82 protein-coding genes (1 of these 82 only partly in view) are annotated in these 87,732 nt (G+C 60.2%); 35 read left to right on the top strand and 47 right to left on the bottom strand.

Annotation, left to right across the window (positions count from 1 at the left end; translation table 11 throughout):
- Positions 1 to 669, top strand: a 669-nt coding sequence (locus AC1DF8_RS13625) for a porin (RefSeq protein WP_478153901.1), incomplete at its 5' end; no start/stop codon positions are given.
- Positions 670 to 1,021: 352 nt separating this feature from the next.
- Here AC1DF8_RS13625 and AC1DF8_RS13620 read toward each other — a convergent pair.
- Both AC1DF8_RS13620 and AC1DF8_RS13615 read right to left on the bottom strand, forming a co-directional pair.
- Positions 1,022 to 1,396: a DoxX family protein gene (locus AC1DF8_RS13620; protein WP_478153900.1), complete on the bottom strand. Its 375-nt coding sequence runs from the start codon at positions 1,394 to 1,396 to the stop codon at positions 1,022 to 1,024.
- Between the two features lie 153 nt (positions 1,397 to 1,549).
- Positions 1,550 to 2,266, bottom strand: coding sequence for a GntR family transcriptional regulator (locus AC1DF8_RS13615; RefSeq protein WP_183880679.1), 717 nt, complete (start codon positions 2,264 to 2,266; stop codon positions 1,550 to 1,552).
- A gap of 294 nt (positions 2,267 to 2,560) precedes the next feature.
- Between AC1DF8_RS13615 and AC1DF8_RS13610 the strand changes: the two genes are divergently transcribed.
- Genes AC1DF8_RS13610 through AC1DF8_RS13575 form a run of 8 tightly spaced genes read left to right on the top strand, consistent with a single transcriptional unit; the run spans position 2,561 to position 10,074 of the window.
- On the top strand, positions 2,561 to 3,688 hold the full coding sequence (locus AC1DF8_RS13610) for a BMP family ABC transporter substrate-binding protein (RefSeq protein WP_478153899.1): 1,128 nt from the start codon (positions 2,561 to 2,563) through the stop codon (positions 3,686 to 3,688).
- A gap of 20 nt (positions 3,689 to 3,708) precedes the next feature.
- Entirely contained in the window at positions 3,709 to 4,839 is a 1,131-nt protein-coding gene (locus AC1DF8_RS13605; protein WP_478153898.1) for an ABC transporter permease, read from the top strand.
- Positions 4,839 to 5,765, top strand: coding sequence for an ABC transporter permease (locus AC1DF8_RS13600; RefSeq protein ID WP_478153897.1), 927 nt, complete (start codon positions 4,839 to 4,841; stop codon positions 5,763 to 5,765). The genes AC1DF8_RS13605 and AC1DF8_RS13600 overlap by 1 nt, the downstream gene beginning before the upstream one ends.
- An 18-nt stretch (positions 5,766 to 5,783) precedes the next feature.
- A complete protein-coding gene (locus AC1DF8_RS13595; protein WP_478153896.1) occupies positions 5,784 to 6,800 on the top strand; it encodes a formamidase in 1,017 nt (338 codons plus the stop codon).
- A gap of 11 nt (positions 6,801 to 6,811) precedes the next feature.
- Positions 6,812 to 7,513: a biuret amidohydrolase gene (gene biuH, locus AC1DF8_RS13590; RefSeq protein ID WP_478153895.1), complete on the top strand. Its 702-nt coding sequence runs from the start codon at positions 6,812 to 6,814 to the stop codon at positions 7,511 to 7,513.
- The gene (locus AC1DF8_RS13585) at positions 7,510 to 9,060 is read left to right on the top strand and encodes an ABC transporter ATP-binding protein (RefSeq protein WP_478153894.1); all 1,551 of its coding nucleotides are present in this window, start codon (positions 7,510 to 7,512) and stop codon (positions 9,058 to 9,060) included. The genes biuH and AC1DF8_RS13585 overlap by 4 nt, the downstream gene beginning before the upstream one ends.
- The gene (locus tag AC1DF8_RS13580; protein ID WP_478153893.1) at positions 9,060 to 9,728 is read left to right on the top strand and encodes a cysteine hydrolase family protein; all 669 of its coding nucleotides are present in this window, start codon (positions 9,060 to 9,062) and stop codon (positions 9,726 to 9,728) included. Before AC1DF8_RS13585 ends, AC1DF8_RS13580 begins: the two co-directional genes overlap by 1 nt.
- Positions 9,721 to 10,074 (top strand): cupin domain-containing protein, encoded by a 354-nt coding sequence (locus AC1DF8_RS13575; RefSeq protein WP_478153892.1) that lies wholly within the window; start codon positions 9,721 to 9,723, stop codon positions 10,072 to 10,074. Before AC1DF8_RS13580 ends, AC1DF8_RS13575 begins: the two co-directional genes overlap by 8 nt.
- A 77-nt stretch (positions 10,075 to 10,151) precedes the next feature.
- Here AC1DF8_RS13575 and dctP read toward each other — a convergent pair whose 3' ends face one another.
- The 3 genes from dctP to AC1DF8_RS13560 form a co-directional block, all read right to left on the bottom strand.
- Positions 10,152 to 11,150, bottom strand: a complete 999-nt coding sequence (dctP, locus tag AC1DF8_RS13570) for a TRAP transporter substrate-binding protein DctP (RefSeq protein ID WP_478153891.1) — start codon at positions 11,148 to 11,150, stop codon at positions 10,152 to 10,154.
- A gap of 17 nt (positions 11,151 to 11,167) precedes the next feature.
- Positions 11,168 to 12,997, bottom strand: a complete 1,830-nt coding sequence (locus AC1DF8_RS13565; protein ID WP_478153890.1) for a TRAP transporter large permease — start codon at positions 12,995 to 12,997, stop codon at positions 11,168 to 11,170.
- Positions 12,998 to 13,273: 276 nt separating this feature from the next.
- The gene (locus AC1DF8_RS13560; RefSeq protein WP_113212340.1) at positions 13,274 to 14,353 is read right to left on the bottom strand and encodes an ROK family protein; all 1,080 of its coding nucleotides are present in this window, start codon (positions 14,351 to 14,353) and stop codon (positions 13,274 to 13,276) included.
- A gap of 191 nt (positions 14,354 to 14,544) precedes the next feature.
- Between AC1DF8_RS13560 and AC1DF8_RS13555 the strand changes: the two genes are divergently transcribed.
- Complete coding sequence (locus AC1DF8_RS13555) at positions 14,545 to 15,156, top strand: hypothetical protein (RefSeq protein WP_478153889.1); 612 nt, start codon at positions 14,545 to 14,547, stop codon at positions 15,154 to 15,156.
- Positions 15,157 to 15,226: 70 nt separating this feature from the next.
- On the opposite strand, the gene AC1DF8_RS13550 is transcribed toward AC1DF8_RS13555, so the two are convergent.
- From AC1DF8_RS13550 to AC1DF8_RS13490, 13 genes are all read right to left on the bottom strand, one after another.
- On the bottom strand, positions 15,227 to 16,219 hold the full coding sequence (locus AC1DF8_RS13550) for a dihydroxyacetone kinase subunit DhaK (protein ID WP_112542430.1): 993 nt from the start codon (positions 16,217 to 16,219) through the stop codon (positions 15,227 to 15,229).
- A gap of 59 nt (positions 16,220 to 16,278) precedes the next feature.
- Positions 16,279 to 16,689 carry a hypothetical protein gene (locus AC1DF8_RS13545; RefSeq protein WP_112972335.1) on the bottom strand — a complete coding sequence of 137 codons (411 nt, stop codon included), beginning with the start codon at positions 16,687 to 16,689 and terminating at the stop codon, positions 16,279 to 16,281.
- 1 nt (position 16,690) lies between these two features.
- The gene (locus AC1DF8_RS13540) at positions 16,691 to 18,271 is read right to left on the bottom strand and encodes a putative PEP-binding protein (RefSeq protein WP_478153888.1); all 1,581 of its coding nucleotides are present in this window, start codon (positions 18,269 to 18,271) and stop codon (positions 16,691 to 16,693) included.
- Complete coding sequence (locus tag AC1DF8_RS13535) at positions 18,255 to 18,599, bottom strand: HPr family phosphocarrier protein (RefSeq protein WP_112542433.1); 345 nt, start codon at positions 18,597 to 18,599, stop codon at positions 18,255 to 18,257. The genes AC1DF8_RS13540 and AC1DF8_RS13535 overlap by 17 nt, the downstream gene beginning before the upstream one ends.
- On the bottom strand, positions 18,596 to 18,997 hold the full coding sequence (dhaM, locus tag AC1DF8_RS13530) for a dihydroxyacetone kinase phosphoryl donor subunit DhaM (RefSeq protein ID WP_478153887.1): 402 nt from the start codon (positions 18,995 to 18,997) through the stop codon (positions 18,596 to 18,598). The genes AC1DF8_RS13535 and dhaM overlap by 4 nt, the downstream gene beginning before the upstream one ends.
- Entirely contained in the window at positions 18,994 to 19,584 is a 591-nt protein-coding gene (gene dhaL, locus AC1DF8_RS13525; RefSeq protein WP_478153916.1) for a dihydroxyacetone kinase subunit DhaL, read from the bottom strand. The genes dhaM and dhaL overlap by 4 nt, the downstream gene beginning before the upstream one ends.
- 46 nt (positions 19,585 to 19,630) lie before the next feature.
- Positions 19,631 to 21,271 (bottom strand): dihydroxyacetone kinase subunit DhaK, encoded by a 1,641-nt coding sequence (locus AC1DF8_RS13520; RefSeq protein WP_478153886.1) that lies wholly within the window; start codon positions 21,269 to 21,271, stop codon positions 19,631 to 19,633.
- A 47-nt stretch (positions 21,272 to 21,318) separates the two neighbouring features.
- Complete coding sequence (locus AC1DF8_RS13515; protein WP_112542435.1) at positions 21,319 to 22,326, bottom strand: ABC transporter ATP-binding protein; 1,008 nt, start codon at positions 22,324 to 22,326, stop codon at positions 21,319 to 21,321.
- Entirely contained in the window at positions 22,319 to 23,416 is a 1,098-nt protein-coding gene (locus AC1DF8_RS13510; RefSeq protein WP_018114792.1) for an ABC transporter ATP-binding protein, read from the bottom strand. Before AC1DF8_RS13510 ends, AC1DF8_RS13515 begins: the two co-directional genes overlap by 8 nt.
- A gap of 3 nt (positions 23,417 to 23,419) precedes the next feature.
- Complete coding sequence (locus AC1DF8_RS13505) at positions 23,420 to 23,635, bottom strand: hypothetical protein (protein WP_029616411.1); 216 nt, start codon at positions 23,633 to 23,635, stop codon at positions 23,420 to 23,422.
- Positions 23,632 to 24,585 (bottom strand): carbohydrate ABC transporter permease, encoded by a 954-nt coding sequence (locus AC1DF8_RS13500; protein ID WP_112972340.1) that lies wholly within the window; start codon positions 24,583 to 24,585, stop codon positions 23,632 to 23,634. The genes AC1DF8_RS13505 and AC1DF8_RS13500 overlap by 4 nt, the downstream gene beginning before the upstream one ends.
- Positions 24,582 to 25,550, bottom strand: coding sequence for a carbohydrate ABC transporter permease (locus AC1DF8_RS13495; RefSeq protein WP_478153885.1), 969 nt, complete (start codon positions 25,548 to 25,550; stop codon positions 24,582 to 24,584). The genes AC1DF8_RS13500 and AC1DF8_RS13495 overlap by 4 nt, the downstream gene beginning before the upstream one ends.
- Before the next feature lie 101 nt (positions 25,551 to 25,651).
- Positions 25,652 to 26,977, bottom strand: coding sequence for an ABC transporter substrate-binding protein (locus AC1DF8_RS13490; RefSeq protein WP_478153884.1), 1,326 nt, complete (start codon positions 26,975 to 26,977; stop codon positions 25,652 to 25,654).
- A gap of 283 nt (positions 26,978 to 27,260) precedes the next feature.
- Here AC1DF8_RS13490 and mug point away from each other — a divergent pair, with 283 nt between their 5' ends.
- Positions 27,261 to 27,806 (top strand): G/U mismatch-specific DNA glycosylase, encoded by a 546-nt coding sequence (gene mug / locus AC1DF8_RS13485; RefSeq protein WP_478153915.1) that lies wholly within the window; start codon positions 27,261 to 27,263, stop codon positions 27,804 to 27,806.
- Between the two features lie 28 nt (positions 27,807 to 27,834).
- Here mug and AC1DF8_RS13480 read toward each other — a convergent pair whose 3' ends face one another.
- From AC1DF8_RS13480 to AC1DF8_RS13445, 8 genes are all read right to left on the bottom strand, one after another.
- A complete protein-coding gene (locus AC1DF8_RS13480) occupies positions 27,835 to 29,226 on the bottom strand; it encodes an aldehyde dehydrogenase family protein (RefSeq protein WP_478153883.1) in 1,392 nt (463 codons plus the stop codon).
- 1 nt (position 29,227) lies between these two features.
- A complete protein-coding gene (locus AC1DF8_RS13475; protein WP_478153882.1) occupies positions 29,228 to 30,874 on the bottom strand; it encodes an acetolactate synthase large subunit in 1,647 nt (548 codons plus the stop codon).
- Positions 30,875 to 31,245: 371 nt separating this feature from the next.
- Positions 31,246 to 31,677 (bottom strand): hypothetical protein, encoded by a 432-nt coding sequence (locus AC1DF8_RS13470; protein WP_018114800.1) that lies wholly within the window; start codon positions 31,675 to 31,677, stop codon positions 31,246 to 31,248.
- Positions 31,678 to 31,797: 120 nt separating this feature from the next.
- A complete protein-coding gene (locus AC1DF8_RS13465; protein WP_018114801.1) occupies positions 31,798 to 33,363 on the bottom strand; it encodes a SpoVR family protein in 1,566 nt (521 codons plus the stop codon).
- The gene (locus tag AC1DF8_RS13460; RefSeq protein WP_029616414.1) at positions 33,360 to 34,637 is read right to left on the bottom strand and encodes a YeaH/YhbH family protein; all 1,278 of its coding nucleotides are present in this window, start codon (positions 34,635 to 34,637) and stop codon (positions 33,360 to 33,362) included. The genes AC1DF8_RS13465 and AC1DF8_RS13460 overlap by 4 nt, the downstream gene beginning before the upstream one ends.
- Positions 34,638 to 34,674: 37 nt before the next feature.
- Positions 34,675 to 36,618, bottom strand: coding sequence for a PrkA family serine protein kinase (locus AC1DF8_RS13455; RefSeq protein WP_112542442.1), 1,944 nt, complete (start codon positions 36,616 to 36,618; stop codon positions 34,675 to 34,677).
- Positions 36,619 to 37,079: 461 nt separating this feature from the next.
- Positions 37,080 to 38,447 carry a sigma-54-dependent transcriptional regulator gene (locus tag AC1DF8_RS13450; protein WP_478153881.1) on the bottom strand — a complete coding sequence of 456 codons (1,368 nt, stop codon included), beginning with the start codon at positions 38,445 to 38,447 and terminating at the stop codon, positions 37,080 to 37,082.
- Positions 38,444 to 40,321: a sensor histidine kinase gene (locus tag AC1DF8_RS13445; RefSeq protein ID WP_478153880.1), complete on the bottom strand. Its 1,878-nt coding sequence runs from the start codon at positions 40,319 to 40,321 to the stop codon at positions 38,444 to 38,446. Before AC1DF8_RS13445 ends, AC1DF8_RS13450 begins: the two co-directional genes overlap by 4 nt.
- Before the next feature lie 207 nt (positions 40,322 to 40,528).
- On the opposite strand from AC1DF8_RS13445, the gene AC1DF8_RS13440 reads away from it, so the two are divergent.
- On the top strand, positions 40,529 to 41,863 hold the full coding sequence (locus AC1DF8_RS13440; RefSeq protein ID WP_018114806.1) for a dicarboxylate/amino acid:cation symporter: 1,335 nt from the start codon (positions 40,529 to 40,531) through the stop codon (positions 41,861 to 41,863).
- A 104-nt stretch (positions 41,864 to 41,967) separates the two neighbouring features.
- On the opposite strand, the gene AC1DF8_RS13435 is transcribed toward AC1DF8_RS13440, so the two are convergent.
- The 4 genes from AC1DF8_RS13435 to AC1DF8_RS13420 all read right to left on the bottom strand — a co-directional run bounded on the left by AC1DF8_RS13435 (position 41,968) and on the right by AC1DF8_RS13420 (position 46,231).
- Positions 41,968 to 43,041: an ABC transporter ATP-binding protein gene (locus tag AC1DF8_RS13435; RefSeq protein ID WP_478153879.1), complete on the bottom strand. Its 1,074-nt coding sequence runs from the start codon at positions 43,039 to 43,041 to the stop codon at positions 41,968 to 41,970.
- Between the two features lie 21 nt (positions 43,042 to 43,062).
- Positions 43,063 to 43,860 (bottom strand): carbohydrate ABC transporter permease, encoded by a 798-nt coding sequence (locus AC1DF8_RS13430; protein ID WP_112972453.1) that lies wholly within the window; start codon positions 43,858 to 43,860, stop codon positions 43,063 to 43,065.
- A gap of 79 nt (positions 43,861 to 43,939) precedes the next feature.
- A complete protein-coding gene (locus tag AC1DF8_RS13425; RefSeq protein WP_478153878.1) occupies positions 43,940 to 44,878 on the bottom strand; it encodes a carbohydrate ABC transporter permease in 939 nt (312 codons plus the stop codon).
- A gap of 84 nt (positions 44,879 to 44,962) precedes the next feature.
- Positions 44,963 to 46,231 (bottom strand): extracellular solute-binding protein, encoded by a 1,269-nt coding sequence (locus AC1DF8_RS13420; RefSeq protein WP_478153914.1) that lies wholly within the window; start codon positions 46,229 to 46,231, stop codon positions 44,963 to 44,965.
- 259 nt (positions 46,232 to 46,490) lie between these two features.
- On the opposite strand from AC1DF8_RS13420, the gene AC1DF8_RS13415 reads away from it, so the two are divergent.
- The 5 genes from AC1DF8_RS13415 (at position 46,491) to AC1DF8_RS13395 (ending at position 50,118) form a co-directional block, all read left to right on the top strand.
- The gene (locus AC1DF8_RS13415) at positions 46,491 to 47,690 is read left to right on the top strand and encodes an ROK family transcriptional regulator (protein ID WP_029616420.1); all 1,200 of its coding nucleotides are present in this window, start codon (positions 46,491 to 46,493) and stop codon (positions 47,688 to 47,690) included.
- Positions 47,691 to 47,721: 31 nt separating this feature from the next.
- On the top strand, positions 47,722 to 48,825 hold the full coding sequence (locus AC1DF8_RS13410) for a Gfo/Idh/MocA family protein (protein ID WP_112542720.1): 1,104 nt from the start codon (positions 47,722 to 47,724) through the stop codon (positions 48,823 to 48,825).
- A gap of 19 nt (positions 48,826 to 48,844) precedes the next feature.
- Positions 48,845 to 49,486 (top strand): ThuA domain-containing protein, encoded by a 642-nt coding sequence (locus AC1DF8_RS13405; RefSeq protein WP_018114813.1) that lies wholly within the window; start codon positions 48,845 to 48,847, stop codon positions 49,484 to 49,486.
- A 131-nt stretch (positions 49,487 to 49,617) separates the two neighbouring features.
- Positions 49,618 to 49,770 (top strand): hypothetical protein, encoded by a 153-nt coding sequence (locus AC1DF8_RS13400; protein ID WP_018114814.1) that lies wholly within the window; start codon positions 49,618 to 49,620, stop codon positions 49,768 to 49,770.
- A gap of 18 nt (positions 49,771 to 49,788) precedes the next feature.
- Positions 49,789 to 50,118 carry a DUF6665 family protein gene (locus tag AC1DF8_RS13395; protein ID WP_018114815.1) on the top strand — a complete coding sequence of 110 codons (330 nt, stop codon included), beginning with the start codon at positions 49,789 to 49,791 and terminating at the stop codon, positions 50,116 to 50,118.
- On the opposite strand, the gene AC1DF8_RS13390 is transcribed toward AC1DF8_RS13395, so the two are convergent.
- Positions 50,108 to 51,022: a LysR family transcriptional regulator gene (locus AC1DF8_RS13390; RefSeq protein WP_018114816.1), complete on the bottom strand. Its 915-nt coding sequence runs from the start codon at positions 51,020 to 51,022 to the stop codon at positions 50,108 to 50,110. The genes AC1DF8_RS13395 and AC1DF8_RS13390 overlap by 11 nt on opposite strands.
- Before the next feature lie 174 nt (positions 51,023 to 51,196).
- On the opposite strand from AC1DF8_RS13390, the gene AC1DF8_RS13385 reads away from it, so the two are divergent.
- Positions 51,197 to 51,973 carry a class I SAM-dependent methyltransferase gene (locus AC1DF8_RS13385; RefSeq protein WP_478153877.1) on the top strand — a complete coding sequence of 259 codons (777 nt, stop codon included), beginning with the start codon at positions 51,197 to 51,199 and terminating at the stop codon, positions 51,971 to 51,973.
- A gap of 5 nt (positions 51,974 to 51,978) precedes the next feature.
- Here the strand turns inward: AC1DF8_RS13385 and AC1DF8_RS13380 are convergent, their stop codons facing one another.
- Positions 51,979 to 53,307, bottom strand: a complete 1,329-nt coding sequence (locus tag AC1DF8_RS13380; RefSeq protein ID WP_478153876.1) for an LLM class flavin-dependent oxidoreductase — start codon at positions 53,305 to 53,307, stop codon at positions 51,979 to 51,981.
- 310 nt (positions 53,308 to 53,617) lie between these two features.
- Between AC1DF8_RS13380 and AC1DF8_RS13375 the strand changes: the two genes are divergently transcribed.
- The gene (locus AC1DF8_RS13375; protein ID WP_478153875.1) at positions 53,618 to 54,835 is read left to right on the top strand and encodes an SfnB family sulfur acquisition oxidoreductase; all 1,218 of its coding nucleotides are present in this window, start codon (positions 53,618 to 53,620) and stop codon (positions 54,833 to 54,835) included.
- Positions 54,836 to 54,905: 70 nt separating this feature from the next.
- Here the strand turns inward: AC1DF8_RS13375 and AC1DF8_RS13370 are convergent, their stop codons facing one another.
- Together AC1DF8_RS13370 and AC1DF8_RS13365 are read right to left on the bottom strand one after the other, a co-directional pair.
- Entirely contained in the window at positions 54,906 to 56,114 is a 1,209-nt protein-coding gene (locus tag AC1DF8_RS13370; RefSeq protein WP_478153874.1) for an acyl-CoA dehydrogenase family protein, read from the bottom strand.
- Positions 56,115 to 56,190: 76 nt separating this feature from the next.
- Complete coding sequence (locus tag AC1DF8_RS13365) at positions 56,191 to 57,237, bottom strand: substrate-binding domain-containing protein (protein WP_478153873.1); 1,047 nt, start codon at positions 57,235 to 57,237, stop codon at positions 56,191 to 56,193.
- 234 nt (positions 57,238 to 57,471) lie between these two features.
- On the opposite strand from AC1DF8_RS13365, the gene AC1DF8_RS13360 reads away from it, so the two are divergent.
- The 14 genes from AC1DF8_RS13360 (at position 57,472) to AC1DF8_RS13295 (ending at position 73,709) form a co-directional block, all read left to right on the top strand.
- Entirely contained in the window at positions 57,472 to 58,956 is a 1,485-nt protein-coding gene (locus tag AC1DF8_RS13360) for a sugar ABC transporter ATP-binding protein (RefSeq protein ID WP_478153872.1), read from the top strand.
- Positions 58,953 to 60,011 (top strand): ABC transporter permease, encoded by a 1,059-nt coding sequence (locus tag AC1DF8_RS13355; protein ID WP_478153871.1) that lies wholly within the window; start codon positions 58,953 to 58,955, stop codon positions 60,009 to 60,011. Before AC1DF8_RS13360 ends, AC1DF8_RS13355 begins: the two co-directional genes overlap by 4 nt.
- Before the next feature lie 114 nt (positions 60,012 to 60,125).
- Positions 60,126 to 61,136 carry a sugar ABC transporter substrate-binding protein gene (locus AC1DF8_RS13350; protein ID WP_478153870.1) on the top strand — a complete coding sequence of 337 codons (1,011 nt, stop codon included), beginning with the start codon at positions 60,126 to 60,128 and terminating at the stop codon, positions 61,134 to 61,136.
- Positions 61,137 to 61,196: 60 nt separating this feature from the next.
- Positions 61,197 to 62,747 (top strand): sugar ABC transporter ATP-binding protein, encoded by a 1,551-nt coding sequence (locus AC1DF8_RS13345; protein ID WP_478153869.1) that lies wholly within the window; start codon positions 61,197 to 61,199, stop codon positions 62,745 to 62,747.
- Positions 62,737 to 63,756, top strand: coding sequence for an ABC transporter permease (locus AC1DF8_RS13340; RefSeq protein WP_478153868.1), 1,020 nt, complete (start codon positions 62,737 to 62,739; stop codon positions 63,754 to 63,756). Before AC1DF8_RS13345 ends, AC1DF8_RS13340 begins: the two co-directional genes overlap by 11 nt.
- Position 63,757: 1 nt before the next feature.
- Positions 63,758 to 64,735 (top strand): ABC transporter permease, encoded by a 978-nt coding sequence (locus tag AC1DF8_RS13335; RefSeq protein WP_478153867.1) that lies wholly within the window; start codon positions 63,758 to 63,760, stop codon positions 64,733 to 64,735.
- Between the two features lie 33 nt (positions 64,736 to 64,768).
- On the top strand, positions 64,769 to 66,169 hold the full coding sequence (locus AC1DF8_RS13330) for an LLM class flavin-dependent oxidoreductase (protein ID WP_478153866.1): 1,401 nt from the start codon (positions 64,769 to 64,771) through the stop codon (positions 66,167 to 66,169).
- 123 nt (positions 66,170 to 66,292) lie between these two features.
- Positions 66,293 to 67,903 (top strand): ABC transporter substrate-binding protein, encoded by a 1,611-nt coding sequence (locus AC1DF8_RS13325; RefSeq protein WP_478153865.1) that lies wholly within the window; start codon positions 66,293 to 66,295, stop codon positions 67,901 to 67,903.
- A gap of 40 nt (positions 67,904 to 67,943) precedes the next feature.
- Positions 67,944 to 68,933, top strand: coding sequence for an ABC transporter permease (locus tag AC1DF8_RS13320; protein WP_112972364.1), 990 nt, complete (start codon positions 67,944 to 67,946; stop codon positions 68,931 to 68,933).
- Entirely contained in the window at positions 68,930 to 69,760 is an 831-nt protein-coding gene (locus AC1DF8_RS13315) for an ABC transporter permease (protein WP_478153864.1), read from the top strand. Before AC1DF8_RS13320 ends, AC1DF8_RS13315 begins: the two co-directional genes overlap by 4 nt.
- Positions 69,757 to 70,539, top strand: a complete 783-nt coding sequence (locus tag AC1DF8_RS13310; RefSeq protein ID WP_478153863.1) for an ABC transporter ATP-binding protein — start codon at positions 69,757 to 69,759, stop codon at positions 70,537 to 70,539. Before AC1DF8_RS13315 ends, AC1DF8_RS13310 begins: the two co-directional genes overlap by 4 nt.
- Positions 70,536 to 71,315 (top strand): ABC transporter ATP-binding protein, encoded by a 780-nt coding sequence (locus tag AC1DF8_RS13305; protein ID WP_478153862.1) that lies wholly within the window; start codon positions 70,536 to 70,538, stop codon positions 71,313 to 71,315. Before AC1DF8_RS13310 ends, AC1DF8_RS13305 begins: the two co-directional genes overlap by 4 nt.
- Positions 71,316 to 71,326: 11 nt before the next feature.
- Positions 71,327 to 72,421, top strand: a complete 1,095-nt coding sequence (locus tag AC1DF8_RS13300) for a pyridoxal-phosphate-dependent aminotransferase family protein (protein ID WP_478153861.1) — start codon at positions 71,327 to 71,329, stop codon at positions 72,419 to 72,421.
- Positions 72,422 to 72,854: 433 nt separating this feature from the next.
- Complete coding sequence (locus tag AC1DF8_RS13295) at positions 72,855 to 73,709, top strand: glycerophosphodiester phosphodiesterase (RefSeq protein ID WP_478153860.1); 855 nt, start codon at positions 72,855 to 72,857, stop codon at positions 73,707 to 73,709.
- Here AC1DF8_RS13295 and AC1DF8_RS13290 read toward each other — a convergent pair.
- From AC1DF8_RS13290 to AC1DF8_RS13260, 7 genes are all read right to left on the bottom strand, one after another.
- A complete protein-coding gene (locus tag AC1DF8_RS13290) occupies positions 73,706 to 74,521 on the bottom strand; it encodes an inositol monophosphatase family protein (protein ID WP_478153859.1) in 816 nt (271 codons plus the stop codon). The two genes, AC1DF8_RS13295 and AC1DF8_RS13290, sit on opposite strands and share 4 nt — an antisense overlap.
- A complete protein-coding gene (locus AC1DF8_RS13285) occupies positions 74,521 to 75,528 on the bottom strand; it encodes a LacI family DNA-binding transcriptional regulator (RefSeq protein WP_112542465.1) in 1,008 nt (335 codons plus the stop codon). Before AC1DF8_RS13285 ends, AC1DF8_RS13290 begins: the two co-directional genes overlap by 1 nt.
- Positions 75,512 to 76,285 (bottom strand): glycerophosphodiester phosphodiesterase, encoded by a 774-nt coding sequence (locus tag AC1DF8_RS13280; RefSeq protein ID WP_478153858.1) that lies wholly within the window; start codon positions 76,283 to 76,285, stop codon positions 75,512 to 75,514. Before AC1DF8_RS13280 ends, AC1DF8_RS13285 begins: the two co-directional genes overlap by 17 nt.
- Positions 76,286 to 76,288: 3 nt before the next feature.
- Positions 76,289 to 77,338 (bottom strand): ABC transporter ATP-binding protein, encoded by a 1,050-nt coding sequence (locus tag AC1DF8_RS13275; protein ID WP_478153857.1) that lies wholly within the window; start codon positions 77,336 to 77,338, stop codon positions 76,289 to 76,291.
- Positions 77,338 to 78,180: a carbohydrate ABC transporter permease gene (locus AC1DF8_RS13270; RefSeq protein ID WP_112542468.1), complete on the bottom strand. Its 843-nt coding sequence runs from the start codon at positions 78,178 to 78,180 to the stop codon at positions 77,338 to 77,340. Before AC1DF8_RS13270 ends, AC1DF8_RS13275 begins: the two co-directional genes overlap by 1 nt.
- A gap of 3 nt (positions 78,181 to 78,183) precedes the next feature.
- On the bottom strand, positions 78,184 to 79,485 hold the full coding sequence (locus AC1DF8_RS13265; RefSeq protein ID WP_478153856.1) for a carbohydrate ABC transporter permease: 1,302 nt from the start codon (positions 79,483 to 79,485) through the stop codon (positions 78,184 to 78,186).
- A 71-nt stretch (positions 79,486 to 79,556) separates the two neighbouring features.
- The gene (locus AC1DF8_RS13260; protein ID WP_478153855.1) at positions 79,557 to 80,903 is read right to left on the bottom strand and encodes an extracellular solute-binding protein; all 1,347 of its coding nucleotides are present in this window, start codon (positions 80,901 to 80,903) and stop codon (positions 79,557 to 79,559) included.
- Between the two features lie 517 nt (positions 80,904 to 81,420).
- Between AC1DF8_RS13260 and AC1DF8_RS13255 the strand changes: the two genes are divergently transcribed.
- Positions 81,421 to 81,645, top strand: a complete 225-nt coding sequence (locus tag AC1DF8_RS13255; RefSeq protein ID WP_478153854.1) for a hypothetical protein — start codon at positions 81,421 to 81,423, stop codon at positions 81,643 to 81,645.
- Between the two features lie 79 nt (positions 81,646 to 81,724).
- Here AC1DF8_RS13255 and AC1DF8_RS13250 read toward each other — a convergent pair whose 3' ends face one another.
- The 6 genes from AC1DF8_RS13250 to AC1DF8_RS13225 form a co-directional block, all read right to left on the bottom strand.
- On the bottom strand, positions 81,725 to 82,552 hold the full coding sequence (locus tag AC1DF8_RS13250; protein ID WP_478153913.1) for a sugar phosphate isomerase/epimerase family protein: 828 nt from the start codon (positions 82,550 to 82,552) through the stop codon (positions 81,725 to 81,727).
- Positions 82,552 to 83,757: an NAD(P)/FAD-dependent oxidoreductase gene (locus tag AC1DF8_RS13245; RefSeq protein WP_478153853.1), complete on the bottom strand. Its 1,206-nt coding sequence runs from the start codon at positions 83,755 to 83,757 to the stop codon at positions 82,552 to 82,554. Before AC1DF8_RS13245 ends, AC1DF8_RS13250 begins: the two co-directional genes overlap by 1 nt.
- A gap of 58 nt (positions 83,758 to 83,815) precedes the next feature.
- Positions 83,816 to 84,760: a substrate-binding domain-containing protein gene (locus tag AC1DF8_RS13240; RefSeq protein ID WP_478153852.1), complete on the bottom strand. Its 945-nt coding sequence runs from the start codon at positions 84,758 to 84,760 to the stop codon at positions 83,816 to 83,818.
- Positions 84,761 to 84,831: 71 nt separating this feature from the next.
- The gene (locus AC1DF8_RS13235; RefSeq protein WP_112542475.1) at positions 84,832 to 85,143 is read right to left on the bottom strand and encodes a MocE family 2Fe-2S type ferredoxin; all 312 of its coding nucleotides are present in this window, start codon (positions 85,141 to 85,143) and stop codon (positions 84,832 to 84,834) included.
- Positions 85,140 to 86,174 (bottom strand): sterol desaturase family protein, encoded by a 1,035-nt coding sequence (locus tag AC1DF8_RS13230; RefSeq protein WP_478153851.1) that lies wholly within the window; start codon positions 86,172 to 86,174, stop codon positions 85,140 to 85,142. The genes AC1DF8_RS13235 and AC1DF8_RS13230 overlap by 4 nt, the downstream gene beginning before the upstream one ends.
- A 168-nt stretch (positions 86,175 to 86,342) precedes the next feature.
- Entirely contained in the window at positions 86,343 to 87,344 is a 1,002-nt protein-coding gene (locus AC1DF8_RS13225; protein WP_112542477.1) for a LacI family DNA-binding transcriptional regulator, read from the bottom strand.
- Between the two features lie 222 nt (positions 87,345 to 87,566).
- Here AC1DF8_RS13225 and AC1DF8_RS13220 point away from each other — a divergent pair, with 222 nt between their 5' ends.
- Positions 87,567 to 87,732: the start of a YbaK/EbsC family protein gene (locus AC1DF8_RS13220; protein WP_113017036.1), read on the top strand. It continues 293 nt past the right edge of the window; the window shows 166 of its 459 coding nt (coding positions 1–166); its start codon is at positions 87,567 to 87,569; its stop codon lies beyond the right edge, outside the window.

Genomic DNA, 87,732 nt, shown 5'->3' with positions numbered 1-87,732 from the left:
GGTCTCTTCTACTCCTGGTGGGACGATGGTCTCTCCGGCGAAACGGACGATATCGGTTCTGTCGTAACGCTGCATAACTCCATCCGTTATCAGTACGAAACCGGTTCCTTCTACGCTGGCATCAGCGTCGACGAACTGGAAGACGGCGTGTATCAGGGTGACGTGGATCCGGTCACCGGCCTCCTCGTTCCGAACGATGGCCCGAACAATGTCGGCGTTGCCTTCGGCATCGGCGGCACGGCTGGCGCCTTCAGCTACCAGATCACCGGCGGCTGGGACTTCGACAACGAAGACGGCGCAATCCGCGCTATGGGTACGGCTGAACTCGGCCCGGGCACGCTCGGCCTCGCTGCTGTCTACTCCAGCGGCCCGAACTCCTACTACTCGACGGCTGAATGGGCAGTTGCTGCCGAATACGCCATCAAGGCAACGGACAAGCTGAAGATCACTCCTGGTGTTCAGTACTACGGCAACTACATCGGCGGTCACAGCGCGTTCGACACCGTTCCGGATGACTTCGACGGTACCGGCGACGCCTGGAAGGTCGGTCTGACGGTTGATTACCAGATCGTCGACAACTTCTACGCCAAGGCTTCCATCCAGTACCTGGATCCGGAAGATAGCGACGACTTCACGACGGGTTACTTCCGCCTGCAGCGTTCGTTCTAATCTGAACATTGAAGACCCCGGGATCGCATCCTGGGGTTTTTCATCACAGGCTTCTGCTTTGGTGACCTCCAATTCAGAAGAAGGAGGTCGGTTCGGTTCCCTGCCGGATCGGCCTCACCCATCGATACAGAATTCCACTCCTGTAGATGGTTCTCGCTCGCCCTCAGCCGAGGGCGAGCCTTTTCCTTGACGGGAACGTCCAACGGACGAGATCTTTGTCGGCGGCTGAAGACCTGAAGTCTCAGTCGCCGATTTCCTTTGAGAAAAAATTGCAGCCGGTAGGCGCAACAGTGTCTGGTCGCCGGTCAGAATCCCGGCCGCTTCCATACTCCGCGGCGAGAACGCTGCGCGCTCAGACTATATTCAGTGGTATCAACTGACGCAGTCTCGGATCCCGCAGATAGAGGCCGCCCCAGGTGGCAGCCCCGAGAAGCAAGCTTACGATCTGGGGTGGCGTAAAAAACTCGCCCAGACGGAAGTGCGTGCAAATGGCGCCGCCGAGAAAACCGGTCACCAGTATCGCACCAAGGAAAGCTGTTTTCGGAACAGCATAAAGGATCGCGCAGATCGCGATAATCATGCCGAGCACCGGGGCGAGATTGACGGGGAAACCGGTGGCTTCCATTTCCGTCCGTATGAAATCAGGTGCAAAAAGGTTGGTGGCCGCATCAGCAAGAAGCAGAATAACAACCAGTGCTGACAGAATTCGCCCGATCCAGATCGACATTGTCGCTCCCTCTTTAATTGCCGGTCGCAAGCTGGCTTATGGAGCGATCTGGATGTTGTCAATTCGTCGGCAATTTCGCAATCAGCAATTTTGCGTGTCCGCGTTTGGTCACGCCTGAACTCCAAACCTTGCGGCTTCCGACGGCTGCGCTAGCTATTTTTCTCTCGCCGAGGCGAAGACCACACTGGCATCGCTGACGATTTCAACATGCGAATAGGCAGCCTTTGCAGCGGCGGCACCATCTGCCCGCATGATCGCGGTGACGATGATGTCGTGCTCGTCATAAGACTTCGCGAGCCGACCCGGCAGGCGGAACTGCGCGCGCCGGAAGGGCGCGAGCCGGGCCCGGCTTTGGGTTACCAACTCATAGATATGCTCGTTGTGTGCGCCGCGATAGAGCCGGGTGTGGAATTCGGTATTGTGAACGGCATAGTCCTCTTCCGCACCCTGATGCACGAGCCGTGCGGAAGCACGATGTTCGATTTCCAGCATACGCCGCTCGTCAACCGTCATCCTCTCGGCGGCTAGACGTGCGCAAACGCCTTCGAGCTCGGCCATCGCCTCGAACATCGAATGCAGGTAGGTCTCGGTTACATTGGTGACGACAGCGCTGCGGTTCGGTTCGCGATCGACGAGCCCCATTGCTCCGAGTTCGCGAAGCGCCTCGCGCACAGGCGTCCGCGACACTTCAAAACGAGCCGCCAGTGAAATCTCGTCAAGCTTGTCGCCCGGCAGGATCTGCCCGGTCACGATCATATCAGCAATTGCCCGCACCATCTGCTCGACGGTCGTTCCTGTCCGGATGATCTCTCTGCGCCTGACCTGCTTCAAGGAATGATTCTGCCAATTGACCGATGCATACACATGCATTGCTAGCACAGCAAAGTCAAATACCACAGCAAGTTCTTGTTTAAAACAAGGAAATTCCCCTTTGCATGTCCCCTTCACTTTCATTCGGAAGCATCTGACGCCAAAATTAGCTGATTTTATAGACTCTGCATAGTTTTTGATCTTACGTGACTAAAAATTGCATACACTTTTCACAGCGCTTTGCAGGTGTTCGAATATATTCAATGAATTCAACAGAATGAAATCTGGCACGGTCATTGCATACACTTTTCCGTAACCAATGAACCGGCGAAACGCCGCAAGGGGAGCATTCTGATGACCAAACTCCTTTCCATGAACCGTCGCCATTTCCTTCAGGCTTCCGCTGCCACCGCCCTGGTCGGCGCCGCCCCCGGCATCCTCTCCTCGCGCGCCCTTGCGCAGACCGCGCTGACCGTCGGCTTCATCTATGTCGGCCCCAAGGATGACTATGGCTACAACCAGTCGCACGCCGAGGGCGCGGCTGCCGTCAAGGCGCTGCCCGGCATCACCGTCGTCGAAGAAGAGAACGTGCCCGAGACCGTCGACGTTCAGAAGACGATGGAATCGATGATCAATCTGGACGGTGCGACGCTCATCTTCCCGACTTCCTTCGGCTACTTCGATCCCCACATGCTGGCCATGGCCGCCAAATATCCCGATATCCAGTTCCGCCACTGCGGCGGCCTCTGGCAGGAAGGCAAGAACCCGGCCAATACCGGCTCCTATTTTGGCTATATCTTCCAGGGCCAGTATCTGAACGGCATCGCCGCCGGCCACGCGACGAAAAGCAAGAAGCTTGGCTTCGTCGCGGCAAAGCCGATCCCGCAGGTTCTGCAGAATATCAACGCCTTCCTGCTCGGCGCCCGCACGGTCGATCCTGCTATCACCTGCCAGGTGATCTTCACTGGCGAGTGGTCCCTCGCCGTCAAGGAAGCAGAAGCCACCAACGCGCTGGTCGATCAGGGTGCCGATGTCATCACCTGCCACGTCGACAGCCCGAAGGTCGTAGTCGAGACGGCCGCCGGTCGCGGAGCCTTCATCTGCGGCTACCACGCCAATCAGAGCCCGCTTGCTCCCGAGAAATATCTCACCGGTGCCGAATGGGCCTGGGGCAATGTCTACAGCGATTTCGTCAAGAAGGCGCAGGCCGGCGAAAAGCTCGGCAATTTCGTTCGCGGCGGCCTGAAGGACGGGTTTGTTAAGATGAGCGCGCTCGGCCCCGGCGTTTCCGAGGCAGGCCGCAAGGCCTTCGAAACAACCCATGCGGAAATGATGAAGGGCGGTTTCTCGGTCTTCAAGGGACCGCTGAAGGACAACAGGGGCAGTTCAGTTGTGACTGCCGACAAGAGCTACGCCGAAGACGCAATCGAGCTCGAGAGCATGAATTATCTGGTCGAGGGCGTCGTCGGATCGACGGTGTAGACCGCAGAGGGAGAAGCGCCATGACTGTCCAGGCCAATGATCCCGCAATCTCAGTCGTTTCCGGAAAGCCGGCATCGTTACGCCCCGTCCTCGAATGGATTGCGCGCCGTGCCGAACCAGTCGTCATCGGTCTTGCGGCCATCCTGATCGGTCTTGCGCTCTTCTCCCTGTTCATCCTGGCGATCGGAAAATCGCCGGCGATGCTTTTCCAGCTTATGTATACCGGCGGCTTCGGCAGCTGGTTTTCGGTGCAAAACAGCTTGAGCCGTGCCGCACCCCTTCTCCTGACGGCACTCTGCGTCGCCCTGCCCGCTCGCCTCGGCCTCGTCATCATCGGCGGGGAAGGAGCAGTCGTGCTGGGCGGCGTTGCTGCCGCGGCCATGGCCATGCCGCTTGCCGGTACTGCCCCTGTCTTCCTGACCCTTATTCTCATGGGCATTGCAGCCATGGTGATCGGCGGCATCTGGATCGGCCTTGCCGGTTTCCTCCGCCACTATCGCGGTGTCAATGAGACGATTTCATCGCTGCTGCTCTCGTACATTGCCATCGCCCTGATGAACCAGTTTGTCGAAGGGCCCCTGCGTGATCCCGCCAGTCTCAACAAGCCGTCCACCAAGCCGCTGCCGCCAGAATATATGCTCGGCAACATTCCCGGCATGGATGTGCATTGGGGCCTCGTCATCGGCATCGTCGCGTGCATTCTCTCCTGGATCCTGATCGAGGTAACGAGCTTCGGTTTTGCCGCCCGCATCGCCGGCGGCAATGTCCGCGCCGCCCAGATCCAGGGCCTTCCGGTTGGCAAGCTTATTGTCGGATTCACAGCGATCGCCGGCAGTTTCGCGGGTCTCGCCGGCATGATCGAGGTCGCCGCAGTTCAAGGCAGCGCCAATGCCTCGCTCGCCGCCGGCTACGGCTATACCGGCATCCTCGTCGCCTTCCTTGCGCGCCACAATCCGTTGGCGATTATTCCGGTCGCAATCCTGCTCGGCGGCATCGATGCCTCGGGCGGCCTCATCCAGCGCCGCATGGGCCTGCCGGATGCCACCGTTCTGGTGCTGCAGGGCACGCTCTTCATCGTCATCCTATTCTGCGAGACCTTTTACGGCCGCTTCAAGATCTTCAATCCCGACCTCTGGAAAAGGAGCCTCTGATGGAGGGTACAGGCATCGGCATATGGGGCGTGCCCCTGGCGATCCTCGCAGGCGCCATCCGCGTTTCCACGCCCTTCATCTTCGTCAGCCTCGGCGAGACGATCACCGAGCGCTCCGGCCGCATCAATCTCGGGCTTGAAGGCACGCTGGTCTTCGGTGCGATGACAGCTTATGCCGTCGCGGTCATGAGCAATTCACCGTGGCTCGGGGTACTCGCGGCAATGGCGACGGGCGCCGTCTTCGGTCTCGTCCATGGCTGGATCTGCAAATGGCCGAAGGTCAACGATATCGCCATCGGTATCGCCATGATGCAGTTCGGGCTCGGCCTCGCCTTCTTCCTCGGCAAGCCCTTCATCCAGCCGGCCGCGCCGCACCTGCCGGCAATACAGCTTGGTTTCTGGTCCAGCATGCCCCAGATCCAGGCCGCGCTGAACATCAACGTGCTCTTCCTGCTTGGCGCTGCTCTCGCCTTCATCCTCTGGTGGGCATTCAAGAATACCCGGATCGGCTTGATCCTGCGCGTCGTCGGCGACAGCACCGATGCCGCCCGCGCCATGGGCATTAATCCCGATCGCGTGCGACTGCTCGCCACCGCCGTCGGCGGTTCGCTGGCGGCCATCGGCGGCGCCTATCTGTCACTCTATTATCCCGGCTCCTGGAACGAGGGCATTTCGTCCGGCCAGGGCTTGATGGCCGTGGCGCTCGTCATCTTCGCCCGTTGGAATCCGATTGGCTGCTTCCTCGCCGCTCTTCTGTTCGGCGGTGCCGGCGCACTCGGCCCGGCACTGCAATCGGTCGGCGTCACGCAGGGCTACTACCTCTTCTATGCGGCTCCCTACGTGCTGACGCTGGTCATCATGATCGCGACCTCCTCACCCACACGTTCGCTCGCCGGCGCGCCCGGCGCGCTTTCCCTGACGAAATAGCATGAAAGGAGCCAAGCCATGAATGGCCTCGGCGGATTGAACAAGTCGGAACATGGCGTCGGAATCGGCCTCGTTCAGCTTCAGCTTCCTGTCACCGTGACACGGGAAGACCTTGCGCGCCAGACGCAGGTCATCGTCGATCTCGTCGGCAAGGCGCGACGCAATCAGCCGGGCATGGATCTGGTCGTCTTTCCGGAATATGCCCTGCATGGCCTGTCGATGGATATCAATCCCGAGATCATGTGCACGCTCGACGGGCCAGAGGTCGCAGCCTTCAAGAAGGCCTGCCGGGAGAATACGATCTGGGGCTGCTTCTCGATCATGGAGCTGAACCCTGAAGGCATGCCCTACAATTCCGGCATCATCATCGACGACAGGGGCGAGCTGAAGCTCTATTACCGCAAGATGCATCCCTGGGTGCCGGTCGAGCCGTGGGAGCCCGGCAATTTCGGCATCCCCGTCATCGACGGCCCCAAGGGCGCGAAGCTCGCGCTCATCATCTGCCACGACGGTATGTTTCCGGAAATGGCGCGTGAATGCGCCTATAAGGGTGCGGAAATCATGATCCGCACGGCCGGCTACACGGCGCCGATCCGCGACAGCTGGAAATTCACCAACCAGTCGAACGCCTTCTGCAATCTCATGGTCACTGCGAGCGTCTGCATGTGCGGCTCAGACGGCACGTTCGACAGCATGGGCGAAGGCATGATCTGCAATTTCGACGGCTCGATCATCGCTCACGGCACATCGGGCCGCGTCAACGAGATCATCACCGCCGAGGTGCGTCCTGATCTCGTGCGTGAAGCCCGCCTTGGCTGGGGCGTCGAAAACAACATCTACCAGTTCGGCCATCGTGGCTACGTCGCGGTTGCCGGCGGCGCCGGTGATGCGCCCTACACCTACATGCACGACCTCATCGCCGGCAAATACCGCCTCCCTTGGGAGGATCAGGTGAAGGTCACGGACGGTACGTCCTGCGGCTTCGACAAGCCGGCCCGTCGCTACGGCGAAACATTCAAACTCGCGGGTGAGTAGGAGAGAAGACGATGGACGCCTTAGTCGAGGCCAAAGGACATTATATCGACGCCGACCCCTATGCCTGGCCCTATAACGGCGACCTGCGGCCAGACAATACCGCCCTCATCATCATCGATATGCAGACGGATTTCTGTGGCAAGGGCGGCTATGTCGATCACATGGGTTACGACCTGTCGCTGGTGCAAGCCCCGATCGAGCCGATCAAGAAGGTCTTGGCCGCCATGCGGGCCAAGGGCTATCACATCATCCACACGCGCGAGGGCCACCGGCCCGACCTTGCCGACCTGCCAGCCAACAAGCGTTGGCGTTCGCAGCGCATCGGCGCTGGCATCGGCGATCCCGGGCCATGCGGGCGCATCCTCACACGTGGAGAGCCCGGCTGGGACATCATTCCCGAACTCTACCCGATCGAAGGCGAAACGATCATCGACAAGCCCGGCAAAGGTTCGTTCTGCGCTACCGATCTCGAACTGATCCTCAACCAGAAGCGTATTGAAAATATCATCCTGACCGGCATCACCACCGACGTCTGCGTTTCCACCACCATGCGCGAGGCGAACGACCGCGGCTATGAATGCCTGCTCTTGGAAGACTGCTGCGGCGCGACTGACTACGGCAACCACCTTGCCGCGATCAAGATGGTCAAGATGCAGGGCGGTGTCTTCGGCTCTGTCTCCAACTCTCAAACCCTTGCGAGCCAGCTGCCATGAGCACAGTCCGCGACACCCCTCTTCCGCAAGCCGGCAAGGCCGTTGGCATTGACACGATCGACATGACGATGCGCTTCGGCAGCTTCACCGCCCTCGATCACGTGTCGATCAAGATACCCGCCGGCAGCTTCCACGCGCTGCTCGGCGAAAACGGCGCCGGCAAATCGACGCTCGTCAAATGCATCATGGGCTTCTACCACGCGACATCGGGCGCGCTTTCCGTCGATGGTCGCGAAGTGGCAATCGCGTCACCGAAGGACGCCGCGACCTATGGGCTCGGCATGGTCTATCAACACTTCACGCTCGTTCCTTCGCTCACCGGCGCTGAAAACCTCGTCATCAGCCGCGCCGAAGTACCCGCCATCATCAATTGGGCGAAAGAACGCAAGGATCTCGCCGGATTCATGGAGCGCATGCCCTTCAAGATCCCGCTCGATCGTCCAGTGAGCGAACTTGCCGCAGGCGAGAAGCAGAAGCTTGAAATCGTCAAGCAACTCTATCTCGGCCGCTCCTTCCTGGTGCTTGATGAGCCGACCTCAGTGCTGACGCCTGCCGAAGCCGATGAAATGCTTGGTCTCGTGCGCGGCATGACACAGCGCGGCGAGCTGACCGTATTGATGATCTCCCACAAATTCCACGAGGTCACGAAATTCGCCGATGGCGTCTCCATCTTGCGGCGCGGCAAGCTCGTCGGTAGCGGCAAGGTGGGTGAGCTTTCCACGGCCGACATGGCGGCGATGATGATCGGCGACGTCAAGCTTGCCGAACTCGATACCCGCGTTCCGATTTCCGAAGGCGCCAAGCCGGTCCTCACAGTCGAGCAGGTCAAGGCACCGGATCGCTCCGGTCTCAAGACCATCGAGATCGACAATCTCACCGTCCGCTCGGGCGAGATCGTCGGCATCGCCGGCATATCGGGCAACGGCCAGAAGGAACTGACTGAGATCCTTGCCGGCCAACGGCCGACCGATACTGGCCGCGTCAGCGTCAAGGGCGAGATTTATGGCGCGACGCGTCCGGAAACCCGCAAGAATAATGTTCGCTTCATCCCGGAAGAGCCTCTGCAGAATGCCTGTGCGCCACGCATGACGGTCAGTGAAAACCTCGCCTTCCGCACCTTCGATCTGAAGGCAGACGGCAAGGATGCGATCTGGCTGAACAAGGGCAAGATGAAGAAGCGCGCAACCGACCTGATCTCCGATTTCAAGGTCAAGACGGCATCCTCTTCGTCCCCGATCGCAGCGCTTTCGGGCGGCAATGTGCAACGCGCCGTGCTCGCCCGCGAACTGACTGGCGAGGTGGACCTGCTGATCGTCTCGAACCCTTGTTTCGGTCTCGATTTCTCGGCCGTTGCGGAGATCCGCGCCCGCATCATGAAAGCGCGCAATTCCGGTACTGCCGTTTTGCTGCTTTCCGAAGACCTCGACGAGTTGCTCGAAATGTCCGACCGCATCATGGTGATCTCCGAAGGCAAGCTGGTCTACGAGACCCCGGCACGGTCCGCCGATATCGGCGTCATCGGCGCGCATATGGCGGGGCATCACTGATGGTGGAGATCAAGGCAGAGCCTTTCGCCTTTCCGGTGAAGCACGACCAGCTTGCCCTCGTCGTCATCGACATGCAGCGCGATTTCGCCGAACCGGGCGGTTTCGGCGCCAGCCTCGGCAACGATGTCAGCCGCATCACCAGGATCGTGCCAGATGTCAAACGTCTCATTCAGGGCTTCCGCAATGCCGGTCTGCCGGTCATCCATACGATGGAATGTCACAGGCCAGACCTCTCGGATCTGCCCCCGGCAAAAAGGGACCGTGGCAACCCGACACTCAGGATCGGCGATGAAGGCCCCATGGGCCGGATTCTGATTTCTGGCGAGCCCGGCACCGCAATCCTGCCGGAACTTGCGCCGCTGAAGGGCGAAGTGGTGATAGAAAAACCCGGCAAAGGCGCCTTTTATGCCACCGAACTTGGTGAAGTTCTGCAAGACAAGGGTATCAAGCAGCTCGTATTCGCTGGCGTGACGACAGAAGTCTGCGTCCAAACAACCATGCGCGAGGCGAACGACCGCGGTTACGAATGCCTGCTCGCCGAGGAGGCGACGGAAAGCTACTTCCCCGAATTCAAGGCGGCCGCCATCGCCATGATCCGCGCCCAGGGCGCGATCGTCGGCTGGACGGCCAGTGTCGACGATATCCTGGAGAGCATCGCCCATGCCTGAAACCACCCGCGAACTGCTCACCTCGGGCGGTTGGAAGGAGCTGAAATTCGGCCCCTTCCGCGATGAGGTGACCATCCACTGGATCAGGCCTTTCGAAGGCGATCAGCCGGGCGTGGCACTTCTGAAATACGAGGCAGGCGCCTCCGTTCCCCGCCATCGGCACGAAGGGCTTGAAACCATTCTCGTCCTCGATGGCGTGCAATCCGACGAGGCGGGCGACTACGGGCGCGGCAGTTACATCGTCAATGCACCTGGTACCGAACATTCGGTCTGGAGCGAGACCGGTTGTGTCGTGCTGATCCAGTGGGACCGGCCGGTGAAAATATTGGACGACGAAGCAGCGTGAATTCGCAGGCCCATACTTCATCGCCCCGAAAATTCGGCAAGACTGGCAGATAGACCAGCCCTGCGCTCAGGGGCTCCTCAGGCCGACTGGATAGCCTTGATGCGGTCGAGTCCGCCTACGATCGGGGCAAAATCGTCCCAGACGCCCTGCGCGCCCTTCTGCCATTCTTCCGGAGCTTCCGGCTTCAGCAGCTTGCCACTGTTCTTCAGCGAGATTTCCACCGAGGCCGCCTCGTCATCGACAATAAGTTGATTGAAGTAGGCGGCACCTTCTGTGGAGGCTTGCTGGAAGACAGTCCTCTGCTCGTCATTCAGGCCACCCCAGAAGGTCGAGGAATAATAAATGATTCCTGAAGCCCAAATATGGCCGGTCTCGGTCATGTAGGGCACGACCTCATAGAGCTTGAAGCCTGCATAAGCCGATTTCGTAAGGTCCATGGCATCTGCAACGCCTGTTGCCAGCGCATTATAGGTCTCGGTGATCGGAATCCCGATCGGCGTCGTGCCGAAAGCGCTCCAGAGCTTGGTATGCAACGGGCTCTGGATGACGCGGATGCGCTTGCCCTTAAGTTGTTCCGGATGCGTTACCGGCTCCTTGGTCAGGAGATGGCGGGCACCGTAATTGATGAAATCGCCGACGACGAAATTCTGTGCCTGCAACTTGCCCTTCAGATCGGCACCGACATTGCCACTGACGGTGCGGCGGACATGATCGGCATCGTGAAACAGAAAGGGAAGGTCGAGGATCTGAAGTTCCGGCGCCCAGCCGGAGAGCGAGGAAACCGTGGAAAGACTGGAGTGGATGGAACCGAGGCGGACGCCTTCGGCCACTTCCTTTTCACCACCGAGCGCACCGTTCTTGACGATGTTGAACTTGAACTGGCCGGGCAGCTTGGCCTCGACCAGCTCGTTGATCTTTATCCAGATCTTCGTCTCCGGCTTGTCGTCTCCAAGCAGGGAAGCGACGGTGATCGTCGTCGTGCGCGCGGCCGCGGTGCGAACGAAAGCCGGTGCGGCAAGAGCGGTACCGGCAATCGCCGTGGTCTTCAGAAAATTGCGGCGATTGAGACTGTCCATGAATGAAATCCTGTCCGTTAGAAGATGATCGCCCAGACGCAAAGGATTGCGAGCGAAACGAGAAGGGCAAGCAGATAGGGGACGACCGCCCTGAAAAGGGCGGATGCCGGAATGCGGGTCACCCCGCTGACGACGAAGATCAGCATGCCCAGCGGCGGTGTCAGCCCGTGTATCATCAGGTTCACCACGATGATGACGCCGAAATGGATGGGATCGATGCCGGCGGCGACAGCGACCGGCAGAAGGATCGGGCCGAAGAGCAGGATCGCAGCGCCGATATCGAGAACCAGTCCGACGACCAGCAGGATGATGTTCGACAGCATGATCACCGCAAGCGCACTGCCGCCGAGCGCCGTCGTCAGATGAGAGATCAGGCCCGAGACCTCGTCAACAGCCAGCAGGAAGGCAAAGGGACCGGCAGTGCCGATCAGCAGGCCAATGGCTGCCGCTTCGACAGCCGCCTGGCGAAAGGCGGCATAAAGAGAAAGCACACCAAGCCGAGCGCCGATGCCGAGCAGGAAGGTATAGAAGGCAGCAAGGGCTGCGGCTTCCGTCGTCGTGACGATGCCGATGCGGATGCCGACCACGACTATGACGCCAAGACCGAAGGCCGGGATGGCCTGGACGGCCGACTGCCAGCGTTGCGCCCCTGTGGCTCGCGGGATGGGCGCCTGATCGCGAACCGTCAGATGAATGGCAATGGCCAGACAGATGGCCATCAGCGCACCGGCAAAGAAGCCCCCAACCAGCAGCGAACCGACCGAAAGATTGGTGGCGGTTGCCAGGATCAGGAACGCGATCGATGGCGGGATGACATTGTCCAACACCGAAGTCGCCGCGATGATCGCCGCGGCTTTGGCCGGTGGATAGCCGTGACGGACGAGTTCCGGCTGGAAGGTCGATGCGCCAAAAGCGGCATTGGCAACGGATGAGCCGGAAGCACCCGAAAAGAGCACACTGGTCAGCAGCGTCGTCTGGGCAAGACCAGCGCGGCGATGGCCGACCATGGCGGCGGCGAAGCGTACGAGCTGGTTGGCAACGCCCGATGCCGTCAGCAGACCGCCGGCGAGCAGGAAGAAGGGGATGGCAAGCAGCAGGAATTTCGAAATGCCCGTGACGGTCGACGAGACGATCGCCGGCTCCGGCAGGCTGCTGCCGAAGGCGATAACCACATAGGCCGCGGCCAGGAAGGCATGTGGCAGGGGTGCCGCGAGTACCAGGCCGATGGCAGCGATCAGYCCGAGGAAGATGCTGGGCGGCCAATCGAGCTCGATGGAGACAAAAGGGATACCGGCATAGAGCGCCGCGCCGGCGGCAAAAGAGAGCATGACCGGCCACGCCTTTCCTTCGACGATACGCTGCAGCAGAAGCACGACGAGGATCAGCGCGCCGCCGGCGCCGAGGAAGCCGAAGCGAATCCATTCCGGCACGCCCAGTGTCGGGGAAATACCTCCGAGCATAGTCATGATCTCGGAGCCGCCGAAGCTCAGGATAAGGCCGGAGAGCACAGTGAAGACATCGGCGGCCACCTGCGTTGCCGGATGCAAACGCTTCGGCATCATCTTGGCGAAGACGTCGAGACGCATGGCAAGCGCGCTGTTGAGGCTTAGCGGCGCCCCGAGTGCAATCAGCAGCACATGCAGCCAGATGCCGAGATCCTCAGCGCCGATGAAACCGGCGGCAAAGAAATAGCGCATGCAGACCGTGACCAGCACCATGAAGAGCAACACGGCAAGCACCGACGCGGCGGCGACGCCAAGGACGGTTTCGATCGCCTTTAGAATGCGGCCGGCAAGCCCACCACCTGTCATCTCCCGTTCGGCTGGGTGAAATTCGCTTGCTGCCACAGAATTTGCTCTCTTGCCGAAGGATCAGGCACTCTTAACGGCAGAAGGTCGCAAATCAAAGAGCTTTGACCCGGCGCCGCCGCCGCAAGTGCGCGCCCTTCCGCCTAAGGCCCCCGGATCCCCGGACTTCGAGATAGCCGGCAAAAGTGACGGGTCGCCAGTCGGCTCGTGCCCTCCCTCAAGGCAAGTGCGCGACGCAAGACAGTGAAGGGGATTTCAACTACCCGAATGGCCGACACGACGAGTTTGAACGCGAGGCAGCATCCAGCGTTCACACTACTTCTTCTCACGCGTCCGATTCGTGAAATGGGCGTTTCCGAGGCCGGTGCCGATCGTGAGGACCGCCCAATTCGCAACGTCCTTCATCTGCGGCATCTGAGAAAGCCCCTGCACGACCGCGTCATTGTGCATCATGATGAACGTGTCATCGCCGCCGATCTGCGGAATAGCCTTTTTAAGTTCGAGCGGAAGATTGAAGTGATCGCTTTCCCAGTTTCCACCGGGCAGATTTTGCCCACCGCGCGTGATCGAACCATCGGCTTCAATCACTCCGGGACATCCTATACCGATCAGCGGGGCAAGCCTCAGCTGAGACGCTGTCGCCTCCCCTATGAGCTCCTCGATCATGGAGGCGAGCTTGGAAATGGTGGCGGTACGACTGGGCTCGTCATCGGCATGGCGCCAAAGGATCGATTTCCGCACATGGGTTTCATCAAGATCCCGGCTTTTCCCCTTGCCGAACTCGACGATACCGGCGCGCACGTTGGTGCCACCGATATCGACAGCCAGGATCGCTTCGTGGCCGTTCAGCATCCAGTCCGGCATAAGATAGACTGCACCGATCAGGCCGGCTTCGTCCGCGTGATGGACGATTGGGACAAGCTCGACGCCGAGACCAGACGCGTTGAGCAGGATCTGCGTCCTGGCGATCGCCAATTCGCCGACACGCCCCTGCCGGAATCCACCGCCGACAACGATCCGTTCGGTTTTCGACCAAGCGCTGTCTTTGAGAAATTTTTCGATCACAGCAGCAAAATCCTGCGCGAAGCCCTCGATTGCCGCCATGACGATGGCCACCGCCCCGACATCGTCACCGCACAGGAAAGCATCGATCTTCTTCTTTGAGAGCTCTTTCGTCGGTGTCCGCCCCAGCGGATCCTTCCCGTCCATGCGCATCAGTTTACGGAGCTCTTCGAGCTTCAACTGGAAGGTTTTCTTGTTGGCGTCGTCGCCCAGAAACCCATTTTTGCCGCGCAGTTTAGAGCTGTGGCCGTCGACGATGACCGACGACAGTTCGGCGGCGCCGTGAACCAGCGGCGCCGTCCGGGTCTGCTTTTCAGATTTTGCTTTTGGCATCGATGAACCTCGACGTCGGCAGAAACCGCAAAGGATGGGACAGTGTAACGCGGGGTCAATGAGAGAGGTTCCACGAACGTCCGAACCGCGGGGGATAATCGACCGCGATCGAACGAAACCGGCTCTATCCGGAACTCTATGGTCATCCAGGGATTTTGCATGATGCAGGTCAGGTCAAGGAGTGGAAAACGATGACGCAAAGCGAAGCCGACAAAAGCCCATACCGGTCCCTGACTTTGACATCGCTCTTTGATGATCGAGGCGGCGCCGCACAGGCAGTTGAGAGTCTGAGGGCGGCCGGTATTCCGGAGGCAAGCATCAGCCTGATCGCAGAGGCGGAAAATGCAACGGAAAACGCTGACGAGAAAAATGGCCCGTCACACAAGCTCGAAGATTTTCTGTTCCCAGAAGCCGACCAAGCGATCTACAGCGAGGGGATCCGACGAGGCGGCCATGTGCTGACCGTGCGCGGGCTGGCACCTGACCGGCACGAACTCGCGCTCGGCATTCTTGAGGACGCAGGCGCTGTCGATCTCGACGAGCGCATCGAGACGTGGCGATCTGAAGGCTGGAGCGACACACAAGCCTACCTTGACGAACTGCAGGAGCCGCCCACGGTGATCGATGGCGATGTCGCCGCCTCGCTTATAGGCAAAGGTCGGGGCAATGAGGTTGTACCTGTCATCACCGAGAAGCTCAAATTCGGGGAGGCCGGTGATAGGAGCCGCCCTCGGGTACGAATCTACACCGTTGAATATGCCTTGAAGAGCCCGGACGACAGGAAAGGGTCCAGTTCCCGATAAAACGCCACTCCGAATGAACTTTCTCGACCTGAGCAAGTGGGCGCCGCCTTCTCGGTTGCTCTCCAGATGCTTAGCACCTCCAGCGCAATGCAGCGGTGGCAACGGGCGAATCCCATAGAGAAAACTCCTCATCCGTGAGGAAGGCAAGCGTGATGGAAAGGCCCTGCATGTCGAGCGAGGTCGCATAGGTGCCAACAAGCGAGCGTTCGACCTGCAGACCGTACTCCGACATGGTGCGAAGCGCAGAATTATAGGCGAGATAGAGTTCGGCAGGCGGTGTGCCGCCAAGTCCATTCACGAGAAGCAATGCTTTGTTTGTGCTTCGGTTGATATCGCTGAGAATCGTCTCGCTCAGATACCTGACAATCGTGTCAGCGTTGGAGAACCGCTCCCTTGAATGGCCGGGCTCGCCATGAATGCCAACGCCCATTTCCACCTCGTTCGGCCCGAGCGCGAATGTTGTGCGCTGGGTGTCCGGCACCGCGACGCCGGTCAGGGCAACGCCCATCGACCGGATGCGTGAGGAGAGACTGTCGCCAAAGGCCTTCAGTTCCGAAAGGGACCGACCCTGCTCGGCGGCCGCTCCAAGCAGCCTTTCCGTGATAAGCGTACCGGCGACCCCGCGTCGCCCACGACCGTCGCCGCCCCTCGTCGTTTCGATGTCATCGCAGGCAAGGACCATTTCAATTTTATGCCGGTCTGACGCCATTTCTGACGCCATTTCGAAATTCATGACGTCGCCATCGTAGTTCTTGACGACGAGCAGGCAGCCAGCACCGGTGTCTGCTTCCTCTATCGCACTGACGATCTGGCTCGGTGTGGGCGATGTGAAAATATATCCGACACAGGCAGCATCGAGCATGCCGCGACCGATGAAGCCGATATGCATCGGCTCATGGCCCGCCCCGCCGCCAGAAATAATGGCGACCTTGCCAGGAACCAGCTCACGGCGGCGAATGCATTTGCGGCCGGCGCCGAACACAACGAACTCCTGATGGGCGCGCACGAAGCCTTCGATACTCTCGGCGACCATAGTCTCTGCTGTGTTCATGAATTTCTTCATCAAGCCCCTCCCAAGGCGATGATCATGCCAATCATTTTGCATGTGCCACAAGGGCTTGCTTAATCCGGCAGCCCAGAAATTGCTGCGATCTTCTGCACCAGATCCGCAATCGCCTCCTCAAGCAGCCGGTTGCGTCTCTCGTCGCCGAAATCGGGCACCATCAGCGAAAGGTGCCGCAGTTTTTCCGAGGCGCCAAGTTCCGGCAGCTTGCCCGGATGTGCCGCTTGATAGGCATCCAGAAAGCGCTCCTGTTCAGCGACACTGAAATGGCACACCCGGAAGATCGTGGCGAGGTGTCGGGCAGGAAGCGGCGTTGCATAGGTCGGGCTTGTTATCTGCGTTACGAAACTGCGATGCTTGCCGAGTTCCGTCGCAAGGCGCTGGCGTGTTCCGGAAGGCCTGTTGTCAATGATTTGCGCCAGAATGGACTTATAGGCGATAATGGCGTCTTCCGTGTCTTCGCGCGCCATCCTATTCTCCGGCTGCCTTTGTCCCATCTGCCCTCAGGCTGACGATTGCCGATCTTATCGCGGGAAGCTGAGCAGGCGCCACGGAAAAATGCCGTATGCCTGCGGCAAGCAGGTTCGCGGTGAGGGACGGATCCCCCGCCATGTCGCCGCAGATGCTGACCGGTTTGCTCCCGGCGAGTTTTATAGCCTGAGTCAGCAGACGCAGTACGGCCGGCACCGCCTTGACCTGATAACGCGCGAAGTCGGAGTCCTCGCGTGGCGATGCGACGAGATATTGTGCAAGGTCGTTCGTCCCGAACGAAAAGAAGTCAGCGCTTTCGAACTCATCCAGCATGAGCGCGGCCGCCGGGACCTCTACCATCATCCCGATCGGGGGTATGCGATGCGGGACGGCTCGCCGAGCAAGCTCGTCAGACTCTTCACGATAAATCTGCCTGATGTCGTCCACGTCGGATGGAAACATCACCATCGGCAGCATGATATGAAGATTGCCGAAAACTGCCGCGCGTAGCAGCGCGCGGGCTTGAACACGTGCGATCTCCGGCCGGGCGAGCAGAAGACGGATACCGCGCAGCGATGGTGCTTCGGCAAGTCCCGCGAGCGGTTTGTCGCCGCCTATATCCAGCATGCGAATTGTCGTTGACCGGCCGTCTGCCCAATCCAGTAGGCGGCGGTAGATCTCGAACTGTTTTTCTTCGTTTGCGGCGTCCCCAAGCGATGTTAGGGCAAATTCGGAGCGCATCAACCCGATGCCGGCGGTTGTCGCAGCATCGACCGCATCGATTTCGTTGGGCGCGTTGACGTTGATAGCCAACAGGACCGGAGAACCGTCGGCCGTGCACAAGGTGCCGTTGTCGGCTATCGATGCCATGCCCACCGAGCGTTGTTCGGGCGGGGTCAACTGCTCCCTCCGCTCGGTTATCTGAAGCGTGATGATACCTGAATCGCCATCAACCCCGATATGCTGTCCCTTGTCCGTCGCGAATTGACCGGCACCAATGACCATTGGCACCGAGCGAGACCTGGCAAGCAGGGCGACGTGGCCGACGGCACTGCCGGCATAAAGAGCGATACCCCCACCTGCCGACCAGTCATGTGCCAGGAACCGACTGGGCTCCATGTCCTTTCCAACATAGATGGAGCCTGCGGGAAAGTCGTCGATCGGCGCCCCGGCAAGGATCGAAAGGACGCGATTTTTGACGTCGAGAATGTCGACCGCACGCGCCTGCAAACGTTCTTCCTCCGCGCATTCCAGCTCGCGGATATAGTCATCGAGTGTCTCGACCCAGGCAAATTCCATATTTTCGCCGGCATCGATCAGGGCACCGACCATCTCCATCAACGTCGGGTCCTGCAGCACTTCGATCTGAAACTCGATGATCTCGCGACTTTCGGGATCTGTCCCGCCTGCAAGGTCGCGTAATTCGCGGACAGCCTTGTCGATGGCATCGCCTAGCGCTGCGTGGCCGGAAAGGCTTGATGCCGGCGACGCGACGGCGGGGATCGGCTGAGCGACATAGACGGGTCCGGCCGCAATGCCTGGCGACGCGCCTATCGCTTTCAATTTAGGCGGTGCGACCATGCTTCTTTTCCTCATCGAAATTACGCTCGACGAGACCCTTCAATGCGCGAACCGCCTCCTCGGCGAGGATCCCCTCTGCGCGAATCCTCAGCAACGATCCCTTGCGGATCCTGGCACCCATGATCTTGATGATGCTCTTTCCATTCAGCCAGACATCACTCCCGTTGATCGCGACTTCGATCGAGCAGGGAAACGATTTTGCAAGCCGGGTGAATGTGACCGAGGGCCGGGCATGCAACCCTACACCATGCTTGACCTCGACTTCCGTCTGGCAGCTGGCGTGCATCTGCTCACCCTCGCGGCTTTCTACGCGCAATCCACCGTTCATGAGGGTGATAGCTCCTCTGCCGTCGCAACGACCTTTGTCAACGATGCGCCGCCGGAAGCCTCGGCTGCTGCGATAACAGCCCCCTCCACGACGGGCGCATTGCAGATCGTTACCTGCTTCGACCGCGGCAAGCCAAGCATCTCAACCGCCATTTCACTGTTGGTCTCGGCTCCCCCAAGATCCACGAAGACGGCGACGCCCGCCTCAGACCAGGCCTCTTCGATGGCTGTGAGAATACCGCGGGCATCCGTTCCAAGCTCGCCGTGGCTGTTGCCGCCCGACCAGGCAAGCGGCACGCTGTCGCCCACCATCTGCTTCACCATATCGGCAGTACCACGCGCAACAAGCGGCGAGTGGGAAACAATCACAATCCCGACATTGGGGCCTTTCCCACTCATACCGGTCGGTACTCCTCGAGGTAGCGGCAGATCGCAGTTGTCAGCAGCGCACAACTTGAGGCGCCGGGATCGACATGGCCGATCGACCGGTCTCCGAGATAGGAGGCACGCCCGCGCGTGGCCCTCATCGCTGCGGTCAGCTCGGCTGAACGTTCGGCCTGGCGTGCAATGTCCGTCCAAGGCAATCGATGAGCGAGCGCGTCCTGGACGGGATAGAGAACATCAAGAAGCGTCTTGTCTCCGGGATGCGAGCGACCACGACGCGCGACAGCGTTGATCGCCTGTTTCAGTGCGGAAGAAAAGTCTTTCTCTTCCTCTGCGGCACGGAGCTCACGGCCCATTTCCATGAGCAGCGTTCCGTAAAGCGGGCCCGCCGCTCCGCCGATGCTCATCACGAGCGTAAGGCCAATTTTCTCGAGCGCATCAGGCAGGGGAAGGGTTGAAACCGAGGCGTCCTCGGCACTCACCGCTTCGCAGCCCCGCCGCATGTTCGTTCCGTGATCGCCATCACCAATGGCGCGGTCAAGAGCGCACAAGTGCTCGCTGTTTGCAGCGATCGTCGCACGGCAAGCTTCGATCAATCCCATGAGAAGAACCGGTTCTGCCAGCACCTAAGCCTCCCGCCTCCAGAACTCATACGAGCGTTGCGACGACCTCGAATACACCCGCCACGGCCACGGCACCCGGATCGGGGACGCCTTCGAGATCCCTTTCGCCAACGTAGGAGGCACGACCGGCCTTTGCCTGTCGCATCGCTTTTGTCGCCTCGGCACCTGCCGTTGCCGCCCTTGCCGCGGCTGCGACACCCTCTGAAGAAAGGGCCGCCAGCGCAGGAGAAAGTGCGTCGACCATCGTGCGGTCACCCACAGCAGCGCCTCCATAGAACGTCATCCGATCAAGTCCGGCAAGCAGGGCAGCGGCGATATCCGCCTTTTCGGCCATGGACTTCGATGCGGCCGTGAAGAAGATCGAGAGAAGGACGCCGCTGGAGCCGCCCATGCTCGTGCTCAGTATCTCACCGATGGAGGCCATCGTCGCGGCAGGATCTTTCAGCGGAAGCATGTCGATGCGGGTAAGGATGCTGCGGGCTCCGGTTGCGACAGTGGAACCGGTATCGCCATCACCAACCCGGCCATCCAGTTGGTTAAGCTGTTCCTCCAGCGAAATCAGATGCTCGCAAAGTGCGGTCAGCAGACGACGATTATCCCTATCATCGCTGGCGGGTACCGCTTCGCTTTGCGTCGACGCCCGTTGCGGCGCGGCAAGGATAGCGATCTCGTGTCGCTCCGTCGCGGGCGGCCAGGCATGGGGCTCGACGGCGGCCCTAAGAGCGGCTTCACGCTCGGCGTCCAGTCGAATGAGCGACAAGGAAAAGCCGTTCATATTGAGAGCGGTCATCATCGGCGCCGGTCCAACGATCAACCGAACACGGCTGGCGATCGGTGACGACAGCACAGAATTGGCGATGACACCCATTTCAAGCGGAGGCACGGCGCCAAGGTTGTTGATCAGCAGCGCATGACCGTCCGCAGCATCGAGCTTTGCCGCCAGTCGCTCCGTCATGGTCGCAACCAGATTGGCAATCGGCTGCAAGGAAATGCGCTCGACCCCCGGCTCGCCGTGGATACCGAGACCGAGTTCGCCTTCATTGGGACCCAGTCGATCCTCATGCGTTTGGCCCGGCACGTTACAGGTTGACAGCGACATGCCGAGCGAAACAATGCTGCCCGCTGCGGCGGTCGCAAGGCTCGCCACCGTCTTGAGATCGGCGCCTGCTTCGGCGTGATAGCCGGCGATCTTGTGCACGAACAGCGTACCGGCGACGCCGCGGGGCTGGATGATACCGGGGATCGCGATATCGTCGGCAACGATGACCATCTCGACATCGAAACCTTCGGCGCGCGCCTTTTCGGCAGCGAGACCAAAATTGAGGCGATCGCCCGTATAGTTCTTGACGACCAGCAGAACACCCTTGGGCCCGGTGACGGCGCGGATCGCCGTCAGCACCGCATCGACGCTCGGCGAGGCAAAGATCTCGCCAGATACTGCCGCAGTCAGCATGCCCTTGCCGACGAAGCCCGCATGCGAAGGCTCATGCCCTGCGCCCCCGCCGGAGATAATGGCGACCTTCGACTTGTCCCAGTCGGCACGCAGGATGACCTTGATCTCCGGGAACGCGTCGAGACGGGCAAGACGACCGGCGCCGCTTGTCTGGATCAGGCCATCCAGGGCTTCGGTGACGATGGTTTCCCGGCGATTGAAGAAATGTTTCATGGAGAGGACCCGTCTTTCATGCCAGTGAGTTCGTTTCTTTCAGTTGCTTATCCAAGGCGTTGGCCGCTGGCATCGAAATAGAGTGGATCGCGCAGCGTCAAGCTTATTCGATCACCCGGCCGGATCGCCAGATATGGATCGGCAAGCGTAACCAGCTTGTGATCTCGCACCTTTATATGAAGGTGGTTCTGATCCCCCAGATGTTCGATCCAATCGATCTTCGCTTCAGCATTCTGATCGACAAGGATGTCGAGATGCTCTGTTCGCGCGCCGATCGTCTTCGTTCCCGGCGGCGGATTGGCGCCCGGAAGAAGATCGGTCGGCAGAAGGTTGATGTGGGGCTGCCCCAGACGCGCGGCGACGTGAAGGCTGGCCGGATTGCCATAGATTTCACGGGGCGTTCCGATTTGCAGCAGCCTTCCCTCCGAGACAATGCCGATCCTGTCCGCCATCGTCATGGCTTCGACCTGGTCGTGGGTTACGTAGAGCAGTGTCGAGCCGAGTTCCTTCTGGATGCGTTTCAGTTCCAGACGCAGTTCCGCACGCAGCTTCGCATCAAGCGATGACAGCGGTTCGTCCATCAGGTAGATGGCGGGCCGGCGCACCAGCGCCCTGCCAATTGCAACGCGCTGCATTTCGCCTCCCGACAGACGCGTCGAACGGTTCTCGAGCTTGTGGTCGATCCTGACCATGCGCGCAATTTCGCGGACGCGACGGTCGATCTCTTCGTTTGTCAGCCTGCGCACCGGCGCCCGCAACGGAAACGCAAGGTTGTCGTAGACCGTCATGTGCGGATAGAGCGAATATTGCTGGAAGACGAAGGCAACATCCCTCTCGGCCGGTGCTTCGCTTGCGACGCTTCGACCGCCTATGTCAATGCGACCGCTGTCGGGGCGCTCCAGGCCGGCAATAAGGCGCAGCGTCGTCGTCTTGCCGGCGCCGGTCGGTCCAAGCAGAACGACGAACTCACCGTCGCGGATGGAAAGGTTGAAATCAGAAAGAGCCTGCGTGTCACCGAAGCGCTTGTTGAGGCCCTTGAGCGCGATGTCAGCCATGACGCTCCTCCGAATAGAGTGCCGAGGCGATGGCGCGGCCCGATTGGCAATCGAACAGTGCAAGCTTGGCCGGATTGAACTCAAGGCCAACTGTCTCTCCGATGCGGAAGTTGCGGTTCGCCGGAACGCGTGCCTTGATGACGCCGCTCGAGGTCTCGATCGCCACCACCTGATTGGTTCCGAGATATTCGCTGCCGTAGACGGCGCCGCGCAAGGGGGAAGTATCACTGAAGCGGATGTGTTCCGGCCTGACGCCAAGCGCCAATTCAGTCTCCGTCAGATCCTGGCGCACCTCGGGTATGCTGACATCGACGCCATGCAGCGAGACGGACTGGTCGCCGCTGCGGAGGCCTGAGGTGAAGCGCATGAAATTCATCGGCGGTGAGCCGATGAAATCGGCAACATACATGGTGGCCGGCTTGCTGTAGATTTCCTGCGGCGTCCCGAATTGCTCGATGACGCCGTGGTTCATCACGGCGATTTTGTCGGCCATGGCCATCGCCTCATGCTGATCATGCGTCACATAGACCGTCGTCGCGTGGATGCGGTTATGCAGTTCGCGCAGCTCATGGACCATAACCTCGCGGAATTCGGCGTCCAGCGTCCCAAGCGGTTCATCCATCAGGAAACACTTCGGGCGGCGTACGATCGCGCGGCCGAGGGCAACGCGCTGACGGTCGCCGCCCGCGAGTCCGGAGACGGATCGGTTCAGAATATGATCGATCTGCAGCAGCCGTGCGGTCTCTTCCACGCGTTGGCGGATCTCAGCCTTAGGCATGCCTTGCGACAGCAGCGGAAAGCCGATGTTCTTGCGCACGTTCATATGGGGATAGAGCGCAAAAAGCTGAAAGACGAAGGCAATATCGCGGGCGCTGGCGCGGTTGAAGGTGACGTCCTCCCCGTCGAGATAGATCTTGCCGCTGGTCGGCAATTCCAGGCCGGCGATCATACGCAATGTCGTCGTCTTGCCGCAGCCCGAGGGGCCGAGCAGAGCCAGGAACTCACCGTCATGGATGACGAAGCTCGAATCCTGCACAGCCACGAAGCTGCCGAACTGCTTGCGGAGATGTTCTATCCTGATGTCCGCCATGGCTCACTCCGGAAACTTCGAGACGATGATGAACATGGCAGTGCCTGCGAGCAGCGTTACCAGCGAATAGGTATAGAGCATGAGAAAAAACGGCTGGAAGAGCATGAGGAAACCAATGGCAATCAGGGCGGTTGCAATGTTCTCCATGGGCCCCCTGCGTAAAAAGAAGGGTCGTTTCGGGCGGGAGGATGGGCGCGGGGTCTCGATGAGATTGGTCATTTGCGAACCGCTCCGAAAGTGATGCCGCGCAGGAGCTGCTTGCGTAGCAGGATGGTAAAGACGAGGATCGGAATCAGGAATATCGTCGTTCCCGCAGCAACGGCCGGCCAATCCTGGCCGCCTTCGCCGATGATGGTCGGGATGAATGGCGGTGCCGTCTGGGCCTCACCCGAGGTCAGCAATGCGACAAAGGCATACTCGTTCCAGGCAAAGATCAGGCAGAAGATCGCAGTGGCGGCGATGCCTGTGGTTGCCTGCGGCAGGACGACCTTCCAGAACGCCTGCAGCCGGGTGTATCCGTCGATCATCGCAGCCTCTTCATATTCGCGCGGGATCTCGTCAATGAAGCCTTTCAGCAGCCAGACGGCGAGCGAGACATTGACCGCCGTGTAGAGCAGGATCATGCCCAGCGCCGTGTCGGAGAGGCCAAGCTCGCGGTACATCAGATAGATCGGTATGGCGACCGCGATTGGCGGCATCATGCGCGTCGACAGGATGAAGAACAAAAGGTCGTCGGCGAGCGGCACCTTGAAGCGCGAAAATCCATAGGCGGCAAGGGTTCCCAACGATACGGCCAGGAAGGTCGAGCCGAAAGCAATCACCAGAGAATTGACAAAGCGCGGCAGGAAATTCGAGGGTCCGGCAATGACCATGTTGCGCTTACGGGTCACCTCATCACAGGTGCCGGTCGGTGCAGGAAGGGAGGCAATATATTCGGGCGTCTGGCGCGTTCTCGTTGTCAGCAGATTGCAATAGCCTTCCAACGTTGGCTGGAAGATGATCTTCGGAGGGTAGCTGATGGAATCCGGCGGGGATTTGATGCTGGTCAAGAAGATCCAGACGAGCGGGATCATCGTGATCAGGGCGTAGAGGATCACGATAGCGCCTGCAATCCTCTTGCTGGTCGGGCTCGGCTCGACGACCGAATGGGCTGAGGTAACCGAGCTCATCGCTGCTTCACCTTGTTGAGTGCCTTGACATAGATGTTGGCGAGACCGAACACGGCAACGAAGAGGACGATGGCAAATGCCGACGCCCGCCCGGTTGCCCAGCTCTCGAAGGCGGCCCGCTTCAAGGTGATGGAGGCAACTTCGGTAGTCGAGCCCGGGCCACCACCTGTCAGCAGTGTCACCATGTCGAACATCTTGAAATTCTCGATACCGCGGAACAGCACCGCAAGCATGATGAACGGCAGTGCCATTGGCACGGTGATCGACCAGAATTGCCGCCAGGCGGAGGCGCGGTCCACTTCGGCTGCCTCGTAGATATAATCGGGGATGGAGCGCAGACCTGCCAGGCAGATCAGCATGACATACGGCGTCCACATCCAGGTATCGACGATGATGATCGCCCAAGGGGCCAGTGACACGCTGCCGAGCATCTGGATGTCGGCTGTGGGGATGCCGGTGACCAGGGAAACGGCATAGGCGAAAAGACCGATCTGTGGCTCGTAGAGGAAGCGCCAGAAATTGCCGACGACAGCTGGAGACAGCATCATCGGGATCAGGATCAGCGTCGTCCAGAAGGCGTGGCCGCGAAACTTGCGGTCGATCAGATAGGCGAGCGTAAAGCCGATGACGGTCTGCAGCAGGATCGTCCAGAAGACGAAATGCGCCGTCGTCTGCATCGCCTGCCAGATGTCGGGATCGGTCAGCACCCGCTCGTAATTGCCCAATCCAACGTTCTGGACCGGCGCATTCGGGCGGTTGGCGCGATAATTCGTGAACGACAGGTAGATCGCCCAGATTAGCGGAAAGATGTTGATGGCGAGAAGCAGGATGATGGTGGGCGCGATAAACACCCAGGCAATCGCTCGATCGGACAGTCCGCGGACGCGGCGGGCGACCGTTGTCGGTGTCGCCCTGGCAGTCGCATCTGCAGCTTTCTCGACCATGGAGGAAGAGGAAATGTTCAAGGTATCACCTGGTCCTTGCGTATGTGACACATGTGGCGGCCCGGCAGTCTTGGCGATCCGGGCCGCCATTCTGGCAAGAAATTTGCGCATCCAGCCGGACACTAGATCTTGCCGTCGTCCTTGAAGACTTCGGTCCAGTCCTTCACCAGGCCATCAAGCGCCTCTTGAGCGGTGCCGTTGCCGGCCACGACATAGTTATGAACGCGCTTCTGCATATCCTGAAGCAGGGTTGCGTAGCTCGGCTCGGCCCAGAAATCCTTCACGATCGCCATCGAGTCCAGGAATGCCTGGGCATAGGGCTGACTGGAAGCAAAGTCAGGAGCGTTCACCACCGATTTCAGGCAGGAATATCCGCCGAGCTGCCACCATTTCGCCTGCACCTCGGGCTGGGCGAACCATTTGATATATTGCAGGGCGGYGTCCTTCTTGTCGGAATAGGAAACGACCGAGATGCCCTGTCCGCCGAGCTGAGCGAAGTGCTTCTTTTCGGCCGGATTGGGGAAGAAACCGATCTTGTCGCCACCCACCTTCTCGTCCTTGTAGAGGCCAGGCCAGGTGAAGGCGAAATTCATCTGCATGGCGACCTGGCCGGATTTGAAAGCATCGGCAGATTCGACCATGTAGACATTGGAGCTGCCGGGCGGAGTGCAGCAATCATAGAGCGCCTTATAGAATTCCAGCCCCTTCACAGCATCGGGAGAATTGACGAAACCTTCCATCTCATATGGCTTGTCAGGGTTGTCGTACTGGAAACCCCAGTCATACAGCACGTTGGTCACGCCCATCGTGATGCCTTCGGAACCGCGCTCGGTATAGATCGAAGCACCGTACACGGTCTTCCCGTCGATTTCGCGCTTCTGGAAGAACTCGGCGATCTGTTTCAGTTCGTCGTAGGTCTTGGGCGCTGCGAGCTCCCGCCCGTATTTTTCCTTGAATTCCCTCTGCAATTCAGGCCGCTCGAACCAGTCCTTGCGATAGGTCCAGCCTACGACATCGCCCATGGCGGGCAGCGCCCAGTAGTTCGGCGTATTCTTCGGCCATTCCGAATAGCCAACCACCGTCGCCGGCACGAAGTCATCCATCTTGATGCCTTCCTTGTCGAAGAAGTCGTTAAGCTTGACGTAGTGGCCGTTTTCCGCCGAGCCGCCGATCCACTGGCTGTCGCCAATGATCAGGTCGCAGAGCTTTCCGTGAGAGTTCAGTTCGTTGAGAAAACGGTCGGCATAACTCGTCCACGGCACGAACTCGAACTTCATTTCGGTGCCAGTTTTGGCGGTGAAATCTTTCGAGAGCTCAACAAGCGCGTTGGCCGGGTCCCAAGCCGCCCAGCAAAGTGTCAGTTGATCGGCTTTTGCGAGATTGGGCAGCGCCGACGACATGACAAATGCCGAGGCCAGCCCGAGAAGGGCTTTCGATTTCTTTTGCATACGTTCCTCCCAGAACCAAGGCCGGCTCCCCGCCGACATGCAAGTCCACCAATTTCAGAGACTGCCTACATGAACTCCTCAACTCTCATGTTTAGCAATATGTTTAGTAATAGACAATTTTATAAACATTGCAAGCGACAATCTCCGCAGCCGATGATCCATCCCGTGACGATGCAGCCCGGCGGTGGCTTGATGACTTGAGGTCAGGACGAAGCTATGGGCAGGAGGAAACACGCCGGGTATGCTCAATCAATTGAAAGGAAATCGGCTGGTGTCTGCGCAGATGGATCACAGCGGGGATATGCAACAGGCGGCGCTCGGTCTTTCGGACGTACTCGGCCCTGGTCTGTCGGTTGTCTTTTGTGGCTTGAACCCCGCGCTCACAGCAGTCCGGGACGGCCACAATTTCTCCTCTCCCAGCAACCGCTTCTGGAGGGTGCTGCACCTTTCCGGCTTTACGTCGCGCCTCCTGCGCGCCGATGAAGAGCGAGAGTTGCTCGAGTATGGATGCGGCATCACTGCTGCCGTCTCGCGGGCCACGAAGAGCGCCAGCGAATTGAGGCTGGACGATTATAAAAGGGCAGCACCGCTGCTCGAAGCGAAGATAACCAAGTTCGCGCCGGCAAATCTGGCCTTTCTCGGCAAGGCTGCCTTTGCGGCGATCAGCGCGCGGGCGGACTGCGACTGGGGAAGACAGAGCGAGGTGTTCGCCGGCGCTAACACCTGGGTTCTACCGAACCCCAGCGGGCTCAACAGAGCTTTTGGTCTCGATCGGCTGACTGCCTATTACCGCGATCTGAAAGCCGAAATCCAGCCACGCATCGGTTGAGCTCCATCCGCGAGCGTGCCTACGCCTACTAGCTTACTCCATTGAATACGACCATCTTGTCATCCGCCATCTCCTGCATTGTCCAAGGGATACCGCCGATGCCGTAACCGGACTGACGGCGACCTGCAAACGGCATCCAGTCCGTCCTGAACGCAGTATGGTCGTTGACGAGAACGGCCGCGGCATCCAGACGTTTCGCCGCACGGAGCGCGACGGCGATATCGGAGGAAAATACGCTCGCCTGAAACGCATATGGCAGCGAATTGGCACTCTCAATCGCATTGTCGAGGTTCCGGTAACCGTAGACGCAGGTCAGCGGGCCGAAGACTTCGAGTTGCGAAACTTTTGCGTCCGCAGGCGGATTGAGCAGGACCGAGGGCAAAAGCGTCGTTTCCGACAGACGGCCGCCTCCGAGCTGTTTTGCTCCTGCATCGACGGCTTCCCGGATCCAGTTCGATACTCGCTCCGTTTCGCGGGGCAGGATCAGCGGCCCCATTTCGGTTTGCTTGAGTGTTGGATCGCCAACCCGAAGGGCTGCGACCGCGGCAGCAAGTTTCTCGGTGAACGGCTCCAGAATATCGTCGTGCACGAATATCCGCTGGACCGAGACACAGACCTGGCCAGCATGATAGTAGCCGCCTTTGACTATGGGATTGACGACTGCGCCCGCATCCGCACTTCGATCAACGATAACCGGTGCGGCACCGCCATGTTCAAGCGCGCATCGCGTGCCGGGCGGCAGCTTGCTCTTGAGATACCAGCCGACTTTCGCAGATCCGATGAAGCTTAAAAACGCGACGCGGGGATCGGTCGCGAAGGATTCAGCAAGCACATTGTCATCGGTGACGAAGCTCTGGCACCAGCGTTCGTCCAGACCGGCTTCCCAAAGCAGCTTCACTATTTCGATACACGAGATGGGTGTCGTTGCCGCAGGCTTTACGATGACCGGGCATCCGACGGCAATGGCCGGCGCAATTTGATGAACGATGAGATTGAGGGGATGATTGAACGCCGAGATCGCCGCGACAACACCGATAGGCTCTTTCGTCGTGAAGGCCAAACGGTTCAGGCTCGCTGCAGTCAACCCCATCGGGATTTCCTTGCCGCCGAAGTTGCGGATCTCATCGGCGGCATTGATCAGCCCGTCGATCGCTCGCGTGACTTCGATGATGGCGTCCGTCAGCGGCTTGCCCCCTTCCCGCGCAATCATCGTGGAGAAACGGTCCTTGTTGTCGCGCAGCAGTTCCGACGCCCTTCTCAGGACAGCCATGCGCTGATACGCAGGCATCCACCCGTCGCGATCGGCAAAGGCTTTCGCCGCAATATCCAGCTTGCGATCAAGTGCGGCGGCGTCATCGACCGGCACCTCGGCGATGATCGCTCGATCAAACGCCTGATAAACCTTCAGGGTAGCCGACATCTCATGCCTCCAGAATTGTCGGGAGCCGTTCGCGCAGCTCCTTCACCAGCACGCGTTCATTCTCCGAATAATCGACGGGGACATTGACCAGATGCACGCCCCCACCCCTAAACGCATCCTCGAGGACCTGTTTGAACTGACCGATATCGTCGACCCTAGACCCTTTGGCTCCATAGGATTCTGCATACTTGACGAAGTTGGGATTGCCAAACGTCATTCCGAAGTCCGGAAATTCGTCCACGGCCTGCTTCCAACGGATCATCCCGTAGGCATCGTCCTCGATGACGAGAACGACAAGGTTCAGTTTGAGCCGCACGGCAGTCTCCAGCTCTTGCGAATTCATCATGAAGCCGCCATCGCCGCAGATCGCCATGACCCGTCGTTCCGGGTAGAGCATCGAAGCGACCATTGCCGACGGAAGGCCAGCTCCCATCGTCGCGAGCGCGTTGTCGAGAAGCAGCGTGTTCGCCATCCTGGTGCGATAGTTGCGAGCGAACCATATCTTGTACATGCCATTGTCGAGAGCGAGAATGCCATCATGGGGCATGACCTCCCGGATGTCGTGGACAAGCCTCTGGGGTGTAAATCGTCCTTCGGTCGCCCGGTCTGCAATGCGGTCTAGAATTCGCTCCCTCAGGTGAAGAAGTGCCTGCGCGTTCGGCAGCTTGCCTTCCAGGCGATCGGCGAGCGCCTTCAGTGAAGGCCCCATGTCCCCGATGACCTCGGCTTGAGGAAAATAGACCTGCTCGACTGTCGCGGGCTGATATCCGACATGGACGACTTTCGGTCCGCCCTTACCCATGATGAACGGCGGTTTTTCGATCGTGTCATGACCGATTGTTACGATCAGGTCTGCCTGCTCGATGGCCTCGTGGACATAGTCGCGCTCCGAGAGGGCCGCTGTGCCCATATAGAGCTCGGTTCCGCCCGGAACCGTTCCCTTCCCCATCTGGGTCGTGAAATAGGGGATGCGCGTTCGAATAACGAACTGGGCAATGTCCGACGTGGAGCGAGGGCGCGAGGCTGCTGCTCCAAACATGAGCAATGGACGCTTGGCTGATGCAATCAGCTCAGCGGCGCGATCAAGCGCGGCATCGCTTGCGGTCGGCAGTTCAAGCTGATGCGGCGCCACAAGGGCGATGTCTTCACACTCCTCTGCAGCGATGTCTTCAGGCAGTTCGAGATGAACTGGACCAGGCCGTTCCTCCTGCGAGATCCTGAACGCCTCCCTCACCAGAGTCGGGATCATCTGCGGCGAGACGATCTGACGCGTGAGCTTGGTCAGCGGCTTCATTGATGCGATGACGTCGACGATCTGGAAGCGAGCCTGCCGCGATGAAAGAATACCCTTCTGGCCGGTGATCATCACCATCGGCATCGCGCCGAGAAGAGCATAGGCCGCTCCTGTCGACAGGTTCAGCGCTCCCGGACCAAGCGTCGTAAGGCATACGCCAGGCTTGCCCGTCAGCCGTCCGTACGTCGCTGCCATGAACGCAGCTGCCTGCTCGTGTCGAGTGAGCACGAGCTGGATTGAGGATTTGCGGATGGATTCGACGACGTCGAGGTTTTCCTCGCCGGGAATGCCGAAGATACGCTCCACGCCTTCATTCTCAAGAGCCGCAATAAGGAGATCCGAGCCTTTGGTCATGGAAGGTGCCCTGTGCTTTGACGCCGCGGTCAGCGACGCGATGAGAACTGAGGCACCGAACATAGGCCGATTTACCGTCCGAACCAACCGCACCCTCAATGCGGATTTTGCATGCGAGATATGCTCGCAAACCCTCCCTCGGATTTTGGAATTTCACTGCGTCAAGCCATTAACGGCGTATACATCGCGTGCGTGGCGCCTCGACGTCGTGCATTTTTATTCAGGCTGCCGGAAAGAGGTTTGGATTTGTCCACCCGGTGGTGCGTTCAGCTTGTAGCCCGCCCGCGATGAAGCGCGGCCCCCAGGTGCCGCACTCCATCCCCGGTCGGCTGCCGCCAGGTTTCTGATCGTTGGTTGCCGATAGGCAGTCCCTATCGCGTAAACATCAGCCGCATGCGCGCCAGAATGCCCTTCACGCCCGGTATGGAGGCGGCTCTGAGATGGCGGGCGACGATACCAGCGTCGACCCGTGCTCCAAAATGGCAGGAGCAGACGAGCCCATGCAATTGGCGATCGTTAAGATCAAAGAAGCTCTGAGCATCCCCATAGGTATCGCCCTCTAGACCGGCGGCACGCAGAACCGGATCGGCATAGGCTACGGATATGGGAGACCCGGTGATCCGCATCATTATCCGCTGGTCATGGGGGAGATATTCGGTTTCCCGAAGGGTAACGAGCGAACGCGCAGGATCGTCTTCCAGGAGCTCCGCCCACCGGCCCAACCGCTCTGCCCGAGACAATTGTGGCGTGGTACGGCTGACCCTGGCTATAGCCTTCAGCTGATCGACTGCGTATTGTTCCATGGCGGCCTCCTATTTGGAAAATAGACTGCACGCCCCCATTCAGAACGTTGATCCCAACTACGCTGCCTGTCCAATCACGTTTGAAGAATCCGATCTCTTGAGAAGTCTACCCCCACGCATTCACGCGAATTCGCTTTGTCTCGAAAAGGTCCGAGGATGGGCGATGTGCTTCCGGACGATACTCTCCTTGCTGTCGAGTTCTTCCAGCAGAACGTCATAGCTCCAGAGATCGGCAAGGTGCTGCAGGACGAGCTTCAGATCTTCCTCTTCCAGGAACTCGTCATTGGTTGCTCGGTGCTGCAACAGCAATCTGCGGTCGCCGGCAAGATCGACGTCGACGATCTCAATCGCCGGGTCGGTATGACCGATATCGTAGTCGCGGGAGAGTTGCCGGCGAATACGCCGATAACCGCGCTCATCATGGATCGCGGAAACCAGGATGCCTTCCTGAATCTCCGGATCGTCGTGGAGGTGGAACATGCGCCACCGCCGCATGAGGCTTGGGCTCAGGAACTGGCTGACGAAGCTCTCGTCGCGATAATTGGCCCAGATATCGCGCAGGACCGCCATCGGGTCGCCCCGCCCGGCAATATCCGGGAACCAGTCGCGGTCTTCGCCGGTCGGCTCCGTCACGATACGCTCGATATCCTGCATCATCGCAAAACCGAGCGCATAGGGATTGAAGCCCGAGAACCGCCGATCATCATACAGCGGCTGGAACACGACATTGGTGTGCGATTTCAGAAACTCGAAATAGTTGCCGTCGCTGATCTGACCGCGCTCGTGCAGGCGCTGCATGATATTGTAGTGGACGTAGGTGGCTGTACCCTCGTTCATCACCTTGGTCTGGCGCTGAGGGTGGAAATACTGGGCGACATGGCGAACGATGCGCAAAATCTCGCGCTGCCAGGAATGGAGCCGAGGCGCAGATTTTTCGAGGAAATAAAGGATATTGTCCTGCGGCAAGCCAAGCGCGGCACGCCGGCGCTCGAGATCGCGATCTGACTTGTTGCGTTTGTTACCGGTCGGCACGGTGCGCCAGAGATCGTTGAAGATCTTTTCCTCGTGAGCGCGGCGCTCCTGCAGCCGCTTTTCCTCCTGCCTGAGGTCCACCTGGGTCTTGCCGGCGTAGCGGTGCACCCCGTGCGACATCAGCGCATGTGCGGCATCGAGCGTGCGTTCGACGGCCGCTTCTCCGTATCGTTCTTCGCAACGGGAGATGTAGCTCTTGGCGAAATCGAGATAGTCGAGAATGCCCTCGGCATCGGTCCAGAGCTTGAACAGATAATTGTTCTTGAAGAAGTGGTTATGGCCGAAGGCAGCGTGCGCTATGACCAATGTCTGCATGGTCGCCGTATTCTCTTCCATGAGATAGGAGATGCAGGGCGAACTGTTGATAACGATTTCATAGGCGAGGTCGCGCATGCCGCGGCGGTAGAAGGCCTCGTGATGGGCAAAATGCTTGCCGAAGGACCAGTGGCGATAGAAGAGTGGCATGCCCGTCGAGGAATAGGCATCGAGCATCTGCTCGGATGTGATGACCTCGATCTGGTTCGGGTAGACATCGAGCCCCAGTTCCCCAAGCGCGATATCCTCACAGGCATCATGAATGCGCTGCAGAGTCGGAAAATCCCAGTCAGCGCCTTCGAAAAGGAGCTTTTCCTTGTGCCGCGTGCTGATTTTCATGGCGTAGCCCCTGCCGTGGCAGCCTTTTTTTGAAACAGGTCGTGGAAAACAGGGAATATCTCGTTCTTGCGGCAGACCTTGCGCATGGCAAGAGGCAGTGCAGCAGAGCGGATTTCCTGATAGAGCGCCCAGAGCGGTGACCTCGACGTCGAGGAATCTCCATCTTCCTCACCGACTTCGATATAGGCGAAGTACTGGCAGACCGGCAGGATTTCCTGCTGCAGCAGTTGGCCCGTCAGAGCACCGTCGGAATAAGAGTTGTCGCCATCGGAGGCCTGCGCCGCATAGATGTTCCACTCCGTCGGATCGAAGCGTGCGGCAACGATCGAGCGCATCACCGCCAGCGCACTGGAAACCAGCGTGCCGCCTGTCGCCGGGCTATAAAAGAAAGTCTCCTCATCGACTTCCTCTGCCTTTTCCGTATGACGGATGAAAACGATCTCCACCTTCTCGTAACGCTGCGACAGGAAGAGGTAGAGGAGCAGGTAAAAGCGCTTGGCGAGATCCTTCATATGCTCGCTCATGGAACCGGAAACGTCCATGAGGCAGAACATCACCGCTTTGACGACAGGCTTGGGCGTATTCTCAAAACGCCGGTAGCGGACGTCGAGCGGGTCGATATAGGGGATACGCTTGCTCTTGAGCGTCAAAGCCTTCAGCCTGTCTTCGAGTACGACGCGTTCTTCCGCATCATCGCATTCGTCGATCTGCTTCTGAAGTGCCTCTATTTCCTCCGCCTTCGGGCGATGAAGCGCCAGGCGACGCATCATGGCAAGACGTGTCGTACGCCCGACGGCAATGTTGGAGGGAGAGCCGGAAACAGAAAAACCAGCCCTTTGCGGTGTCACCTCCTCGGTTTCGCTCAGCCGGCGCTTGGCAAGGTCGGGCAGTTCCAGGTCTTCGAGGAAGATGTTGAGGAATTCCTCTCGGGTCAGTACGAAGCGGAAACCGTCTTCGCCGTCGCCCTCTCCCGCCTCGGACGAACGTCCGCCTCCCGATGCCGGTGGACGCTTTATGAAGTCGCCCTCGACGAATTTCTGATTGCCGGGAAGGATGCGATCCTGGACTCCCCCACCGCCCCGGTGAAGACCCGGTTCGGTCATGCCGCCGATTGGAAGAGTGACTTCACCGCCATCAAGCACATCGCGGATGGAGCGGTTTTGCAAAGACCGTTTAACCGCTTGCTCTACGGCGTCCTTGGCACGCCGTAGGAACCTTTGTCGATTTTCCAGACTTTTACCGCGCGGGTTAAGCCGCCGGTCTATGATGTGCATGTTTGCTCCTACCTGGGTACTCGCTCCGACGGCCTACCTAACTCGCCTGCTTGACGCGCATGTACCATTCCACCAGCCGGCGAACCTGCCGTTCCGTGTAGCCCCGCGCCACCATGCGCGAGACGAATTCGCTATGCTTCTTTTCGGTCTCACTATCCTTCTTCGATCCGAAGGAGATGACCGGCAGCAAATCCTCGACTTGCGAGAACATACGCTTCTCGATGACTTCCCGGATCTTCTCATAGCTCGTCCAGGAAGGGTTCTTGCCGCCATTAGCAGCCCGTGACCTCAAGGAGAACTTGACGATCTCGTTGCGGAAATCCTTGGGGTTGGCGATGCCCGCCGGTTTTTCGATCTTCGTCAGCTCCTGGTTCAGAAGTTCGCGATCGAGCAGCTGACCAGTATCCGGGTCCTTGAAATCGGTATCCTCGATCCAGGCGTCCGCGTAATCGACATAACGGTCGAACAGGTTCTGACCGTAATCGGAATAGGATTCCAGATAGGCCTTCTGGATCTCGTTGCCGATGAACTCCGCGTAACGCGGTGCCAATTCGGCCTTGATGAATTCCATGTAGCGCTTTTCCGTCTCCTCGCCATACTGCTCGCGGCGGATAGCCTGTTCCAAAACATACATCAGATGCACAGGGTCGGCACCGATATCCGTCGTGTCGTGGTTGAAGGTCGACGCAAGAACCTTGAACGCGAAACGTGTCGATATTCCGTCCATGCCCTCATCGACACCGGCAGCATCCCGATATTCCTGCACGCTTCTGGCACGCGGATCGGTTTCCTTGAGGCTTTCGCCGTCATAGGAGCGCATTTTCGAGAACAGATTGGAATTCTCATGCTTGCGAAGCCGTGACAGCACGGAGAAACGAGCCAGCATCTCCAATGTCGCCGGTGCACATGCCGCATCGGCTAGCTCCGATCCTTCGATCAGTTTTTCGTAGATCTTCTGTTCCTCAATCACCCTGAGGCAATACGGAACCTTGATGACGCAGATGCGGTCGATGAAGGCCTCGTTGTTCTTGTTGGCCTTGAAGGTTTGCCACTCCGCTTCGTTCGAATGGGCAAGGATGATGCCAGAGAAGGGAATCGCACCGATGTTTTCGGTGCCCATGTAGTTGCCTTCCTGCGTCGCCGTCAGCAGCGGATGCAGCATCTTGATCGGCGCCTTGAACATTTCCACGAATTCCAGCACGCCCTGATTGGCGCGGTTGAGACCGCCGGAATAGCTGTAGGCATCAGGATCGTTTTGCGAATAGTGCTCGAGCTTGCGAATATCGACCTTGCCGACCAGCGACGAGACATCCTGATTGTTTTCGTCACCCGGCTCGGTCTTTGCAATCGCGATCTGTCGAAGCCTTGAGGGCTGAATCCTGACGACCCGGAAGCGGGAGATATCACCATCGAATTCGTCGAGCCGCTTCAGGCACCACGGGCTCATCAAACCGCTGAGACGACGAGTCGGGATGCCGTATTCTTCGAGCAGCATCGGCCCCATGGCGAGGGGATCAAAAAGGTTGAGGGGGCTTTCAAAGACCGGGCTCAGTTCGTCACCGGCTTTGAGAACATAGATGGGGTTGACTTCCATCAGTTGCTTCAGACGCTCTGCAAGCGAAGACTTACCACCACCGACCGGGCCGAGCAGGTAAAGGATCTGCTTGCGCTCCTCCAGACCTTGGGCCGCGTGCCTGAAAAAGGAAACGATCCGCTCGATCGTCTCCTCCATGCCGAAAAACCCTTCGAAGGCGGGATAGGTTCGGATGGTCCTGTTCATGAAAACCCGGCCGAGCCGCGAATCCTTGGCGGTATCGATGATTTCGGGTTCGCCAATTGCCGAAAGCAGCCGCTCGGTCGCGTTGGCGTAGGCCATCGGATCTTTTTTACACAAGGCAAGATAGTCTGCTATAGACATATCCGTCTCTCGCCGAGACTCGTAGTTACGGGTGAACGCATCAAATAGGGAGTTGTTCAGCATAGGCCCTCCTATAAAGGTCTGCCTCAGCGATTTTCGCCTTCGCTAAGTAAGATGGTGCGCCAATGTTTCGAAAGATCAAGGTCCTCCTCGGCGGAAATAAGACATGGCCGACATTCCGGCATCGCTACACAAAAAAGTGCGCGTAACTTGCCAATTTGATCCTCGAAATCTGACAGCCTCTATAGCTTTGCGACCGTGCCGGGAGTATTATTCGCGCGCGGTTTAAAAGAGGACGCCGCGCACCTTCACGCCGATGACACGAATATGTGTCGGTGCCGCTCAAAAGGCCACCTGATTCGCTGGAGCGAGAATTTCTCGCCTTCCAAAAGAGACAGCTGTCTTCAAGAACTCCGCGAGAAAGCCAGCAGTGGTTGAGAATTGGCCTCAACCCAGTCTTTATGGTTGCGGCTCGTTGTTACATAGCAATCTGTGCAGCGACCTGTTCTGCGGTAACCGACGCGTCAGCTTTCGGGCTTTGACGAGCTGAACGCAGCCCGTTCGATGCCGTGCCGCTGCAGTTTGTCGTAAAAGGTCTTGCGTGGAATGCCGAGGGTTTCGATCGTCCGGCGTACGTCGCCATCGTTCCGGGTCAGCGTCTCGCGGATGATATCGGCCTCATAGCGGTCCATCCTCGCCGGCAGAGGCAAGGGGGCATCTTTGTTTTCAACCCCGTTTTGCCTCGGCTCTACCGGCGCCGCTTCAAGACCGAGGACGAAGCGTTCGGCGAAATGAGAGAGTTCGCGCACATTGCCCGGCCAGTCATGGCTCTTCAGGTGGCGGTGCAGTTCGGGCGAAGCGACGGGTACCGGACGCTTGAAGCGGGTGGCGGCCCGTTCGGTGAAGTGGGCGAAGAGGAGCGGGATGTCGTCGCGCCGGTCGCGCAGCGGCGGGATGCTGATCGTCACGACATTGAGCCGATAATAGAGATCCTCGCGGAAATCGCCGCGCTCGCGCGGATCGCCGAGATCAACCTTGGCCGCAGCCACGACACGCAGGTCGACCGGCCGCACCTCGTTGGTGCCGAGTGGCATGACTTCGCGCATTTCCAGGACGCGCAGCATCTGCACCTGGGCGGGGGCCGGCATGCTTTCGATTTCATCGAGAAACAACGTCCCACCGCTCGAATGTTCGATGCGGCCGATGCGTTTCTTCTGGGCACCCGTGAACGCCCCGGCTTCGTGACCGAAGAGTTCGCTCTCGATCACGGTTTCAGGCAGGGCGCCGCAATTCAGCGCGACGAAGTTTCCCTTCGAACGACGGCTCCAGCGATGCAGCAGGCTTGCCACCACTTCCTTGCCGCTGCCGGTTTCGCCAGTCACCAGGACGTCGACATCGGTGTCGGCGATCTGCCGGAGCGTTCGTCGCAGGCGCTCCATGGCGGGCGTCTGGCCAATCAGCGGCAGATCGCCCTGCGCCTGTTCAGCCGCGTCGCGCAGCGACCGGTTGTCGAGCACGAGCCGGCGTTTTTCGGCGGCGCGGTGCACGCTTTGCACCAGCCTGTCGGCTGCAAAAGGCTTGGTGATGAAGTCATAGGCCCCATCCTGGATTGCCTTAACGGCCATCGGGATATCGCCATGCCCTGTGATCAGGATCACGGGAAGGTCTTCATCGAGGCGACGGATTCGATCGAAGAGCTGCAATCCGTCGATATGCGGCATGCGGATGTCGGAAACGACGACACCCGAGAACTCCGCGCTCAGATCCTTCAGAGCTTCCGTGGCGGCGGAAAAGGTCGAAACCGAAAAGCCGGCAAGCTCCAGCGTCTGCTTCGTCGCCTTCAGGAGATCCTTGTCGTCATCGATAAGGAAGACCGGGATAGTTTCACTCATGCCTGTGCCTTCTGCAGATAGACGGTAAAGCGGGTGCCGCTCTCGTTGCTGTCGACCTCGATACGGCCGCCATAATCGGCAACGATATCCTTCGAGATGACGAGGCCAAGACCAAGGCCCTTTTCCTTGGAGGTATTGAAAGGCGAAAAGAGCGAGCCGAGGATGTCCGCAGATATGCCTGGGCCGTTATCGATGACGCTCACCGCTACCTGGTTGCCCATCTCCTCGCAATAGACCTCCACCTTTGCGCCCTCGCGGCCCTCCAGCGCCTCCAGCGCGTTCTGAAAGAGATTGATCAGCACCTGCTCCAACCGGATGCGATTGCCGTTTACTTTCAGATCGGCAGAGGGCAGCTTGATATCGAGCGCATCCAACCGGCCAGCAAAACGGCTCCGCAGCAGAACGACTGCGCCTTCGATGGCCGCGCGCAGTTCTATCGGCTCCGCCGCGGTGCGACCCTTGCGGGCAAAAGCCTTCAACTCCTCGGTGATGGCACCGATGCGTTCCGTCAGGCTGGCAATCGCACCGAGATTGTCGTCGGCCGAATCCGGCTGCCGACGTTTGAGGAAGGTGCGGGCATTGTCGGCATAGGCACGGATAGTCGCGACCGGCTGATTGATCTCATGTGCCACGCCGGCGGCAACCTGCCCCAGGATCGCCAGACGGTTCGCCTGCACCAGCTCCTGTTGAACCACCTGCAGCCTTGCTTCGGTGGCGCGATGGTCCGTTATCTCCTCCTGCAGGCGGTCGCGGGCGCGGCTCAGATCCTGCGTGCGCTCCAGCACCCGACGCTCCAGCTCCTCGCGCGCGGCGCGCTCGGTCGCAATACGCATGACGACGATCTGGCGGCGGCGCAGCAGAAACGTCATGATCGCGAGCACGGGAATGAGGGCTGCCAATGTCAGCAGCCGCCATTCGCGCACGGAAGAGGCTATCGGCGCCTCGGTCGGCACCAGGTATTCGAGTTGCCAGGTTGTTGACGGCACCTCCGTGCGCAATCGCAGGAACTCGCCCTCCCCGGCGCCTGGCATGATGGCGTGGACGATTGCGGCTCCAGGCCTCAGTTCCTGCCGTTCGTCGATCGGCAGTGGCAGCAGCGGCGCCTCGCCGAATTGTAAGCTCGTCCTGATCGCCGCAAGGCTTTCCTGCAGCAGGGACTTGGCCGTCATAAAACGCCATGACGGCAAGCTGGTGATAAGCACGACGCCGTGCTCATCGATGACATAGGCCGGTCGGGCTGCATCGCGCCAGTCGGATTCCAGCTGATCGAACTCCATCTTGACGACGACGACGCCAAGTGGAGCCGCAGCATCCCCGACCCGTCGGGAAATATAAAGCCCCGGCCGGTTGCTGACATTGCCCAGCGCGAAGTGCTCTGCCGTACCATTTTCCATCGCGCGGCGAAAATAATCACGGAAGGAATAGTCGTTGCCTACAAAGCTCAGAGGCTCCTGCCAGTTGCTGGAAGCGATCGCGATGCCATTCTTGCCGGTTACATAGAGAACCGAAGCGCGGGTGCCGGCGACAAGGCTCTGAAGCTTGCGATCAAGCCCCATGACGGCCTCTCCCTGCCCCGATGCCAGAGCGTCTCGCACCTGCTGGTCATCCGCAAGGAGCAGCGGCAGAGCCCTCGGTCCCTCCAGCACGGCACGCAGCAGCGCCACCTTGAGATTGGCGTCGGTCTGCCCCTGATCCTCCAGTGCCGCAACTGCCTGCAGTCGACCATAGACGCCGGCGCCGTAAAGGGCCGTGCCGATCAGAATGGCCGCGAGCGCCGCAAAGACCAGCCAGACCGACCGGGAGCGCCGGCCAAGCTGTTCAGGCGTCAGGAAACGTTCGTTTGCGGTCCTCTGGAGCATGGCCGCATTGTGCATGTTTTCGCACGATCAACAAATCACTTTGTGCGAAAACTCGCACTACCTCATCTGCATCAACCAGTGACATTCAACAATATCAATTAATTAGGAAATCAGAGGAAACTGGCACGCGCGTTGCAAAACAAGTCCTCATCAGTCGGGAGGCTGTTTGACCATCATGACTTGGCCGTCGCCCTATTGGCGTCCGGCATAGTGGAGGACACCATGGATATTGCAATGCACGCCGCTGCAGATCGCGGCAAAACTCCCTTTTACCGGCACCTCTACGTGCAGGTTCTCGCCGCCATCGCGGCCGGCATTCTGCTCGGCCACTTCTACCCATCTCTCGGCGCTTCGCTGCAGCCGCTCGGAGACGCGTTCATCAAGCTCGTGCGCATGGTGATCGCGCCCGTCATCTTCCTGACGGTCACGACCGGCATTGCCGGCATGGCCGATCTCAAGAAGTTCGGTCGCGTGGTCGGCAAGGCGCTTGGCTACTTCCTTGTCTTCTCGACGCTGGCGCTCGTCGTCGGCCTTGTCGTTTCCAATGTGCTGCAGCCAGGCGCCGGCATGCATATCGATCCGGCGACGCTCGATACGAAGGCCGTCAACAACTACGCCGCTCAGGCCCATGACGCGACAATCGTCGGCTTCCTGATGAACATCATCCCGGACACGATCGTCGGCGCTTTCGCCAAAGGCGACATCCTGCAGGTGCTGTTCTTCTCCGTCGTCTTCGGCATTGCGCTTGGCTCTGTCGGCGAACGCGGGAAGCCGGTTCTCGACTTCTTCCAGGTTCTGACAGCTCCGGTCTTCCGCCTCGTCGCGATCCTGATGAAGTTCGCCCCGATCGGCGCCTTTGGCGCCATGGCCTTCACGATCGGTAAATATGGCATCGGCGCGATCGCCAACCTCGCCTTCCTGATCGGTACCTTCTATCTGACCTCGCTGCTCTTCGTGCTGGTCGTACTCGGCGCGGTCGCCCGCTATAACGGCTTCTCCATCCTGGCGCTGCTGCGCTATATCAAGGAAGAACTGCTGTTGGTGCTCGGCACCTCGTCGTCTGAAGCCGCGCTGCCCGGTCTGATGAACAAGATGGAACGCGCCGGCTGCAAGCGCTCGGTTGTCGGTCTCGTCATTCCGACCGGCTATTCCTTCAATCTCGACGGCACCAATATCTATATGACGCTGGCGGCACTCTTCATCGCCCAGGCGACGGATACGCATCTGAGCTTCGGCGACCAGATCCTGCTGCTGCTCGTGGCGATGCTCAGTTCCAAGGGTGCCGCCGGCATTACCGGCGCCGGCTTCATCACGCTTGCCGCCACGCTCTCGGTCGTTCCCTCGGTTCCGATCGCCGGCATGGCGCTCATCCTCGGCATCGACCGCTTCATGTCGGAATGCCGCGCGCTGACCAACCTCGTCGGCAATGCGGTTGCCACCATCGTCGTTGCCCGCTGGGAAAACGAACTCGACCAGACCCGTTTTGCTGCGGCGATGGCCGGCAATCTGCGCGATGAGAGCGACCTGCTTGCCCCGGTGGCAGTGCCCGCCGAGTAAACAGCGAGACAAGAAAAATCCGCCGCCAGTCAGACGATTGGCGGCGGATTTCATTTGAGATCGATCGGGCGGGCCAACGAAAGCCTGCCCGCTATCTCTTAAACTTAGAGCGCCAGACCCGTACCCCGGTCGAAAATATGGACCTGCTCGCTGGAAATATTGGCTTCGAAACGCGCACCGTAGCGGGCAGCATAATCCCCATCCACAACAGCGGTGACCGGCTGACCGGCGAGATCGAAGACGACATGCGTCTGGGCGCCCGTCGGCTCGACCAGCAATGTCTGCCCGGCAAGCGCATTTCCGTCCCTGCCGCCGGGTGTCAAATGTTCAGGACGAAGGCCGACGGTCACTGCCTGGCCGGGGCGAACCTTGCGGTCAGGCGCGATCCGGATCGCAGTCCCGTCCGAAAGGCGTGCGGCCGGCCCGCCACCCTCACCTTCGACGACGCCTTCGATGAGGTTCATCGCCGGAGAACCGATAAAGGCGGCGACGAAGAGATTGGCCGGCTTCTTGTAGAGTTCGAGGGGCGTGCCCTCCTRCTCGATCTTGCCCTGATTGAGGACGACGATGCGGTCGGCAAGCGTCATCGCTTCGATCTGGTCGTGCGTGACGTAGATCGAGGTCGTGTTGACCTTCTGGTGCAGCGTCTTGATTTCCGAGCGCATCTGCACGCGCAGCTTCGCATCGAGGTTGGAGAGCGGCTCATCGAACAGGAAGACGGCCGGATTGCGCACGATGGCGCGGCCCATGGCGACTCGCTGGCGCTGGCCACCGGAAAGCTGTGCGGGCTTGCGATCCATCAGTTTCGTCAGATCGAGCATGCGGGCGGCCTCGGCCACACGCTGCTCAATCTGCGGCTTGGGAAGACCTGATAGTTTCAAATTGAAGCCCATGTTTTCGGCGACCGTCATATGCGGATAGAGCGCATAGGACTGGAACACCATGGCGATGTTGCGCTCGCGCGGCGTCAGCTCATTGACGACGGCGTCATCGATCATGATCTCGCCGTCGGTGATTTCCTCAAGGCCGGCGATCATGCGCAGCAACGTGGACTTGCCGCAGCCGGACGGGCCGACCAGGGCGACGAACTGCCCATCCTCGATCGACAGCGAGATATTGTGGATCACATCGAGCGATCCATAGGCCTTGCGGATATTCTTGAGTTCAACGGACGCCATGTGCGTGTCTCCTATACGGGCTCAGGACTTCACCGCACCAGCTGTCAGGCCGGCGATGATGTGCTTCTGGGCGAGGAAAAAGACGATGATGGTCGGCAGGATGGTCAGCGTGATGAACGCCAGGATGAGATGCCAATCGGTGGCGAACTCGCCTCTATAGACCATGATGCCGAGCGGCCAGGGATAGAGGCTCTCGGAATTGAGCATGATCAGCGGCACGATATAGCTGTTCCAGCTGCCAACGAAGGAGATGATGCCGACGGTGGCGATGATCGGGCGCGAGAGCGGCAGCGATATGTGCCAGAAGAAGCGCATATAGCCGCAACCATCGACAAAAGCCGCATCGAAGAGCTCTGACGGCAGGTTCCTGAAATAATTGCGGAAGAGCATGATACTCATGCCGAGCCCGAAGGCCACCTGCGGCAGCACCACGCCCCAATAGGTATTGAGAAGCCCGAGATCGCGGATGCGGATGTAAAGCGGCAGGATCGCGGTGGCCGCCGGGAACATCAGCCCGATCAGGAAGTAGTTGACCAGATAGGTCGAGCCGAAGAAACGGATATGGGCAAAGCAGAAGGCGGCCATGGCGCCCAGCGTCAGCGTCAGGAAGACTGTGAGCAGGGCGATCAGCAGCGAATTGCCCATCTGCAGCCAATAGCGCTGGCTGACGATGATGTCGATGTAGTTGCTCCACTGCCATACCGTCGGCAGACCGAAGGGATTGCCGCGAAGGTCGGACAGTGTCTTGAAGCCGCCGAGCGCGGTGCTGATCAACGGGATGACGACGAGGCCGGCAACGATCAGCAGCGAGACATACATGTAGATCTGCGTGCCGGTACGGACCTTGCGGCCAGCGCTGTTTGCCGAAGCGGCATCGATGGGTGGTGCGGTCGAGATATCAGTCATTGCGCATGAAAATCCGCTTGTAGCTGAAGGCGAGCGTGACGCAGATCACGAACAGCACGACACCAACGGCGCTGCCGAAACCGACCTGCATGCGGGTCACCCCGAAATTGTAAAGGAAGGTCACCATGGTCTGCGTCGAGTTCGACGGACCACCGCCGGTCAGCGGCATGATCATGTCGAAGAGCTGCAGGGAGCCGACGACACCGAAGAAGACCGAGAGGCGAACCGTGGAGCCGAGTAGCGGCAGGGTTACGTGCCGGAATTTCTGCCAGCCGGTCGCACCATCGATATCGGCAGCTTCCAGCACGCTTTTGTCGATCGCCTGAAGGCCGGCAATGAAGAGCATCATGTGAAAGCCGAAATACTTCCAGACGATAACGCCGAGAATGGCATACATGGCAACGTTGCGATCGGCCAGCCAGAAGGGCGGCTCGACACCGATCATGTGCGAAATGCCCGCAACGAGGCCGAAATCGCCATCATAGACGAAGCGCCAGATCATACCGGCGGCGACGTCGGCGAGAACATAGGGCAGGAAGAAGATCAGCCGGAAGAACAGCGCGCCCTTGATCTTGCTGGAAACCATTGTCGCAAGCCATAGCGCCAGCGGAATCTGCACACAGAGCGAGATGAGGACGATCAGGCCATTATTAACGAGCGCCTGGGTGAAGGCACCGTTGCGAAAGATGAGCTGGTAGTTACGGAAACCGATCCACTGCGTCGGGTTGCCGTAGCCGTTCCAGTTGTAGAAGGAATACCAGGCGGCTTCGCCCATCGGCACGATGACGAGTAGGGTGAAAAGCATCAATGCGGGCGGCAGGAAAAGGATCAGTACCGGCCATTTGCTGTGAGCCAGCGAACGCTTGTGCCGGCGTGGCGCCGCTCTGGCGCTCCTCCCTGCCACATCTGCTGACATGAAAGTATCACTCATTGGTCTCTAGGACTCCTCGGGCGAATTCGCGACTGCGCCGCGAGTGAGAAGAAGCCGGCGCCCTGCTTGAGCGCCGGCGGATTTTTACTTCGCTTCGAGCGAGTAGGCGTCCTGGATCTGCTGGGCGGCGTCGGCCGGCGACGTCGAACCGGAGACGATATCCATCGTCATGTCGTTGACGACACCGCCGACATTCGGGCCGAGATCCTGATCGAGGAAGTTCTGGTGCCAGGTTTCCTGGTCGAGAGCCACCGCACTGTCCTTCAGAAGCACATTCTGAACGCCATCGGCCGAGCCCTTGGCGACAGGAATGATGCCGGTCTTCTGGGCCAGCAGTTTCTGATTTTCCGGGTTGCCGAGGAATTTCAGGAATTCTTCGGTTTCCGGGGGCGCATTCTTGGTGACAACCCAACCGTTCAGACGGCCGAGGTAGTCAGTTGCCACACCGGGAGCACCTTCAACGACCGGGAACGGGAAGCGGCCGATATTGTCGTCCGGCTGGCCCTTGCCGCTGGTCGAGCTGGCGCGCGAGGTGTCGTTGGTGTTTTCAAAGCCGAGCAGCATCGCCGCGCGGCCATCKCCGAACGCAGCAAGCGCGTCGTTCCAGGTGGCACCGAGATAACCGTTCTGGAAGGGTTCGAGCTTGCCGAGTTCGGCAAGATGCTCGCCGGCCTTCACGAAGGCCTCACCGGCGAAACCATCACCCTCGCCGGCCTTGGCCTTTTCGAAACCGTCGTGGCCGGCTTCGCGCATGGCGAGATAACCCCAGTAGAAATGGATCGGCCACTTGTCGCCACCGCCGCCGGCGATCGGCACGATGCCTGCGGCCTTGAGCGTCTTCACAGCGTTAAGGAAGTCACCCCAGGTCTTGATTTGGGTGGCGTCGACATTGGCCTTCTTGAACAGTTCCTTGTTGTAGAAGAAGGAGACGAGGCCGGTCTTGTAGGGCGCTGCCCAGACCTTGCCGTCGAAAGTCATGCCATCGATCGTCGCGGCGCTGGTGCCGTTGCGCCATGCGCCTCCATCGGCATCAAGCGCGGCATCGATCGGCCGCAGCATTCCGGTCTCGGCCTGCGCCTTCAGCACGCCGCCGCCCCAGGTGTAAAAAAAGCTCGGCGCCTCGTTTGACTGCAGCAGCGTCGGCAGCTTCGCCTTGAAGGCCTGGTTTTCAAGGAACTGCAGTTCGATCTTGACGCCAGGATGGCTCGCTTCGAAGTCTTTGGCGAGCTTGTTCCACACTTCGATGGTGCCTGGAACCTGCTCCAGGTGGAGCCAGCGGATGGTCGTATCGGCGGCAGCCGTAGCCGTCGATGCACAATAGCCGGCAACAGCAATTGCGATCGCCGACAGCATGTTGATGCGATGAGTTTTGGTGGTCAGCACGTGGCACTCCTCCCGAGGCGCTTTATTTCTGTATCCGGATTAAATAATCGCAGCCTTTGCCTCTCTGTCAATACCCTGCCTGAAAAAGCGGCAAAGGATGCGCAAAATGATGCAATTACGGAAATTTCTATTGCGCGATTGCGAAAATCAGATCTACAACAAGGCGAATTTAATTTGCCTCTCGAAAAAAATCGCGAGGCCCTATGACAGTTTAGGTGCGCACGAGACGATGAAGACTGCCGATCCTGAATTGATGCGTGCCATCAACCGCTTGAACGTGCTGGATACGATCCGGCGCCACGGCCCGATCTCCCGCATCCAGATCAGCGAACGCACTGAATTGTCCACGACGACAGTTTCGGCCATTACCGCCTCGCTTCTCGACGACGGGCTCATTTTGCCGATTCACGAGGGCGATATCCGCAACGAGGCGGTGCGTGGCAGGCCGCGCGTCATGCTTGAGGTCAATCCGGATGCTGCCCGCGTTGTCGGCGCCAAGATCGCCGCCAGCCGCATGATCTTCGTCGTGACCAATTTCCGCGGCGACGTGCTCTCCAAACTCACCCTGCCGATCCGCATTGATCGACAGCCGATTGCCGTGATTGCCGATCTCATCGAGGATGGTGTGCGACGCTGCGTCGTCGATATCGGCCTCTCGCTCGATGATATAGACAGCATCTGCCTGGCCCTTCCCGGCGTCATCGAACACCGTACCGGCCACATCCGTTCGAGCCCCATATTCCGTGAAGCCAACATTGATTTTGCTGCGGAAATGTCCGCCCGCCTGTCGACACCGACCATCATAGAGAGCGACGCACATGCCATAACGCTTGGCCATCATTGGTTCGGCAAGGCCCGCGATCTCGAAGACATGGTGCTGATCTCGCTGGAGCAGACGCTCGGTCTCGGCGTGCTGCACGACAATCAGCTTTTTCGCGGTGCCGGCGGTCTCAGCCACAATCTGGGCGACCTGGTTCTCGGCATGGGCCAGCAAGGCGTCGTCAGACTTTCCAGTCAGGCCGGCGAAAGTGCCATTCTCGGCGAACAGCAGGCCGATGGACGCTTTGCCGAAGCGGTACGCCTCGGCCGCGGCATGACGCATGTGCAGGCGCTGATCCAGGCCGACGACGACCGGCTCATTGCCGCGGCCGTGCGCGCCGGCGAGGCGGTGGGGCTGACAATCGCCAATATCGTCACGCTGTTTGCGCCGCCACGAGTCATTCTCGTCGGCTCCTCGCTTGCGTTGGGTGAGCCCTTCCTCAACAGCTTGCGGGATGCCTATGCGTTGGCAATTCCGCCGTCGCTCAAAGGCGTCAGCGAACTCGTCTTCGACGATTCGACCGACGATTTCTGGGCGCAGGGTGCCGCCGCTGTCGCCCTTTACGAACTCTACGAATCGCCCTGGAGCACAACGGGGCCTGCGCTTTGACGCGCAAAAACCGGTATTTATGGAGGACATGATGGAAAAAGTCGGTATCGGCATCATCGGATGCGGCAATATTTCGGGCGCCTATCTGAAGGCGATGACATCGGCATTTCCGATCCTCGAGATCCGCGGACTGGCCGACCTCAATCGCGAACTTGCAGAGGCAAAGGCCTCGGAATTCAATCTTCAAGCCCGCACGGTCGATGAGCTTCTCGCTGATCCCAAGGTCGAGATCATCGTCAACCTGACCATTCCGAAGGCCCATGTCGCCGTCGGGCTACAGGCATTGGATGCTGGCAAGCACACCTATTCGGAAAAGCCGCTGGGGATTAATTTCGCGGAAGGGAAAAAATTGGCGGATGCCGCAAAGGCCAAGGGCCTGCGTATCGGTGCGGCCCCCGACACGTTCCTTGGCGGCGGCCATCAGACTGCCCGCGCACTGATCGACGAGGGCGTGATCGGCATCCCGGTCGGCGGGACCGCGACCTTCATGTGCCCCGGCCATGAGCGCTGGCACCCCAACCCGGCCTTCTACTATGAAGTTGGCGGCGGCCCGATGCTCGACATGGGTCCCTATTACATCACCGATCTCGTCAACCTGCTCGGACCGGTCGCCAAAGTCGCCGGCTTTGCGGTGACCCCGCGCAAAGAGCGCATTATTACCAGTGAGCCGCGCAACGGCGAGCGCATTCCGGTTCATATTCCGACGCATGTCGCCGGCGTCATGGCTTTCGCCAACGGTGCTGTCGTGCAGATCGGCATGAGCTTCGATGTCGCCGGCCACAAGCATGTGCCACTCGAAGTCTACGGCACCGAAGGCACGCTGATCGTGCCGGACCCCAACCGCTTCGCCGGCCCGGTCGAATATCTGAAGAAGGGCGGCGAGTTTGAGGACCAGCCGGTGACCCTGCCTTATGCCGACGGCAACTATCGCTCTCTCGGTGTGGCCGATCTCGCCCATGCCATCCGGTCGAACCGACCGCATCGCGCAAACGGTGATCTGGCGCTGCATGTGCTGGAAGTCATGGAAGCCTTCCAGAAGGCATCCGACACGGGCAGCACCGTAAGCCTTACCACGACAACGGAGCGCCCTGCTCCGCTTTCTCAATCCCTCGTCGACGGACTGCTCGGCAAGTAATTTTCAGGAGGAATACACGATGCGTGAAGCACTGATCGTCTGGGGCGGCTGGGCCGGCCACGAACCGGAACAATGCGCCGCAATCATCAAGGACATTCTCGAGGAAGACGGCTTCAAGGTCTATGTCGAGCACAGCACGGAGGCCTTCGCCGATCCGTCGATCCATGATCTCAGCCTGATCGTCCCCGTTATCACGATGTCGAAGATCGAGAAGGAAGAGGTGAAGAACCTCGCTGCCGCGATCGAAAGCGGCGTCGGCATCGCGGGTTATCACGGCGGCGCCGGCGACAGCTTCCGTGAGTCAACCGACTACCAGTTCATCATCGGCGGCCAGTGGGTTGCCCATCCCGGCAATATCATCAACTACACCGTCAACATCACCCGGCCGGACGATCCGCTGATGGAGGGGATCACTGATTTCCCCTATAATTCCGAGCAGTATTACATGCATGTCGATCCCTCGAACGAGGTGCTGGCGACGACGACCTTCACCGGCGAACATGCCTATTGGATCGACGGCGTGACGATGCCGGTCGTCTGGAAGCGCAAGTACGGCAAAGGCCGCGTCTTCTATTCCTCGCTCGGCCATGTCGCCAAGGAATTCGACGTGCCGCAGATGAGGACGATCTTCCGTCGCGGCGCCAATTGGGCGGCTCGTTGATCGCCTGATATCAGGGCTGCCGGCTTCTCGCCGGCGGCCCACATGAAAAGCGCATATTTGGGCATGACACGGGTGCCAAACCCGTCGATATGCGTTACTGCTGTAGGAAGAACGAACCAGACAGCAAGACCATGAGCGACAACGTTATCAAGTTTCGCAAGCCGAAGCCCCCGCCGAAAGCTCCCAATCCCCTGCTCCGCAAGCTCATGATCATCGCTGCGGTCATCGTCGTGTTTGCATTGGCATGGATCTATGTCCAGGTCACCGGCGTGCCGACGCAATAATCCAGCGAGGATAGTCCGATGAGCGTTCGCCCGCCGCAATCCTTCAGGCAGTCCTTTTCGGCCGAAGGCGGGGTGAATGTACTCGAGTACGAGCTCATGTCGGAGCGCGCCAGTTCACTCGGGCGCAACGGCCTCAAAGTCGAATCGGCTCTCTCTGCCCTGAAGGCTTGGAATCCCGATCGCCACACCGCCGAGCAACGCGAAACGCTGGTCAACGACGCCTCGGACGCCGTTTGGGCGCTCTTTGTCCAACGCGAGATTTGCGGGCTGCGGAACAACAAGGACATTGTCCAGCGATACGGCATCCCCGGTGAGGTACTGGCACGAGTTGGCGTCGTCAGGAAATAGCGGCGGTCTGGCTCTGTGTCGCTGGCGCCGGATGCGAGAGCGGGAATGCGCGCGCCTCCTTTTCCAACCATTCGCAAAAGAGCGTGGATTTGCGGTTTCGCCTCGCCCGGCGCAGCGCCACATATTCATGGCCGCTTTCGAGAAATCCATGCGGCGCTGCCAGCCGGCCGAAGCGGATATCATCCGTCACATAGGGCCAGGGAACAACGCAGACGCCAAGCCCGGCATTAGCCGCCTCCAGCATGAAATAGAAATGCTCGTATTCGACGCGGCCACCTGCTTCCAAGACAACACCGGAGCGCGCAAGCCAGTCGCCCCAGGCACGCAGCCGGCTACGCGTGTGAAGCCGCGCAGCACCAATGAAGCGCTTACCTACGGTCTCGGCCAGGGACGGTGATAGTACGGGGCCGGTCTGCTCCGGAAAGAGCGGGATGACATCTGCGCCGGCGGGCCAGGGTGCGGTTCCGACGCGGATCGCGACATCGAAACTGTCGCGAGCAAAATCCACCGGGCGCGATGAGGCGGTCAAGCGCACGTCGATATCGGGATATTCCGCTTGAAATCGATAAAGCCTCGGGATGAGCCAGCGCATGGTGAAAGTGCCGGGGCAGGACACATCGAGCGCGCCATCTTCGGTATCGGCGACCGCGCGAACGGAGTTATCAATCTGGTCGAAGGCAACGTTCAGCCCCGACAGCAGCGTCTTACCGGCTTCAGTCAGACGCAACCTGTTCTTCGGACCCTCGAAGAGGGGAACGCCGAGCACATTTTCGAGATGCTGGATCTGACGGCTGACGGCGCTATGGGTGACATTAAGCTCATCGGCAGCAAGCGTCATGCGGCCGAGACGGCCGGCGGCTTCGAAAGCGCGAAGCGCATTGAGCGATGGAATGCGGCGAGCCATGTGCGTTTTCCGAACAATATCTGTTCAATCATATCGGTTTTCACACGGAATTCCATGGTGTTTATTATGGCTCGCGAACTATCGAATGCCTTTTCAGGAACAAAGGATGCTGGACTGCAACGCGTGCCGGCAATGGCGAAGCTTTGCTTTCGAAGCAATTTATGGAGAGTGATCGTGAACAGCAGACACAGTGACGGAAGTGCGGGCGACGCCAATTACGGCGTGATCGGCACCAACTACTCAAGGTATCGCCAACCCGACCCGTATATCGCAGAGTTCATTCGTACAGCACTCGGCAATGCCGAGACCGTTCTGAATGTCGGCGCGGGCGCCGGCTCCTACGAGCCGATCGACCGGAAGGTGACGCCGGTCGAACCGTCTGCCTCCATGCGTGCGCAGCGCCCGGCACATCTGCCCGAGGCGATCGATGCGACGGCGGAAAAGTTGCCCTTCGCCGATCAGTCCTTCGATGCGAGCATGGCGACCTTCACCGTGCATCAATGGTCCGACCTCAAGGCCGGTCTTTCGGAAATGCGGCGCGTCTCGCGCGGTCCGGTACTGGTCCTGAGCTGCGATCCCAATGAGCTGGAACGCTCATGGCTGTTCGACTATGCGCCGGAGATGATCTCCATCGAGGCGAGCCGTTATCCGGCCATGCAGACTGTTGCCGACTATCTCGGCGGCACTGTCGAGATATTGCCCGTACCAATCCCGCTTGCCTGCATCGATGGTTTCGGTGAGGCCTATTACGGGCGGCCGGAGCGTATGCTCGATCCCGGCTCCCGGCTCGCAAATTCGGCCTGGAGCTTTGTCGATCCATCGGTCGGCGAGCGTTTCGTAGCCGAGCTCGGCCGCGATCTTCAGGACGGCAAGTGGGATGCGCGCTATGGATATCTGCGCACGCAGCCCTTCTTCGAAGGGTCCCTGCGCCTGATCGTCGCCCACCCCTGACGACCTCAGCTAAAGAACCGGTTCTCCGGCCGCGGCAGGCCGAGATGCTCACGCAACGTCGTGCCCTCGTATTCCCTGCGGAACAGGCCACGGCGCTGCAACTCAGGCACCAGGCGCATGGTGACGTCGTCGAGCCCCTGCGGCAGATAAGGGAAGACGACGTTGAAACCGTCGGACCCCTCTTCATCCAGCCAGCGCTCCGTCTCATCGGCAATGCTCCCCGGCGTGCCGACAAAGGCAAGGCCGGAATAGCCGCCGTAACGCTGGGCGAGCTGACGGACGGTGAGGTTTTCCTCCTGGGCCAGCTTGATGACCTGGGCGCGGCCCGTCTTGCTGGCGTTTGTGTCCGGAATATCACTGGGCAGCGGCGCATCCGGATCAAAGCCGGAGGCATCATGGCCAAGCGCGATCGAAAGCGAGGCGATGGCGCTGTCGTAGTGAACGAGGCTGTCGAGGGAAAGACGTTTGGCGCGCGCCTCCTCGATACTGTCGCCGATGACGACGAAGGCGGCGGGCAACAATTTCAGGTGATCGCGATTGCGGCCAATAGCCTGCATCCGGCCCTTGATGTCAGCGTAGAGTGCCTTGCCGCCATCGAGGTCGCGCGGCGAACAGAAGACCACCTCGGCAGTTTCGGCAGCGAGCTGGCGGCCGGGATCAGACTGGCCGGCCTGCACAATGACGGGCCAGCCCTGAACCGGGCGGGCAATGTTCAGTGGCCCGCGCACGCTCAGTTCGTCGCCCTTATGGTTGAGCACGTGCATTTTTTCGGGATCAAAATAAATTCCGCTCTCGCGGTCACGGACAAAGGCGTCGTCGGCAAAGCTGTCCCAGAGACCGGTGACGACATCGTAGAATTCGCGCGCCCGTTTGTAGCGCTCGCCATGTTCCACATGCTCGTCGAGACCGAAGTTGAGCGCCGCATCAGGATTGGACGTGGTGACGATATTCCAGGCGGCGCGACCATTGCTCAGATGATCGAGCGAAGCAAAACGGCGGGCGACATGATAGGGCTCGTCAAAAGTGGTGGATGCCGTTGCCGCAAGCCCGATTCTTTCGGTAACGGCGGCGAGCGCCGAAAGCAGCGTGAAGGGCTCGAAAGAAGTCACGGTGTGGCTGCGCTTCAGCGCCTCAACCGGCATGTTGAGCACAGCCAGATGATCCGCCATGAAGAAGGCGTCGAATTTCGCGGCTTCGAGCTTCTGCGCGAAGGATTTGATATGAGCGAAATTGAAATTGGCGTCTGGATAGGAACCCGGATAGCGCCATGCGCCGGTATGCAGACTGACGGGACGCATGAAGGCGCCGAGGCGCAACTGCCGTGAACGGGTCATGTTTTTCCTCGTGGATCGGAGTGAAGCGACCGCCTGCCCTCTGCTGAACGCGGATGCCGGAATGACGTATGCCTGCGTTTACCTAGGGGTTCGCGCGCCGTTATTCGAGATTGGTTCGCGTTTTTCCCGCGACGATTTAATCGGCATAACAGTCAATTTCCGGTGAGATGGACGGAGGGATAGGCTAGCCGCCGACCCGAGCTCCGGATAAGCAAGCACTTTTCATTTTCTAGCACATCTATAGAATTTATAATCTTACCTCTCGTGTCGATTTCTTTCACCCATACGACGGTCAGAACTGGAGAAATCGATGACGACCGTGCTCAGGCAACAAGACCAAATCCGGCCCGTGGCCGCCCGCATTGCCAGCGACGAGGAGGCACTTGAGACGGCCCGCGCGCTTGCCACCCAATTCGCCGCCACCGCCGTCGGGCGCGATGCTGAACGCCGGTTACCTTTCGCCGAACTCGACGCGCTTGCACAATCCGGCCTGCTGGCGATTGCGGTTCCCGCGCAATATGGCGGGCTTGATGTCTCGAATGCCGTTCTGGCCGAAGTGACCGCGATCCTGGCGGAAGCAGATGGCTCGATCGGCCAGATCCCGCAGAACCATTTTTACATCCTGGAAGCCTTGCGGGTGGATGGCAGCGAGGAGCAGAAGCGGTATTTCTTCGGCAGGGCGCTTGCCGGTGACCGTTTCGGCAATGCGCTTTCTGAGCGCGGCACGAAAACCGTCGGCCACTATAATACCCGCATTGTCAGAGACGGAACCGGCTATCGCATCAACGGCGAGAAATACTACTCGACGGGCGTCTTGTTCGCTGACTGGGTCACCGTGTTCGCGCTCGATGAGGAAGACCGGCTTGTCATGGCCTTCGTGCCGAAGGGAACCGAGGGCGTCGAGATCATCGACGACTGGGACGGTTTCGGCCAGCGCACAACGGGCAGCGGCACGACCATCCTCAACAATGTCTATGTCCACGCAGATTCCGTCGTTCGTCACCACAAGGGTTTCGAGCGGCCGACGACCATCGGCTCGGTCGGCCAGATCGTCCATGCCGGCATCGATCTCGGCATCGCGCGGGCCGCTTTTGCGGAGACGCTCGAATTCGTGCGCACCAAATCGCGCCCCTGGATGGACAGCGGCCTCGAACGCGCCGCAGAGGATCCGCTGACGATCTCGAAGGTCGGACAGATCGCCATCCGGCTGGAAGCTGCTGCAGCACTCCTCGAACGTGCCGGTCAGAAAGTCGATGCGGCCCAGATCGAGACGACGGAAGCAACCGTCGTTGAAGCCACGCTTGCTGTCGCCGCAGCCAAGGTACTGACGACCGAGATCGCCATCGAAGCGACCAATACGCTCTTCGAGCTTGCGGGCACCTCCGCCGTCAAGGCCGAACTCAATCTCGACCGGCACTGGCGCAATGCACGCACCCACACGCTGCACGATCCCGTGCGCTGGAAGTACCACGTCGTCGGCAATTATCACCTGAACGGCGTGATCCCACCGAAGAACGGCGCACTTTGAACCCTCTCCTCAACTAACAACCCCATTTCCGTCACCGGAAATGGGGTTCTTTTCGCTATGGCTCGCCTTCTCAGCTATAGAGGCTGACTTCGGGGATCTTGTCGTTCAGCACGAATTCGCCGACTTCCTTGGCCTTGTAGAAGACCGGATCGTGCAGCGTGTGGGTGCGCACATTGCGCCAGAAACGGTCGAAGCGATATTTCTCCGCTGTGGAGCGCGCGCCGGTCAGTTCGAAGACGCGAGACGTGATATCGAGCGAGACATGGGTGGCGTGGACCTTGGCGGCATAGGCTTCCGCCGCCGCCTCGCCGCGCTCACGGGCGGCGACAGCATGGCCCTTTGCAAGTCCTGCCTGGACAGTCGCCGCTGCTGCATCGGCCAGGGCGGCGGAGGCTTTCAGCGCGGCGGTGAACTCACCAACCCGCTCCAGGATATAGGGATCGTCCGCAGCCCGCTCGACGCCCGAAGTGACCCAGGGACGCGTCGTCGTGCGCACATAGTCGATGGCAGTCTGGAGCGCGCCTTCAGCGCTGCCGAGATAGAAGTTGACGAAGACGAGCTGGATCAGCGGCGTGTTGAAGGTGGAAAGTACCTGCGGGGCGGCATCGGGAGGAACCGGGACGCCAACGAAATCCTCCTCATAAACAGGGAAATCGTGGAACTCGACGCTGCCGCTGTCAGAGAGCCGCTGACCGAAATTGTCCCAGTCGTCATTGGCCTGATAGCCGGGCCGATTGGTCGGCACCGCGAACCCGACGATCTTGTCGCCGAGCGTGGCGTTGGCATTGATGTAGTCGGAGACATGAGCGGCGGTAGAGAAGGACTTACGTCCGTTCAGCACATAACCGTTACCGCGACGGGTGAGAACAAGACCTGGATCGCGCGGATTGACAGCAGCACCCCAATAGAGGTTTTTCGCCACGGTTTCAGTGCCTAGCGCATGAGCGCGGGCTTCCTCAAGCGCCCAATAGACATACTGGCTATTGACGAAGTGATAGCCGAGAAGCTGGCCGATGGAGCTTTCGCCGCGCGCCAGGATGCGCACGAGCCGCAAGCCATCCACCCAATCAAGGCCACCGCCACCGATCTTTTGATCATGTAGGGCATTCAGCAGACCGGCATTCTTCAGCTTGACGATCTCGGCAAGCGGTGGACGACCTTCACGGTCGAGTTCGGCGGCGCGCCTGGAAAGGTCGGCCGAGATGTCCTCAGCGCGGGCAAAGAGGTCCGCTCGCGTCGCGCTACGGTTGGTCGCGAAGACGACATTGGACTGGCTCATGGAATGAAACTCCGGTTTCTAGAAATGGGGCCGGCGGGGGCCGCACAACCCCCGCCGGAAGATCGAGGCAGGCAGCTTAGAAAAGCTTGTCCGGGATCCAGCTCGCGGTTGCCGCGTCGCTTGTGCTGAAGGCCGGGATTTTCTGCGCCAAATCCTCGATCGTCTTGACGCCGGCGGCACGCAGGCTTTGCTGCGTCAGGAGCGTCGGCTTCACTGTGATCTGATGCGGGATTTCCTGCCCGGCGATCTGAAGAGCGGCGGCACGAACGGAGACGGCACCGACGACAGCCGGATTGGTGGCGACGGTTGCAACCCAGGGGCTGCCCTCTTCGGTGATCTCCTGAATGTCGGCAGTGGAGACATCTGCTGAATAGATCTTCACCTTGCTCGCGATGCCAAGGTCATTGGCGGCGAGCTTCACGCCACGAGCAAATTCGTCATAGGGAGCGAAGACGACACTGACATCGGGGTTGGCGGTCAGCGCGGCTTTCGCCTGATCGGCCGTCGAGGTCGCCGTCGTATCGCTCACATTGCCGAAACGGGCCTTCTCGACGACGCCGGAATTCTCCGATTTGAACTTCTCCCAGACCTCGTTACGGCGGTCGAGCGGCGCGAAGCCTGCGACATAGACATAACCGGCCTTGAAGCTCTTGCCATTGTCCTTGACGACCTGGTCGAGGCCGAGCCGAGCGAGTTCATGGTCGCTCTGCTCCACCTGCGGCACCTTGGGATTGTTGAGGTTGACGTCGAAGGCAACGACCTTGATGCCCTTGTCCAGCGCCTGCTGGACGACATCGCCGAGCGATTCCGGCAGGCCGTGATCGACGACGATACCAGCTACGCCGAGATTGATCGCCTGCAGAATCTGCTCACGCTGCTCGGCGGCATCCTGCCGACCGGGAAACACACGCAGATCGATATCGAGCGCCTTGGCCTGGGCTTCCGCACCGGCCTGATAGGCCTGAAAGAAGTCACCCGCCGAGATGTAGCTGATCAGCGCCACCTTGACGCCGCCCTTGTCGAAGGGGGCCGGTGCGCCGTTCAGACCGGCGGCAAAGGAGGTCTGGCAGAGAGTGAAAGAAATTGCGGCTGCAGAGAGCGCCAGCCGTGCGAGGGATTTCATCGTCGCGATCCTCTAGTCAATCGAGAGCGTCGTCTGACAGGTTAGCAGCTCCCCGCGACGCATGAAATTATTAGATATAAACTCTATGTTTTTAGTAGATTTAATGATCCGATTTTTTGCGGTTCAGGAGAATCTTTGTTCCCGTCGCTGCGTGACCGCGGCAAAGGCTTGCCTCGCAGTTCAGGCATACGTCGGGCCAATATTGCGGCTCGAAAGCAGACCCGGATATGCCCGATGCCGCTCCTTCACGTTGACAATATCACCCGCAGTTTCGGGTCCACCCGCGCGCTTTCCGGCGCCCACTTCTCCATCGAGCGGGGCGAAATCGTCGCGCTGATGGGCGCCAATGGCGCCGGCAAATCGACGCTGGTGAAAATTGTTTCGGGCGTGCTGGCGGCTGACGGCGGCACGATCAGTCTGAATGGCCGGACCTTTTCACCCAAAACGCCATCCGAGGCGGCAAAGGCCGGCGTCGTCACCGTGCACCAGTCGACTGATCTTGTCGGAGCAGCAGGGCTGACGGTTGCCGACGCTTTGTTGCTGCATCGCTTTGCGGAGGGCAGTACGCCCTTCTTCCTTTCCCGCGCAAGCGTGCGCCGCGAAGCGCGCGCCATGCTTGATGCCGCTGGCTCCTCGTTGCCGCTCGACCGGGATTTCGGCGATCTGACTGCGGCCGACCGTCAGCTCGTCGCGATCGCCCGCGCGCTTGCTGACAAGGCCGAGCTGCTGATCCTCGACGAACCGACCGCAAGCCTTTCGACGGACGAGAGCAGGCGACTGTTCGACATCCTGCTCACCTTGCGGGCGCAAGGCCTTGCCATCCTCTATATATCCCATCGGACCGCCGATCTCGAGGCCATCGCCGACCGGGCGCTTGTCATGCGTGGCGGCCGCATCGTCGGCAGCTTCAACCGGCCGATCGACTTTTCCAGCGCCATCGAAACGATGATCGGTCGCAGGCTTGAAGCAGCGCGGCCAGACGCCCGCCCGGCCACGGGCTCAGCCCTTTTCGAAATGCATCGCATTCGCCTTCTGCCGTCAAGCAAGCCCTTCGACCTGACCCTGCATGAAGGCGAGGTCGTTGCCATCACAGGCGTGCTGGGGGCCGGCAAAAGCCGCCTGTTGTCGTCGATCTTCGGCATTCGAGACATGGCTGACGGCGCGATGCAACTCGACGGCAAGCCTTATCGGCCGAAATCGCCGGCCGAGGCGATTGCTGCAGGCGTCGCTATGGCAGCCGAGGATCGCCATCGCTCCTCGCTGATGCCGGCGGCGTGGCCCGGCAATTCGCTCGCAGCCACCATCAGCCTTCCGCATCTTGCCAAATGGTATCCGAGCGGCCTGCTTTTCGGCGGCCGCGAGCGGCGCGAGGCGGAACAGGCCATTTCCCGGCTGGGCATCAAGGCCGCCGGTCCGCGCGCCTCGATCTGGTCACTGTCGGGCGGCAATCAACAGAAGACTGTCATCGCCCGCTGGGAGGCGGAGCCAAGTCGGCTACTGCTGCTCGACGAGCCGTTCCAGGGCGTCGATGTCGGCGCCCGCCACGACATCATCCAGGCAATCCGGGCGCGCACCGACCGCGCGACGCTGATCGCCACATCCGATCCCGAAGAGGCCTACGAGGTCGCCGACCGCATCCTGACAATCGAGCACCACACCTTGCTGCCCGATTTTATCGACGATGCCTCTTCTTCATCCCGACAGGAACGTTCCGCATGACAACCATCGATGAGGAGGCCTTGCCAACGGCAGGCTCCACCGCACAGAACCACGGCCAGGGTGCCCGCGTCCCAGCGCTCGGCAGCTTTCTGCGCGCCGGCGCGGTGTTCATCCTGCTCGGACTGATGATGATCGGCTTCACGATCGCGCAACCGGCCTTCGTCAATATCGGCAACCTGATGAGCATCCTCCAGGCAGTATCTGTCGTTGCGATCCTCGGTGCCGGCGTGACGGTAACACTTGCTGTCGGCGGTTTTGACCTCTCGATCGGTGCGGTCGCCGCCTCCAGCGTCATGGCCGCGAGCTATGCGATGATCGTCTGGCATCTCGATGTTTTCGCCACAGTGCCGTTGGTGTTTGCCTTCGGCGCCACGGTTGGGCTCGTCAACGCCTTGCTCATCGTGCGGCTTCGCGTCCCCGACCTGCTGGCCACCCTTGCCATGATGTTCCTGCTCTCGGGCCTGCAGCTTATTCCGACGGCCGGGCGGTCGATTTCGGCAGGCCTTGTCCTGCCAGACGGTTCCAAGGCGACCGGCGCCTATGATCCGGCTTTCCTGCTGATCGGCCGCTACAGCCTCTTTGCCACCCTGCCCGTCTCCGTGGTGCTGATGGCCATCGTTGCCATCGTCCTGTTCGTGTTGACCGAGCGCACTCGCATTGGCCGGCTGCTCTTTGCCACCGGCGGCAACGAGGTGGCGACACGGCTTGCCGGCGCCTCCACCACACGGTTGAAGACGCTCGCCTATGTCATCTCTGGGACCCTGGCATCCCTTGGCGGTATCGTGATCGCGGCCCGTGTGGGGCGCGGCGATGTCTCTTCCGGCGGATCGCTGCTAATGGACTCGGTCGCTGCCGCCCTCATCGGCTTTGCCGTCCTCAACCTGCGCCGACCCAACGTGCTTGGCACCATCGTCGGCGCCGTCTTTGTCGGCGTGCTGCTCAACGGCCTGACGATGCTGAACGCTCCCTACTACACGCAGGATTTCGTCAAGGGCGCCGTGCTCGTCGGAGCACTTGCCCTGACCTATGGGCTCGGTCGCAACAGCGATCGCTGAAGCCAGCTTTAGCTTCAGAAAATTTCCTGCGACCGCATGCTTTTGGAATAACGTACCTCTTATGCACCTTAAATCTATATAATTTATAGCCTATCAAATCTAAAGGGTATCGTTATGAATGAAGGACTTGGAGGCGGCTTCGGACGCCGTGAAATCTTGAAACTTGCTGCCGTCGCAAGTGCCACCTTTGCAGGCGCCAGCATGCTGACCGCACCGGCCGTAAGGGCCGAAGACGAAGGGCTTTCCCTGAAAGGCAAGCGCATCGCCATCAGCGCCACCGGAACGGACCACTATTTCGATCTGCAGGTCTATAATGCCCAGATCGAAGAGGTGAAGCGGCTTGGCGGCGAGCCGATCGCAGTCGATGCCGGGCGTAACGACGGCAAGCTGATCGCCCAGTTGCAGACGCTCGTCGCCCAGAAGCCGGATGCGCTGGTGCAGATCCTCGGCACGCTCAGCGTCATCGACCCCTGGCTGAAGAAGGCTCGTGACGCCGGCATTCCGGTTCTGACCGTCGATGTCGGCTCGACCAATTCGATCAACAACACGACGTCGGACAATTGGGGCATCGGCAAGGACCTCGCCCTGCAGCTCGTTTCCGATATCGGCGGAGAAGGCAATATCGTCGTCTTCAACGGCTTCTACGGTGTCACGCCCTGCGCCATCCGCTACGATCAGCTCGTCAACGTCGTCAAGTATTTCCCGAAGGTGAAGATCCTCCAGCCGGAATTGCGCGACGTCATCCCGAATACGGTCCAGGACGCCTTCACGCAGATCACTGCGATCCTCAACAAATATCCGGACAAGGGCTCGATCAAGGCCGTCTGGTCGGCCTGGGATATTCCGCAGCTCGGCGCAACGCAGGCGATCGCCGCCGCCGGCCGCAACGAAATCCGCACCTATGGCGTCGATGGCAGCCCGGAGGTTCTCCAGCTCGTTGCCGACAAGAATTCACCGGCTGGCGCCGATGCTGCCCAGCAGCCGGCGGAGATCGGCCGTGTCGCAGTCCGCAACGTTGCCAGGCTGCTCGCCGGCCAGACGCTGCAGCGCGAGACCTACGTACCGGCGCTGCTGGCCAACAAGGAAAACGTCTCCGAGATCATCAAGAAGCTCGGTATCGGCTGATATCAAGGCGGGCCTTGCGGCTGATGCCGCAGGGTCCGCATGTCCCTGGAAAGCGGCATCATGACTGTACCCGTCCCGACGCAAGCGACAGCCGACGATAATGTCATCATTCGCTTCGATCATATCGTCAAGCGCTTCGGCGGCGCCCAGGCACTGGCCAGCGCATCACTCGCCATACGTCGCGGCACCGTCCACGGCCTCGTCGGCCAGAACGGAGCCGGCAAGTCGACGCTGATCAAGCTGCTTGCCGGGCTGCATGTCGCGGACGAAGGTACGATCGAAATCGAAGGCAAAGCCTATGATCGGCTGACACCGCATCTGAACGAAGAGCTCGGCATTCATTTCATCCATCAGGACAGACTGCTGGTTCCGACATTCACGGTCGGCGAGGCACTGTTTCTCGGCCGCGAGACGCGGCGTGCGGGAACACCCTTCCTTGATCGCCGGGCAATGCAGAAACGCGCCGGCGAGATCCTTGCCAATTATTTTGGGATCACTCTGCCGAAGAACGCCCTTATCGGCGAGCTCTCGACCGCCGAAAAGCAGATCGTCCAGATCACGCGGGCATTGCTCCATCAGCCGAAAGTTCTCGTCTTCGATGAGCCGACCGCTGCATTGGTACGGCGCGAGGCTGAAATCCTCTTCCGCCTGATCCGCCGGCTGCGCGACGAAGGTGTCACGATTATCTACATCTCGCATTATCTCAACGAGATCGAAGAACTCTGCGATCACGTCACCGTACTGCGCAACGGCCGGGATGTGGCCTCGCTGCCGACAAGCGAGACCTCAGCCAAGGCGATCGCCGGTCTGATGATCGAGCGCGACATCGCCGAAATGTTCCCCAAGCGCCGGGTCGAGCTCGGCGAAGCGATCCTGAATATCCGGGGGCTTTCGGCACCCAACCGATTTGACGACGTCAGTTTCAGCCTGCGCCGCGGCGAGGTGCTCGGCATCACCGGCCTCCTCGGCTCCGGCGCAAAGGACCTGATCCGCACGCTTTTCGGTCTGGAACAGGCCGCAAGCGGCGAGATTGAAATCGAGGGACGAACAGCATGGCCCGGCGACCCCGCAAAAGCGGTCGACCGCCGGCTTGCGCTTGTTCCCGAGGATCGGCGCGGACACGGCATCGGCCTCGATCTCAGTGTGACCGAGAATATCACCCTCCCGAGCCTTGCCCGCTACAGCCGTTTCGGCTTCCTCAATCGCAAGCGTGAAAACTCCGATACCGAGGACCTGATCAAGCGGCTGCAGATCAAAACGGCCGGGCGCGATGCGTTGGTCCGCACACTCTCGGGCGGCAATCAGCAGAAGGTGGCGATCGCCAAATGGCTGAGCCGCCAGTCGGAAATCTACCTGCTGGATGAACCGACCGTCGGCGTCGATATCGGCTCAAAGGTCGAAATCTATACGCTGATCGGCGAACTGGCCGCACGTGGGGCCGGCGTTATCGTTCTCTCCTCCGACCTGCCGGAGCTCGTCGGGATTACGGACAGGATCCTGGTATTTTTCCGCGGCCGGCTGATCCGCGAGCTCGATTCCTCGAAAACCACAACGGATGAAGTCCTGTCGATCTCGACCGGCGCTTCGGAAGGATTGCGCCATGTCGGCTGACGTTCATTTCGGGCCTCTTCCCACCGCGTCCACGGACCCCGTGTCGCAAGCCAGGGGCGCAGCGGCGGTCGCGGTGCTCCGCTTCGGCTCGCTGCTTGCCTTTGCGGCCATCCTTGGCGTGTTCTCTTTGACGGCGCCTTATTTTCTGTCTGTCGGCAATATCGGCAATGTTCTCGGTCAGTCCGCCATTTCCGGTATATTGGCGATCGGCCTGACAGGCGTGCTGATCGCCGGAGGTTCGAATGTCGTCACCGGCGGCATCGACTTGTCGCTTGCGGCCAATATGGGCCTAAGCGCTGCAGTCTATGCGACCCTGATCCAGCTTGGCTATGGTGACGCAACAGCGGCGGCGGCGGCTTTGTTGACCGGTGTTGCGATCGGCGCGGTAAACGCTGTCGCCATCGTACTCGCGGGAATCGTCCCGCTGCTAGCTACGCTCGCAGTGATGAATGTTGTCGCCGGCCTCGAACTCGTGCTGACGCAGAACACCGTCGTACCTGCGTCAACCGATTTTCTGACGGCTGTTTCGGCCTCCGATAGTTTCGGCATCCCCATTCTCGCCTACGTACTGCTCGGCTTCACGGCAATTGCCACGGCGATCGTGCAATATACGCCGATCGGGCTCAGGCTTTATGCCGTCGGCGAGTTTCCGGACGCGGCACGCGCCGCCGGCTTGCCGCTAAAGCGGCTGCTTGCCGGCGCGTTCATCGCCAGCGGGCTCTGCGGCGGTTTTGCCGGCATTCTCTCGGTCTCCTATCTCAGCGGCAGCACGACCGGTTCGGGCGAGGCGCTGCTGCCTGTCGTCGTCATTGCGCTGCTCGGCTCGGTCTTTTCGCGGCGGCTGGTGCCGACCATTCTGGGAACGCTGATATCGGCGCTGTTCATCGGATTCCTCACCAACGGCTTCCAGCTCCTGAACCTGCCGAGCACGCTTGTCAGCGGTGTGCAGGGCCTTCTCATCCTGATCGTCGTGTCGGCCACGACATTACTGCGCACGCGGGAGATCTGATATGTCCGCCTCAACTTCAGCCGGACGATCGCTCGCCGGCCTCGCACGCTTTGGGCTGATCATAGCGCTGATCGTGGTTTTCTCTGTCTTCTCCGTACTGGCGCCCACCTTCTTCACTCCCGGCAACCTGCAAAGCATTCTCGTCAACAATTTCACGCTGCTTGCCATCGTCTCGATCGCCATGACCTTCGCGGTCTCCGCAGGCGGCATCGATCTCTCGGTCGGCACGGCCGTCGATTTTGCAAGCTTTGCCTTCGTCTCCTTCGTTCTGGCGGGCCAGCCGGTGCCGCTCGCGCTCATCGCCGGGCTTACAGCCGGCGCGCTGGTCGGCGCGTTCAACGCTGTCCTCGTGTCCGTGATCGGCGTCGCACCGTTTCTCGCGACACTCGGCACCCTCTTTATCGGCCGCAGCGTCCAGCAATTGCTGACCAATGGCGGCAACCCGGTTTATCTTCCGCCCTCGGGAGTGCCGGAAACCTTTCGCTTTCTCGGCCATGGCACGATTGCCAACGTTCCGGTGCCGTTGGTGATCGCTGCCATCGTCATCGCGGGCGCAGCCGCAGTCTTCGCTCGGACCCGTTTCGGGCGCGTAGTCGTCTCGATCGGCATCCAGCCGAGCGTCGTGCGCTATTCCGGCATCGGTCTCGGCGCGCCTGTTGCCGCCACCTTCATTCTCGCTGGGCTGATTGCCGCCGTTGCCGGCCTCATCCTGACGGCGACGGTAACCGTCTACATCCCCTCCTCCGGCAATGCGTTCCTGCTGAACGCCATCGGTGCCACCTTCATCGGCACGACGCTGTCGCCGCTCGGCCGGCCCAATGTGCTTGGCACCGTTCTCGGCGTCCTGCTCCTCAGCATCGTCGCCAACGGCCTGCTGCTAACCGGCCTGAACTTCTACTGGCAGCAGGTCGGCACTGGCACGCTCATCTTTGCCGTGCTCGCCCTCAGCTTCATCAACAGAAAAACCGTCGGCGCCTGAAGCGCACCTCGCCGACAACGCAGGAAGAATGACATGACCCGTGAAATCAGGCTCAACGCCTTCGACATGAATTGCGTCGGACACCAGTCGCCGGGGCTCTGGCGACATCCGCGCGACAAATCCTGGACCTACAAGGATCTCGACTATTGGGTGCATCTGGCAAAGACGCTGGAGCGCGGCAAGTTCGACGGTCTCTTCATCGCCGACGTGCTCGGCGTCTATGACGTCCTGAACGGCAATGTCGATGCAGCGCTTCGCCATTCGGCGCAAGTGCCGGTCAACGATCCGCTGCAGCTCATCCCGACCATGGCTTATGAGACCGAACATCTCGGCTTTGGCCTGACGGCTTCGCTCTCTTTCGAACACCCTTATACTTTTGCCCGGCGCATCTCCACGCTCGATCATCTGACCAAGGGTCGCGTCGGCTGGAATATCGTCACCTCCTATCTGAACAGCGGTGCGCTCAATATCGGCCAGGCCGCGCAGACCAACCATGACGACCGCTACGACCTCGCCGACGAATATCTCGAGGTCTGCTACAAGCTCTGGGAGGGAAGCTGGGAGGACGATGCCGTCGTGCGCGACCGCGAAACCGGCATTTTCACCCATCCGGAAAAGGTCCATCCGATCAATCATTCGGGCAAATATTTCAACGTTCCCGGCATTCACCTGAGCGAGCCCTCGCCACAGCGCACGCCGGTGCTCTACCAGGCCGGCGCCTCGAGCCGCGGCAAGGATTTTGCCGGCGCGCATGCCGAATGCATCTTTGTTGCGGCGCCCTCCAAGCCGGTTTTGAAGCGCTACGTCGCCAATGTCCGCCAGGCGGCCGAGCGGCTCGGACGCAATCCGCGCGAAATCCTCGCCTTCAACCTGCAGACCGTCGTCCTCGGCGAGACCGATGCCGAGGCACAGCGCAAGTTCAACGAATATCGCCAATACGCCTCCTTCGAGGGTGCGCTGACGCTGATATCAGGCTGGACCGGCATCGATTTCGGCCAGTTCGGCCCGGACGAGGTTCTGCGCCATCGCTATACGAATGCCGTCCAATCGGCTGTCGAAACCTTCACGACCATCGATCCGGATAAGGAATGGACCGTGCGCGAAATGGCCGATTGGGTGGGCATCGGCGGCTTCGGCCCAGTCTTCGTCGGCTCACCGTCGACAGTCGCCGATCTGATGCAGGAATGGGTCGAGGATACCGACGTCGATGGTTTCAACCTCGCCTATGCGGTGACCCCCGAGAGCTTCGAAGACACCGTCGACCTGTTGGTGCCTGAACTGCAGAAGCGCGGCGTCTACAAGACCGAATACCGGCAGGGTACGCTGCGCGAAAAGCTTGGTGGCGCGGGACCGCGGCTGGTTGCGCCGCATCCGGGAGCGTCCTATCGCAACCTCGGCATTGACGCGCCGCGGCTCGTTGTTGGCAACCGCTGAAAAATAATGGCTGGGCGACAAAAAATATCTCGCCTGGCCATCCTGTTCGAATTTAATTCCTGTCACAATTAACGTTTCAACTCGAATATAGATCATTGAATTTCTTGGATATCAGGAGCGGGCATGACTATTGCAGATATCTCTCGGCGCGGCCTGCTGAAGGGCACGGCGTTGCTTCTCGGAACGACAGCGTTGTCGCGTATTGTGCTGGCACAGGACGTCCCGGCCGGCGGGCGCCTGATCGTTGCAGCCGATTCCGAGCCGAAGAACCTCAACCCCGCAATCGTCGCCTCGAACGGCGTCTTCTTCATCGCAAGCAAGGTGATCGAGCCGCTCGCGGAGGCTTCCTACGAAGGCTCGGACGGTCTTGCGCCGCGTCTCGCTACGTCCTGGGAAGGCTCAGCCGACGGGCTCTCCGTCACCTTCAAGCTGCGCGACAACGCCACCTGGCATGACGGCAAGCCATTCACCTCGGCCGACGTCGCCTTCTCGGCGCTCAACGTCTGGAAACCGCTCCAGAACCTCGGTCGCCTGGTCTTCGCCAATCTGCAAGCAGTCGATACACCCGACGATCACACGGCGATCTTCCGTTTCTCGAAGCCGACGCCCTTCCAGCTCATCCGCAATGCGCTTCCAGCTGTCACCAGCGTCGTTCCCAAGCATATTTTTGAAGGTACCGATATCGCCAAGAACCCGGCCAACAATACGCTTGTCGGCACCGGCCCGTTCAAGTTCGCCGAATACAAGCCCGGCGAATATTACCGGCTGACGCGTAACGAGAATTACTGGCAGAAGGGCGAGCCAAAGCTCAACGAAATTGTCTACCGAGTGCTGCCTGATCGCGAATCAGCCGGCGCCGCACTGGAGGCCGAGGAAATCCATCTCGCAGCTTTCTCAGCCGTACCGCTTGCCGATCTCGACCGTATCTCCAAAGTTGACGGCATCAAGGTGATCTCCAAGGGCTATGAGGCGCTCACCTATCAGCTCGTCGTCGAGATCAATCATCGCCGCAAGGAGCTCTCCGATCTTCGGGTGCGTCAGGCGATTGCCCACGCGATCGACAAGAAGTTCGTCGTCGATACGATCTTCCTCGGCTATGCGACGGAATCCACCGGCCCTGTTCCGAAGAATTCGAAAGAGTTCTACACGGCCGATGTCGCCAACTATAATTTCGACGTGAAGGCGGCAAACGAGCTGCTGGACCAGGGCGGCTATACCAAGGGGCCTGACGGCAATCGATTCCAGCTCAAGCTGCGGCCGGCACCCTATTTCAACGAGACGCGCCAGTTCGGCGATTATCTGCGTCAGGCGCTCGCAGCCGTCGGCATCGATGCGGTCATCGTCAATGCCGATGCCGCCGCACATCAGAAGGCCGTCTATACCGACCACGACTTCGATATCGCCGTCGGTCCGCCGGTCTTCCGTGGCGATCCGGCCATCTCGACCACCATTCTCGTCCAGTCCGGAACGCCTGATGGCGTGCCCTTCTCAAACCAGGGCGGCTATGTCAGCGCCGAGCTCGACAAGATCATCGCGCAAGCAGCAGTGACCGTGGACACCGCCGCGCGCACCGACCTCTATTACAAGTTCCAGCAGCTTGTGGTGGCCGAACTGCCTTTGATCAATGTCGCCGAATGGGGGTTCATCACGGTTGCCCGCGATACGGTGCTGAACGTTTCGGACAATCCGCGATGGGCAGTTTCGAACTGGGGCGATACCGCGCTGCAGTCGTGATAGGGTCGAAGGCGCAATTGCGGCAGAGGCCTCATCCGGCGTGAAACGTGCACTTCTCCTCCTGAGACGCAGGATCATCAGCAGCATCCCGGTGCTGCTGATCGTCGTGATCTTCACTTTCTTCCTGCTGGAATCCGCCTCCGGCGACGCCGTCGATGCCTATCTCGGATCGATCGGCGGCGGCGATGCCGCACTCATCAAATCGCTGCGGGAAAGCTACGGCCTGGACCAATCGGTCTTTTCCCGCCTCTGGCTCTATCTGTCGTCGCTCGTTCGCCTCGATCTTGGCTGGTCGGTGGCTTTCAACCGACCGGTACGGGACCTGATCGCCGAGCGGCTACCGAACACGCTGCTCCTGATGGGAAGTGCTACGGCGCTTTCCTTTGGCCTCGGTTCGGCGCTCGGCATCGTCGCCGGCGCAAAGCCGGGCAGCCTGCGCGATCGTCTCCTCTCGATCGGCTCGCTGATCATCTATGCCATACCGAGCTTCTGGCTGGGGCTGGTGCTCAGCATCCTCCTTTCGGTCAAGTTGCGCTGGCTGCCGATTGCCGGCATCGAGACCATCGCCTCCGGCAAATCAGGACTCTCGCAGGTGCTGGATGTAGCGGAGCATCTTGTCCTGCCGGTCGGCGCGCTCGCCTTCATCTATCTCGCATTGTTTCTGCGCGTCATGCGCTCTGGCATGGCGGAAGCCTGGAAGCTGGATTTCGTGCTCTTCGCCCGGGCCAAGGGCCTGTCGCGCAGCCGCATCGTGCTTCGTCATGTCGCGCGCAATGCGCTGCTGCCGCTCGTCACCATGCTCGGACTGCAGTCCGCGGCCATGCTCGGCGGCAGTGTCGTCATCGAAAGTGTCTTTGCCATTCCGGGCTTCGGCAGGCTGGCGCAGGAGGCGGTCAACGGCCGGGATGCGCCGCTGCTGATGGGCATCATCGTCACGAGCGCCGTCCTCGTCATTTGTGTCAATTTTGTTGTCGATCTGGTCTACGCAGCCCTCGATCCGCGTATCGGCGCGTCGGAGGGCCGGGCATGACCCTGCTGCGCCGTCTCCTTCGAACCTCTGAAGGTACAATCGGGCTTGCCATCCTGGCAGCCCTTCTCGCCGCCGGCTTGCTGGCTCCGGTCCTGTCGCCAGGAGATCCGCTGCGGATTGCCGGTCGGGCGATGCTCACACCATTCGCCGACATGAGCCTGCCGCTCGGCACCGACAGACTGGGGCGCGACGTCCTGGCAGGCCTGCTCTACGGTGCGCGGACTTCTTTGGCCGTCGGCATTGCAGCAGCTTTTTCCGCCATGGTGCTCGGGCTCCTTGTGGGCATGGCCGCGGGTTTTGCCGGCGGTGTCATCGATGAGGCGCTCATGCGTATTGTCGATGCTTTCCAGATCGTTCCGGGCTTCCTGCTGGCGCTCGCCTTCGTCAGCGTCATCGGGGTATCAACACCTGTCGTCGTCTTTGCCATTGCGCTCGGAGCCTGGGCCGATCCCGCGCGGCTGACGCGGGCGCAGGTCCTGTCCATCCGCGAACGGGATTATGTGGCTGCTGCACGCGTGATCGGCATGCATCCGGCCGAGATCGCCTTCAAGGAAATCCTGCCGAATGCCCTGCCGCCGGTGCTGGCGCTGTCGGCCACGATCGTTGCCGGAGCAATCCTCACGGAAGCGGCACTTTCCTTCCTCGGTCTCGGCAATCCCAACCTTGCCACCTGGGGCTCGATGATCGCCGAAGGCCGCAGCGTGCTGCGCTCGGCCGCCTATCTTTCTGTGCTGCCCGGTCTGGCGTTGGCGATCACCGTGCTTGGCGTTCACCTTTTCAGCGAGGGCCTGACCAAGGCGCTCGACAGTGGCGGAGGGCCGCGATGACCGCTCTCTTCTGCTGCGTGAAAGGGCTTTCCGCCCGTTATGAACAGGAGGCGGCGTTGAGTTCCATCGACCTCGATCTCATCGAGGGCGAGAGGCTGGCAATCATTGGCGAAAGCGGGTCCGGCAAAAGTACGTTTGCCCGGGCGCTCGCCGGCCTTCTGCCGGTGCAGGCACGGATCGAAGGCAACATAATCTGGCCGGCGCTCGGCCATGCTCCGCTTCCCGGCCATGATTTCGGTTTTGTTTTTCAGGACCCCGGCACCAGTCTCAATCCAGTGCTGACGGTCGGCGAGCAGGTTGCGGAGGGTGCCCGACGACACCTGGGCCTCGGCTGGCGGCAAGCCTACGCACGTGCCGAGGAACTGCTGGAGCGCGTAAGCCTACCACAGCCGACAAACATCATGCGCGCGTTCCCGCACCAGCTCTCGGGTGGCCAGCGGCAGCGCGTGGCGATTGCGGCAGCGATTGCAGCCAGACCCGCCCTGCTCATCGCCGATGAGGCGACCAGTGCGCTCGATGTCGTGGTGCAGGCCGAGATCGTCGAACTTCTCGACAGCCTGGTGCGCGAGGAGGGCATGACGCTTCTCTTCATTACTCATGATATCGCGCTCGCCTCCGGCTTCGTCGATCGCGTCGCCGTCTTCCGCGGTGGAGCGTTGCTGGAGACCGGCCCCGTCCGGTCGGTGCTGTCATCGCCAGCCGATGGCTATACGGCTGCCCTGATCGCCAGTCATCGCGATCTCTCCACGCCGCCACTGATTGCCGAGGTAGTGTCGTGACCGGGCTTCTGACCGTAACTGCACTTTCCAAGGCCTACTCCAGTTCCGGTCGGCAGGTTGYGGCCCTCGACACTGTTTCGCTGACAATCGCAGCCGGCGAAACCCTGGGGCTGGTTGGAGCATCCGGCAGTGGAAAATCGACCCTGTCGCGCGTCCTTCTGCGCCTGCTGGAACCTGATTCCGGCTCTATCAGCTTCGAGGGACAGGACTGGCTTGCGCTGCGCGGAGCCGAGCTGCGACGCAGGCGTGCGCGCATGCAAATGGTGTTTCAGGATCCACTCGCAGCCTTCAACCCATTGGCCTCCGTCGCCTCCGTTCTCGACGATCCGCTGCGGATCCACGCCATTGCGGACAGGAGGCAACGGCCGGCGGAAATCACTGCCCTGCTGGAACGCGTCGGCCTGCCCGCAACCCTCGCTCCCCGCCCGGTACGCACGCTGTCGGGCGGCCAACGACAGCGCGTCGCCATTGCCCGCGCTATCGCGACGCGGCCTTCACTGTTGGTGCTGGATGAAGCCGTTTCCGCGCTCGACGTGACGGTTCGTGGCCGCATTCTCGAATTGCTGGTCGAACTGCAGCGCGAGCATGGCCTTGCCTATCTCTTCATATCCCATGACCTTGCGGTGGTGCGCGCGATCTCGCATCGCATCGCGGTCATGGATTCCGGCCGGATCGTCGAGGAAGGGCTGGCGGCAGATGTCGTCAATGCGCCGCGATCCGAAGCGGCGCGCCGGCTCGTCGCGGCGGTGCCACGCCTTGTAACCGAACCCGTTTGATGGAGCTGCGCATGACCGAAGTCGCCTGGAACCCGCTCTATGGTGCGCCGGTCTATCCGGCTGAACGCTACGCCGCCCTCACCCGCCGCATCAGCCGGATCCTGAAGACGAACAACGACGTCCTGCTGGTGCAGGCCGAGGCCGTGGTCGCGCTCGAAGCCGTTGCGACCAGCCTTGCCAGACCTGGCCTCTCTGTACTCAACATCGTCACCAGCCCTTATGGCAACTGGTTTGGACAATGGCTGCGGCGGGGCGGCACTCACGTCGTCGATATCGTCGCTCAGCCCGGCCTGCCGATCGAGCTCGACGCGATCACAGTCGCGCTCGATATCAATCCAAATGTCAGCGTACTGGCGCTTGTCCATGCAGAATCGGCAAGCGGCATCCTCAATCCATTGCCGGAGATCACCGCTCTCGCAAAGGCGCGAGGCATTGTAACTATAGTCGATGCCGTCGCGTCCGTCGGCGGTCACGCGCTCGATGTCGATGCGTTGGGTATCGATATCGCCGTGATCGGTCCACAGAAAGCACTGGGCGGGCCGGCAGGCGTTTCCGCGCTGTCGGTCAGCCGGCATGCCTGGGAACTGGTGCTCCATGACGACGCACCGCGGGACTCCATCCTGTCGCTGGCCGACCTGAAGGCTTGGGTGGATGCCGGCCGCGGCGTGCTGCCGGGAACGCCGGCGCCGTTGGAATTCTTCGCGCTGGAAGCCTGCCTCGACCAGGTCGAGGCCGAAGGGCTGGCGCAGATCATTGCCCGCCATGAGAAAGCCGCTTCGGCGAGCCGAGCCGGCCTGACAGCGCTGGGCACGAGCCTTTGGGTGCCGGCCGGACAGGGTTCGAACCTCGTGACGACGGTCTCGCTGCCGTCAGAACTTGGATCTGCGTCTGTGATCGCCTTTGCCGCAGGATTAGGCGTCGAACTGACGCCCGGTGTCGGCACGGGCTTGTCTCACCTCATGCGTATCAACCACACAGGCGCGCGGGCAAGCTTCCCGACCGTGCTTGCAAATGTCGTGGCTTATGGCGCTGCACTTCGGCAGGCTGGGTTCCCGGCGAATATCGGCGCGGCTTCGGAAGCTGTCACGAAGAGCTATTGCGGCTGATTGCTCCTCAGTACCAGGAGTTCGGCGTCGGCTGCCAGAAGAACAGTTCTTCCTCCCGCAGGCTACGAAGACGGCTTTCGGCATCCGCTCCCGCAGCGCGGCCAGGGGTTTCGGGCGCCACGTGGTCACGGCTCCCTAAAAGCTTCGCTAGGAAAGTTTTGAATGCCGCAAACATACGTCACCTCCTGGAAAACCGAGCCTGGATTCTCGCACGTATCGCCGGCGCAGAAAATATTGTCTACAAAATTAGTATTCTAATTTGCGCTGTTACGCTGCATGCGGACACCATCGGAAGACCGACTCACGAAAAAGACCATGTTCGGTGCAAGAGAAGCGACTGCCGGGAGATCGGGCTTAATCTGCCGCAGGCCCTTGAGAATCGGATCTTTCCGATGCACGAAGAGGCAGAAACGAACAGGCCGAGGATGATGGAATGGCAGACGCACGCGGGCTTCAGATAGTGTTCGAGAACCATGTGACCCTGCTGAAATGGCACCGGTTGCGCCGGCGCCTGGCCGACCCGCTGTTTTCGGCTGAAGTCATGGCGGACGGCTTCAAGGCCGGCGCCTCGATGGAGCTTGATCTGAGGGTGCGCGCCGATGGCGGTTTCGTCGTGCTGCATGACGGGGAACTCGAAGGCGAGACCTCGGGGCACGGCATCATTGCCCAAAAGAGCCTTGCCGATCTACGCGACCTGCGCATGAGGGACGGCAATCGTCCGATCCTCACCAGCGAGGATCTGGCAGCCATGCTGCAATCGGCCCATCCGGACGCATTGCTGCAGTTCGACATGAAGGACGATTACGAGGTGATCGGCGAAAAGGGCATCGCCCACCTCGCTGAACACCTGCAGCAGATTTCCGCCTCCGTTATCGTCAGTGCCGGAAGCCTGGAGCTGATCCTGGCCGTCAAGGAGAAGCTGCCGCATCTGCGCCGCGGGATCGATCCCACCGACAAGCTCGGCAATATCTACAAGGCCGAAGGTTGGAAAGCGGTCGAAAAAGAATTGCTCGCCGACCTGCGTGGGCCAACGGAGCCGGAAACAATCTATCTTTACTGGCCGATGCTGCTCGATGCGGCGCAGGCTGGCCTCGATATGATCGCGCTCTGCCACGACGAGGCCAAGCGGGTCGACGCATGGACCTTCACGCTGAAGGATCCCGACGGCGGCTTCAGCGATACAGAATGGACGAAGTTCTCGGCCCTGGTCGCCTTGAAGCCGGATCAGATCACCACAGACGAAGCCCCGGCAACCGAACGGGCGTGGTTGAAGCGCATGGCGGGCTAGAGAGCCAGACCTTCGAACTCGACGAGGAAGGCGAACTCTTCTGCCAGTCCAGGCGAATGGGCGATAACAGGACCGCCGTCCTCCAGCAGCATGGCGACCGGCGGAATGGCGACCTTCGCACCGGCCTCCGCGGCGATCAGCGCGCCGGCCAGCATGTCCCAGGCATTCAGATGCCGTTCGTAGAAGAGGTCGGAAACACCTTCCGCCACGCGTACGAGATCGACTGCCGCCGCACCCATGCGGCGATAATCCATTCCACGTTCGTAGAGCCGCTTGGAAAGCGCCGCATAGTCATCGAAGCTCGTCTTGCGCGAATGGCCGAGCACAACGATCGCATTGGCGGGATCGGTCGTCGGAGCGGCGTGGATCGGCTGGCCTTCCTTGAGGGCGCCGCGGCCGCGGATCGCGGAGAAAACCTGGTCGTTGGCCGCGTCGTAGACCACGCCGATCTCCACCTTGCCACCAACAACGAAGGCGATTGAAACACCCCAATGGCGGAAACCACGGATATAATTGGTCGTGCCGTCTATGGGATCGACGACCCAGGTGCCGGCAGAGCCGGATTTGCCGCCGGTTTCCTCGCCCATGAATGTGTCATCGGGAAAACGCGCCAGCAGCCCTTCGCGGATAGCCTGTTCTGCCTGCCTGTCTGCGACGGTGACGAAATCCTGCAAGCCCTTGTTTTCGACATGCAACGCGCCGGGGTTTCCTTCACGCCTGAAGCGCGCAGCCTCGCGTCCAACCTTGCGGGCCACGTCGATTGCGACCTCCGCCCGCGCGGTCAGAGCGGAGGTATCGAATGCGGATTTCATCAAGCAGTCCTTCTTTTGATCAGCGTCACGGGGGTAAATTCGACGCGGGCGGTCATATCCGGTTCGGCCATCCTGCTCATCAGCAGATCGACGGTCTGTTCGGCCTGCAAATCGCACGGCTGGCGGATGGTCGTAAGGTCATAGGCCGACCAGCCGGCCTGAGGAATGTCATCGTGGCCGACGATGCGGAACGGCGGCTGGTCCTCACGACCAAGCCCCTTCATGACGCTATCGATCACGCCGCAGGCCATATAGTCGTTGGCGCAGAACAGGCCGTCGATACCGAGCGACAGAAGGTCGGCGGCTGCGTCATAGCCACTCCGATAATCGTTGATTTTCAATTCGATCATACGCGGCTCGAGGCCAGCCTGCCGACAGGTGGTCATGAAGGCTTCACTGCGCCGTCGCGCCGTATAGGAGATAGCGGGTGCGGCCATGACCGCAGGCGCACTGGCGCCGCTTTCGATCAAGTGCGTCGCGGCAAGGTGGCCAGCCATCCGGTCATCGGAGATGATGCGGTCGACGAACGGGATATCGTCGCCCTTGTTGATAAGGACGATCGGCACACCTTCGGCGGCACATTGCTCGCAAATCTCCGTCGGCGGCGCATCCGACGTGACGATAACGCCTGAAACTGCATAATGCAGAAGCTGGCCGATGACCGTTGAGGTGTCTGCTTCCTTCGACGTCGGCAACAGGATCGGGCGGAAATTGCGGGCGATCAATACACGCGCCAGATGCTCGATCTGCATCGTGCGGAACGGATTGTCGAGGCCTGCGGCAACGAGACCAACGAGATCGGAGCGCTTGTTGGTAAGGCTGCGGGCAAGATAATTTACCCGATAGCCGAGTTCCTTGGCCGCCTGATAGACCTTCTCGCGAGTCTTCGGCGAAACGCTGGCGTCCGGCGTGAAGGCGCGCGAAACGGCAGCGCGTGAGACGCCTGCCACACGCGCCACATCGAAGGACGTGACCTTTCTCGGTCCCTTGTTATCCCTGTCGGCCATGCTTCTCGTCCCTGGCGGCCGGGCGCATCAGATCGGGCAGATCCGTACAGATGCCGAGCACCGGAAGCTTCATAATGTCCGCCAGGATGGCCGGCCGCTCCTCGTGCCAGAGCACGATCTCGCGGCCTTCGCCGAAGGCTCTCTGCGTCAGCTCATCGGTAACCAGGTCCTGCGGCCGTTCGCCGGCCCTTTCCCAGCAGAGGTGCAGAATATCTGCGCCTGCCTCGTCGCCAGCCGCATGCGGGTCATGGCCGACGCGGATCAGGACAGAGAGAGGATAGTCGCAGCCGGCTTCGCGGAGTTTGCGCACCTGTGCGGCGTCGAAGGAACCGAGACAGGCGAAGCGCTGGTTCTTTTCCTTGAGATGCTTCCAGCACAAAGTTCCCGTGCCCGGCGCCTTGAGCTCGATGTAAAGGCCGGTATTGGTCCGCCGACCGAGGGCCGCGACCGCCTCGAAAGTCGGAACGTTGACACCTTCGAGGGTGGCAAGCTCGGCAGCCGTCATCTCCGAAATGCGCCTGTCGATGCCGAAGACACGTTCGAGGTGATCGTCGTGGGAGACCACGACCACGCCATCCTTGGTGAGCTGGGTATCGAGCTCCCACATTTCCGCGCCGAGTTCGGCGGCACGCTGGAAGGCTTCCAGTGTATTTTCCCGCTCATGGCCGCTGGCACCGCGATGGCCGATACAGAATGGCAGGCTTCCCTTGTTTGACGGCCAGCCATAGCGCTCGAAGAAAGACGAGAAATCACGCATCGCTCAAAGCCTCCGGCCTTCCTCGTCGAAAACGAAAACGCCTCGGCTATCGATTGCCCATTTCACCTCATCGCCGACAGTGATGTCGTTGCGCACAGGCTGAATGGAACGTAGCAGCGAACCGCCGGCAAGCCGGACGTCGTAGAGGTTCTCGCGACCCTGCGTTTCAGCGAAAGTGACCTTACCGGGAACGGCGACATCGCCGGCCGGGCTGAAATGTTCGGGGCGCACGCCGAGCGTCAGCTTGGTGCCCTCCGCGGCCTTGACCGCTACCGGAACTCGGATTTCGCTCTCCGGCATGGCGAAAGCGCCGTCCTTCATGACGCCGCGCAGGAAGGTGATCGGCGGATTGCCGAGGAAGCCGGCGACAAAGGAGGTGCGCGGGTCGTGATACATTTCGGAGGGTGTGGCGATCTGCACGATCTCGCCTTCCTTCATGATCGCGATGCGGTCGCACATGCTCATCGCTTCCACCTGATCATGGGTCACAAGAACGGCGGTGATACCAGTCTCGCGCTGGATGCGGCGGATTTCCGAGCGCATTTCGAGGCGAAGCTTTGCGTCGAGATTGGCAAGAGGTTCGTCGAGCAGCAGGACATCCGGCTTGCGGATGAGCGCACGGGCGAGCGCCACACGCTGCTGCTGGCCGCCGGAAAGCTGTGCCGGCCGGCGCTCCATCAGATTGCCGATCTGCACGAGGCCGGAAATGCGCTCGACCTCCTTGCGGATCTCAGATCCGTTGACACCCTTGACCTTCAAGGGAAAGCCGATGTTCTCGGCAACCGTCATATGCGGATAGAGCGCATAGGACTGGAAGACGACGCCGACATTGCGCATCTGGCTCGGCAGGTTGGTGACGTCACGATCGCCGAAGAGAATACGACCGCCACTCGGACGATGGATGCCGCAGATAGCAAAAAGCGTCGTCGACTTGCCGCAGCCCGAGGGTCCGAGCAGCGCCAGCATTTCGCCGCTGCCGACTTGGAGCGTCATGTTCTCGATGACCTTGGTGGAGCCGAAGCTCTTCGAAAAATTGTCGAGGAGGATACGCATCAGCCTTTGCTCCCGCCGCCGTAGATGTTCATGAGATATTTGTGGAAGAGTGCGTAGGCGATCAGAACCGGGATGACGTAGAAGACGCCGACCGCCTTGAACATGTTGAAATCATAATTGTTATCGTCACCGAGGAAGCCGGCGAGATAGACCGAGAGCACCTGCACCTGATTGCCTGGCGCCAGCACCTGCGGCAGGATGAATTCGCCCCAGCCCGACAGGAACGAGAAGAGGCCGAGCGCCATGATACCCGGGCCGACCTGCGGCAGAACGAGGCTGCGCCAGACACGGAAGCGCGAAGCGCCGTCGACGACGCCAGCCATCTCGATTTCCCAGGGAACGGTGTCGTAAAAGCCTTTCATCAGCCAGATGCCAAGCGGCAGGTCGATCGCCGCCTTCACCAGGATGACGCCAATCAGGGAATTATAGAGGCCGATCATCTGCAGCACGATGAAGATGGCGATGATGAGCGTCACCGACGGGAAGGCGTGCAGCACCATGACACCGGCAAGGAAGAAGCCGCGTGCAGGTACATTGAGCCGCGAGAGCACATAACCCGCCATCGACGAGACGATGACGACCACGCTGGTCGTGGAACTGGCGAAAAGCAGCGTATTGAGCGTCACGATCCAGATGTTCGGTTTGCCTTCGGTCGTCTGCCACAGGAAGCGCCAGTGCTCGATGGTGAAGCTGGAGGGTATGAGCGAGCCGGCCTCTTTCACCGTTACCGTGTCGATGAAGAAATAGGCGTACATCAAAAGCAGCGGCAGGCTGACGACGGCGAGCACGGCAATGACCGGCCAACTGCTGAAATTCGCGGAAGGTTGCGCTTTTTCGGCCATGGGTTAGTCCTCGATCAGCGGCGTGGAGACAAGCGTGCCGTAGTTGAAGATGCGCAGATAGATCAGCGACAATGTCACGCCGATGACCACAAGCACGAGGGCCATGGCAGCACCGAGACCGTATTCCAGGTTGCCGGCGTAGTTGCTGAGCGCCGTATGATAGGCGGCGAGCGCCCAGATCTCAGTCGCCCTGCCGGGTCCGCCGTTCGTCGAAAGCAGGATTTCGTTGAAGGAGGCAAGCAGCGAGAGCGTCTGGTAGCAGGTGACGAAGAGGATCGGCCAGCGCATCTGCGGCAGGATGATGTAGCGGATCTGCTGCCAGCGCGACGCGCCGTCGACCTCGCTCGCATAGAACTGGCTCTTCGGAATAGCCTTCATCGCAGAGGAGAAAACCAGCATGCCCATGGAGGCACCGATGAAGCCGTTGATCATGACAACGAAGATCCAGGCGTTATAGGCGTTGTCGAGCAGGTAATTCTTGGGTGGGTAGCCGAAATTGCCCATCAGCGTGGAAATGAAGCCCGTGTCCCAGGCAAGCCACTTCCAGAGCATGACATAGATGACGACAGGCGTGATACGCGGCAACAGCCATACGCCGCGGAAGAAGGAAGCCGGTGCCGCCGGCATATAATGCGTCCAGATGGCAAGCAGCAGTGCATAACCAACGTTGAAGATAGTCAGCACCAGCGCGACATAGAGCACGGTGTTGAGAAGAACGCGGGCCATATCCGGCGAAGAGGCCATGCGTGAGAAATTGTCTGACGTCCAGATCCAGCCGGTATAGGTGGCCTTGGCGACAGCATCCTCCTGCTCCGGCGTCAGCTTGAAGCCGAGCGTATCGAGGGCGGAAAAGAGCTGATCCTTGCTGTCGAAGCGCGCGTTGACGACTGAGCGGTTGAACTGGTCGGAGATCTGCTTGACCTCGCGCGTCGAGGGGCGCTCGTTCAGGTCCTTGATCATGCGCTCGATCTCGCGGCGCGAAGGAAAGACCTCGTTCATATGCTTTTCCTGCAGCTCCGAGACGATGCCGGCGGAGAGATTGAGGCCTTCGAGAGCCTTGAGACCTGCCTCGTCGATCGTGTAGCGCGGCTCGCCGAGTTGATCGGCAATATCGGGCATGGCCGATTTGAGCGTGATCAGCGAATTCGGCGCGACCTGATAGACGCCGCCGGAAATGCCGGTCGCCGTCGTCATGTTCGTCATCGAGAAGACGGCCGTCAGAGCGACCGGTAGCAGGAAGAACAGAAGGATCATGATCGCTGCAGGTGTGATCATCACCAGCCCAAGCGTTCTGGACGATTTCATGGAAGTCCCTTCATGGACGACGCTCCGGAAGGCGGTGTTTAGCCACCGCCTTCCGGCAGAGTGCGTCGATCTTAGCGGATGACGATCTTGTCGCCGAGCGTGCTCTTCAGCTCGCTTTCGGCATCGTTGACGGCGGCGTCGACAGTCTTGGCGCCGGTCCAGGATGCTTCAAGGTTCTTCCACATGATGTTCCAGTAGGTGCCGAAATCGGAATTGTTCGGCATCGCGTTGGCGTGAGGCAGCAGTCGCTCCGTCGCCTCGCGGGCCCAGCGATTGGCGGCGTAGAAATCAACGGCCGATTCGGACTTGGAGACACCGAGATGCGCCGACTTGATAGCGTGCAGCGCATTGGTGCGCGGCTCCGAAGCGATCGTGATCAGCTGGGCTGCGATCTGCGTGTCCTCGTCGCTATGACCCGATGTCAGCAGGTAAACGAGAGGGTGCGTCAGCGTGTTGGCCTTGCCGCCTTCGCCAGCCGGAATCAGCGTGAAGGCGATGTTGCCGAAGAAGTCTTTCAGGCCTTCCTGGTTGACCATGCGGGCATAATGCCAGGTGCCAGCGTCCCAGATGCCGGCCTTGCCGCTGGAGACTTCCTTCCACCACTGGTCGCCCGGCATGCCGATGTGGTTCTTCTTGGTGACGCCGGAAGCAACGGCATCAGCAAAGAACTGGTACATGCGCTTCATCGCAGCCTTGTCGAAAACGAGTTTGCCGTTCTCTTCCATGACGCCGCCGAAGGAGGTGTAGAACTGCCAGTAGTCAGGACCGTTGCTGGTGCGCGGATAGAAGCCGTAACCGGGCTGTACGAGGCCCTTGTCCTGCATCTTCTTGGCGTCTTCGAGCAGGTTCTTCATCGTGTACTTGCCGTCCTGGACGTTCTGCGGCAGCGCGTCGAGGTCAGCGTCGCTGTAGCCGATCGCCTTCATGTGCGGCTTCCAGAACAGCATCGGGCGGGATTCTGCATCCTGCGGGATGCCGTAGACCGAGCCATTGTAGGAGGCGATCTGCATCAGGTTTTCATAGATGTCGTTGAGTGGCCAGGAGTCGAGATCGACATAGTCCTCGATTGGAACGATGAGGCCGGCCTGCGACCAGGGAGCGATGTCTTCATGGCCGCTGACGACGATGTTCGGAGCCTTCTTGGCTTCGGCAGCAAGCGTCAGCGCCTGCTTGAAGTCGTCCCAACCCGAGTAAGGGGTCTTTTCGACGATGATCTTCAGATCTTCGCCCTTCAGCGCAGCTTCGCGCTGAAGCTGCTGAGCAGCGATCTCGATGGCATCGAGGCGGTACACGTCATTCGGACCGGTACCGCCGGCCCAGACGCTGATGTGAACGTCCTTGGCAAGTGCAAATGCGGAAGTCGAGGCCAGGATTGCGGCCGCAATGGTGAGGGATTTCAGTGTCGGCAAAATGGTCATCTTCTTCATCTCCCTGGAAGAACAGTGTGAGGCCTCTTGACGGGTCATCACTGGTGTTGATGGCCGTTCCAATCGCCCCACGAAAACGTGGCATGTCCCGCTCTAGGGGGCGAACGTAACGACCAAATGACAAAATTGAGCACGTGTGCAAAATTATTATGACGATGTTCTGGGCGCGGTCAATTGCCGATGAAAAGACCCAGTCAGTTGCCGGTGGAAATCACGATCAGACGGCGGCGGAGCGCCGTCCCAGGCTGGCGATAGGCCCCAGATCCGAACGAGTGCCCTTGCCTGCTCATCCCCGATCGGCTAATGATTGCGTCGGAGTTCATCAACAATGGAGGCGTGCAATGACAGATATTTCTTCGTCCCGCGCCTCTTTGGCATAGGTCCTCGAAGCTCCAAACCTCGGCCACGTCCGAAACTTTCAAGCTTCACCATCCAGAGATGGCGTCTTTTCGCGCGCAGCGTCCGGCTACGGCAACGTCCGCTCGGCATGGCGCTATGCATACTCAGCTTGAAAGAGGGCGGTTCAGATTTCTGGCCGCAGATCATCATCATGACCAATCAACACACCGGCGACAGCCTGGCGGCATCCATGCGCGAGCTTTGCTCGCGATTCAGCTTCAGGGAAATTCTGCTCGCAACCATTATAGCCCGATGGAGGCGTCAGCGCATGGCAAACAGCGCCAGCAGTCTGCCTGCATGGTTGCGCCATGACCTTGCCCTGTCCGATGACTAGAAGGCCCCGCGACGCATATGCCGGGGGCTGTCCGGCAGGGATGGTAGCATTCCTGCCGGTATCCCTGACGTTGTGGCGATTAGATCGCGGCCCAGAGATCGAGAAGCATCTGGCGGAGCAGCAGCGCTTCCGCCCACCGATCGGTACTGTCGTTGCCGTCTCGGCCGGAAATCGCATAGGGCTTCGGACCCAGCTCGCAGGTAAAGACGAGTTCCGCGTCTGAAGCGGCGCGACCACGCCAATCGCGCATGCCGTGGTCCCACCATTGCAGGAAGAGCTCGACCCAGGGCCGGTGGTGCGGGAACGAGATTTCGATCTGCACCTGCTCGCGCGATGCGACCCGGCCATGAAAGGCGTGGGCATTGCGGAGAATGCGGTGGATCATGGCATGGTTCTCGGCATCGACAGGAAAGGCGAACTCGCGTGCGACCATGAAGTGCGAGAGATCGGCAAGCAACGGCAGATTCGGCCGCCTGTCCAGCAGATCCAGCGTGAAGAAGAGGTCCGTCGTCATCCGGTCGCGGTGGGTCTCTATGAAGACGGGAATGCGGGCTTCCTCGGAAAGCCGCATCCAGCCATCGAGGATCGGCAGGCAGTCTTCGACCCGCCGCAGGCGGATATCGGGCTGCAGGTTGATATGGTTGACGGGAAACTCCGAAGCCAGTTCGAGCGGCAGGCGCAGATCCTCGACGGTGCGAGGGAAGCAGACAGCTTCGATCTTCAGCCCGGTGCCGCGGATCGCGTCATTCAGCGTGACGACATCGGCCCGGTTGGTATAGTGGGCGCTTATACCGTCGAAACCAGCCTCGATGATCATCGCGATATTCTCGCTGAGGCTGCGCTCGTACCCGTCGGTGTGCCGGCGCTCCATGGCCCAGAGTGACTGGAAGATCAGCAGTCTCTGCATCACGCGGCCTTCTCCCTTTTCAGAAGTGCCTTTAGGTTCAGGTCGGGATCGGCAAGCGCGGCCGGATCAGGATGGATACCAGCTGCAATCAGCATCTCTGCGAGCTTGATATCCCTGGCCAGGGAATTGCCGGTACCGAGGCCGGCTGCGGCCACAAGGCGCCCATCGTCCAGATAGAATTCAAGCTCGTTATCGCCGAGCGAACGGATCACGCGCTCGTGCGTCGGCTGCGGCAGCCCCACCACCTGCAGGCCGAGGTCATACTGATCGGACCAGAACCAGGGGATCGCGGTAAAAGGCTCAGCGATGCCGATCATGTTGCGCGCAGCTGTTTCTGCCTGCGCTCTTGCATTCCGCCAGCTCTCGAACCGGGTATGAATTCCGCCCTGCTGGCTCACCGCCGCACAATCACCCGCTGCAAAGATATTAGGTGCGCTGGTGTGAAGATGGCGATCGGTCAGAATACCGTTCCCGATCGCCAGTCCGGCTTGCTCAGCGAGTGTAATTTCCGGCGTGACACCGATAGCACTGACGACCAGATCGGCGCGCACCAAGCTTCCATCACTCAGCAGAACGCCATCGTCATCGATGGCGACAACGCCCCGGTCGAGGTGGAAAATGACGCCTTCCGAGCTGTGCCTGGCATGAAGCTTGTCGGCAAAGCGCAGCGGGACCGCGCGTCCCAGCGGCTTGGGTGCCGCTTCGATGACGCTGACCGCGATATCTTTTCCGCGAAGGACGGAGGCGAGCTCCATGCCGATCAGGCCGCCGCCGATAATGGCAACGCTACGCGTGATCCCCGCTTTGGAGAATATCGCTTCGGCATCGGCATGAGTGCGAAAATCGAGCGCACGCCCGGCACCCGGGCAGCCAAGCCTTCTTGGGCGCGCGCCGGTGGCGAGTAGCAGCTTTTCGTAGACCAGGACCTGCCCGTTGTCCAAGGTGACTGCAGCAGCATCGGCATCCAATTCCGAGACCAACACGCCCCGGAGATATTCGATCTGGGCTGCAGCTAGCGCATCGTCCGCGCAGATCAGCTTCATCTGGACGGCGCCATCCATCGGTTTCGACAAGGGCGGCCGTTCGTAAGGCAGATGCGGCTCGGCACCAAGCAGGGCTATTGATCCGGAATATCCGGTCTCGCGCAGGGCGAACGCCGCGCGTGTTCCGCATTCTCCTGCGCCGATGATGACAATGCCGCTCATAAAGCTCTCCGTGAAAGGAGGCCGGCGCTCGTGAGGAAGAGACGCCGGCCGGGGAGGATCAGTTCTTTTGCCGGTACTGGTCCATGTTTTCGGGAGTGACCAGTTCGAAAGGAACCCAGACCTCCTTTTCAATGCTCTTTCCTTGAGCGAGCGCAACGGCTGCATCGACGGCGCTCGCCGACTGTCCTTTGGCGTTCTGGAATACCGTCACGTCCAGATCGCCCGCGGCCATCGCAACAAGGGCATCCTGCGTCGCATCGATGCCGACGACCACGACGCTGTCCATCGAGACGCCGGTGGCCTTGAGTGCCTGGATCGCACCGATTGCCATTTCGTCGTTATTTGCAAAGACCGCGTCGATCGGCCGGCCGGCGGTGATCCAGTTGGTCGTCAGATCCATGGCGTTCGTGCGCGTCCACGCTGCCGATTGCTCGTCGGCGATGCTCACGTCTTTGCAGTCGCTCGCCGCAAGCGTTTCCTTGACCGACGATGTGCGATCGCGCGAGGCCTGATGTGCGAGATCTCCCATCAGGATATAGGCCTGGGCACTGCTTGCCTTGCCATTCTTCTTCAGGATCTGACAGGCGGCTTCCGCACCGAGACGCCCGGAGTCGGTTTCCTTGGAGCCGACATAGGCCTGCTTTTGGGGTAGCTGAGCGAGATTTCCCGGCTCAAGGTTGAGATAGACGAGAGGAATACCAGCCTTCTCGGCCGCCGCGCTGATGCCAGCCGCTGCGGATGTATCCGCAAGTGTCACGATGATCGCATCGACGCCTGCAGCGATGAAATTGTTCACCTGATTGAGTTGCTTGGAGACATCGGTCTGAGCGTCCTCGATCTGCAGGGTGACGCCACCCACTTCAGATGCCCTTGCGCTCAGACCTTCTCGCAGCAACGTCTGAAAGTTATTGTCGAAGCTCTGCATCGACACGCCGATGGTCTCGGCCGAGGCAGCACTTGCCGTCAGGGCGACCAGGATGGCCGCCACACAAAATGACTTCATGATTTCCTCCCATGGGTGCCGGGCCACCCCACGCATTCCGGAGGCCACTCAGGCCTGCAAAAGATGCCGGCTCAGGCGAGAGCCACGCGCACCTCCCCGTCGATCACCTCGGCGGGATAGGTCTTCAAATTCTCGCAGGCCGGAAGCCGCAGCGCCTCGCCGGTGCGATAGTCGAAGGCGCCGGAATGTTTGGGACATTCCACTTCGAAATCCATGACCAGACCTTCGGCGAGATGGATGGCCTCGTGGGTGCAGAGGCCGGCAGTGCAATAGACGCTGTCATCGGGACCGCGATAGATGGCATAGGTGCGGCTGCCGTGATCGAAACGCATAGCGCCTTCCTGTTCGATGTCTTCGAGTTTGCAGGCGGTGATCCAGCTCATTCGGCTGCTCCCTTCACTTCCATGCCAGCCTTGCGGGCGGCGAGCTTTTCCTTGCGGCGGCGGTAACGCTCCTGCATGCGCGCCTCGCCTTCGGACGAACCGTCGTGCCAGGTGCCGAACCACTTATCGAGCGGGATCAATGCATCGCCGTAATTCACCTCGAAATATTTGTGATGCAGGTAATGCGCATAGGCGTGGCTATCGACCAGCGTGTCCTCGCCGACCTCGACCTTGTCGAAGCCGACATGGCCGGGGATGGCGCCGAAGCCCGCATAGTGCAGCTGGTAGAGCATCAGGATCGGATTGGACGGCAGGACCAGGTGGTAGAAGGCCGTTCCGAGATAGAGCAGATGCTCGACCGGATGCATGGATAGCGACGACCAGGGCGACGGATTGACAGAGTTATGATGGACCGAATGCACCCACTTATAGAGGAAGGGCGTGTGAATGAGCCGGTGTATGCAGAAGAAATGGAACTCGTGGATGATCGGCACCGCCAGCGCGACCAGTGCCAGCGTCCAGGGATGTTCGGCAAAGCTCAGCCATGGCGCATAACCATTGGCATAGGCCCATAACATGCCTGCTTCGATCGCCGTCCAGATCGTTACCCCCGACAGGAACGTGCGCAATATATTGTCGAGGTTCTGGCTTTCGAACCAGAAGGCCTTGTTCTTCTGCTCGGAGGGAAATTTGCCATTGTACTTGAAGCGGCTCTCCTGCCGCTTCAGCACATAGAGATGCAGCTCGAATGCGCCGTAGAACAGGAGTACGCAGACCGCATTGACGGCATATAACCAAGCAATCCAGCCAATTCCCGGCGTCCGCATTGTTTCGACAGGCGGAATGACCCAGGCCCAATAGGCAACGGCCGAAGCGGCGAAAATCGCATTCCACGGAAAGAAATAATGCGGCAGCCATTTCACGATGGCCATCAGCCTCGGCGGAAACGCAAATAGCGGCGCGGTCTCGACCGGCTGGTTCGGCGCCCAGTCGCCGCGCTTGTTGCGCGTGCCGAATTTCAGATCGTCCATTGCACTCTCCTTCAGGTGGATCCGATATCGGTCCGCGCAGATCTGATGAAGGAGAGCGCCTTCTGCGCCCTGTCCGGTGTCGCTCCTCGCGACGCTCGGGGCTCTCCCCCTGATGCAAAAGTAACAGGAGAGCGCGTCGGAGCCGAAGCCATTCTTGATCAAATCAGATCAAAGCGCTTCCTTGGTGATGGTGATGAAACGGATGGGGGCCTGATCCGGCTCGATATCGGTCAGGCCAATGCGGCGCAGGATGAGATCAAGCGATCGCCTGGCTTGCGCTTCCGGCGCCTGATCGAGGACGACATCCATGATGCCATCCTGAAGTGCCTTGCGGGTGTAGTCCGTCAGTTCGTGGCCGACGAAAAAGATATCGCGCTTGGCGGCTTGGCGTCGAAGCACATCAATGAGAGCGGAATTGGCGCCGCCGGCATTATAAAGACCGGCCAAGTCCGGATAGGTCTTCAGAGCTGACGCGAGAAGCTCGGCGCTGATATGCTCCTCATCAAGACCGAAGCCCAGCCACTGGAAGCTGGTGGCACCGGCATGCTCCAGAAAATATTCGGAAAATCCGCGGATACGATCGCGATGGACCTGATAGATCGGATGGCAGATCGCCACGACAGAGCCCTGCCGGCGGGCCATTCGACCGATGAAGAGTGCTGCAGTGCGTCCGGCAGCATAGTTGTCGATGGCGACTAATTCGCCCGAGCGATCGGAAGCGCGGGTCACGACATGAACCACAGGCAACCCTTGGGCGACAACCTTGTCCACCGCCGCCTTGATGACAGGGTTGCTCGGCACCGCGAGGATGAGGCCCGCGCGCGGCAGGTCGGTCGACAAAATGCGCCTGGCGATCTCCTCGGGCTTCATTTCCTCGGTGAAGCTGCGATGTACGACGACGAGAGCATCGAGCGTCGCCGCGATCCTCTCGAATGCCTTGGAGAGCCGCTGATAGAATGTGGTCTCAGGGCGAACCATCAGCACTTCGATGCGTAAAAGGCCGCGATGCGTATCGGGGAGTGTTCGTGGGTAGTCCAGGCTGCGCGCGGCAATGATCACCTTCTCGACGAGTTCGGGCCGCACACCGCCGCGCCCGTTGAGCACGCGCTCGACAGTCGCGGTTCCCACGCCCGCCTGGCGGGCGATATCGCGATAATTCGGCTTGCTCACTCTGGAGTCCTTATTGCGCAGCTGCCAATTTTTCCAGCAATATCCATGACTTAGAATTTCGGAACAATCCGCGCCACTCAAAAGGACGACCGAAAACGATATTGCGGCAACTAAGCAATTGAATTCTCTAAAATTTAAATATTAAGTTGGCCCGCAAGTGCGGGAATTCACCGCCGCTTCGCGGCCTCCCTGTCGATTGTCGATCCAGAAGTATCCTATCCTATGAGCCTTGAATCCGTTCGCGCCTTCTTCGCCGCCAATGCCCCCGATATCGCCATCGTCGAAACGGCCGGCAGTTCGTCGACAGTCACTCTCGCCGCCGAAGCGCATGGCGTCGAGCCCGCGCAGATCGCCAAGACGATCTGCCTTCGTGTGGGCGACCGCACCA

Source organism: Rhizobium sp. 05N49 (assembly GCF_056396805.1).
Note: the sequence above shows the minus strand (reverse complement) of the source record. Positions and strands in the feature narration are given on the sequence as shown.

Coding starts and splice junctions, on each gene's coding strand:
- AC1DF8_RS13620 (WP_478153900.1), bottom strand. CDS start 1,396: ATGTCGATCTGGATCGGGCGAATTCTGTCAGCACTGGTTGTTATTCTG.
- AC1DF8_RS13615 (WP_183880679.1), bottom strand. CDS start 2,266: ATGCATGTGTATGCATCGGTCAATTGGCAGAATCATTCCTTGAAGCAG.
- AC1DF8_RS13610 (WP_478153899.1), top strand. CDS start 2,561: ATGACCAAACTCCTTTCCATGAACCGTCGCCATTTCCTTCAGGCTTCC.
- AC1DF8_RS13605 (WP_478153898.1), top strand. CDS start 3,709: ATGACTGTCCAGGCCAATGATCCCGCAATCTCAGTCGTTTCCGGAAAG.
- AC1DF8_RS13600 (WP_478153897.1), top strand. CDS start 4,839: ATGGAGGGTACAGGCATCGGCATATGGGGCGTGCCCCTGGCGATCCTC.
- AC1DF8_RS13595 (WP_478153896.1), top strand. CDS start 5,784: ATGAATGGCCTCGGCGGATTGAACAAGTCGGAACATGGCGTCGGAATC.
- biuH (WP_478153895.1), top strand. CDS start 6,812: ATGGACGCCTTAGTCGAGGCCAAAGGACATTATATCGACGCCGACCCC.
- AC1DF8_RS13585 (WP_478153894.1), top strand. CDS start 7,510: ATGAGCACAGTCCGCGACACCCCTCTTCCGCAAGCCGGCAAGGCCGTT.
- AC1DF8_RS13580 (WP_478153893.1), top strand. CDS start 9,060: ATGGTGGAGATCAAGGCAGAGCCTTTCGCCTTTCCGGTGAAGCACGAC.
- AC1DF8_RS13575 (WP_478153892.1), top strand. CDS start 9,721: ATGCCTGAAACCACCCGCGAACTGCTCACCTCGGGCGGTTGGAAGGAG.
- dctP (WP_478153891.1), bottom strand. CDS start 11,150: ATGGACAGTCTCAATCGCCGCAATTTTCTGAAGACCACGGCGATTGCC.
- AC1DF8_RS13560 (WP_113212340.1), bottom strand. CDS start 14,353: ATGCCAAAAGCAAAATCTGAAAAGCAGACCCGGACGGCGCCGCTGGTT.
- AC1DF8_RS13555 (WP_478153889.1), top strand. CDS start 14,545: ATGACGCAAAGCGAAGCCGACAAAAGCCCATACCGGTCCCTGACTTTG.
- AC1DF8_RS13550 (WP_112542430.1), bottom strand. CDS start 16,219: ATGAAGAAATTCATGAACACAGCAGAGACTATGGTCGCCGAGAGTATC.
- AC1DF8_RS13545 (WP_112972335.1), bottom strand. CDS start 16,689: ATGGCGCGCGAAGACACGGAAGACGCCATTATCGCCTATAAGTCCATT.
- AC1DF8_RS13540 (WP_478153888.1), bottom strand. CDS start 18,271: ATGGTCGCACCGCCTAAATTGAAAGCGATAGGCGCGTCGCCAGGCATT.
- AC1DF8_RS13535 (WP_112542433.1), bottom strand. CDS start 18,599: ATGAACGGTGGATTGCGCGTAGAAAGCCGCGAGGGTGAGCAGATGCAC.
- dhaM (WP_478153887.1), bottom strand. CDS start 18,997: ATGAGTGGGAAAGGCCCCAATGTCGGGATTGTGATTGTTTCCCACTCG.
- dhaL (WP_478153916.1), bottom strand. CDS start 19,584: ATGGGATTGATCGAAGCTTGCCGTGCGACGATCGCTGCAAACAGCGAG.
- AC1DF8_RS13520 (WP_478153886.1), bottom strand. CDS start 21,271: ATGAAACATTTCTTCAATCGCCGGGAAACCATCGTCACCGAAGCCCTG.
- AC1DF8_RS13515 (WP_112542435.1), bottom strand. CDS start 22,326: ATGGCTGACATCGCGCTCAAGGGCCTCAACAAGCGCTTCGGTGACACG.
- AC1DF8_RS13510 (WP_018114792.1), bottom strand. CDS start 23,416: ATGGCGGACATCAGGATAGAACATCTCCGCAAGCAGTTCGGCAGCTTC.
- AC1DF8_RS13505 (WP_029616411.1), bottom strand. CDS start 23,635: ATGACCAATCTCATCGAGACCCCGCGCCCATCCTCCCGCCCGAAACGA.
- AC1DF8_RS13500 (WP_112972340.1), bottom strand. CDS start 24,585: ATGAGCTCGGTTACCTCAGCCCATTCGGTCGTCGAGCCGAGCCCGACC.
- mug (WP_478153915.1), top strand. CDS start 27,261: ATGGATCACAGCGGGGATATGCAACAGGCGGCGCTCGGTCTTTCGGAC.
- AC1DF8_RS13480 (WP_478153883.1), bottom strand. CDS start 29,226: ATGTCGGCTACCCTGAAGGTTTATCAGGCGTTTGATCGAGCGATCATC.
- AC1DF8_RS13475 (WP_478153882.1), bottom strand. CDS start 30,874: ATGACCAAAGGCTCGGATCTCCTTATTGCGGCTCTTGAGAATGAAGGC.
- AC1DF8_RS13470 (WP_018114800.1), bottom strand. CDS start 31,677: ATGGAACAATACGCAGTCGATCAGCTGAAGGCTATAGCCAGGGTCAGC.
- AC1DF8_RS13465 (WP_018114801.1), bottom strand. CDS start 33,363: ATGAAAATCAGCACGCGGCACAAGGAAAAGCTCCTTTTCGAAGGCGCT.
- AC1DF8_RS13460 (WP_029616414.1), bottom strand. CDS start 34,637: ATGCACATCATAGACCGGCGGCTTAACCCGCGCGGTAAAAGTCTGGAA.
- AC1DF8_RS13455 (WP_112542442.1), bottom strand. CDS start 36,618: ATGCTGAACAACTCCCTATTTGATGCGTTCACCCGTAACTACGAGTCT.
- AC1DF8_RS13450 (WP_478153881.1), bottom strand. CDS start 38,447: ATGAGTGAAACTATCCCGGTCTTCCTTATCGATGACGACAAGGATCTC.
- AC1DF8_RS13445 (WP_478153880.1), bottom strand. CDS start 40,321: ATGCACAATGCGGCCATGCTCCAGAGGACCGCAAACGAACGTTTCCTG.
- AC1DF8_RS13440 (WP_018114806.1), top strand. CDS start 40,529: ATGGATATTGCAATGCACGCCGCTGCAGATCGCGGCAAAACTCCCTTT.
- AC1DF8_RS13430 (WP_112972453.1), bottom strand. CDS start 43,860: ATGTATGTCTCGCTGCTGATCGTTGCCGGCCTCGTCGTCATCCCGTTG.
- AC1DF8_RS13425 (WP_478153878.1), bottom strand. CDS start 44,878: ATGAGTGATACTTTCATGTCAGCAGATGTGGCAGGGAGGAGCGCCAGA.
- AC1DF8_RS13415 (WP_029616420.1), top strand. CDS start 46,491: ATGAAGACTGCCGATCCTGAATTGATGCGTGCCATCAACCGCTTGAAC.
- AC1DF8_RS13410 (WP_112542720.1), top strand. CDS start 47,722: ATGGAAAAAGTCGGTATCGGCATCATCGGATGCGGCAATATTTCGGGC.
- AC1DF8_RS13405 (WP_018114813.1), top strand. CDS start 48,845: ATGCGTGAAGCACTGATCGTCTGGGGCGGCTGGGCCGGCCACGAACCG.
- AC1DF8_RS13400 (WP_018114814.1), top strand. CDS start 49,618: ATGAGCGACAACGTTATCAAGTTTCGCAAGCCGAAGCCCCCGCCGAAA.
- AC1DF8_RS13395 (WP_018114815.1), top strand. CDS start 49,789: ATGAGCGTTCGCCCGCCGCAATCCTTCAGGCAGTCCTTTTCGGCCGAA.
- AC1DF8_RS13390 (WP_018114816.1), bottom strand. CDS start 51,022: ATGGCTCGCCGCATTCCATCGCTCAATGCGCTTCGCGCTTTCGAAGCC.
- AC1DF8_RS13380 (WP_478153876.1), bottom strand. CDS start 53,307: ATGACCCGTTCACGGCAGTTGCGCCTCGGCGCCTTCATGCGTCCCGTC.
- AC1DF8_RS13375 (WP_478153875.1), top strand. CDS start 53,618: ATGACGACCGTGCTCAGGCAACAAGACCAAATCCGGCCCGTGGCCGCC.
- AC1DF8_RS13370 (WP_478153874.1), bottom strand. CDS start 56,114: ATGAGCCAGTCCAATGTCGTCTTCGCGACCAACCGTAGCGCGACGCGA.
- AC1DF8_RS13365 (WP_478153873.1), bottom strand. CDS start 57,237: ATGAAATCCCTCGCACGGCTGGCGCTCTCTGCAGCCGCAATTTCTTTC.
- AC1DF8_RS13360 (WP_478153872.1), top strand. CDS start 57,472: ATGCCGCTCCTTCACGTTGACAATATCACCCGCAGTTTCGGGTCCACC.
- AC1DF8_RS13355 (WP_478153871.1), top strand. CDS start 58,953: ATGACAACCATCGATGAGGAGGCCTTGCCAACGGCAGGCTCCACCGCA.
- AC1DF8_RS13350 (WP_478153870.1), top strand. CDS start 60,126: ATGAATGAAGGACTTGGAGGCGGCTTCGGACGCCGTGAAATCTTGAAA.
- AC1DF8_RS13345 (WP_478153869.1), top strand. CDS start 61,197: ATGACTGTACCCGTCCCGACGCAAGCGACAGCCGACGATAATGTCATC.
- AC1DF8_RS13340 (WP_478153868.1), top strand. CDS start 62,737: ATGTCGGCTGACGTTCATTTCGGGCCTCTTCCCACCGCGTCCACGGAC.
- AC1DF8_RS13335 (WP_478153867.1), top strand. CDS start 63,758: ATGTCCGCCTCAACTTCAGCCGGACGATCGCTCGCCGGCCTCGCACGC.
- AC1DF8_RS13330 (WP_478153866.1), top strand. CDS start 64,769: ATGACCCGTGAAATCAGGCTCAACGCCTTCGACATGAATTGCGTCGGA.
- AC1DF8_RS13325 (WP_478153865.1), top strand. CDS start 66,293: ATGACTATTGCAGATATCTCTCGGCGCGGCCTGCTGAAGGGCACGGCG.
- AC1DF8_RS13315 (WP_478153864.1), top strand. CDS start 68,930: ATGACCCTGCTGCGCCGTCTCCTTCGAACCTCTGAAGGTACAATCGGG.
- AC1DF8_RS13310 (WP_478153863.1), top strand. CDS start 69,757: ATGACCGCTCTCTTCTGCTGCGTGAAAGGGCTTTCCGCCCGTTATGAA.
- AC1DF8_RS13300 (WP_478153861.1), top strand. CDS start 71,327: ATGACCGAAGTCGCCTGGAACCCGCTCTATGGTGCGCCGGTCTATCCG.
- AC1DF8_RS13295 (WP_478153860.1), top strand. CDS start 72,855: ATGGCAGACGCACGCGGGCTTCAGATAGTGTTCGAGAACCATGTGACC.
- AC1DF8_RS13290 (WP_478153859.1), bottom strand. CDS start 74,521: ATGAAATCCGCATTCGATACCTCCGCTCTGACCGCGCGGGCGGAGGTC.
- AC1DF8_RS13285 (WP_112542465.1), bottom strand. CDS start 75,528: ATGGCCGACAGGGATAACAAGGGACCGAGAAAGGTCACGTCCTTCGAT.
- AC1DF8_RS13280 (WP_478153858.1), bottom strand. CDS start 76,285: ATGCGTGATTTCTCGTCTTTCTTCGAGCGCTATGGCTGGCCGTCAAAC.
- AC1DF8_RS13275 (WP_478153857.1), bottom strand. CDS start 77,338: ATGCGTATCCTCCTCGACAATTTTTCGAAGAGCTTCGGCTCCACCAAG.
- AC1DF8_RS13270 (WP_112542468.1), bottom strand. CDS start 78,180: ATGGCCGAAAAAGCGCAACCTTCCGCGAATTTCAGCAGTTGGCCGGTC.
- AC1DF8_RS13265 (WP_478153856.1), bottom strand. CDS start 79,485: ATGAAATCGTCCAGAACGCTTGGGCTGGTGATGATCACACCTGCAGCG.
- AC1DF8_RS13260 (WP_478153855.1), bottom strand. CDS start 80,903: ATGACCATTTTGCCGACACTGAAATCCCTCACCATTGCGGCCGCAATC.
- AC1DF8_RS13250 (WP_478153913.1), bottom strand. CDS start 82,552: ATGCAGAGACTGCTGATCTTCCAGTCACTCTGGGCCATGGAGCGCCGG.
- AC1DF8_RS13245 (WP_478153853.1), bottom strand. CDS start 83,757: ATGAGCGGCATTGTCATCATCGGCGCAGGAGAATGCGGAACACGCGCG.
- AC1DF8_RS13240 (WP_478153852.1), bottom strand. CDS start 84,760: ATGAAGTCATTTTGTGTGGCGGCCATCCTGGTCGCCCTGACGGCAAGT.
- AC1DF8_RS13235 (WP_112542475.1), bottom strand. CDS start 85,143: ATGAGCTGGATCACCGCCTGCAAACTCGAAGACATCGAACAGGAAGGC.
- AC1DF8_RS13230 (WP_478153851.1), bottom strand. CDS start 86,174: ATGGACGATCTGAAATTCGGCACGCGCAACAAGCGCGGCGACTGGGCG.